Below are 115,343 nucleotides of genomic sequence, written 5' to 3' on the forward strand. Positions count from 1 at the left end.
TAAGAAGAAACATCAATCGTTTAACTCTAACGATACCGGATATGGAGAACATTATGGTGATGGCTACGGAAATGGTTATGGGGATTATGGCAGTGGCAATACCATTAACAAATCGGCGTTCATCGGTGATCTGTACATGGGGCAGGAAGTATTCTCTTTAAAACCAATGAACATCTCGGCTTTTATCGGAGATACCGTAATTGATTTGACCAAGGCACAGATTCCATATGGGGAGACGAAGATTGTCATTTCTTCATTTATTGGGGATGTGAAAGTATTTGTACCAGAAGATATGGATCTGGGTGTGACAGTGACGACAAATTCCTTCATTGGAGATATGTCACTGTTGAACCAGAAACGCGGCGGATTCCTGAGTAGTGCCCAGGCTGAAACTGCCCATTACCATGAAGCAAGCAAAAAGGTACGGATTATTGTAAGTGTGTTTATCGGAGACGTCAAAGTGAATAAGGTGGGTTAACGCATGATTCGAACAATTCTCAAAGCTAATAAATGGGAACTGATGATGTATTTTGCGCTAACTGGTCTGATTACGCTGGGCGGATTCTATCTATTGTATGGAGAGGTGTTGATGGGGGCTGGTCGTCAGCGGGCATGGACCTATGTGGCCGTTGTTGTGCTGGCCACCGTTATCACCGGATATATCGCTGCATTACGACTTCAGCGCAAGATCGACCTGCTTGATCTCAACATGTTGAAAGTGTCCAAGGGTAATCTGGCGGTGCGCATGCCTGAAGCGGATGACGCTTCGTTTGGTCGTGTCTATCAGGAGTTCAATGTCATGATGGATTCGATTGAGAAAAAGATGAGACTGCTTCAGCGTCTCGGTGAACAGGAAGTCATTGAGAAGGAGCAAGCCTCGGAGCAGGCTGTGCTTGAAGAGCGCAAACGAATGGCAAGGGACCTCCATGACACTGTTAGCCAGCAGCTGTTTGCCATGCATATGTCGGCTTCGTCTTTACCTCGTCTGCTGGAGATGAATCCGGAACATGGTGGTAAAGTACTGGACCAGTTAATCCAGATGTCACATATTGCACAGCGTCAGATGCGAGGACTGATTGCTCAGCTTCGACCGGTGGAGCTGGAAGGGCGTGACCTCACCGCAGCACTGGATAGCTGGTTTCCTGATTACTGCAGGCAGAATGGTCTTAAAGGTGTGAAAGAGCTGGAACTGGATGGCGGAATCTCGGATGCCATTGAGCACCAGCTGTTTCTTGTTATTCAGGAGGCAGTTGCCAATGTCGTGAAGCATGCAGAGGCAGGGGTGGTCAGTCTATCCATACGGGAAAGTGAACATCAGATTAGCATGAGCATCAGCGATGATGGTCAGGGATTTTTGCAGCAAGCGGAGCGTCCGGGTTCATACGGGTTATCTACCATGCGTGAACGGGCGGAGAAGCTTGGGGGGCAAGTTCAGATTATATCGAAACCGGGAGCGGGAACGACGGTGCGGGTATTGATCCCGAAATTCCCGAACGTTCCTGAGTGAACCAGAGGGGGAGACGGAATGAGTGGTAAAGTAAACGTGATGATTGTGGATGACCATGATATGGTGCGCATGGGGTTGAAAACATATCTGATGCTGGAACCGACTTTTCATGTGATGGGAGAAGCGGGCCACGGGCAGGATGCGCTTGATCAGTTACGTAAGTTAAATGATAGTGAAATGCCGGACCTGATCCTGATGGATCTGATGATGCCGATAATGAATGGCGCTGAAGCAACAAAAGCCATCATGACTGAATTTCCAGGGATGAAAATTGTAATGCTCACCAGTTTCCTGGAGGATGATCTGGTTGTGCAAGCGATTGAAGCGGGTGCGGTAAGTTATGTACTGAAGACAGTCTCTGCTGAAGAACTGATCTATGCTCTTCAAGGGGCCTATAGAGGCATGCCTGTTATGACAGGTGATGTGTCGCAGGCGTTAACCCGGGGAATCAGACAACGTACAGCTAGAGAGAGTGAATCAGGTCTGACTGAACGGGAGAAGGAAGTGCTGCTGCTTATTGCAGAGGGAAAGACCAACAAAGATATCGGAGAAGAATTACATATCAGTATCAAAACCGTCAAAACACATGTGAGCAACCTGCTGATGAAATGTGAGATGGACGATCGTACACAATTGGCCATCTATGCGCATCGTCAGGGTTGGGTGAAAACGAAAGGGTAAAATGCTGTCATGACGGGGAAAAGAGTCTATTCTTACGTGCTTTTATCTCCTTTTTAATTGTTTTTAAGGTACGGTTAAGGTTTAAAGTACAAAATAAGGACAGTTAAAGAATATCTCTTGGGAATAAGAGATTGGGAGGTAGAGAGGCATGGACGAACGCAACTATAGATCGAACCGTCAAGACGAGGAAAACGAAACCAAACAAACGGAGAACCGCAATTCTTCCGGAACGGACGAATCCTCCTATTATTATTCTTATGGACCTTTTCAGTCCGTGAATCAGGAAGATACAGCAAATCACATGGGAAGCAATAATCAGCGTGAAGAAGGAAATGTAGAGATTACAAAACCTGATCCGGTGAGACCCGTACCTACTTACTATAATAGTGAATCATATGAACAAGCGAAAAGATCATCAGGGGGCGGTGGAAACAGCTCAGGTAACGGTGGAGATCAAGGGAATGGCGGCAAAGGCAACTGGAACTATAATAACCGCAAACCGCGTTCTTCCGTAAGATCACTTCTATTTTCCTTCATTGCCGGTATGCTGGTCATCACCGTTCTCATGTACACAGCTGACAGAACAAACATGTTCACACCGGAGACGGCACTTACGAACACGGACAATCAAAGTTCAGGACAGGAAGCATCAACAAACACAGGCGGAGGCAACAATGTGACAGCGTCGTTACTGCCAACAGGCAAAGAAGATGTTTCTTCCGTAGTGACGAGTACAAGTCCAGCAGTCGTCAAAATCGAAACACTCGCGAAGCAGTCCTCACGTACAGGATTGGGTCAGGGTGGATCAAACACAAGTGATCCGCTTTACCAATACTTCTTTGGTAATGGGGGCGGAACGGAAGGCAATCAAGGCCAAAGCCAGCAACCACAAAGTAGTAATCAGCTTGTACCTATGGGCATTGGTTCCGGGTTCGTTTTTGACAAAGAAGGATATATCCTGACGAATCAACACGTTGTTCAGGGTGCAGACGTAATCCAGGTAACCTTGGAGAATAACAGTAAACCTTATGAAGCTAAACTGCTGGGAAGCAGCTTTGATCTGGATTTGGCTGTATTGAAAATTGAGAAAAACAGTGGTGACGATGCGTTCCCTGTAGCTCCACTGGGTGATTCCAACAGTACTCAAGTCGGTGAATGGCTTGTAGCTATTGGTAACCCGGAAGGATTTGAACACACCGTTACAGCAGGTGTACTGAGTGCCAAAGAACGTACAATCAGCATTCCAGATGAAGAAACAGGAAAAACACGTGAGTACAGCCATTTGCTGCAAACCGATGCTTCGATTAATCCGGGTAACTCCGGTGGTCCGTTGCTTAACCTGAATGGGGAAGTTATCGGAATGAACGTTGCAGTAAGCGCAGATGCACAGGGAATTGGTTTTGCAATCCCATCGAGCGTCATCTCTGAAGCCGTTAAATATCTCAAAGAGAACAAAGAAGTTCCCAAAGAGCCAGTACCATTTATCGGTGCGTCTCTGATGGCTCTTACGCCTGAAGTTGCTAAACAAATGGGAACAGATGTTACCGAAGGTTCAGTTGTAGCCAGCACGATCTTCCAATCACCGGCTTACCAAGCAGATCTTCGTGCATATGACATCATCACAGGTGCAAACGGTACGCCGTACGCCACAAGTCAGGATCTGATTGATTTTATCAAGAAACAGGAAATCGGCAGTGAAGTTACACTGAACGTGGTTCGTGACGGTAAGAAAATGGATCTGAAAATCAAAATCGGCAACAAAAATGATTTTGATACTTCACAAACCACAGATATACAACAGCAGCAACCATAATATCAGGTAAGGATTGACGTAACGGAAGGGATTGAAGGCCCTTCCGTTTTTTTTGCCCTGATTGAGTAAGGTTACAATGGACCAGTACGGATTGGAGACCGCCTACTTGAAGATGCAGATTGTGCTTCTGCCTGTTACAATGGGATAAAACGTTAGGATAAAGGAGAAAGACCATGCGCTCAACTATTTTGATTGTGGATGATGACGAAAAAATTGTATCCATGCTCCGCCGGGGGCTGGCTTTTGAAGGATATGAGGTACAGACGGCTTCCAATGGAGCCGAAGGCCTCAGCAAACTGATGGACAAAGAGCCGGACATCGTTGTGCTGGATGTGATGATGCCGCAGATTGACGGATTTGAGGTATGTCGCAGATTGAGAGAAGCAGGCAGCAAAGTGCCTGTGCTAATGCTGACGGCCAAGGATGAAGTACAGAGCCGGGTGACCGGACTGGACACAGGAGCCGATGACTATCTTGTAAAACCTTTTGCGCTGGAAGAATTATTGGCACGTGTCCGCGCATTGCTGCGCCGCAAGTCTGATAGTGGGGGTACGCCGGACAACCGCTTAATGTATGAAGATATCATTTTGGACAATGACTCACGTGAAGTTTTGCGAGATGGGCAGCGTCTGGAGCTGACTGCCAAAGAATTCGAACTGTTGAATCTGTTCATGCAAAATCCAAGACGGGTCCTATCTCGCGATCTGATTATGGATAAAATCTGGGGTTATGATTACAGCGGTGAGTCTAACGTGCTTGAAGTGTACATTGCCATGCTCAGACAGAAGACCGAAGAATACGGTGGCAAGCGTCTAATTCAGACCATCCGGGGAGCCGGCTATATCTTGAGAGGTGACTCCTGATATGTCCATCCGGTTAAGACTAACCGCATGGTATTCTGGCATTTTGGCGGCTGTTCTTATCTTTTGGGGCGTTGTAATCTATGCCTTTGTGTATTTTAACTCCTATCAGGAAGTCGAACAGCAATTGAAGGTGAAGAGTACCCGGATTACGGAGCAGATTGGTGTTAATCCTCTTTCACAGTCGTTGGATCTGGACCCATTTACAGAGAGTCAGCTTCAGGAGGCACAAATCTATATTCAACTCTGGGATTATCAGAGTCGCTCAGGCAGGATTTCGGGTAATATGGAGAAATTGCAGATTCAGTTTCCGGTATTAAAAGCCAATGAGATACTTAAAAAGCGAGGCATTTCCAAGATCTATGTGGATGGAACGCCGTTTTTGGTGAATCAGCTCCCCCTTTCACTTCAGGGAACCAATGAAGTACGTGGAATTCTTCAGGTTGGTGCGAATGTAAGTTCACAAGAGCGCTTGCTGGAAGCGTTGCTTAATATTTTAGTTTTTGGCTGGCTGGTAGCGATGGCTTTGGCTATAACCTCAGGCCTTGTTCTGGCCCGCAAGTCGATGCGTCCGCTCGTGAATGTCATTGATGCTGCGAATCAGATCCAATCGGGGGATGACTTAAGTGTACGAATTCAATATGCGGGGCCTAAGGATGAGATTGGGCGTCTGATTGAAACGGTGAATAATATGCTTGAACGTACAGAATTGTCATTCCGCGGTTTGGAGGAGACAAATGCTGCCCAGCGTCGCTTTGTATCCGATGCATCGCATGAACTGCGTACACCGCTGACCACCATTCGCGGGAACGTAGACTTCCTGAAGAAGCTGTGGGATCAAGAGGGTACCGACCGACCGAATCTGGATGAGGAGACCGTCAAACAAATGTCGCTGGAAGCCATTGAAGACATGGCGGACGAGGGAAAACGTATGAGCAGGCTGATCAGCGACATGTTATCGCTGGCGAGAGCGGATACGGGTCAGAAAATTGAACTGAATCCGATCCCGCTGCAGATTCTCGTACAGGAAGTGGCACGCAGAGCACAATTTCTGGATCGTCAGGCAGACTGGCTTCAAGGAAATCTTTCCATCCTTAACGGCATTTATGTGAACGGTAGCAAGGACTATCTGCAACAGATGTTATTTATTTTCATCGAAAATGCGTTTAAATACACACCTGAAGGCTCTGTGACGCTGGATGCCGTATTATACAAGGGCCAGGTGGGACTACGCATCAGCGACACCGGTATTGGGATGGATCGGGACGAAGTGCCGTTCATCTTTGATCGCTTCTATCGGGCAGATGAATCCCGCGGGGCTACACCGGGCATAGGTCTGGGACTTTCGATTGCGAAGTGGATTATTGAAGAACATCACGGATCGGTTGAGGTTGTGACCAGACGTGGAGAAGGAACCACCTTTATTATCTGGTTGCCGGTTGTCTTTGCTCCGCCTATCGAATAAAGGTATAATAGACAGGACTGCAATTACATCGGCAACGTTGCCGAGAAAGAAAGCGGGTGGCAACCAAGTGGAAGTACTACGAATTTCGCCGCGGGGATATTGTTACGGCGTTGTGGATGCGATGGTGCTCGCGCGTCAAGCGGCACGCAATCTGGATTTACCACGACCTATTTATATATTGGGTATGATTGTGCATAACCAACATGTGACGGATTCCTTTGAAGATGAAGGTATTATTACATTGGATGGTCCGAACCGGATGGATATTTTGAGCCAAGTGGAGAGTGGCACGATTATTTTCACAGCTCATGGTGTATCTCCTGAAGTGCGCAAGTTGGCACGGGAAAAAGGATTGACAACAGTGGATGCAACATGCCCTGATGTCACCAAGACCCATGATCTCATTCGGGAGAAGACGGCAGAAGGTTATCAGATCATCTATATCGGCAAAAAGAATCACCCTGAACCAGAAGGTGCCGTTGGCGTTGCACCAGATCTCGTTCATCTGATCGAGAAGGAAGAAGAGATCGAAGAACTGAACGTACCTCCAGGCAAAATCCTTATTACGAATCAGACAACGATGAGTCAGTGGGATATCAAACACATTATGAGCCGTCTGTTGGAGAAGTTTCCGGGCGCAGAGATTCATAATGAGATTTGCCTCGCAACTCAGGTTCGTCAGGAAGCTGTTGCGGAACAGGCAGGTCAAGCGGACCTGGTTATCGTGGTGGGTGATCCTCGCAGCAATAACTCTAACCGTCTGGCACAAGTGTCGGAGGAGATTGCGGGTGTTACGGCCTACCGTGTATCCGATGTTTCCGAGATTCAGCAAGAATGGCTGAAAGGTGTAAATAAGGTGGCGGTTACTTCGGGTGCATCAACACCAACCCCGATTACGAAGGAAGTCATTCTTTACCTGGAGCAGTATGAACATGACAAGCCGGAGACGTGGGAGATCAAACGTACCGTGAACATGAGCAAACTACTGCCTCCAGTTAGAGAAAAAACACGTACACCTTAGGGCACAGCTTATGTAAAAGTAAGTCTAAGTGTATGTGAATTGCAAACGAGACGTGAATGAGAAGAATCCTGTTACACAGATCCGAATGTCGGAGCCTGTAGAGCAGGGTTCTTTTTGTATATGGATAAGGAATGTGTACCTTGACGCAATAAGAGAACTGTGGTATATTTACTTTAACGGATAAAAGCTTAAAAGCGAACAAGCGTTTAAGCGCGACAGAGTTTTTTGTGTTTAATCAGACGCACGTTAAGAAATGATTGTGCTCTCATACAAGGAAGGATGGGAATTAATATGATCGTTATTGCAGGCAAGGCTACGCCGGAGGAACAGATTCAGGATATCGTTGCAGTTATTGAAAAAGAAGGGCTTCAGGTGCATATCTCTCGCGGAGAGGATCGTACTATCATTGGTTTGATTGGTAAAGTTGAACCTAAAATGCAAGAGCATCTTCGCCAAATGAAAGGTGTCGAGAATGTCGTTAAAATCTCGAAGTCCTACAAGTTGGCAAGCCGCGACTTCCATCCGGAAGATACGGTGATCTCCATCAAAGGTGTAGATATCGGCGGAAAAGAACTTGTTGTTATGGGCGGGCCATGTGCAGTTGAATCCGCTGCACAGATTGATGAGATTGCCGGGCTTGTGAAAGCTGCTGGTGGGCAAGTGTTACGTGGAGGGGCATTTAAGCCTCGTACGGGTCCTTACAGTTTCCAAGGAACGGGCGTAGAGGGATTGATCATGATGGCGGAAGCAGGCAAGAAACATGATCTGCTGACCATTACAGAAGTCATGACACCTGAGTATGTGGATATTTGCGCCGAGTACGCAGATATTCTGCAAGTAGGTACACGTAACATGCAGAACTTTGACCTGCTCCGCAAGTTGGGTGAGTGTGGCAAACCGGTATTGTTGAAACGTGGCTTCAGTGCAACATACGATGAGTTGTTGAATGCGGCTGAATACATTCTTGCGGGTGGTAATCCAAATGTCATGCTGTGTGAACGTGGTATTCGTACGTTTGAATCTTACACACGTAATACGCTTGACCTGTCAGCGATCCCTGTTCTGCAGTCTCTGAGCCATTTGCCGGTTATTTCTGACCCGAGCCATGGTACTGGACGACGTGAACTGGTGGAGCCGATGACAAAAGCTTCCGTTGCTGCGGGTGCCAATGGCCTGATCATTGAAATGCATACCGATCCGGATAACTCCATGACAGGAGATGGTGTGCAATCCTTGTTCCCTGATCAATTCGCGAACCTGTTGCAGGATCTGGAGAAATTGGCACCAATCGTGGGTAAATCATTCAGTACAGCCAAACAACCGGCAGAATTTTTCCCGGCACGTGTAGGCGTGTAATAAGAATTTCATAGTCAAGGTCTGGATCATTATCCGGGCATCTCATCTGGTCTCGTTTATTGCGACGGAATCAGATAGATGCTCGGTTTTTTGCATATTTTGCAGTTTTGAACGTATTTATTAATCAATAGTGATAAGAAACATTTATGATGTGAAGTTTTTTCCATGATTTAGGATAAAAAAAGGGTCGCTTTACCGCATTAAACCAGTTAAATGTATATCAAATATGTTGTTATGTGAATTTATGTTATTTATAAAATGTGAGTATAGCTAACATACTCGCAAAAAATACCTTACATAAGTATTGACGATGTCAGGTTTTAAAATTTATAATGACGACAGAAAAAAATTCGAATTTAGACATTTTCTTAGTGGGGTTGTTTAATGTTCGGAATATTTGGGAGGACGAATACATGTCGGTTGAAAACGTATTGAAATCAATTCAAGAGAACAACATCGAGTGGGTAGATTTTCGTTTTGTAGATTTAGCTGGTCGTGCACATCACATCTCGTTGCCAGCTTCGGCTGTTGATGCAGACACATTCGTAAATGGAGTAGCTTTTGACGGTTCTTCTATCCAAGGTTTCCGCGGAATTGAAGAGTCCGATATGGTTATGATGCCAGACCCTGAAGCGACTTATGTCGATCCGTTCACTGCACACCCTACATTGAATGTTATGTGTGATATCTTCACTCCGGATGGCGAGCGTTATGAGCGTGACCCACGCAGCATCGCTGTTAAAGCAGAAGCTTATTTGCAAGAGAGCGGTGTAGGTACAGCGGCATTCTTCGCACCTGAATCCGAGTTCTTCATCTTCGACGATGTACGTTATGAGAGCGGTACGAACAGCTCTTCTTACTATGTAGATTCCGAAGAAGCTTCATGGAACACGAACCGCAAAGAAGAAGGCGGAAACTTGGGCTTCAAAGTTCGCACTAAAGGTGGATATGTTCCAGTAGCGCCAGTGGATACACAACAAGATATTCGTAGCGAAATGTGTCGCCTATTGGAAGAAGCAGGCCTGTCGATTGAGCGTCATCACCATGAAGTGGCGACAGCGGGTCAAGCTGAAATCAACTTCCGTTTTGATACACTGAAGAAAACAGCAGATAACCTGCTTGCATACAAATACATCGTGCACAACACTGCACGTCAATATGGTAAAGTAGCAACATTCATGCCAAAACCATTGTTCGGTGATAATGGTAGCGGAATGCACGTTCACCAATCCATCTTTGATGGCGATTCCCCATTGTTCTATGACAAAGCGGGATATGCTAACCTAAGTGAGATGGCACTGCACTACATCGGAGGTATCTTGTACCATGCTCCGGCACTGATCGCTTTGACTAACCCTAGTACAAACTCATTCAAACGTCTTGTACCTGGTTACGAAGCACCAGTTAACCTGGTTTACTCCAAAGGTAACCGTTCCGCAGCAGTTCGTATTCCGGTTGCAGCTGTGACACCAAAAGGTTGTCGTATCGAGTTCCGTACACCAGACTCCACAGCTAACCCATACTTGGCATTCTCCGCAATGTTGATGGCTGGTCTGGATGGAATCAAACGCAAAATCAACCCAACTGAGCTTGGATATGGTCCGCTCGATAAAAACATCTATGACCTGTCTGATGCAGATAAAGAAAACATCCGCAGTGTGCCAGCTTCCCTCGAAGAAGCACTTGATGCATTGGCAGCTGATAACGAGTTCTTGACTGAAGGCGGCGTATTCACAAAAGAATTCATTGAAAACTACATCAACCTCAAACGTGATGAAGCGAAAGCAGTAGCGATCCGCATTCATCCGCACGAGTACAGCCTCTACTTCGACTGCTAATCGGTCGGGGTCGGAACAGTTCTTGTTCCAACTTAAAGCCTCCGGGACACGCTCTCGGAGGCTTTTCCTTGAATTAAACAATGTAGTGCTTTAACTTTGCAGGGTGATAAAGGAATTTGATGAGCTGAATTCAACACTTCAGTGCATATTGCCCTTGAAGCAGATAGAGAATACTGATATCATAGCGATAATATTCACTTTGAGTGCATTTTGCACAAATCCATAGAGTGACTTTCAATAAGTAAGATATAGATCAAAATGATTCAATTTGTCTATATCTTATACCCGTGAGCGATTCTAATCGAATTGTGCAAAATGCTGTTTGTATGTCAGAGTTACGGATGGAAAGGGCGGGGGATTTTGTGACAAAAAGAGCGTATAATTTTAATGCAGGACCTGCGGCGTTACCACTTGAGGTACTGGAGCGTGCACAGGCGGAATTTGTAGATTTTCGTAATACAGGCATGTCGATTATGGAGATGTCTCACCGTGGAGCGGTGTACGAGTCTGTACATAATGAAGCTCAGGAGCGGTTGTTGTCGCTTCTAGGCAATCCAAAAGGATACAAGGTTCTCTTTCTGCAGGGCGGTGCAAGCACTCAGTTCGCGATGTTGCCAATGAACCTGCTCGGTGCAGGGCAGACTGCAAGTTACGTGATGACTGGCAGCTGGGCCAAAAAGGCTCTGTCTGAGGCGAAGTTGATCGGCGAGACACATGTTGCTGCATCTTCAGAAGCAGAGAAGTTTATGAAATTGCCGGACGTTTCGAATCTGAGTTTGCCAGAACGTACGGCTTATGTACATCTGACTTCCAACGAAACGATCGAAGGTACGCAATTCAAGTCGTTCCCGGATACCGGTTCAGTACCTCTGATTGCGGACATGTCGAGTGATATTTTCTGTAAACCATTTGATCTTAATCAGTTTGGCATGATCTACGCGGGTGCACAGAAGAACCTGGGTCCATCCGGAATTACGGTTGTAATTGCTCGTGAGGAACTGGTGAGTGAATCGCCTAAAACGATTCCAACCATGCTTCGTTACAGCACACATGTAGATAACAACTCCCTGTACAATACGCCGCCATCTTTCTCGGTATATATGGTGAATGAAGTATTGAAATGGATTGAAGAACAGGGCGGACTGGCTGGTATTGAGCAAAAAAATACGAAAAAAGCGGAATTGCTCTATAACACAATTGACGCTTCCGGCGATTTCTACCGTGGTTGTGTGGAACCAGAAGATCGTTCCCTGATGAATGTAACCTTCCGTCTTGCTTCTGAGGAACTGGAGAAAAAGTTCATCAAGGCATCAGAGGAAGAAGGATTTGTAGGTCTGAAAGGACATCGCAGTGTGGGTGGTCTCCGTGCCTCCATTTATAATGCTGCTCCTTATGAGAGTGTTAAGGCACTGACAGACTTTATGAGCCATTTCCAGAAGACAAATGGATAATTAGTATAGGTACGGTGTAATGGACCTTCGTGTCTTGTCCTGTGCCTTACCAGAGCCTTCCACATTGACGTGTGGAGGGCTTTTCTTTAAGATTAGAGGGTTGCCGTCAACATGAAAATGAAAAGGAGATTGAACACATATGGCTTTACACATCGTTCTGGTTGAACCAGAAATTCCGGCGAACACAGGCAATATTTCGCGTACTTGTGCGGCAACCGGTACCCATCTGCATCTCGTACGTCCACTTGGATTTCGAACAGATGATGCTACATTGAAACGTGCAGGGCTGGATTACTGGCATGCTGTTCATATTGAATACCACGACTCATTTGCTGAGGTTCAGGAAAAATATTCGGGAGGTCGTTTCTTCTACGCAACTACGAAGGCCAAGAACCGATACAGTGATTTTAATTTTCAGGATGGAGATTTCCTCGTTTTTGGTAAAGAGACTAAAGGCCTGCCACCTGAATTAATTGCTGCGAATCCCGATACATGCATGAAAATGCCAATGACTGGTGACGTTAGATCATTAAATCTGTCCAATTCGGCAGCAATTATTGTATATGAAGCGTTGCGCCAGCTCAATTTCCCGGGGTTAGAAGGATAAATTGAGGTTATAAATGACGGCTAGAATTCGGTAAAAAAACATTTTTCAAAAAAAAGGACAAAAAATGTTTATTTCCAGCAGGATTCGACAAAATCTTGGCGAATCTATAAACATAGTACAAATGTACCTAGAAATTTAGAGTAAGATAGGAGAGGTGTGCCGTAGCTATGAAGCCAGCTGGAGTAGTTCGCAAAGTTGACCAATTAGGTAGGATCGTATTGCCTAAATCTTTGCGTAAAAGGTATCAAATGAATGAGGGAGATCCTGTAGAAATCTTAGTACAAGGGGACCATATTATCTTGGAGAGATATCGTCCAAAATGTATTTTCTGCGGATCCATCGAGGAAGTCAACGAGTTCAAAGAGCGTTACATATGCGCACAATGTTTAGATGAAATGACTCAGCTTCCACAACACGGATAAGAAGTAACGCCATGGGTTTATGACCCCCGTGGCGTTTTTTTTTTGTTTTATTCTCAATCGGATGGCATAATTGCAATTTGAAAAAAAGATAAAATACGTAGACTAACGCTGGGTGTAAAGGGGTAAAACCTCATTCCAGACAGCATTCAGGATGCCCTGCATATTTTCTTCCTCACTATTAATACATATGACAGCTTCCTTTGAGGGAATTACGATACACAATTGACCATAGGCTCCATCGGCGCGATAAGCGCCATGAGAACACATCCAGAACTGATACCCGTAACCTTTTCCCCAATCTCCGTCTCCGGTCGTTTCGATCTGCTGGGACGTAGCCTGTCTGATCCAATCCGCAGGTACAAGCTGTGTGCCTTCCCAAAGGCCCTCCTGCAGCAGTAATTGTCCAAATCGACTCAATTCCTCATTACTTATCCAAAGACCTGCACAGCCAAGTGTTACCCCCAATGGAGAGGTTTCCCACTCTACATCATGAATGCCAAGTGGATCAAATAACCTTGGAGTCAGGTAATCTTTCACGGTTTGGCCGGTAGCAGCCTGTAGCATGGCTGAGATCATAAATGTATCCCCGCTGCTATATGTAAATTGTTCTCCAGGTACCTGGTCCAGAGGCAGCGACATGTAATATTTCGCCCAGTCCTTTTCGGTCAATGAAGCTCGTTCATCAGCCCAAAGAGGGGGAGAGTCATGGCCCGAAGACATTCGGAGAAGATCACGCAGTTTCAATTCCTGCGGCGATGGGAGATTGCGCTGTGCAACGTTTACATGATCATAAGAGAAATAATCACCAAGTGTCGCATCCAGATGTAACAGACCTTCTTCAAGCGCAAGACCAACGGCCATACACGTGAAGGATTTACTGATGGAATGTTGTACCCTGCGCTGATCCTTATCCCGGTCCCATTGGGCAAGCAAATGCCCTTTTTGTAATATGCGAATGGAAAAAACATTCAATTGCTGCTCAGTAATTGTATGAATGAAACCTTTGAGTTGCTCAGACATATTAACCTCCCTAATATCAGGTGAAACCTGAGTAAAATCGGTTGGTGAAACGTTTCCGTAATTCGAATGCAAAATCAGAACCCATGTTAGTATAAACCTGGTTTGGTGTCAATTAAAGTTGTAATAGCACTGACTAAATTTTCATTTTTTCGTAATAATAGTGTCTTTCGACGCAAATTTAGACTTGAAAAATCATTTTTTCGAGAAAAAAACGCGAAATTTGTAAAAAGGTTATTGACAGGATTTACTCATCGGGCTTATGATTTATTCGAAACGATTCGAAGAAATCGCTTCCACATAAAAAGTGTTGTAATGAAGTCCATGTGAATCAACGTTGGCTATGTTTTGAAACGATTCGAGAAAAACGTTTCGATAACCCATCGTAATACAAGGGAATCTACAACAGCCTGCAATCCAACGCCAGAGAAACGAATGAGTAAAGACAGCAGGCGATGATGAGAGGGGTTACATTATGGCACATATAACGATCGAAACCGGATCACCAACCTTATGCATGAACACCAGCATACATGTTGTGTCCAGTGACTCCGGAGAGACTTCAGGCGGTACACTATATCTGTTGCACGGGGCAGGCGATAATGCGAGTACCTGGCAGCGGTTAACCACAATTGAGATGTATGCAGCGCAATATGGCTGTACTATCATTATGCCGGAAGCGAATCGAAGCTATTACACCGATATGGAATACGGCCTGAATTACTTCCACTACATCACTCAGGAGTTACCTGAAGTATGCAAGCGTCTGCTCAATCTGAATCCTGATCCGGAGAAAACATACGTCGCCGGTTTATCCATGGGTGGATATGGTGCACTGAAATGTGGACTAACTTATCCAGAGCGATATCGCAAAGTAGTGTCTCTATCCGGCGTAACGGATATCCAGACACGACTTCATGATCCCCATATGCCAGCGACCATGATCAAGGAAATGAAAGCGGTTTTTGGAGAACGTTTACAGGTGAAAGCCGATCAGGATATTTACGCACTGTCGGCCAAGCTGCTGGAAAAGGGTGTTCCTTTACCGGATATCCTCAGTTGTTGTGGCGATAGTGACCCCTTCGTAGAGATGAATCGCGACTATGCGAAATACATGCAGGGGACTGCCTTTGATTTTCGGTATGTGGAGACGCCGGGGGCTCATGAATGGAGATTTTGGGAGCACCACCTGAGAACGATGTTTGATTTTCTGTACAACGACAAGACCATAGTAGAGTGAGGAGATGCAATGTGAAACCTGCAGCCGAAGGACCTAGCAAAAAGCTGAAGGGAAACGTGAAGGGCAATTCGCTCTGGACTGAAATCTGGAAGCACCGAATGACATACACCCTGCTTATTCCGGGGCTTGTCTGGCTAATTCTGTTTGCCTACATGCCGATGGGTGGCCTGTCTCTGGCATTCAAAGATTACAAGGCCAACCTGGGCATCTGGGGAAGTCCATGGAGCGGATTCGAGAACTTCAAATATGTTTTCCGTGATCCAACCTTTATCGACGCAGTATGGCGTACGCTGTACATCAATATTCTGAAACTGATTATTCAGTTCCCATTCCCGATCATTCTGGCGCTGTTGCTGAATGAATTGCGGATGCGCAGAGGGAAAAAATTATTCCAAACCGTTCTTACATTCCCGCACTTCCTGTCCTGGATCATCGTATCCGGGGTAGTCATCAATGTGCTGGCATATGACGGACTGGTAAACAGCGCGCTCGGATTACTCGGATTGCCAACGATTAACTTCCTGGGGTCTGAATCCAACTTTGTACCAATGTTGCTGTTGACTGATATTTGGAAATCAAGTGGATGGGGCGCGATTATATTCCTGGCTGCCATTTCCGGTATTGATCAGGATCAATATGAATCAGCACAGATTGACGGGGCTTCCCGTATGCAACAGATGTTCAAAATTACTTTACCGAACATCCTTCCAACCATCACAATCATGTTTATTCTGTCGGTTGGTGGATTGATGTCTTCCGGGTTTGACCAGATCTTTAACTTGGCAAATGCCGCTACCAAAAATGTATCGGAAGTACTCGATGTATATATCTATCGGATTACGTTCCAGTCATCAACCGATTTCTCATTCTCGACAGCGGTCAGCTTGTTCCGTTCCCTGGTGAATATGGCCTTGCTGCTTCTTGCTGACAGATTTGCCAAGTGGCTTGGCGGAGACGGTTTGTTCCGATAAGAGAGGAGGAAAAATGAGATGAGCAAGAAAGCTAACAAAAAACCGAGAATTGGTACAGAAAAAATGACACTTCTCGATTACATTATTTTTGCCGTATTACTCGTGCTTGCCCTGATGATCCTGATTCCGTTCTGGAATGTCATCATGATCTCGTTTGCAACACAAAAAGAATATGCTGACAATCCATTTTTGATGTTCCCTAAACAATGGACATTGGATTCCTACAAGGCATTGTTCGCTGACGGAACGATTCTGTCGGGGTACAAAAATACAATTATATTGCTAGTCATCGGCTTGCCACTCAGCTTGTTCCTGACAACAAGCATGGCATATGGCCTTAGTCGCAACAAATTTCCGTTTAAGAAATTTCTCTTTTTCCTAGTACTGTTCACCATGATCTTTAATGGTGGTATCGTACCGCTGTATCTGATCATGAAATCTCTTCATCTTACAGGTACGCTGTGGTCTGTTATCCTGGCGGGAAGCTTCAGTGCTTTTAACATGATTCTGATGATGAACTACTTCTACACCTTGCCTGAATCACTCATGGAATCGGCGAGACTGGATGGAGCAGGCGAGTGGAGAATTTTGTTCTCCGTTGTTCTTCCGCTGGCTACACCAATTATGGCTACAATCACGTTGTTCTACGGTGTGGCTTACTGGAACAGTTGGTATGATGCGATGATATTCCTTCGAAAAGCGGATCAGTTACCGCTCCAGAATGTACTCCGAAATATTATCGTGACATCTACGACGAATGCATCCAATGCATCCAGTGTGGATGCTGCCCAGGCAAGCAACTTCTCAATGGGCATGAAGATGGCAGCCGTATTTGTCACCATGGTACCAATTATGTGTTTCTTCCCAATGCTGCAAAAACACTTTGCCAAAGGGGTATTAACAGGGGCAATCAAGACCTGATATACGTATAGGATTTTGCAATAAAATTCTACTAAAAAACATGGGGGTAAAACATGAAAACGAACAAAAAGTTGTCAGTAAGAGCTCTCTTTGCCATCACGCTTAGTGTAGTTATGCTGATGGTGACCGCTTGTTCCAGCCAAGGAGCTTCAGGTGGTAACGAAAAAGATGCAGAGGGAAATTACAAAGACAATCTGACCATCTCTGTAGCTAACCTGACAGAAATCAAAAACGGGAACCTGGATAATGACTTCCACAAGTTCTGGACAGACAAATTCAATGTAACTTGGGACTACAACTATATTGATTGGGATTCATGGGGCGAGAAGCTTCGTCTGTGGATCAACTCTGGCGACTTGCCGGATGTAGCAGTATGGAACTACGTACATGGCGATGCCATTAACAGCATTGAACAAGGTTTGTTCTACAAATTCCCGGATGACTGGAAAGAACGCTGGCCTAACGTGGCAGCAGCTTACAATTTGACGGGTCTTGGAGACAAGTTGGAAGAATTGACGGGTGGAACATATGTCCTTCCTAGACCAATCTACTTCGAGAACAAACCAGCTGACCCACTGACGAACCAAATTGGTGTCATTGCGCTTCGTAAAGACTGGGCTGAAGCGGTTGGTTTTGAACTGAAAGATGCTTATACAACAACCGAATTGAATGAATATGCTGCGCTAGTGAAAGAAAAAGATCCAGGCAAAGTGGGTAACAAACTTGTACCTCTGTCCTACAATGCGGCAGATGCCATGACAAACATGATTATGCCAAACAGTGTGCATGCCATGACTGACTCTCCGTTCTACAAAGGTGAAGATGGTAAGTTTCACTGGGGACCAGCAGATCCTGAAACGCTGACAGGACTTAAATTGATGCAAAAAGCCTATAAAGATGGACTGCTCAATCCTGAGTTCTACACATGGAAAAACAATGAAGGTCAAAACAACTTCAAAGTAACAGGTACAGCTGCTGTAACAAGTCTGGGCGGACTGGCTTCGTACAGACAAGGTCTGGATTCCGATATGAAAAAAAATCTGGGTGTAGATAGTGATGAACTGGTACACACAGCAATTGTAGTAGGCGATGACGGGAAATACCGTAACATGGAGCAAGCCAACTTCTGGTCTGCATTGATCTTCAATCCGGACATTAGTGACGAGAAATTCGAACGGATCATGGATCTGATCGATTACTCCGCAACAAAAGAAGGACAGTTGCTCATCAACATGGGCTTTGAAGGAAAAGATTGGAAATATGATGAAAACAATGAACTCGTTAGCTTGTTGCCGGAAGGAACGGTATTGGAAGATAAATATCCAGCACGTTTCGAAGGTCTGTATCTGCTTGGTGACGACTTCAGTGTTGTAAACCCTGCAATCAAAAAAGATTACCGTGATAGAGCCGTGAAATTGTTCGAAGAAAAAGCAAAACTCGGTACAGAAGGCAAATCGCTTGCACCATACGATTGGGATGTCAACCTGTACGATTCCAAAGCTAAGAGTCAGGCTTCATTCGACTACCAGAATGAATATGCCAACTTGATCCTCAAAAACGGAGATCTGGAGGCAAACTGGAAAGAATGGGTAAACAGTAAAATGTCCCTGGTTCAACCTTATCTGGATGAGCTAAACGATAAATTCTAGTAATCATTCAGGAATTAATTTTGAACCCGGTGCGCGGTCTCTCCCCGAACGCAGCCGGGTTCTTTATTTCAACAACTTGTAGTGGAGGATACGATCAGATGAATAACGAGCAGTTGTTAGAACTGGTAAAACAGATGACGTTGGAGGAAAAAACAGCTCAGCTTCTTCAGTTGACTGCCAACTTTTATGAAGGAACAAATGTTGAAGGTCAGATCACAGGGCCTATGGAAGAGATGGGAATTACGGAGCAGTCCGTGGATGCCAGTGGGTCCATTTTGGGGTTGTCCGGTGCGCAGGCAATCATTGATGTACAGCAAGCTTATATGAAAAAAAGCCGTTTGGGCATTCCGCTTTTGTTCATGGCTGACGTAGTTCATGGATTCAAAACCATTTTCCCGATTCCATTGGCGATCGGTTGTTCATGGGACACAGAACTGGCGGAGAAAAGTGCTGAAATTGCAGCACGTGAATCAGCTGTATCCGGTTTGCATGTTACCTTTGCACCGATGGTGGATCTGGTTCGTGACCCGCGCTGGGGCCGTGTGATGGAAACGACAGGAGAAGATCCTTATCTGAACAGTTTGTTTGCGGCTGCGTTTGTACGTGGATATCAGGGCGATAGCTTGAAGGATGAGCCAGATCGTCTTGCAGCCTGTGTTAAACACTTTGCGGCATATGGAGCGGCTGAGGGTGGTCGGGATTACAATACGGTGGACATGTCTGAGCGTAACCTGCGTGAGTATTATTTGCCAGCGTACAAAGCAGCATTGGATGCGGGCGTGGAGATGGTTATGACTTCGTTCAATACGGTTGACGGTATTCCGGCAAGTGGCAATGAGAAGTTAATGCGCGGCATTTTGCGTGACGAGTGGGGCTTTGATGGTGTATTAATCTCGGATTGGGCTTCCATTCGCGAGATGATTGCGCATGGTGCTGCGGAAGATGATCGTGAAGCGGCATATCGTGCCATTCGCGCAGGAGTAGATATGGAGATGATGACACCTTGTTATGTGCATCATTTGCCTGAACTGATTGAGAGTGGTGAAGTGGAAGAGAAGCTCATTGATGAAGCCGTTCTGCGAATTCTGCAACTGAAAGAAAAGCTGGGATTGTTCGATAACCCACTTCGTGCAGCTGATCCGGAACGTGAACGTGAGATTGTATTCTCCAAAGAGCACCGTCAGGTATCGTATGAACTGGCAACCAAATCGGCTGTCCTGTTGAAGAATGATGACAGCGTGCTTCCACTTCAACCTGACGCTAATGTAGCCCTCATTGGTCCTTTTGCACAGAGTCCTGATATTCTGGGCTGGTGGTCCTGTGAAGGAGTTAAGGAAGATGCAGTTAAGTTGGGAACAGCTCTGCAAGAACGCCTGACAGGTGGGAAAGTTCAATTTGCTCAAGGCAGTAATGTTCATACGATTACAGCTGAGCAGATTGCTGAAGCCCTGGAAGTGGCAAGCAAAGCAGATCTGATTGTCCTTGCTCTTGGTGAAGACTCCGAGATGAGTGGGGAAGGTGGCTCGCGCACGGATATTCGTCTGCCAGCAGCCCAATTGGAATTGGTTAAACAGCTCAAAGCAGCGGGAAAACCTATTGCCAGCGTTATTTTCAACGGCCGTCCATTGGATCTGCATGGTGTAATCGATGAATCGGATGCTGTTCTTGAAGCCTGGTTCCCAGGTAGTGAAGGCGGGGCAGCGATCGCAGATGTTCTGACAGGTGTAGTGAATCCATCCGCACGTCTGACGATGTCCTTCCCGCAGTCCGTAGGTCAGATTCCGGTCTATTACAACCATTTCAATACAGGTCGTCCACTGAACCCGGAGAAGACGGAAGAACGTTATGTCTCCAAATACATTGACAGCCCGAATGAACCTTTGCTTCCGTTCGGTTATGGTCTCTCATACACTTCGTTCTCTTATGGTGATCTTGAAGTGTCAAGTAATGAGATGACTGCCGAAGAGTCCCTGAGCATTCAAGTACGTGTAACGAACACGGGTGAGCGCGCAGGTGTGGAAACCGTTCAGTTGTACGTTCGTGATGTAACGGGTGAAGTCGTTCGTCCTATGCGTGAGCTGAAAGGATATGTGAAACTTGCACTGGCACCAGGCGAGAGTGGTACAGCCACGTTTACGTTAAATGAAGAACAGCTTCGTTATCACCATTCCGACTTAAGTCACCGCAGTGATCGGGGCGAGTTCCATATTCTTGTGGGTGCAAACAGTCGGGATACTCAGAAGAAATCATTCAGACTTGTTTAATCCGGTGAATGTAAAGAGTAATGTGTCAGGCCTTTTGTTATGGAAGGCCTGATAAACATAACAGGGGAGCGAAGAATGTGGTCAGTATCAAGGATATCGCCAAACAGGCGGGAGTTTCCATCTCTACTGTGTCATATGCGCTGAATGGCAGCAACAAAGTGACCGATGAGACGAGTTCCAAAATTTTGGCCATTGCCAAAGAGCTGAACTATGTTCCAAATGCCGCAGCAAGAACACTGAAGAAGAGGGAATCCAAAATTCTAGGTGTATTCTTGACCGATTTTAGAGGAGATGTGTATGGAGACTTGCTGAGTGGCATGAAAGCCGTATGTAATGCTCAAGGCTATGACCTGATCGTATGTAGTGGTAAACAATCCCATCGCATGCTTCCAGAGAGGATGATTGATGGTGCGATCATTCTGGATCATACGTTTGCAAGTGAGGAACTAATGCAGTATGCCGATCGTGGGCACAAAATCGTTGTATTGGACCGTGAGATGGATCATCCCAACATTAATCAGGTTCTGCTGGATAATAAGGCCGGGGCAACACTTGCGATGGAACATCTTATTGAACAGGGACATAAGAAAATCTACGTGGTGACAGGACCGGAAGGTTCATTTGACTCTGTGCAGCGGTTAAAGGCTGTGAGACAGGTTGCGGAACGTGAAGCTGATGTGGAATGGATTGAGATCACGGGAGATTTTGAGAAGAGTGGTGGAGAACAAGCCGCAGATCAGATTGTGCAGGTGTATGATGGACCCGCAGCGGTATTCTGCCTTAATGATGAGATGGCTATTGGCTTGTGTGATCGTCTGGCAGACAGTGCGCTTGGCGTTGGTCAGGAGATTGATGTCATCGGATTTGACAATATTGAATTGAGCAAGTATGTCCAGCCGAGATTGGCAAGCATTGATTATTCCAAACGCAAGTGGGGATCGCTCGCTGCTGAACAATTGATCAAAATTATTGCTGGAGAACCCGTCGATCATGAACGAATTTATGTAACATTAGTTGAGGGTGGGTCGGTGAGTGGGCCTATTTCGTCTGATTCGGTTATATCCATGCGGAATGACCAGGCGGTTAGCTATTGAACCCGAGTACAGCAAGAGACAAGGCTTAGAAGAATCGAATCATTCTTTTAAGCCTTGTCTCTTGCTATTTCGAGGATGAAGCAATAGAAAAAGCCTCTCCGGAGAGAGGCTTGGCCCTTACAAACCTTTTGTTTTGTCATTGTTGTAGGATGAAGTGAGAATGCCTGTAATGAAGAGAGTCAATACGATTGCAATAATCCAGAATGTCAGTGAAAATGACATACCCTTCGCACCTCCTGCACAAGCTCATTTTCTTCTATTATAACCATTATAGGTAGAAAAGAAATGCTTCACCCTATTATTTGTAAAATAAAAAGTGTGTGGGCACCGGTCTGAGGCTGCCATCTGAAGGGTTATTCACGACCCGATTATTCAGAATAAGCGATGATGATCCACCGCCATCCAGATTATAGGCGTCGATCACCCCAAGCTTGTACAACCGCCCTTGCAACTCTTCAAGGGTAGCACCGGAACTTCCGCCCTCATTATATCCGTCAACTACAATAATCAATAACTGATCATCCTTATAATTGCCAATGACTGTACGTGGTGCTCGTTTGGGTGATACTTTCCATTTTTCGGGAATTGCGGTTTTGCGTCCATTCTGTAGCAGCACGGGTACAAACGTAGCCCCAAATTGTGGTTGCAGGCGATCCAGTGAGTTTTTGTCGAAGAACTTGCCTCCAACCAGTTTGCCGGCATCGTTAAGTCCTACAAAAAACAGATCTTTGAAACTGGCCTGGAAACCGTTCACGTATTTCCCGTCCATGACGGTTGTGCTAAGTGGATAACGTTTGCCGCCACTGTCAGCAAATCCACCTGCGTTGATTCCGGCAATTGCGCCGTTACGCTTCACAGCCTGCATGGTCGTCTCAGAACGCCCAGGTTCACTGTCTAGAGCCATCTGCATGGCCGTAGGGTCTTTTAGCTTGATCTTCATGGCATAGCCCTTATAGCTGCCAGGATTCACTCTGTACATTTCAATCGTTAGCCGGTCACTGTTTACCCGTTCAAATGGAACGCCAAGCTTGGATGAAATCCGTTTGTTGTAGATCGTTTCCGGACGATCCGCTTGGGCGGAAGCCTTCTGCACAAGTGTAGACATCGTACTTGTTGTTTTATTATAGAGCTGTGTCGTTCTTTTAATAGAAGAAGAAGTCTGGACAGCAGCATCTTTTGCCCCCGCAAGCTCTTGGCTAATTGCTTGGGTCCGGGGTGTAATCGTATCCTCTGACAGTTCGGTAGGCATCAAACCTCCGGGTTCAAGTGGAGGACGAAGCAGCAGCAGGCATAATATCAATCCAACAAAAGGAGCGAGTGCAAGCATAAAAAAACGATTAACCTGTTTGACGGGTGTAATCATTTGAGCAGGTCCATCTTTTTCTGGAGTGTCTCCAGTTGTTTTTTGACTTCGCTCAGCTGGGTATACAGTTTGTTGCTGTTATCCGTTTTGTCACTTGCATTATCCTTGGTGAAAGTCAGCAATTCATTGAAGGATTGAACCTGTCCCTGCAGGTCTTCTACTTCCTTTGATATCGTTGTTAGCTGATTTTCGTAGTCGGTTTTTAGCGCTGCAATCTGCTGCTGATTATGGGCTTGAAGCTGGTTAATCATCTGTTGCTGGAGATGGTTACTATAATAGTAGGTTCCAACGACTCCTAGTGCAATGAGAACAATCCACATTACCAGAAACAGCTTGATTGAAGATCCAGCCTTGCCTTTGGCGCTCCGGGTGTGATGGATGTCAGAGGACGGGGCAGATGGTTTCATATCATCACTCCTGGTCATTAATAGGTACAAAAAAATTTCCAGTCCTCATTCTATCATGCCCCTATTGATTACGCAAAAATGAAATTCTTTACTTAATAGAGTAAAAAGAGATTGCATCGGAAGGAAGTCCTAGGATACAATTTCTTATAGATGCAATAAGTAGGAACTTTGGGCAGGTTTTTCGACTTTTTTAGATAGAAATGCAGGAAATTTATACTATATTTTGACCTTTCCGGGGATGGGAAGATGGACGTCATGGTGTTTTTATAACAAAATACAGTGAAAATAGAGCTTTTTTATCGGCTGCCTCCTGTATTTTTCTGTTTTTCGACATAATCCGACCTATGCTTCTTCTATACTCGGATTGTCGCATAGACGATGAAATCATCATGACAGAAGCTAGAAGTTATTTGTCCAATACATAACAGGGGGAACAACAATGAAAAAAGTATGGCAGGTGGTCATCATAGATATCCACCCCACCAGCATGCTCGGTACAAAATTGATTTTGGAAGAGCAGCAAGATCTGACGGTACGTGGCATGACTTCGACCGGAACAGAAGGGCTCGATCTGGTGAATATTCACCAGCCTGATCTGATTCTCATGGATTATCGTCTTCCAGAGGGCCAGGCAGATCAATATATTGCCCAGATGAAGAATCTGTCAGCTCACAGTCACATCATCATTTTGACGGATGAAGACAATGTGAAGCTGTTTCGTCATCTGATGAGTCTTGGTGCAAGCGGCATGTTATCCAAACAGGCTTCCCCTAGCCAGCTGATTCATCTGATCTCTGGGTTACGTGAGGGCCATGTGTCCATTCCATTGTCGTGGTTAAACAGTGCGGAGTGGGCGCAACCTGTGGAGTCTCCGACAGAAGCGCGTGTCATTGAATTAACAGAAACCGAAACTTTTATCATGGAAAGAATTGTTCAGGGTGTAACCTATGATAAAATAGCGAATGAGATCAACGTTAGCAGACGTTCCATTGATAATTACCTGCGTAAAATATACGTGAAGCTGGAAGTAAGCAGTAGAGCACAGGCCATTGAACGTTATGCCTTGCATGCAAGACAAGTGAAGACGGGATCCTGACGAAACAGGTTTGTTCTTCCCATGTCACAACAGTTCTGTATGCATCCGGTCATATTCGATGGCGAGCAGGAATAGGTTGTAGGGCTGTGGACTGCGAGTACAGTTTCGGAATAGGGACGAAAGGGGAACGGATCGATGAAATATTTCTTTGCTTCCCGTACCAACAGGCTTTTGTCATCACCACTGAGGGATATACGTGAGATGTCTGGCAGGGATTATTTCATTTCTCTGGCAGAAGAATTGCCTGCTGAGGAGTTGTTTCCTTTCAAATTGTTGGAAGAAGCAGCCGTGTCTGTCTTTAGTTCAGGCCCCTCCGCATTGCAATATGGAGAGCCAGCAGGCTACACGCCCCTAAGAGAGTGGTTGAACAAAGACTGGAATGCACGCAAAGGCATACGAACGGTACCCGAGCAGATTCTGTTGACCACTGGTACCCAGCAGGCCATTGATCTGGTGATGCGTCTATTGCTTGAGCCAGGAGATTCTGTACTGGTTGAACATCCCACATCTCCAGGCTGTCTTGAGGTATTGGAGATGCAAGGAGCCAAGATTGTGCCCGTAATGGGTGATCGGGACGGCATACTGCCAGACCTTTTGGAGCATCACATGCAGCAGGTTAGACCGAAGCTGCTTTTTGCTGCACCCAGTTTTTCGAATCCGACCGGTGCTTTGTGGAGTATGGAGCGGCGGGAGGCTGTCCTTGAGCTGTGTTCGCGCTATGGTGTACTGCTTGTGGAAGATGATTCTTACGGAGAGCTCCATTTCGATGGTCTTGAGCCAACGGAATTCTATCGGCAGTATCCTTCACTTTTTGCACTGGATACTGCCGATCAGGGTGGACATGTTCTCTACATTGGTTCGTTCAGCAAAACGGTAGCGCCCGCTCTTCGAACCGGATGGGCTGCTGGACATCCTGCGCTGATTCAGGCAATGGCCTCGGTTAAACGAATTGCTGATGGTCAGTCCAGTCCGATGAATCAGCGGCTGTTGTATCAATTGCTTGCCCATTCCCCTTTTCGTTGGAGTGATCACTTATCCATGTTGAATCGGGAGTATAAGACAAGACTCAAACTGATGCTTGAACTGTTGAAAAGACCTGGCTGGAAAGGGTGTCAGTACAACATCCCTGAGGGCGGAATGTATCTGTGGGTACAGTTGCCGGAAGGACTGGATAGTGGCGCTCTGCTTAAGGCGGCTTTACCCAAAGGTGTATCTTTTCTTCCTGGATCACTATGCTCAACAGGTGTACAGGATCAACGTTACATCCGATTGAACTTTAGCCATCCGGGCCGGGATGAATTGCTGCTTGGCATGAACCTGATCAGTGAAGCCATTTCCGAATTTACGGCTCGTAGCTAAGTCAGATCAAAAATAGATTTTGTAGCAAAAATTAAAATTGGTTCATGACCAAAGTGATTACGTTATTGCATCCACTAACATTTTTATATATAATATGAATTAATGAGTTGTTGGTTTCTTTATATAAGCTGCAATGGTGGCCGGTTCAGAAAAAGCACTCATATATCTTATCTAACGGGGGAAAATTCAACATGTCTAATATTTTATTTGTTAAAGCAAATGACCGTCCTGCTGATCAAGCAGTCAGCGTTAAATTGTACGATGCATTCTTGAGCGCATACAAAGAGTCCCACCCAGGTGACACAGTTACTGAGTTGGATCTCTACAATACAGATATTCCTTACTATGGCAACACTGTAATTACTGGTGGCTACAAAGCTGCAAACGGCATTGAAGCAACTGCCGAAGAGCAAAAAGCTGCAGCACTGGCTGCACAATTGCAAGATCAATTCTTGGCAGCAGACAAAGTGGTATTTGCATTCCCGCTCTGGAACTTCACTGTTCCGGCTCCATTGGTGAACTACATTTCCTACCTGAGCCAAGCTGGTAAAATGTTTAAATACACAGCTGAAGGCCCTGTAGGTCTCGTAGGCGACAAAAAAGTGGCATTGCTGAATGCTCGTGGTGGCGTTTATTCTGTAGAGCCAATGGCATCTGCTGAAATGTCCGTTAAATATGTAACTAATGTATTGGCTTTCTGGGGTATTCAAAACCCTGAGCTGGTTATCGTTGAAGGACACAACGCTGCTGCAGATCGTGCTGAAGAAATCGTTACTGCAGGTCTGAAATTGGCTTCCGAAGTAGCAGTAAACTTCTAATCGCAATCATTTATATATAACACATTAAAACACCTGTAGTCTCCAGTGGAGATTACGGGTGTTTTTTTGCATGCTCATTTTTTCGCATCCGTTACTCCAAGCGATTCCGTATCAGATATGGCCTGTATTTTTCAAGTACTGCTCCGCTGTTTCAGCGATGTGCGCAAGGTCGTCCTTATTTTCACCAGATACAGAATACGTTACATCGAGTTCATTAATGGTTCGTTCAATCATATCATTATCCTCAAGCATGTGTGCATGCTCGGTTAACGCCTGTACTCCCTTAATTGTCAGAATATACTTTCCACGGGAGAGGCGTTCAAACCAGCCATAATAATTTTTTTGCAGAATTGCTGCGGCAGAACCGACACCGGTCTGTCTGGCGAGGATGGCGGGAGAGGCTTCTCCGTTCGTTCGCAGAGCGGATGCGACCCGTAAGGCCTTCTCTCGATATGCCGTGACCAGCTGTCTGCGTGTGCTGCCTCCCGTATTGTAGTCTCCGCTGCGTTCGTCGAATTCCTTAAGCAAACGTTTCCGTCGAACACCGTTTTTGCGGGCAAGTTGATTGTGGCCAGTGAGGGGGGGCCGTGCTGACGGTTCGCACAGTACATCAATCAGGGGGGCTTTGGTTTTGTAAAATGTGACAGTCAGCAGCCCCAGACCAAGCTGTCTGCATAGTGCAGCCAGTTCGCTCCAGCGCTGGTTCACGGCTCCGCGTTTACTGCGATTACGCTCGACGGCCAGATACACGAACGGGCTAAGCTTTAAGCGCTGCATACCCTGTAACAACAGGGAGAGGTTAAATGTTTTTTTCATCTCCACAATGAGTGGTTCGTCCTGGTCCGATCTGACCCCTACGAGGTCACAATGTCTGACTTCCGCTTTGACGTCGAAGCCACGCTGCTCGAAGAAAGCCTTCACAGGCGAATATAATTCGGTTTCGTATTTCACTGCCATCGTCCGTGCTCCTTTCCAGAAGTGCCTGTCTCTGACCATGTGTTGTCCGTTATCCTGAATTTAGAACCCTCATTATATCATATTCGTTCTTTTTTTTCTGAAGGCACAAGATGTCTGATAGAACAGGGAAAAGCCAAAATTCGAAACGGTTGATTGAAAAAAAGAGGTCAACTTATCCGAATTGCCGCATAGGTATGTAATACACTTTTCACAACAAAACAAGACGTTTGGACAGAGGGTGGCGGGACTACACAGGACCGCAAGATTGGTATTCAAGCAGGAGCCGCAATTCTATTGATTTCTTCATACCATTCGGAATGGTTGACAATCACACTAAAGGAGCCATGGGAGGTACCAAGCATGAATATTTTTGAACGCGTTGCGGAACATCGGGCAGAGAGTGACCGTTTGACATGGAACGGAACATTTGAAGATTATATTGCACTGCTGAGAGAGGACCCGACTCCGGCAATGACGGCTCACGCCAGAGTGTATGAGATGATTGAATCGTTTGGCGTGGAAGAAGTAGGTGGGCATAAGCGGTACAAGTTTTTTGAACAGGAGATCTTTGGACTGGATCGTTCGATTGAAAAGCTGGTTGAAGAATACTTCCACTCGGCAGCACGTCGTCTGGATGTACGTAAACGGATCTTGCTCCTGATGGGTCCCGTAAGTGGAGGGAAATCGACGCTGGTGACGCTGCTGAAGCGGGGGCTTGAGCAGTTCTCGCGGACAGAGAAAGGTGCCATATACGCCATTGATGGATGCCCGATGCATGAGGAACCGCTGCATCTGATTCCACTGGAGCTCCGTCCTGAAGTGGAAAAGGAAATTGGAGTCCGTATTGAGGGTAACCTTTGCCCATCCTGCCAGATGAGACTCCGTACCGAATATGGTGGTGATATCAGCAAGGTGCCGGTGGAACGAGTCATTGTTTCCGAAGATAATCGCGTGGGAATAGGAACGTTCAGTCCATCCGATCCGAAATCACAGGATATTGCCGATCTGACGGGGAGTATCGACTTCTCCACCATTACGGAGTTTGGTTCCGAATCCGATCCACGTGCCTATCGTTTTGATGGGGAGTTGAACAAGGCAAACCGTGGGTTAATGGAGTTCCAGGAGATGTTGAAATGTGATGAGAAATTCCTGTGGAATCTCCTGTCGCTCACGCAGGAAGGGAATTTCAAAGCAGGACGCTTCGCCTTAATCAGTGCGGATGAGATGATTGTGGCGCATACGAATGAATCAGAGTATAAGTCATTTATCTCCAACAAGAAAAATGAGGCACTGCAATCCCGGATGATTGTCATGCCGATTCCGTACAATCTGAAAGTGTCCGAGGAAGAGAAAATCTATGCCAAGCTCATTCAGCAAAGTGACATGAAGCATGTTCATATTGCACCGCATGCACTGCGGACTGCAGCCATTTTTTCCATACTTACCCGCTTGAAGGAAACGAAGAAACAAGGCATGGATCTCGTTAAAAAGATGCGCATGTATGATGGTGAAGAAGTGGAAGGATACAAAGAAGCCGATCTTCGCGAGATGCAAAATGAGTATTTGGATGAAGGGATGTCCGGCATTGATCCACGGTATGTCATTAACCGGATTTCCAGTGCTTTGATCAAGCAAAATCTTCAGTGCATTAACGCGCTGGACATTCTGCGGGCGATCAAGGATGGTCTGGACCAACATGCTTCGATTACAAAGGAAGAGCGGGAGCGTTATCTGAACTTCATTGCTCTTGCACGCAAGGAGTATGATGAACTGGCCAAGAAGGAAGTGCAGAAAGCATTTGTGTACTCATTCGAGGAATCCGCAAGAACGTTATTCGAGAATTACCTCGATAACATTGAAGCATTCTGCAACTGGTCCAAGATTCGTGACCCGCTCACGGATGAAGAAATGGACCCGGATGAGCGTCTAATGCGATCCATTGAGGAACAGATCGGGATCTCCGAGAATGCAAAGAAAGCGTTCAGAGAAGAGATTCTGATCCGAATCTCGGCATACTCCCGCAAGGAGCGCAAGTTCGAATACAGCAGCCATGACCGTTTGCGTGAAGCGATTGAGAAGAAGTTGTTTACCGATCTGAAAGATATCGTCAAGATCACAACCTCAACCAAAACACCGGATGCAACACAATTGAAACGTATGAATGAAGTCATTAAACGCTTAATTGAGGAACATGGATACACCGCAGCCAGTGCCAATGAACTGTTACGTTATGTAGGCAGTTTGCTTAATCGCTAATCGGCAACAAACCATTCCGGATCAGGCTCCTGATGCCTGTTGTGAGGCTCCTTCACAGCAGGGTCAGGGCCTTTTTGATTACATGAAGGTCATATTAATCTAAAAAGCTGACAAATAAGGTTAATTTTAAAGAGAATTAGTTCTAATGGTATATGTATATTTAGGTATTTTAGTCTATAATCAATACATATATTTACAATTTAAAGTAATTTAGTGTTTATTAAGGAGCTGACTGAACCAGATATGAGCAGTATTTCCGCAACAAGACAGAAGCAACTTGATTACATGGGATTAACCGCAGGGGATCTAAAACTGCTTGCCGATCATCGGCCTGTTTTTAAAAAAGTCGTTAATGAAGTGGTAGATCATTTCTACAATCATGTGGGGAATTATCCTGAATTGGTAGATCTGATCGCTCGATTCTCTACCATTGATCGTCTAAAAGAAACACAGAAGATGTACTGGTTATCGATGACAGATGGAATCGTGGACGACGCATATATTGAGCAACGGATTGCGATTGGGCTTGTGCATTCCCGTATTGGCCTGTCGGAAGATTATTATCTTGGTACCTATATGGTATACCTTGATATTGCAACGAGCATATTCCAACAGGTTATCCCTGATTCCTGGCATCTTGTCATTCAGGCGCTCAGCAAAATGTTCAATCTGGATTCACAGCTTGTCCTTGAGGCATATGAGAAGAAAGAAAAAGAAAAGTTACATCAGCTTGCCGATGACCAACAACATACATTGCAGGCGATTACGCAGATTACTCAAGAGCTTACAGGCATGATTAGTGAATTAAATGAAAGTGCAATGGCTATATCGAATGTAGCCAAAGAAACAGCGGCTTCTCAGGATCAGGCTCAGGTTCTGCTCACGGAATTAACAGGGGAGATCCAGCAGATCGGAAAAATGGGTGAACTCATTCGCGAGATATCGGATCAGAGTCATCTTGTCGGTCTGAATGCAGCGATTGAAGCTGCTCATGCAGGAGAGTTTGGACGTGGCTTCGAGGTAGTTGCCAGTGAGGTGCGCAAGCTTGCAGCCAGTTCCCGGGATGCCCAGGGTAAAATTCAGTCTAATCTGGAGCAGATCATGAAGAAACTGAGCAGTGTGCAGCAGGAGTCGGATCATACGTCTCGCGGAGCACGTAGCCAAGCTTCACGCTCGGCTGAACTCGCTGTATTTGCAACAACAATGGAGAAACTGTCTCTGGATTTGAAGAATCTGGAACAGCAGGAATAGAGCTTAAAAGCATTAGGAACCTTCCATACCGTTTCAGGCTGTTTTAAGCTATAATGGGTAGACAAACCTGCCGATGTTATAGAAAATGCAGCCGGAGACAGGGGATTCGAAAGAGGTTGAGGTGATCAGATGGCTTCTATCCATGATGTAGCCAAGGAAGCGGGAGTATCTGTTGCAACCGTTTCCAAAGTGATAAACGATTATCCTGATGTAAGTGAAAAAACACGCAAAAAAGTCAATATAGCCATCGAATTATTGAAATATCAACCCAATGTGGTCGCACGTGGACTTGTCAAACGCCGTTCATGGACGGTGGGAGTACTGTTAACGGTTCCGTTTACGAACCCTTTTGTGTCGGAGTTGCTGGAAGGGATCAAGACAGCGCTGGAGAACAGTGGATATGATCTGGTCCGGTTGTCCACTCGATTCGATGATCCGGCGTACTCGTTCATCAAACATTGCCGTAGTCGTAATGTGGATGGCGTTGTGGTATTCGGGGAAGGCAGAGAAAACGCGAGTATTCAGGAACTGGTGGATGCAGAGATTCCAACGATGTTTGTTGATACGGACATGTTGGGCAAACGTGCCGGTTACATTACTACGGATAACGCGAACGGGATCTCAATGAGTGTCAAACATCTGTATGAGCTAGGACATCGCAAGATTGCCTATATCTCAGGGACACTTGGACCTGCCGTAGCCAATCTGCGATTGGAAGGATATCGGGAAGGGCTGCGAGAATGCGGCATCCCATATTCTACGGTATATCTGGAAGTCTGCGATTACTCATTCGACGGGGGAAGCAAGGCTGCCCGGAGATTGCTGGCACTTCAGGACCAACCAACGGGAATTGTCTGTGCTTCAGACATGTCTGCCTTTGGTGCGATTCATGAAATTGAAAAGCATGGACTGAGTGTACCAGAAGATATCTCGGTTGTCGGGTTCGATAACACGTATTATGCTGAGGTATTCAAACCGGGGTTGACCACGGTGAATCAGAATATCTATTCCATCGGCATTAAGTCCATCGAATATCTGATTGCCATGATCGAGAATCCATCTTATTCTCCTCCTGTGGTGACAGAACCTTCCAATCTGGTCGTCCGTCAGACGACAGCACCCTTAAAAGCCTAAAAACGTAAATAGTAAAGATGTTTACACGAAGCACAGCTAATAAGCTGTGCTTTTTGTCGTTCTATATCTCATTTGGAAACATATGGTTTATGGAGTGGTGCAAGTCCTATAGTTTAACGGGTAAACAAAGTTTACTGGCAATCGTATAATGAAAGTGCTTACAATTTTCTGTCCATTAGCATCTATCCATCCTGTATAACGATCTTGTAAAAGGCTGGCACATGGCAGAGCAAAGGTTATTCTTCACAAACAACGAACCAAGGAGGAGATCGGATGCATTTGAGAAAATGGTGGAGCTTGTGCTTGTCGGCTGTATTGATCTTCAGTTTGTTCCCAAGTGTGGGAACAGGAGGGACACGTGCTGCGGCTGCGGACGTTAAGACTGTCGATGATGGAGTACTGTTCGAGGCTAATTTTGAAGATGGTGTGTTGGGACAATGGCGTCCACGTGCGAGTGAAAAGCTTGATATCGTAACGCAAGTAGGTCACGACAGTGCACGCAGCCTGAGAACTTCTTCCCGTACCGAAACGTTCCATGGACCCTTAATTGAAGTAATAGACCATGTACAGAAGGGCAGCACGGTTCATATTTCGTTTTGGGCCATGTATGATGAAGGACCGGACAGTCAGGTCATTAACGGTTCACTGGAGAAAGAGTACAATAACGACGCTTCAAGTCGAGAATATGCTACGTTTGCCTCTGCAACTCTGAACAAGGGACAGTGGAAAAAAATCGAGGCAGATGTGGTGATTCCTGGAGAAAATAGCGGCATCACCGGATTCCGCATGTATGCAGAGACACCTTGGAAGACGTCAGCGGAAGTGACGCCGGCGGATACGATTACTTTTTACGTGGATGATGTACTGATCACGGAAGCCGAAAAAATTGAGATAGAGCCGAACATTCCGAATCTAGTGGATGTTGTGGGACAACACTATGCAATGGGAGCGGCAATTGACCAGTCTGCACTGGATGCGGAAGATCCGCATTCCCAGCTGTTGACGAAACATTTTAATAGTATTACAGCTGGAAACTTTATGAAAATGGATGCGATGCAACCTCAGGAAGGACAGTTTGTCTGGTCAGAGACAGATCGACTGGTGAAGTTTGCCGAAGCAAATGACATGGAAATCAGAGGTCATACGCTGTTATGGCATAGTCAGGTGCCAGAGTGGTTCTTTACAGATCCAAACGATGCATCGAAACCTGCCACGCGGGAACAGTTGCTTGCACGGATGAAAACCCATATTCAAACCATCGTGACCCGGTACAAAGGAAAGGTTCATACTTGGGATGTCGTCAATGAAGTCATCTCAGACGGAGGCGGCTTGCGGAATGAAGCCAGTAATTCCAAGTGGAGAGATATTATTGGGGATGTAGATGGCGACGGAGATGACAGTGATTACATTGAGCTGGCTTTCCGTTATGCACGTGAGGCTGACCCCGATGCTGTACTGGTGATTAATGACTATGGAATGGAGGGCAATGGAAACAAGGTGAATGATATGGTGAAGCTTGTAGAGAAGCTGCTTGCCAAAGGAACACCGATTGATGCGGTTGGATTCCAGATGCATGTGTCGATGTACGGACCGGATGTAAAGCTCATTCGTGAGGCTTTTGAGAAAGTGATTGCTCTTGGTGTGAATGTACAGGTTACAGAGCTGGACGTTTCGATCTATTCAAGTAATTCCGAACTGGAGATGCCTGTCACAGATGAATTAATGTTGCAACAAGCTTACCGTTATCGTGAACTGTTCGACCTGTTTGACGAGTTGGGAAAACGCGGCGTAATGGACAGTGTTACCGTATGGGGACTTGCGGATGATGGTACATGGCTTGACAACCATCCAGTCAAAGGACGCAAAGATGCACCATTGTTATTTGATCGTAAATTAAAAGCGAAACCGGCCTATTGGGCACTGGTGGATGCTACCACCCTTCCGATCTATCGTAATGAATGGACAGCATTGAAGGCCAGCCCTTCTTTCCCGAATCACAAAGGACAGGAAGATATTCTTTGGGGTGCTGTGAAAGGACTCGAAATTAATCACCTGGCAGATGGTACATCTGCGGTTACGGGTGAGGCTCGTATGATGTGGGATGACAAAAAGTTGAATTTACGAGTGGAAGTGAAGGATACCACACGTCGCAAAGGGGATCAGGTGCAGGTTTTCCTCGCGGAAGAAGTCAAGGGGACAGGCGCTGCAACTTCTGAAGCTGATCTGTCTGCCAAGAAGAAAAATCCGCCGTCTGCAAATGGTCAATATACATTTAAACGGGATGGCGGTAAAGGCAAAGATAAAAATACTTACAACGTACAGGAGACAAAAACCGGTTATGTTGTATACGCATCACTTCCTATGTCAGCTGTTTTACTTACAGAAGGCCAGGTCTTGTCTCTGGATTTTCGGATTACGGATGAATATGCTGCTGGAAAGACAGCGACCATCGTTTGGAATGATATTTCCAATCAACAGCCCGACAAACCAGCCAACCGGGGCAAACTGAAGCTCGGTTCTGTCTTGAAACAAACCAAGGTCACTTATGGCAAACCTGTCATTGATGCAAAAAAGGATAACGTCTGGAAAAAGGCTGCATCTGTTAAGACGGATGTCTGGGTGGTCGGAAACTCAGGTGCAACGGCGACTGCGCAACTGTTATGGGATGAGAAATACCTGTACGTATTGGCAGATGTGAAGGATCCTTTGCGAAGCAAATTAAGTTCTAATGCACATGAGCAGGATTCGATCGAGATTTTTATCGACCCGAGCAAAGATCAGACAACATTCTATCAGGAGGATGACGCCCAGTACCGGGTCAATTTTGATAATGAGACTTCTTTTGGTGGAAATGCACGGAAAGAAAGTTTCAAATCAGCTACCCGATTAACAAGCGGAGGGTATACAGTTGAAGTGGCAATTCCACTAGATAGTGTTCGTGCTGAAGGGCAAAGATGGATTGGGTTTGATCTTCAAGTTAATGATGATGGCGCGGGAGATGGCAAGCGAAGCAGTGTGTCCATCTGGAGTGATTCATCAGGTAATTCTTATCAAGATACTTCCGGTTTTGGCAGTCTGTTACTGACTCGTAAATAGAATATTTAGTTGTGAATTAGAATATGAGAATGTTAGCTATTCAACATTGTATATCTGGAAATAAGTGTTGATTTTAAAGGCTGGGACGTTTAGACTATATACATTCAAATAAACGGGTCCAATGTATGACAACGGCTTCAACTAAGTCTGTTGTCACGAGTCAAATGATGCGGAGGGAGTGCCTGTCATCCAGACAGCGCACTCGCTTCTTTTTTACATTTTTGCATACATATAAGGCATTTCCCGGTCGAAAGGACAGAGTGAGTGGAGCACCTACATGGCACGTACAACTTAGAACTTGTTATTTTATCCTATATTATTGCATCGTTAGCTTCATACGCTGCCCTTGACCTTGCAGGCCGTGTAAGTCAGGCTAACGGGATGGCGCGGAATGTATGGCTTACCTGCGGTGCAGTATCGATGGGGCTGGGAATCTGGTCCATGCATTTCGTAGGTATGCTGGCTTTTGTTCTGCCTACGCAAGTCTCCTATTCCACCGGTAAGGTTGTTTTATCTGTTCTACTTGCTATTGTCGCATCTGGGGTGGCCTTGAACATTGCGGGTAGACAATCGGGCAGGATAAGCAAACTCATGATTGCTGGAGTACTGATGACAGCGGGGATCAGCTCGATGCATTATGTGGGAATGGCAGCGATGTCAACTCCGGTTACGTATGAACCAGGCAGAGTGGTGTTATCCATTCTGATTGCAGCGCTTGCTTCATTTGCGGCATTGTGGCTCATGTTTTTCTTCCAGTATCATCAATCAAGACATACCTGGGTTTACAAGATGGGCAGCGGTCTCATTATGGGTGTTGGAATCTCTGGCATGCATTATACCGGGATGTCAGCCGCACATTTCCATCATTCACATGGCACGATGGTAAGTTCAGGTATGCAGATTGAGCCAGGCATTCTCGCCTACTTGATCGCATCCGGCACATTTATTGCTTTGGGCTTGACGTTGTTTGGCATATTTATCAATCAGCGAATGTCACAGAAAGATCGACGGATTCATGAGAATGAGCAATGGTATCAGGCCCTGTATCATAACCATTCGGATGCCATTATTTCAGTGAACAAGGAAGGTATTGTCAAAGGAATTAATGCTGCTGTTACAACAATCACCGGATATCCTGAAAAAGGGGTCATGGATCGTTCCATTGATGAGATCGCTGAGCAAATCGATATAGAGTGGATAAGTGAATTTGATTCCATCGATTGGGATGATCATGGGCTGGAGCAGGCGCACTACATGGCCAAAATGAGAGACATTCAGGGTAAACTTCTGGACCTTAGTATTGTTGTAGTTCCTGTTGTCATTGATGGCAGACATGTGGGAAGTCACATTTTGATCAAAGACGTTACGGAGGAGAAACAGGCTCAGGAGAAGATTCGTCACCAAGCTTTACATGATCCGTTGACGGGGTTGCCCAATCGGCGCAAGTTGGATGATGTGCTGGCTTGTACGATTCACGATTCAGAAGAAAAAGGGAATTCTTTTGCCGTTATGGTGATGGATATAGATCGTTTCAAGATGATTAATGACTCGCTGGGACATTCCATTGGAGATGTATTTCTGAGAGAAGTCAGCAACCGGATCATGAAAGCCATAGAAGCTTCTGATCCCTTGGCCATGGAGAATGTCATGCTTGCCCGGATGGGCGGTGACGAGTTCACACTCGTTGTGACCCAGGATCAAGCGACAGAAGTACGAGTGGCAGAACTTGCAAAACAGATTGTTGAAGCCATTCAGTTACCTTATCGACTGAAGGAGAATGACTTTTACGTAACCGCCAGCATTGGAATTGCGATGTACCCGGATCATGGAGTTGGCGTGGATGCTTTGCTAAAACATGCGGACTCCGCCATGTATGAAGTGAAGAAAAACGGCAAAAATGGATTCCAATTCTACACTGCCCAACTGGATTCGGAACTTTATGAACGCATTGAGCTGGAGGGTTATCTTCGTAAAGCTTTGGAACGCAATGAGATGGTCCTGTACTATCAGCCACAGATTCGTACCGAGGATAGCCGCATGGTTGGTGTGGAGGCTCTTATACGTTGGAACCATCCACTCAAAGGGCTGCTCGCACCCAATGTGTTCATTCCGCTTGCAGAAGAGACAGGCATGATCTATGAGATTGGCAATTGGACGCTGCGGGAAGCATGCAGGCAGATGAAACTCTGGCATGCCAGTGGCGGACCACTCATACCGGTATCGGTTAACTTGTCCAGCCAGCAGTTCCACCAATCCAACTTGGTAGAACAGGTCAAGAATGCACTCTTGGAAACAGGGCTGGATGCTCGATATCTGGAGCTGGAAATAACAGAGAGCATGATGATGGATGCAGCCGTATCCACGGCGATTCTTAATGAACTGACAGCACTGGGTGTCAAGATCAGCCTGGATGATTTCGGTACGGGATACAGCTCACTCAGTTATCTGAAGCACTTCCCGATTCACAAGCTCAAGATTGATCGTTCGTTTGTGACGGACATTACAGAGAGTCACAGCGATCAAGCTATTGTGGCGACCATTATATCGATGGCACAGAATCTCAAGATGGAAGTCATTGCGGAAGGCATTGAGACGAAAGGCCAACTGGATATTCTGATGCAGAATGATTGCCGGGAGATTCAGGGATATTATTTCAGTCGCCCACTGCCGGCAAGTGAAGTGGAGCATGATTTTTTTGTACCGCTGCGATTGCAGGGTAATGGTACACCACCGGTACCATCCTAATTTTATGTATGCCAAGCGGCAAGTCCCCGTGTATGTCGGGGACTTGCCGCTTTTGTATGTCTTATGTTTTATTAATCATTAATCTCATCCAGGATAAGAACATTTATATTTTCGTTTCCAATAATGATAATTGAAAACCTTACAAAAACTTGCGGTGGTGTTTCTTACCATCATACGTAAACCAGATCGGTTTATCCTCGACACGTGTCTCCACATGTACCGTACGCCCCCAGAGGCGATACAGATAAGGCATGGTGCGTTCCATATATTTCAGGTCCAACTCAATGCCTTCATATTGATGTTTCAGCACGAGTTCCCCTGTCCGCAGATAATCAGCATCTTGCACAACCAGATAAGGGGAGCCCCCGTTGACACGTGAAAATACGAGCTGATCCCGTATGTTCTCCCAGGACTTGTCGGTGATTTTCCAGTCCGGGCCTTTTTTCTCAAATACGTAGAGGTCCAGATCCTCGGTTAATTGCTTGGTCATGTAATTGCGGATAAAGGAGGTATCGGAATCGAATTCACGCACCTCGAACATTTTGGCACGACCTTGCCCCGGTTTGCGGCCCCAACGTTCCTGTTCTTCACGGGTTGGGTTATCCCAGCGCCGTTCAATATCCTCGAAAATCTTCAGTCCCAAATAATACGGATTCAGACTTTGTTTGGATGGTTGCACCACGGAGGAGTTGAGCTTCGCAAATTCGATTGTATCCTCACTGTTCAGATCGAGTTCACGGATAATGCGTTGATGCCAGTAGGATGCCCAGCCTTCATTCATGATTTTGGTTTCCATCTGTGGCCAGAAATATAACATCTCTTCACGCATCATACTCATGATATCCCGCTGCCAGTCGGTCAATACTTCGGAGAATTCCTGAATAAACCACATGACATCCTTCTCCGGTTCAGGCGGAAAATGATGGACCTGAATACCTTCGGCGGGTGCTTCTTCGGTCTGCACGTCATCAAGTGACCATAGATCATCATAGCGACCTTCCGGCCGTGGTTTTTTCTCACCGCGCTGCTCCCGCATTTTCATCTCCATGTAGCGTTGTTTGTCCAAATGGCGGGGTTTAATCAACTGTGGGTCCACATGTTCCTGAATCGCGATCACGGCATCGATAAATGCTTCAACCGCTTCCGTTCCGTACTCCATCTCATAATTGCTGATCCGATCCGCCGTAGCAGCCATGCTTTCGACCATATTACGGTTGGATTTGGAGAAGCGGGCATTGTTTTTGAAAAAATCGCAGTGTGCCAGGACGTGGGCTACGATCAATTTGTTCTGAATCAGGGAATTGCCATCCAGCAGGAAGGCATAACAAGGGTTGGAATTGATGACAAGCTCATAAATTTTGCTGAGTCCAAAATCGTATTGCATTTTCATCTTATGGAATGTTTTACCAAAGCTCCAGTGACTGAATCTGGTAGGCATGCCGTAGGCTCCAAATGTATAAATAATATCCGATGGGCAGATTTCGTACCGCATGGGGTAATAATCCAGGCCAAAACCATTGGCAATCTCCATAATCTCGGCAATAGCGTATTCTAGGTCGCGGATCTCATCTGTCATCTAACGCTGCCTCCTTCCCGTTTCTGGAAAAAGCTGCGCAAAGCTTTGTACACTTCGCCTTTTTCTTTGATCACATAATACATGAACTGATCCATTTTGATATGACGATAAGCCGACATCAGTGTGCTGCTGCGGTTGTACTGATTCACTTCGCCGTATCCAAACATATTGCTACGCTTCATTAACTCCCCGATCAGCTTCACACACCGTTCGTTATCCGAGGTCAGATTATCCCCGTCAGAGAAGTGGAAAGGGTAGATGTTGTAACTTGAAGGAGGATAACGGCTGTCAATAATATCCAGTGCCTTCATATATACAGATGAGCAGATGGTGCCTCCGCTCTCGCCACGGGTAAAGAATTCTTCTTCGGTAACTTCCTTGGCTTCTGTATGGTGGGCCAGGAAAACAATCTCAACTTTCTCATACTGACGGCGTAGAAAACGGGTCATCCAGAAGAAGAAGCTGCGCGCGCAGTATTTCTCAAACGAACCCATGGACCCGGATGTATCCATCATGGCAATAATAACGGCATTGGATTGTGGAATGATTTTGTCTTCCCATGTCTTGTAGCGCAGGTCATCCGGACTGATGTGATGGATGCCTGGCGTACCGGTCGTTGCATTGCGACGCAGGTTCTCCAGAATGGTACGTTTCTTGTCAATATTGGATTGCATGCCTTTTTTGCGAATATCGTTGAAAACTACCGTATGTGTCTCAATCAGGTCTTTGTCTTTCTGCTTCAGATCGGGTAATTCCAGCTCAGCGAAGAGCATATCTTCCAATTCCTCAATACTAACTTCGGCTTCCACAATATCGTGACCAGGCTGATCGCCAGCTTTTTCGCCTTTGCCGGGTTTCTGCGAAGCAGAGGGATCACGACCGATGACGTCTCCGACCTGACTGTCACCGTCTCCTTGACCAACATGTTTTTGCTTCTGGTAGTTATACACAAAACGGTACTCATCCAGACTGCGGATTGGTACCTTGATGATTTGTTTTCCATCAGACATGATGATGTTTTCTTCCGTAATCAGATCAGGCAGATTCTGCTTGATGACATCTTTCACCTTTTTCTGATGGCGCTGTTGGTCTTGGTACCCTTTGCGGTGAAGCGACCAATCTTCCTTCGACACGACGAACGAGTAAGGCTGGTGTGAATTTGACATGTAGGCACCCCCCATTGATTACGCGGCACAGTTTGGCCTGTCGGTAATTAAGTATATTCACGGGCGAGGACGATATGTGATGAGAGTGGATATAAAATGATACAATTACGCAAGTTCACCTCGGAGGTAAGGTGAGTCGTAAGAACAGAACTGCACCATTTTTTACAGAAACAGTGAACAAATGTGATATCCTTCCTATACAATAGGAGAAAGAGATCGATCTGGCATCTAATAGGGGTTGTTTAAAAAGTCCACTTTTGATTACGAATCATGCCTAACGGCATGATCAGCATCGAATATGAAATTCAGCCGAAATGTCCGTTGCTCACGTAGTTTTCCTACGCTCCGCTACTCCATTTCTAGCTTCATTCCATCTTCTCGGTACTGAAAACCAGACTTTTTAAACACGTACTAATATAGAGATGCATGTAAAGGAAGGATTCATGTGAATAAAAAGGCGATCAAGGCTTGGATTATGTATGATTGGGCCAATTCGGCTTATGCAACAACTGTGCTGGCCGCAGTACTGCCTGTATTCTATGCTTCGGTGGCTGCAGCAACGCTGGATACGGATACTGCCGCATCCTACCTGGCCTATACACACTCCATTGGCATGTTATGCGTAGCTCTGCTAACACCGTTGCTAGGCACGCTGGCTGATTTGTCAGGACGGAAGGGTGACTTCCTGCGTGTATTTGCAATTATAGGCGTCCTTGCTACATTGGGATTCAGCGCAATCGGAGAAGGGGACTGGGTCCTTGCTTCCGCGTTGCTGGTCATATCTACGATCGGTTTTGCGGGTAGTAACACCTTTTACGATGCAATGCTGCCGGATCTGGTACCCGTGGAAAGAAGGGACATGATATCCTCCAAAGGTTATGCCTATGGTTATATTGGAGGAGGCTTGCTGCTTGCGGTGAACCTGCTGATGATTCAGCAACCAGGTTGGTTCGGAATGAGCAGTACGCTGGCAGGTACACGACTTGCGTTTATCTCTGTCTCGTTGTGGTGGTTGCTGTTCTCGATACCGATCTTTCGCCATGCTCCAAGACGGCCTGCATCACCGGATCTGCCCGGAACATGGACAGGGTATGCTGCGGTGGGCATGCGCAGACTGCGCCACACCTTTCGTCAGATGCGGCGTTTTCCCCAGTTAATCCGCATGCTGGTGGCTTTCTGGTTTTTTAATGACGGCATTAATACCATCATTCTAATGGCTACAATCTATGGGACAAGTATAGGCATAGGCACAGCCGACCTGATGCTCGCGTTACTGTTAACCCAGTTCATCGGGTTCCCGTGTACATTGTTACTGGGAGCATGGGCACAGCGTTGGGGAGCAAAGCAGGTATTAATCGTTAGCTTATCGGTCTACATATGTATTGTGATTCTCGGTTATTTCATGACACAAGCGATCCACTTCTATGTACTCGCCGGGTTGGTTGGTGTCGTGCAGGGTGTGAGTCAATCCACAGCTCGTTCTCTATTTAGCAATCTGATGCCAGCAGGCAGAACAGGAGAGTATTTTGGTTTTGTGAATATTACAGGCAAATTCTCTTCGATCTTTGGTCCATTTGTGTTTGGTTATGTTGGGCAGATCACGGGTTCCACGCGTTGGGGTATTCTGTCGCTCATCTTCTTTTTCGTCGCGGGCATTGCTGTATTGTTAACCGTGAAGGTACAGAAGGGGATGCAGGATGCTACACAGGCAGATCAGGAAGAAGAGCGAAATGGGAGTGTTGGAGCTCCTGGGAAAAGTTCAAATGTAAGGTTTACCTGATGGTTGTTCACCCGGTTTCATATTAAGTTTCTCAACGGATTACGTATGGCTTCAGGCATTGTTCCTCACAGAACATGTCTGGAGCTTATTCGCGTTTGTGCAATCAGAACATAATTGATCATGAATAAGTGCTTAAATGACAGACAACAGAATACAGTGAAAGAGTATGAATTTATGAAAAGGTGAAAATAAAAGATTGACATGATACATTTTGTATCATAGAGTAAAACTATAAATACATATTGTATCTGAGAGTTGTCGAATGTAACCAAGTGTTTTGCTTCATTCCCGGGTGAACTTTCGACGGAGTATTGCAAAACGCTGACCTATAGCGTGCATATTACTCGTTTTGCCAAACACAAAGGTAGAGTCTGGTCTATCCCAGCTACATATTTATACTAATGAACAGAGGAGAGGCTGCCATTGATCGATGCTCAAGGTAACGGACTTGTTTTCTTACTATGTGTTCCCCGCAGTGGTAGTTCCTTATCCACCGTAATGCTGCAAAATCATAGTCGTATATTTGCCACCCAGGAAATGTGGTTTCTGATGAATCTTGTCGATTTGAACAAGGCTGATTCACGTGCTTATGGTGGCAGCTCCATCATTCGTCAGTTCTACAATGCCATGGTATCCGAGGATGTCTTCGAAAAGGCGTGCAGAAGTTTTGCTCTTGAGATCTATAATGGATTCCTGGAAGGGAGCGGAGCAGACTTCATCGTTGATAAATCTCCACGATACTATTACATGCTGGAATGGCTGGATCGTCTGTTCCCTCAGTCCAAGCGCATTCATCTCCAGCGTAATCCTCTGGCCATAGCAGCATCATTCAAAAAGGTAAACCGCCACACAGGAGAAGGATTCGACCTGACTCATAGTCTGCAGAGCTCCAAATTAAATATGAAATCTGTAGATCTTACACTGGGTATGCTCCGCTTGAATGATTATTTTGCCGAACCACATTCCAATGCATATGAATTGCAATATGAACGATTGGTTTCCAATCCTCAGAAAGAACTTGAGAAACTATGCGCGTTTCTGGGAATTCGATATGAACAGGGTATGGAGCAGTATGGACAGTTTCTGGACAGTGCCAAGTCTGACATGTTCTACAGTATGGGCGTGGGTGATCCATTCCTCTCTTCGCATCAAAAGGCACATCAGGATTCTGTTAACAACTGGAAAAACATATTAGAACCGCATGAAGTTGAACTGTATTGCCGTGTGATGGGGGCAGATCTGTTCCACCGGATGGGATACAGTGAACAGCTGGCAGAAGCCGAACAATGGACGGGTGTACATTATGATGCAAGTCCGGATCAAGAGGTCATTGATCGAATCACGCATCAGTTGATAGCAGCGACCGGTTGCCAGTGGCAACCGCAATACCGAATGCAACCGGCAGATTCTGTCGTACATGATCCGCTTGGTAATCTTAATGATCAAGTTGTCGAGGAACCGGAAAAAACAGACCCGACGCTAGCTGCACTGGTAACGATCAGACAGCTGCAAGCCGCACTACGGGCAGCAGATCATCGTCTGGAACGGGGTTACAGTGAGCGAGAACGCTTGAAAGTCCAGCTGGCTTCTGCTCAAAGCAAAATACAGCGTATCAAATCATGGGTACCATTTGGTCACCAGATCAGCGCCTGGGCTTCACAGCGCAAGATTCTACGGGGAGGCAAGTCATGAGCGCCATAGCAGGAATTGTACACAACGATGGTCAGCAGGCGCTATGGGAAGACAGCTGGCGTCTGTACGCAAGCCTGGGGCATGTCCCTGCGGATACAACAGGGGTGTGGAAAGGCAACGAGGCGTTCCTCAGCTGTCATGCCCAATGGATTACACCGGAATCGGTTAGCGAGAAGTTGCCTTTATATGATGAGGAAAGTGGTCTGACCATCACGGCAGATGCCATTCTGGATAACCGGGAACAATTGGCAGATCAAATACAGATATCCAGAGCTGAACTGGCGATGTTATCGGATAGTGAATTGATCCTGCGTGCCTATCAGCGCTGGGGAGACGATGTGGCTGTTCGATTGCTGGGCGATTTTGTATTCGCGATATGGGATGAGCGGAATCGCAAACTGTATGCAGCGAGAGACATTACAGGCATGAGAGCTTTTTATTACCGACATGATGGTTCACGTTTTGCTTTTTGCACACTCATGAATCCGTTGCTTGGGCTTGAAGGGGTACATAAAGAACTTGATGAGACCTGGCTGTCCGAATTCCTTGCCATTCCTGACATGCATGATTCAGCAGATATCAACTCGACCGTGTATCGGGGAATAAGCCAGCTACCTTCTGCACATACACTTGTCTTCCGGGACGGGAGACTGGAGCTGAAGCAGTATCATCGCTGGAATGAAGTCGAACCTCTAAGGCTGAAATCCGATGGTGAGTATGTAGAAGCGTTTCGGGAGGTCTTTGGGCAGGCGGTTGGATCGCGATTGCGAACTCACAGGCAGGTGGCTGCTGCTTTAAGTGGCGGACTGGACTCGGGAGCCGTGGTTGGTTTTGCTTCCGGAACACTGAGAAGTCAGGGCAAACGGCTGCAGGCCTATAGTTATGTTCCCGTACCGGATTTCACAGATTATACGTCGAAAACGTTGCTTGCAGACGAACGGCCCTTCATACGTTCAACCATTAATCATGTCGGCAATATCACAGAGAACTACCTTGATTTTGAAGGCAGAAGTCCACTCAGTGAAGTAGATACCTGGCTCGACATTATGGAAATGCCCTATAAATACTTTGAAAATTCATTCTGGATTCGCGGATTCTATGAAAAAGCGAGCCAGCAAGATGCAGGCATCCTGCTCACAGGCGCACGTGGTAATTTCACCATCTCCTGGGGGCCGGCTCTGGATTATTACGCCAGTCTACTGAAAAGTGGCCGCTGGTATCGCTGGTTCCGTGAGATGCAGCAGTATAGTGAACGGACCGGAATGCCCTTCTCCCGTATAGCCAAGATCACCGGGAAAAAGGCATATCCGGAATGGTTCAAGGCTCAGTCCAAAGGAGCAAGCCAGGCCGCGTCCGTGCAGTTGATCCATCCTGATTTTGCTCAAAGAACAGGTGTACTGGAAAGACTCAAATCCATTATTGTTTTGCAGGGCGGTGCCCAGGCTGATGCACTCAAAGTACGTGCCGAGAAATTCAATAACCTGGCCATTGCGAACAAAAACGGTGCTGTAGCTACAAAATGTTCTCTGCGTTACCGCGCTTGGGAACGTGATCCGACAAGTGATGCCAGAGTCATCCGGTTCTGTCTGTCCGTTCCGATTGAACAATATGTGAAACAAGGGACGGATCGTTCATTGATTCGCCGGGCTACTTCACCGGAGTTGCCTGACAAGGTCAGACTGAATCAACGGGTACGGGGTGTGCAACCTGCAGATTGGTTACATCGCATCATTCCGAATTGGGATGCCTTTACGGCTGAGTTACGTGCTTTGTGTTCTGACAGCAAGGTTGCTGGCATATTAAACACGGAGCGTATCAAGTCTGCCCTGGCCAATTTTCCGAGTCCAAGACCTGAACTTGCTTCGCATCCAGATCTGCGATTGATGATGCATAGTCTGATCGTCTATCGGTTCATTCGGAAATTCTGAATGAGGGCACATGAAAGGAGGTGAATACGATGCAAATGGAAAAAAAGGAATGGCAAGCACCAGCTCTTGAAGTGTTGGAAGTCAATCAAACAATGGCCGGTACTGGCTACAGACAAATTGACTGGATCACGGTTCACGATGCGGATCTGTACGATCCAACTTCCTAAGTTATTTAGTTCCAAAACGTGTCATCATACTTAAAGGGCGGAAATGCAACAAATCCAGCTTTTCGCCTCCGCCCTTATATTGAGCAACATGAATATAAGGGCTTTTTTTACATTTTATTACGAAGGAGGCGTCGTTCATTGTTACCTGTGCATTATGTGGCGTATGGTCTGCGCTGGTCGAGCCAAATTCGAATGCCTGAACTACAGATTGCACCCAAGGATGCGGAGACTGATTTTGATGGCGTGGATGTGCACATCGAGTCTTCTGATCTGACCCCATTGTGGGAGGATTGGGATGTAGGCAACGACAACTTTGTGGCACGGGATGGCAGCCTTTTTTTCAAAATCGAAGATGCAGGCCTGTTTCTAATGGAGCATGGAAAGCGTATCATTGTATCCCCTCAGCCTGGAGCGGACGAGAAAAAGGTCAGATTATTCATCCTGGGCACATGTATGGCTGTCATTATGATGCAGCGTGGTATTCTTCCATTGCATGGCAGTGCTGTGGTTATTGATGGCTGGGCTTACGCATTTGTCGGACATTCGGGGGCAGGAAAATCGACGTTGTCGGCTGCACTGGCATCACGCGGGTATCCGCTTCTCACCGATGATGTTGTCGCACTGACCTGGGATGCCGGGGGAAGAGCCATCGTATCACCTGGTTATCCGCAACAGAAATTGTGGCAGCCCAGTCTGGATGGTTTCGGCATGAAGGAACAGGATTATGCAACGGTTCACGCAGAGATTACGAAGTATGCGATACCTGTTCAGCACTATTTTCATGAGATGGCCGTACCACTTGGTGGAATATTCGAACTTGCTCCCCAACCGGAGGAAAACCATACATCTGTTCAACTGGTTGAAGTGACGGGGCTAGAACGACTGCATCTGTTATGCTCTCATACGTTCCGTGGTGGACTCGTTGCAAGACAGGGGCTGGCACAATGGTTGTTTGAGACGGCTTCAAGGCTTTCAGCAAGTGTGGAGATTGGCAGATTGGTCAGAACGGGTGCTGAATTTACAGCATTTGAGATGGTGGATCGGATCACAGATCATATACGTAAAGGAGTGCATACAGGACAATGACAGCGACTACGCCGATGAATGTGGAAGACCGGGTAACCCGGAAGGAAGGCAATCTGGTCAGTGATATGGGCAGTGAGAAAGTCATGATGAGCATTAGCTCTGGAAAATACTACAATCTGGGGAGTACCGGTGGACGAATCTGGGACCTGATCGCAGAAGAACGCACGCTGGGTGAAGTTGTTGAGGTACTTGCTGCGGAGTACGAGATTGAGCCAGATGTATGTCGTGAGCAGGTGGTGCAATTCCTGGAACATCTGTCCCGTGAAGGTTTAATCGACGTTACTCGCGGAGTGTAGAATCATGTTGCGAAAAATAAAGGCTTATCTCTCGCTCCCGCGGTCAATGCGTCGACTGGTATGGGAGGCCTATATCCTCCTTGGCTGGGCACGCATACAGAAGGCTATGCCATTTGCCAAAATCGCGCCAGGGCTGGGTACGCCAATGGTAGAAACACCGATGACAGGACTTGATCGCAGCGAGGTCATTACTATACGGAATATTTCCAAAGCGATTTCGCTCGCCAGCAAATATACGTTATGGGAAAGCCGCTGCCTTGTAATGGCGATTGCCGGGATGAAGATGCTTGAGCGACGTAAGATAGAGAGTACGTTATACATGGGGACTGCACGGAATAAGCAAGGACATATGATGGCTCATGCCTGGCTGCGAAGTGGTAAATTGATCGTGACCGGAGCTGATACTATGGACCAATATACGGTTGTCGGTGTGTTTGGCAAACGGTGTCCGGAGAAGGGATCTGGGGAGATTGTCTATGATACATGAAAGTGAACTCTATTCATCAGGGTTTCCAAAGGAGCTTAAGCTGATTTTGAGCATGATTAGAGGTGATCTGACGGCTCTATCCCCTGAAGAACTCAAGGCGGGTTTGCAAGGAACCGATTGGCAGCTTTTTCTGCGGCTTGTCTATCATCACCGCTTATACTCTGTCCTTTATTTGAAAATGAAAGAATTGAACTCTGCAATCATTCCTGCAGATGTTATGGAGAGTCTGAGACAACAATATACGGTCAATACGTTCCGCATGTTACATCTGACAGCTGAAATGGAGCAGGTGTGTGGAGCTTTTCGTGAACGCGGTATCCGCAATATTACACTAAAGGGACCAGCGCTCGCCCATGATCTTTATGGCGATGTATCCATGCGAACCTCCAAAGACCTGGATATCCTGATTCCGTTTGATGATGTGGAAGCAGCTGAAGGAATTCTGGCTACCCTCGGATACGTATCCAAGGAAGGGGAGCGGGCACCTACGGTGCGCAGCTGGAAATGGCGGGAACATCATATCTGTTACACCCATCCGGTCAAAAGGACTCAAGTGGAGATCCATTGGCGTCTGAACCCGGATTCGGGGAAAGAAACCGATTTTGAATTGCTGTGGAAACGCAGCCGGTTCAGTTCATACACACAGACACCTGTCCGTATGCTTGAACAAGAAGATCTATGGGCCTATCTCGTAACCCATGGTGCACGACACGGCTGGTTCAGACTGCGCTGGTTACTGGATATCGACCAGATGATCCGCAGCATGCCACTCGATGTGAAGAAAGTAGAGAGACGTCTGAAAGCGGAGGGACGTTTATCGATCGGTTCACAGGCTCTTTATCTGGCTTCGGAGCTGCTGAATACGCCGCTGGATGTCGAGTACAGGTCCTTGATGTCCTTAAGTGACCGTACAGGCAAGCGATTGGCCAGCGAAGGCGCAATGTTCATGAACGACATGCTGGAAAGTCCGGCTGACATGAAAAATTATCAATCGTATCTGTTTAAACTTCGAAGTACGAAACAAAAGTGGTTCTTTTTTATTGAACGTTTGTATCCAAGTACATGGGATGTGGATCAATTGCCGCTTCCACGTTCATTGTTTTTTCTGTACTTTCCGTTACGTCCGTTTCTCTGGTTCTGGCGGCGCATTAAAAGGTATACGGTGACGGAAAGGGGTAAAGTATGATCTCCGAATTAAAGTACTTCATGCGAAAGTTGCATCATGTCACGGGGCCCATTTTATATTGGAATCTGCTGGGGATGATCTGTATCAGTCTCATGGAAGGGATCGGCATCTACATGCTTGTTCCGATGCTGAGTCTGATTGGCGTATTTGAGATGGGCTCCACAGGCTTGAACATTCCCTGGATTGGAGAAGTGTTGAATCGTTTTTCTGAGAATAGCCAATTGTTACTCGTACTGTTCACCTTTGTGTTGATTGTCTCCGGACAGGCCTGGATGCAGCGTCTCCAGACGATCCGTAATACTCGAATCCAGCAGCAATTTGTGCGAACGCTGCGCATGGAAACCTATGGTGCCATTATTATGGCGCAATGGTCATTTTTTCTCCAAAAACGAAAATCCGATTTTAACCATATATTAACCACTGAACTTGCACGTGTGAGCCAGGGAACGAGCATTATGCTGCAAATGGCAGCCTCTCTGATCTTTACGGGAATTCAGATCGGTCTTGCTTTTTGGTTATCCGCCAAATTGACGGCACTTGTGCTGGTCTGTGGATTGTTATTATTTATCGTCTTACGAAAATTCGTCAAGCGGGCCAAGCAGATCGGGGACCAGACCTCTGAATTCTCGCAAAGTTATTATAACGGCATTACCGAGCATTTCAACGGCATTAAGGATATTAAGAGCAACATGCTCGAGCGTTCACACATGAACTGGTTTGAGCGCATGTGCAGACAGATAGAACGCAACGTCATTCAGTTTAGCCAATTGAACAGTGGAACACAGCTTATTCACCGGATGTCCGCAGCAATCATTATTGCGGCATTCATCTATCTTTCTCTTCGTGTAATGACGGTGCCACCCGCAAGTCTGCTGCTCATCATCCTTATCTTTTCCCGGTTATGGCCAAGGTTTACGGCGATTCAGTCCAATCTGGAGTACATCAGCTCCATGCTGCCTGCATTTCGGGTAGTCAGAGAACTGCAAGCGCAGACGGCGAAAAGTCGTGAGATTAGTGCAGAGATTGCTTCGGCAGGAGACGTTGGAACTGATGGGATTCAACCTATGGAACTGAAGGAATCTATCACCTGTGAGGATGTCTGCTATCGCTATGAGGGAAGTGATGCTTACTCATTGAGAAATGTGCAAGCTTCGATTCCAGCAAAGGGTATGACCGCAATTGTAGGTAAATCCGGAGCAGGCAAGAGCACGCTGATAGATCTGATTATGGGCCTCGTAAGGCCTGAATCTGGTCGTATTCTGATTGACGGAGTGCCTCTGTCAGAAGAACGATTATTGAGCTGGCGAAGTTCCATCGGATATGTCTCCCAGGACCCATTCCTGTTTCATACGAGTATTCGTGAGAATCTGCGTCTTGTTGATCCAAATGCAAGTGAAGAACAGATGTGGCAGGCTTTGCAATTTTCCTCCTCTGCGGCATTTGTACGGAAGTTGCCTCAGGGTCTGGATACGATCATTGGTGATCGGGGTATACGTCTATCCGGGGGTGAACGTCAGCGATTGGTGCTTGCCCGGGCTATGCTGCGTAATCCTTCTGTATTGGTACTGGATGAAGCAACGAGTGCGCTGGACAGTGAGAATGAACAGTACATTCATGAGGCGTTAGAACGGCTAAAAGGACATGTGACCATTATCGTGATTGCACACCGATTGTCCACGATTCGGACGGCAGATCGTGTAATTGTGCTTGATGAAGGTCGGGTGATTCAAGAAGGCGGGTACCAGCAGTTATCAACAGATCCGGTAGGGACGTTCAGAAAGCTTCTTAATATGCAAGCGGGTGTCGTGGGGCAGTAAGTAAGTGAGTGGACATTAGAAGACGTTCAAACGCGATGCTAGAGCATGTGTATCTTCTTCTCTGTATTCATTTATTGATGGTATAACCAGCAATGGTATCACGTAAAAGAGGCGCGCCACGATGGGCGCGCCTTTCATGTTGGTGGTTCGTATATTGAGCAAGGACTAATGAACAACAGCTGTTTTTGTAGGAAGCGGCAGTTGAAGAGCACCGATCTGCTCCAAATGCTGTACGATCTCTTGCACGGCTTCCTCAATGGACCATTGCTCTGTATCGATAATAAATGAAGGAGATTTTGGTACATCATAGGGGGCGGAAATGCCTGTGAAATGCGGGATGTCACCATTGCGGGCTTTTTTGTATAGACCCTTGGGATCACGACGCTCACATTCTTGAATTGAACAGCGCACATAGATTTCAATGAAATCATCTGGTTCAAATAACTGTCTAACCATCTCCCGATCCTGTTCATGAGGAGAGATAAAAGCCGAAAGTACAAACAACCCGGCATCTACCATTAACTTCGATACTTCTCCAATTCGCCGCAAATTTTCTTGACGATCCCCTGTTGTAAAACCGAGATCACGGTTCAGTCCATGACGTACATTATCCCCGTCTAGAACATAACAGCGTACGCCTTGGTCGTAAAGATACTGCTCCAGGGCAAATGCAAGGGATGACTTTCCTGCACCTGATAACCCGGTGAACCAGATGGCACGACTACGGTGCCCATTATGTTTCTCCCGGTCCTGTCTGTTGATGCTGGATGATTGCCAGGTTATATTGCGCTCTTCCTTCGACATGAGTATCCCGCCTTTTCCCTACCATGATATGTATAATATTTTAACATATTTACAAGATTATAGCACCTTACAGATTTCTTCAAAATAAGCGTGAATCGACAAAATATCGGGTATAGATGTAGTACATACATAAGCATTATGCATATATCCAAGGAGTTTTTTGCATGAAATGATGTAAAATGCTCACATCGCAGGAGGAACAATGTCATGAACGAAAACATACAAAACATACAAGTTGGATTCAAATGCCCGGATTGCCATCAGGAGGTTCGAGTGGAATTTATAGATGAACAGGTCAGCACAGTTCGTTGTAAAGGTTGTGACAGAGCGTACACCCTTTTGAAGCCAACCATTGGTGATGAAATTCTTCTGGATTGGGAACAGGAGGCGTTATATCACAAGCTGAGAGCAGAACGATCTGAACTGGATAATCACAATATGTCTGCCTTGATTATCAAAGTTATCGAGTTGCTTACATGGCGTGATCGGGGAGATGGACAAACTCGTGCCATACAGACCGTGAGGGAATGGCTTGCCTCCAGTGGCAAACCCCAGACCTTGTTTGAATTGTTCTATCAATCTCCGCCACAACCTGAAAATAAACGTTTTGATCGTTAAGGATTTACATACATTAGCTGTTCCTGTGGCATATTACCTGAAGGTGTTCGTGTGTGCAAACGACTAACCGAATTTTCAGGAACAGGAGCGGATGGAATGAAGCGAATGGTTCTATATATACTGGTGGCACTGTTATCTATCAGTATGGTACCGGCACAGACTGAAGCATCGCCGGTTACCGGAGCATATCACTTTGGCTTCAAAAAAAGTCAAAACGGTCAGCTGCCCTCCATTGATCAGGAAGGCTTCAAATCGATCTTACAACATAACGATGCCATTTTCCTGGGGGATACAAAGCAAAAGGAATTGTATCTCACGTTTGATAACGGGTATGAGAATGGATTCACGCCTGCCATACTGGATGTTTTGCGTACCAAGAAGGTGCCAGCTGCTTTCTTTGTGACAGGTCATTATCTGAAAGATCAGCCTGAGTTGGTCAAACGCATGGCGGCTGAAGGTCATATTGTCGGTAATCATTCATGGAGTCATCCGGATATGACCCGCATCTCCAATGAAAAGCTTAGAGAGGAACTCGAGAAGGTCAAGTCGGAGGTCAATCGGCTGACGGGTCAACAAGCGACCTTTTTACGGCCACCGCGTGGGATTTTTAACAATCGTACGCTTGCAGAGAGTCATGCTCAGGGTTATGTGAATGTGTTCTGGTCTGTTGCTTATAAAGATTGGGATACCAATGTACAGCGTGGCGCACAATATGCTCATCAACAGGTGTTGAAACAACTCCATCCGGGTGCTGTTATTTTGCTTCATTCGGTATCCAAAGATAACACGGAAGCTCTGGGTTCCATCATTGATGAGGCTCGCAAGCAAGGATATGCATTCAAAAGCCTGGATGATCTGCGGACCAAAAGTTATTGATCCATTATCATAATGAGCAATGGACCAAGTGTAGGTCATTCAAAAGTTTAGCAAAAATATTAAAGGGCATCCTGAGCGTTTAAGCTCGGAATGCCCTTTTTAGTTATATCAGTATGCCAGTCCAAGTATTGGATGTACCCACATACAGATCCAGAAGAAAGGATTGGGTAATACGATACGATGTAACGTGTAATACTATAAAACAGTGTTATAGATGATTCCAATCGTTTTCGGGCCGCAGTGACTGCATATTACACACCCAGCAGTGGTTAGTTCCACTCGGGCACCCGTCTGTTCCTGCAAAGACTTCTGCAAGTCCAGCGCATCCTCTTCGGCCATGGTGTGCACAACGATCAGCAGGTCTGGATCGATCTGATCCTTCTGGCTAAGTGTATTATTCAGCATTTGTTCCAGCGCTTTCTCCCGTTTACCGCGTACTTTATAAGCAGGTGCCATCTTACCATCCGTTACCCGGATGACAGGGCGAATCTTGAGCAGGCTACCAATCAGGTTCTGCATGCCCGAACAGCGTCCGCCTTTATGCAGATACTCCAGGGTATCGATGACAAATTCGGTGCGTACATTTGGTTTCATCGCCTCAATCAGGTGTGTAATCTGAGTCAGGTTTTGTCCTTTATCGGCAGCATATACAGCTTTCATCACCATCAGCGCAATTCCTGATGAGAGATTCTGTGAGTCAATGACCGATATTCGACCTTCCGGGAATTCGGAACTCGCTAGTCGTGCATTTTGATAGGTAGAGGAAAGTTCAGAAGATAAGCTGATATATAAAATCTCATCCCCTTGATCTATGTAAGGTTGAAATGCCGTCATGAAATCAGCGGGGGAAGGTGCAGCTGTTTTGGGAAGACGCCCATCTTGGCTGACACGTTCATATAGCTGTTCAGGTTTAATCTCAGCACCGTCTTTCAGTGATTCTTCACCGAACACGACATATAAGGGGATGATGCCGATATCGTGCTGCTGGATCCATTCTGGAGCCAGATCACTTGTGCTGTCCGCAAAAATTTTGATTCGTGACATGTCAATCTCCTTTGAAAACAATGATTTTGGCAAAAAATATAGATTATACTTGTGTGTAAACCCATTCATTTTAATTATAAGGAAACATGACGCTGATGCAAAGCGTTACATCAGCGTCATGCCTACCAAGATAAGTCCAACGAATAACAGAATCATGATCCCATTTAATATGGTTCCGATAATGGCAAAAACTTTCTTTCGATTCTTGAGGACAAGACCAATAATTCCGACGATGCCTCCAGCCAGATTGAGAATCAGGCAGACCAGGATGGCTAATGAAGCCAGAACCACTGCTGGATGCAAGGCTATCTCTTCTGTCTGCAACGGGGTGAGAACTCCTATGGACTCGTTTACAGCCATGGTGGCAATAAAGAATATCAGAATATAACCCAAGATTGCAACCAACCCAATGACAAAGCTGGCGATTCCAGGTCCGGAATGTTTCAGTGGTACCATTGGTTGCCTCTCATGATCTGACGGGTATGCTTCATACCCATTGTTATTGTATGGATCTGCATGGCCAGGATTCTGATCCGTGTTGTTATAACCTGAATTATAGGAATCGCGATTATCCATAATGTTGACTTGCCTCCCTTAATCATCGTACTGAGTGTTATCAACCTAATCGATGAGTAATTTCTAGCTTCATCCCATCTTCTCGGTACTAAAAACCAATCTTTTTGGACTTGCACTTAAAATACAACGATTACATACCTGTTTACTTTTCCATAAATATCGATAAAAATCAAGGATTTACGCCAGTTTTCTACGATATTTAGGGTAGGGATAGGTTTAGTAAGTATAAACAGACATATGATCTATGAAGCTACACCCCGACTGGTAAAGGAGGAGTGGATTCGCTACAATAATAGGAGGAAGAGTTGAATTAAGGGAGAGAACTTACATGCAACGAAGATGGATGATGCTTGGAGCTGTAATGACCATGCTATCAGTGGCGATAGGTGCGTTTGGTGCTCACATGCTCAAGGATACGATTGGGCCGGCGGCCATAGCTACTTATGAGACGGGTGTGCAATATCACATGATTCATGCATTGGGCCTGCTCATTATTGGCTTGACGGCTGGTCAACTTGGAGCATCGACAAAACTGAAGTGGGCAGCGCGTCTGTTGTTTATCGGTATTATCGTGTTCTCGGGCAGCTTGTATGTGCTTAGTATTTCTGGCATCAAGATTCTGGGTGCCATCACACCGATTGGTGGGGTAGCCTTCATTGCCGGATGGTTGTTATTGGCATTAGATGTGTGGCAGCGAGGTAAGGATCGCTCCTGATCGGTCCAAACAAATCTCGGAGGGTTCAATCCTGCATGAACCATTGAACTAAAAAAGCAACTTGCGTTAGAATGTCCCGTCATTCTAACGCAAGTTGCTTTTTGTTTTAATCCGATGAAGTTAGTTACAGAAACTCATCGATTTCATTGGTTCGGAACGTATACACCTGTTTTTCATCGACATGATATATGCTCACAATACTGGTATCTCGATCAAAATTCAGAATACGGCAAGGAATGCTCTGATGTTTACCGTTTTTGTTATTGACAACAATACGGGTGAGTTTATTCTCTTTAATGAGTGTGTCAATCCACGCGTCAAACGAGTTTCCATCGGAAACATTGGATGTTTGGGTGGCAGGCTTTTTCTCGCTAACCGGTTTTTCTTGCTGATTCTGTGTTTTGACTGGAGCAGGTGAGGCAGGTGTCTGAACTGCAGTGGACGCCTTCTGTGCTGCGATGGCTTGTGATTTTTTGCGTTCGTTGTGAAGTGTGACGAAAGAGTCCTTCTTGGACTGGAGTGTCGCTTCAATAATTTTGCCTAGCTCTATGCCGGATTGAATCCGAAAGTCCGCAATTTGTTCTTCATTGTTTATGAACTCCAACAGGGACTGCAGTGCCAATGCATTTGAGCGGCTCTTAATAAGTATATCGACATTAAATAAAAAGCCGATGTCCTCTTGATTGGATAAGGTTTCTTTCATTCATCCCAGCCCCGTTAAAAAGTATGTCAGCTCAAAAAAACGCTTCAATTCACTATATCATTAAAAAGGAAATTATCATAGTACTAGAGACGCAGAAATATGCCAATTCGAAATGAATCTAGTCCCGGAGTGCCCCTTGATTTCTCTCCAGAATAGAACAAATATTCTTCTTTTTTCATCCCCTGATCGTCCTGTTTGCCTGCGCCAGTCGTGCGGGTCTAATCTATAATTTATTTAATCAGGACAGGAAGCAACAGGGGGAATCGGGAATGGGCAATGCATATCAGGATCGATTGAGATACGTTTATAAAATTACATCTTCCAGAATTAGAAAAGCGGATTATGATCTGCATCTTACTTATCAAGAAGCGACAGTAAATGGAGAAGTGGCATCTATTGGAAACCATCAGGTATTTCGTTTTATCGATCGTATGCGAGGCTATAAGGAGAGGGAACAAGATCTGGCTAGAATCAAGCTGGAAATAGAGCAATTAAAAGCTTTGAAAACCAATGCTGAACATAAAAGAGCAATGAAGAAATTGCATGAAGAACTGAAAAATCTGAAGTTTGCCGATGATTACTTGCTGGTGGTCATTGAAAATAATAAAGACTATGATCGGCTGAACTCATCAAAAGCTTTCTCCATCAACGGCAAGAAATACAAGCGGTTATTGGCTACGACAGGTGGAGCCAAAAGTTCGACGGTCATCTATGTGAGTGAGGATATTCATCCGTCTTTGGAGAAAAGATTGAATAACGGCAGAGATCCCAATAAAGAGCTGGTTCCTGCCAAACTGGAGGCATATAAGGCCTTGGCTTGCAGTACAAGCACGCCTGTGTCACATCCCGAGCGGGTATTGGTTGTTCATGATTGTATAACCGAATTTGGCGCAGACATTATTCAGATTGATGATACCGAGACAGAATACCCTCGCATTGAGAGTAGGAAAAATGAGCCTATTCATATGAATATGAGTGACGGATTTGGTCTGATCTCTCCTGCGCTTAGTGAACTCTGGGCAACCGAATTGGGGCATGAATATATCCCAAGTGGCTTCTGTATCCGTAATAGCTTCTGTAAAGGTATGGTCTTTACATTTGATTATCACGAATTTGCTGATCGTGTTGCAGGCAAGTATATGGTGGACGATGCCTGGGGGAATCCTGTGGATATTCGAGAGGTAGACCTGATCATCACAACGTCTATGCTCAAACTATGGAGTTCATACAACAGTATCGACGATTATCTGTTATGTTGCGGTTATTATGGCTACACGTTCAGCGTAACGAAGGTTACACCTGAAGAACTGGAGGATGAGCGTCATTTAAACTACCAGTTTATTCAGTCGCTCCAATTGGATGATAACGAGATTGGTGAACTTATTCGTCCCACGGTAGACTCGATTAAAGATGTGCTAGGTGAAGACTATCGAAAGGCACTGTTATTTCTCAAAGGAATTCACATCCATGAGAACGATTATAGAAATAGTCCAGATGATTATATTAAAGGGCTCATGGCAGACTCGCGACTTATAGATGATCCTTTTGTGCGCAACAAAATTCATACCTTAATACGTAAGCGAATGAATGAAGCCAAGATCGGAGTTCTAAGAGTGAAAGGCAATTTCAGCATTATATCTGGCGATCCCTATACATTGTGTCAGAGCATATTTGGCGTGCCTTTAACAGGATTACTGAGTTCAGGTGAGTTCTACTCCAGATATTGGAATGAACGCCATGTGGACCGTGTAGCTTGCTTCAGAGCTCCGATGACTTGTCATAACAATATCAAGGTGCTTCGTTTTCAAAATACAGATGAGATGCAGCATTGGTATCGTTATATGAACACGGTCACGATCTTAAATTCATGGGATACGACGACGCATTCCTTAAATGGTGCAGATATGGATAGTGATCAGGTCTTAACTACAGACAATCACACAATTCTTGGGGCTATTCAGGAGCTTGATGCGATTGTATGTGTACAGAAAACCTCAGCCCAAAAAATTCCGGATGAAAAGGATCTAATTCAGGCCAACAAAGACAGCTTTGGTGATCTGATCGGTTTTACAACGAACAAAATTACGTCGATGTTCGATATTTTAGCCAATTATGAGGAGCATAGTGCAGAATATCAGGAAATGATGTACCGAATTCAATGTGGTCAGCATTATCAACAAAATGCCATTGATCAGGCCAAAGGTATTGAATGCAAAAAAATGCCGAAGCACTGGTATGATATTCGCGCTGCGGTAACGGACGAGTCTGCCTTGAAAATGGTAGCACACAAGAAGCCTTATTTTTTCATATACAATGACCCGGAACAGAAAAAAGAATATACCACCTATGTAGAAAAAACGAGTCAGAAGTGTTTGCAGTTATTTGGCTTGACTGTTGATGAATTGTATTCGAAGAAGGAGCTATCACCGAATCAGGAACTGTTCCTGGCACAGTATGAACAGAGAATGCCTGTATCCAAGGCACCTTCTGTGATGAACCGGCTATGCCTTCAAGTGGAAGATGAGTTCAACAAGTTAAAGCTAAAACAGACCCAGAGTCCGTTTGATCATACGATATTGAAGAGTACCAAGAAATACTCACAAGCTCGTTATAAAGAGATTCAACGTTTATATCAGATGCATAACGAAGAGCTACGTAGCTATATGACCAATCTGCGCAAAAGCAAGGTGAAAAAGGAAGAAAGATCAGTCCGATGGCAGTTGTTTGTTTCACGTTTTAAGGAGCAGGCACTGGAGATCTGCAATAACGAAGAAGATCTGTGCAATATGATTGTGGACATGTGTTATCGAAATGCAGAGAAATCAAAGCAATTTGTATGGGATGTCTCTGGGGATCAGATTATTCGCAATCTATTGCTCAGCAACGATCACATCATCCATTATCCGGTTAGAGATCCTGACGGCGATATTGAGTATGCCGGAAGAACCTTTAAAATGACCCAAATGCATGTGAAGGAGCAGCGTCTTGAAAATCATTCTGAATGAACGTCATCATGCCGAGCAAGCAATTGCACATGGGAAAATGGATAAAAAGCCAACTAAAACGTTGGCATGTCTGGTCAAATATAAATTTGAACAAGGGAAGAGCGAGCATGAAGTTCATATGTTATTAGACCAATTTATGGCTCAACACTATCCAGATTATAATACTGTTCAATGGGATACGTATCTAACACGTACCATCAGTCAGACCATGAACTGGATAAAAAAGAGAAAAGAAGATCAGAAAAGTACAATGATTGAAATTAATAAAATACCGATAACGGTTGCTGAACTCCAAAAGATCAAAGCATTAAAAAGCATACGATTAGAGAAATTAGCATTTGTAATGCTGGTATATAGTAAAATCAACAACCTTATCAACGAAAATAGTACGTATTGGGTTAATAACGATTTGAAAGAAGTATACAGTGATAGTCAAATGGCAGTTAGTAAAAAGGATCAAGGGCTGTTGGTGTATAAACTGATTCAACAGGGTTATCTCATAGGAAGCAAGCGAGTCGATTCAACAAATGTACAAGTGCAGTTTGCTTGCGAGAATGATAACATTGCTTTTTATTTGGAGCGTTTCGATGATTTTGTATTGGAGTACCTACGATGGAAAGGCGAGAATATTAAGATCTGTACCATCTGTGGAAAACGCATGTTGGCCAAGTCCAATCGAATGAAGTATTGTAAGGACTGCAAGAAAGCTGGATATCATCAAGCGGGTCGTACTTACCTTGCATTAGTCTGAGTGAGCAGTTGCTGCAGGAAATCATGGTCGTATTGATCATGGTTTCCTTTTTTTTTATTTTCTGGTCTGCGCTTCGTTAGAGAATACCCTTTAAGTCAGTCATACCAAGGGTTTCCACGTTTATTCAAGAGAGTGTTTAGTGATAGTCAAGGTAAAAGACTCCCATGAAGGGACCTTTGCTGTCTATTTACCATTTATGTAGAAGGGGGACGTCAATTGGAAATGAATCCTAGTTGTTCTGCCAAAAGTTATTTTAAGCAGACACAAGTCAGGGCTGCTCCATTACTCAAAAAAGAAGGTGTTGTATGGTTCGATCCACGTTTAGTCAATTAAGTAGCACGAGAGAAAAGATTATTGACAAGTTGCTTACGTCAAAGGATCTGATGAAGGCTGTTGCTTATGATACAGCGGACTATCTAGAACAATCCATTGTAGCTGATCCGAAACAATACATATACAAACGGATTTTCCCGCACCGGTGCATTCCCGGTGAAAATGAAGATGTACTGAAAACTGTAGTTTCTATCTCACTAGAGAATATTCTACCTGTTCAGCATCAGTATAAAGCAGGAATTCTGTGTTTTTATGTGTACACTCATCGTCAGCTATGTCAGTCCAATAGTGAACTGTTACGCACGGATTTTATTATCAGTAAAATTGATGAACTTTTCGCCAGGAATCAAGATTTAGGCTTGGGACGATTGGAGTTTTATAAGATGGATGTTCTGGATATAAATTCTAACTACTATGGGGATAGCATTGCCTATCGCATGCTGGATTTTGCTTGATGAATGTACAGTACATCAAATTAAGAACGTTGGCTAACAAGCCTATCGTATTTCAAGGTCTAAATATTTTTCCCAAGTCACTGGATACAATCGTTGAAGAAGGATATGAGAACTTTAATGAAAAGCTAAATCTGGTCAGTCTTAGGATAGAGGATATTTATCCATCGCTTTCACTGAAAGAGTATGATGGTACGTTGATTGAACTACTATTGTACAGCGGGAACGAAAGCTTGGTTGCTACTTATCTGAATGCCTTTCATTATTTTCTTAACGTTGCAATTCAATTCAATTATTCGGATTCATGTATTATGGCTGGTGACATCGGCTTGTCCTATTCGGATCTGGAACATATCGTAAAAATCATTCAAATTCAACATTGTGTAGTGACTAAGCAGGATGATGATTTCAATCCACTCAATGAGCGAGCAAGTGTATTAAGAGAAAAGATGCTTGCACGAAAACGCAGAGTACGTGAATTAAAAGAAAGTTCATCGTCCGAGGACGCTTTAACTTTTACCGATTTGATATCCATTTTGAGTTCTAACGCTAATGGAATCAACATTCTTAATGTATTTGATCTGAATTTCTTTCAATTCAATGATCAGTTTAATCGCATGAAGCTATTAGATGATTATGAAGTTAACATTCAGGCTTTATTGCATGGGGCAGATTCCAAAAGTATCAAGTTAAAACATTGGATTTCTCCATTAAATTAACAAGCAGAGTTACTAATCAAATTAAACTATATAAAACTATCGGAGGTATTTTTTTTATGAGCAGATATGGATCACGTGAAATTTTGGATGTAGTATTGAAAGATGTTAAGACTGGTGAACCGGTCGTTTATTTGGAAAGTTTGACGACATCGTCGATGGAGTTTGCTGGACAGACCGTATATGCACGTGGTGGAAAAGGGCATCCGAAGCTAATTGGCTGGGATTCCGAGAAAGATGTAACCATGACAATGGAAGATGCGTTGATCTCCAAAGAATCACTCGCTGTTCTTACAGGATCTAAATTTGTAAAAGGAACCAAACCTGTGCATAAAAAAGAGGTTCTTGAAGTGAGTAAGACAGGGGAAATCAAACTTAGTAATGCCCCACTTACATCCAAGTTGGCGCATTTCTTCAAAACATCAAACGGATCATCTATGGACGCCAAACTCACTGCCTCTCCTATTACAGGTACTACTGTGACATTTACAGAAGCCACTCTCAATGAGGGAGATAAAGTTATTGCTGATTATTACTACGCAGCGCCAGATACCACGCAAAGTATGACGGTTGCTTCGGATGTGTTCCCAGGAACATACCTTCTTGAAGGTACGACGAATTGGAAGAATGAAGATGGCTTCGACGTAGAGGCTGTGTACACTATTCCTAAACTGAAAGTAATGCCTGGATTCTCGATTGGTATGGCATCAACGGGCGATCCGCAACCATTTACATTTACTTGTGAAGTGCTGAAGGATACGCATTCCAAAGCCATGGTTGTTATCGACGTACTGGAAGACTAAAACTTTGATGCAAGGATGGGGCTGGACCAAGCATTGGTTCAGCCCTTTTCTGTGATTATCCCGAGTAGCTTGAGCATTTTACAGAATTATATCACCTCGTCATATGCTTGAAATGTTGCGTGTCTTCATTCATGATCATGCGGCTTTTTCTATGTTTCGCCTGATATCATTAATAATTTGCTCAAGTACAGAGCCGTAATATCAGGGAGTTCTCATTTTAATCGGACCATTAAATCAAAATCAGGAGTGATCATATTGACTACGACAAAAACAAAAAAATTAACGGCGGCAGCTTTAAGTACGCTAGATGCAAAAAACAATCAGCGCAAAACGATTTATGTAACAGACCAACAATATGAAGTCCAGATTCATACCTTTTTTCGGAAATCGCTAATTGATAATGTGAACACCAATTATTTATCTCTAATCGAGCAACTTAGACAGAAAACAGATGTTACGGATCAAGTTATCAAAGATACAGTTGGGTTGTATAACACACTTCTTCTAAAAGAATTCTCAGATCTTCCGATTCCTAGAAAGCTGGATGTGGAGAAACTCATCAAGGTAACCAACATGTTGCTAGATAATGGAATTATGGAAGAAGTATTAACACAGTTCCCGGATGTGGAACTTAGAAAGCTTGAAGAACAGTTTAAGGCATTGCAAGAGAAAATGGCAGTAATGGTATCTGAGTTGGCCTTGACACGTGCACAACAATTAACAGATGAGATTATTTAACGAAATACATCTATAAAAGGAGAATACTCATGTTAGTGTTTTTGAAAGCAAATCTGGAAAAATACATTGTATTCCTTCACCAGCTCAAGCTGGAAGCCAAGGAAAGCCGTATACGGACTCGGTTTAAAAAACTATTGGTTGAACACTATCAGCATTTTCATGAAGAAATGGAAGAGCTGAAAGATCAACACATGTTAAAGAATGAAGACGGCAGTTTTGTCATGAGAAACGGCAGCATGGTTCCACGAGATTCACTAATACTTCAAACAGAGTTGCAGGAGTTACTGGAAGAGCAAGTGATGATCGAGTCAAATGCTGAACGTATGCCAATGTTACAAGCGATGTACCGAATCCTGCAAAGTTGTTCATTGCAGTTGGAGGGAGAAACAGCGGATGTCTACGACCAACTGTGTGAACAGTTCGAACAATACGCACAATAGGGGCAATTCATTGAATTGCTCCTTTTTGTTATAAGAGGAGTGATGCATGAATGCAGAATGAACTGGATTTGAATATAAATACCAATCAAGTAATTACAGATCTGAATAAGGCCCTTCGAGAACTTTCAAATAAAATGAGCAAACTTGAGGTCAAAGTGGATTTTGATCAAAGTTTTGTACAAGGAATGAACTCTTACGCAGAGGGCATGAACAGATTGAATCGTACCATGGTTCAGAATCAATTGATGATGCAAAGTTCAATGGATGAATATAAACGTATTCAGACGATTCAAGAACGTCAGCGCCATATGACGGATGCTGAGACAGCAGCTTATGAGAAACAACGCAAATCCATTAAACGTCTGGAACAAGAACTAGAAGGCTATACAGTGACCAAGAGTAAAGCAAACAAAAATCAATTAGGTGAAATTACCGGTTACTCTAAAACATATAAAAATGATGCAGGTCAACTTCTTACAGTGAATACCAATAATGACGGTGAAGTAAGAAATTACGATAAAGTGATGGAGCATGTTGGGCAACAACAACGTCTACTTAATCAACAAAACCGCTTAAACCAGCAACGTGAAATCAATCTTAGTGAAGAACAAGCCACGCGCAGAGCTTTGGAACAGCAAACAAGCCGAAACAACGAGTCCAAAGATCGAGCACATCAGCAAGCACTACAACAGAATGCAAAAATGGATACAAACTTGCGTAATTCCATTAAGGAAACAGAAGAAAGAATTGCTCAGGCAAGTCAAAAATACAGTTTGAATGGGACGGTATCCAATGGGTTAAGATCTCTAAGCAATGAAATGCTGACACTTAACTCATCGATGTCTACGGTTGGTTATAAAGCATCTGCGGAGCATTTAGCTAGAGTCAATGAGCAGCTTAAAGCAACTACGCGTTCGTCATCTGCAGCAGGTGGAGAAATCAAAACCTTGGGTGAAGTTATGCAGGGAGCCTCAACTATGGCTGGGGGATGGATGAGAAATGTAACCTCATTGATTCAGCCCATGGATGTCTTAAGAAAAGCAGTTCAATCCATCATTCAAATGGATGGTCAGATGAATCAGTTAGGACGAACAATAGGGACGTCATTCAACGAAGATCGAATGTTGGATGGTAGTACCCATATTGCTCAATCTACGGGACGTAGCATGTCTGAGGTGAACGGGAATTTAATTGGTTTTGCCAATCAGGGGTTTAACGAGTCAGATACACTGAGTCTTGGGAAAGCTGCAAGTGTGCTTCAGAATATATCCAACTTGACACCAGGTGATTCGGTAAATACGCTTACTGGTGCAATGGCTTCATTTAACATTGAGGCTAATAAGAGTATGGGAATTGCAGATAAGCTCAAGGAGGTTAGTGGGAACTACGGTGTTTCAAGTAAGGATCTGGCATTATCCTTAACTTCAGCTGGCGCAGCAGCCAAATCCTTTGGAGTTTCGATTGAGGAGCTACTGGGAAATACAGCAGCTATTAGCAGTATTACTCGGGAAAGTGGAGATGTCGTCGGACGAGGTCTGAAGGCGATATACACTAGAGTTGGCTCAGATGAACAATCTGCCGGAGCTCTACAATCCGTAGGAATTTCCAAAGCTGACAAAGATGTGATCACGGTATTGGATGAGCTGGCGGGAAAATGGAATCAGTTAACGAAAGCTCAGCAACAAAATACGGCTTTCAGCTTGGCTGGACAAGATCAGACAACAACATTTACTGCGTTGATGCAGAATTGGCAAACATCAGTGAATGCATCGGAATCAGCCCTTCATTCCCAAGGAGCGGCTATGAAAGATAATGAGCAATATATGGGATCACTCGGCGCACGAATTCAAAATATGCAGACCGCTTGGGAGTCACTAACACTTGCGCTGGGTAACGCATTGGTATCAGACAGCATTATCACCATTACTTCACTTGTTACTGGTTTACTGAACTGGATGGCTCAACTAAATAGTAGCTTTTCATTATTTGGTCTCTTAGGCATGGCAGTAGGTTTGTTAAGCGCGTCTTTACGAATTTTGGTAGTGGAGATTGCGAAGGCCGTTCTTGGTTTAATGGGAATTCCGGCTGCAACTATTGCAGCGAGTGCGGGTACCAAAGCGTTGAGCATGAGTCTTACTATATTAAAAAATTCTTTTAAGGCATTACTGGCTAGCACTGGTGTAGGACTTGTGTTTGCGATAATTGGGACTGGTTTAGAGTGGTTAATGAATAAGTTCTCAAACGCGACTCAAGCGACCGAGGATTTTTCTGATCAAACAGAAGCGTTGAATCAGAAGGTATACGATCTTAATGGTTTGAAATCATTGTCAGTAGAGTATGAGGAACTCTCAAACCAGGCATCGCTTAATTATGAAGAAAAAACAAGGCTTGTTCAACTTGAAAGCGAATTGTCTACCAGATACGGAATTACAACTCAGTCACTTAACGGTCAGACCAAATCTCTGAGTGAGAATACAGAAGCCATTAAAGGGAAAATCGAACAACTAGAGACAGAAATTGAGAACGAAAGATTCAAGGCTGAATTGGCATATAACAAACAGTCAAGGGACATTGAGGAAAGATTAGCTGGTAATAAAAAAAAAATTAACGATAAAGAGAATTTAGTAGAGACAATTGATGTTAACTACAAAAAACAACTAAAGTTATTGAAATATTATAATCAAATAGGATCAGAGAATTATAGTAAAGCTGATTACGATCAAACGGTGTACAATGTAGAATTTGGTGCCAATAAATTTGAAAGTGAGAAAGCGAAACTAGATCAATTAAACCAAGAATTCCAAAAAGATATTAATATTAAATCTGATGCAATCAAAGGAGCTTATCAGAGCTACATAGATCTACAAGAAGCAGAAGGGACCGAGGTTAAGGCGTCAACTCGAAAGTTTGTCGATATCTATGTTGAAATGGCAGCACAGAGTGAAGCTACGGCTTTTGCGATTAAAGACGATGCAAAAGAAATATTCAATGCCCTCCAGAATCAAGAATTTAAAACACCCGAAGAAGCAATGACATTTCTACAGCAGTTGCCTAACGTTGGTGATATGACTATAGATACGTTAAATAAAGTTAATCAAGCAATCGCGGAGATTAATTTAGCACCTTTAGAGGAACCTATCAAGGTAAATACCGATTTAAGTAAATTCACCAGTGAGGTCAATAGTGTTACCTCAGAGATTGGCAAATTGAACTCTGTTATTCACGACCTATCCAAAGGGCAGTCTCTGTCAGCAGATGAGATGAATGCATTAATTCTGAAGTATCCCGAACTTGCTAAGCATGTGAAACAAACCAAAGATGGCTATACAATTGAGAAATCAGCCTTGGAGAGCTTGAAGAAAACAAAAGTAGATTATATTAAAACGTTAGGGGTGCTTTCACAGCAGGAATTGATCAATAATAACCAAGCACTCGTGGGTAAATTGAGAGCTTGGGGCATCGAGATTGATGCTCTCACGACACTTGCAAAATTAAATGCTGCCAAAGCTCAGGTACGGTTAACACTTGCTGCAGACGTTGAAGTTGAAGATTACACAGAAAAGGGAATAGAGAATCAAGCAGTACTAAATCAGTCTGAAAAGGAGCTTCAGAAACTTATAGCTCCTTTTAATGAACTTTTGGAACGTTCTTTTGATGCAAGGGCTAGTATAAATAAGTTAACTGATTCAGTAGACTTATTGGGTATTAGTAATGAGAAAAACACGGGATCCTCTGATAAGGCTGCAAACTCCGCCAAACAAGCCAATAACACATATACAGAGACCACGGAGGTTCTGACCGAACTTCAGAAACAAATTCAAGGTGTAGATAAAGCCTTGGATGATCTTCACAACAGACAAAAGAATATGGAAACCAGTTCAGCTGCATATCGAAAATCTTTAATGGAAGAAAACTCACTGATGGAGAAAAAGATCAACCTCCTGAAGAAAGGTGTTCAGAATCCTGAGAAGTTAATATCTACCAAGATAAAAACAACCAAGGAATCAGATGATACTGCTTCTGAGAACGTTCCTACTACAATGAAATCTTCAGGGAGTTACTCAGGTAAGTATGCAAACTACATTAACAAATATGCTGAGCAATACAATGTTGACCCAAAATTGATAGCAGCTATCATACAAACAGAGAGCGATTTTAAGCCTAATAAAAAGTCTCCAGCAGGGGCGGCAGGGTTAATGCAATTAATGCCTCCTACGGCTAAAGATCTTGGGGTGAAAGATAGTTTTGATCCTGAGCAGAATATCAAAGGGGGCACCAAGTACTTTAAGTTTCTCTTGGATAGATACAAAGGGAACGTTAAGCATGCTCTAGCTGCGTATAATGCGGGGTTTGGGAATGTTGATGAATGGATTAAAAATGGAAATATGGATAAAATTCCATTTAAAGAGACCTATGATTACGTTCCAAAAGTATTAAATAACTATGACACCATTAAGGGAAAGGCCCCTAAGGTCGCTGCCCCTTCAACAAAAAAGAGTGTCGGAAGTACATCTGAAATAATACCGGCAACGTCAGAAGAAAAGAAAAAGGCAGAAGAAGCAGTAATCAAGGAAATTAATGAACTCCAAAACTTACAAATCGAAAAACGGTACAAGCTAATCGATTCCTGGGCTGAATATTACGAATTGGCAATCGATAAAGTACAGACAAAGATCGCAAAATCTACAAGTAAACAATCGATGTTATACATTAATTCTGATGAATGGCGCAAAGAAGAACAATCACAAATTAGTTATGTTGGTCAACAAATTAAATTGAGAGAGCAAGAGATAGCCAAGATTAAGCAATTGCTTAAAGATAAGAAAATAACTTCAGAAACGTATAATAAGCAAATTGCAGATCTGGAATCAAATAATGTAGAGGATGAATCTCAAATTTATGCTAAAAGAGAGAAAGTGATAGATTCATATATCGGAAGTTATAATGACAAGCTTTCGGAACAAGATCATCTAGTTTCTCTTTCAAATGCAAAATTGAAGACCATGACGGAAGGATCTACAGAATATAATAAGGAACTTGCAAGCCAGATTCCTGTTCTACAAGAGAAGAACCGTATCACAGAAGCAGAGATTAAATATGTAGAGCATCTACTTTCAGGTGGCAAATTAAACGCCGATCAGACCGTTAAATATACCAATACGCTGAAAGATTTAAACATTGCGCTAATAGACAACAATTCAGCTATGAGTGACGTAAATGAGAGATTAAAAGCATTGCGTGAGAATGCCGCAGACAAAATTATTGAAGATTTCAAAAAAGTCATTGAGCAGCAACGCGACTTTGCTATCGATGCCATTGATGAGCAGCGGAAAGCTGAAGATGAACGCCATAAAGAGCGAAATAAACATCTGGATGATGAGCAGAAGAAGTTCGAAATACACATTAATGCACGGCTAAAAGCACTGGATCGTGAAAATTCTTCTGTCGATTATGAGGAAGAGTTGACCAAAAAAAAGAACGAGCGTCAGAAACTTGTGGACAAACTTAACGTTTTGTCTTTGGATAACTCTATGGAGGCTAAGGCAAAACGAAAAGAGCTGACAGAGCAACTCTCAACCGTAAATGAAGAAATCGCTAAATACGAACGTGATCGTGAACGAGAGCTTGTTAAGCAGGGACTACAGGACCAACTTGACGATCATAAGAATTATACAGATAAGCTAAAAGAAGAAGATAGCGATCTTCATGAGACAACGCTAGCTAATCTGGATGATGAGAAGAAGAAAACAGAACGTTATTACAAGGACATCCTTGAGGACCAGAAATATTTTTATGATTTGAAGCAAGGGTTGATGAGTAACGATGCTGCAGTCGTCAGTGCAAAATTAACCGAAATAGGCGACAGGTATAACGAATTATTTGCTAGCATTAAACAGCATGCATTTGAGACTTCTCAAGAAATGCAGAACATGACGTACAATTTTCAGCAATCGATGGAAGGCATAGGGAAATTTAAAGCAGGAGACTATTCATCATCCGATTCAGGATCACAAGGGAACAACAATAGTGGATCAGCCAATGAATTTAAAATTCAAGGCACGATGGAAACAAGAAAAGCATGGACACATTATCTGAGTAATAAGGATCAGGCTGAAAAAATTCGAAAAGAAATGGCCTTGTATAATTCAGACTCATATAAATATCAGCAACTGGAAAAGGAATTCAAAAAACTGCAAGAGGAGAACCAGGGATATCGGGAGAAATATAAATTTCCTGACAATAGCTTCGCGGAACTGGCTAAGCTAAATATATTTTCAGCGAATACTGGTGGTATGACTCCGTCATTTGCAGGTGGTAAATTCCTGCTTGCCCATGAGAAAGAGTTGATTCTGAATCAATCGGATACATCCAATCTTCTGAAGATTGTAGATGTTGTTCGCGGGATCACAGATCGAATCAAAACCGGTCTTGATTTCAGTACATTTAAATTTTCTGAGAATAGAGTTGCCGGAAATACGGATAACCGAATTCAGATTGATAAAGTTGAAATTATGGCTAAGGATAACGATACCGGTTTGAACTTGCTTGGAAAATTCGAAGAAGCGTTAAATAACAAATTAAAGTGGAGAACCATTTAGGGGAAGGGCAAAAGCCCTTCCTTTTTATATTGAAGAAAGGAGTGAAGCCATTGCCAGGTGTTATAGACTATCTTAGAAAACCTATACAGCCCCAATATTTTTTGGCAAAGCCGAATCGGGAGATCATTAGCAAAATGAGTGAGATTTGTCATGACTCCATGAGTATACGCTTAAATGATGTTAGCGAGTTATCATTCTCAATACCGTACCAGCAGGATATTGCCCATGTCTTGCACAGAAACAAAAATGTAGATCTGATCAAAGAACGATATTTAGTAAAAATGGTGCAAGGTACCAAGATAGAGTGGTTTACGGTAAATAGCCTAGGGGATGATCTGGGTGATGCGGACATGCTAAACGTCCGTTGCTACTCTCTAGCCAGGGAATTGTCAGACAAGCGTATCCATAGTTATCTTGCAGAATCATATCATGCAGAACAAGTGCTGACGGAACTGCTGGCCAATACGCTTTGGAACATTGATTATCTCGATGCCGATTTTAAATTAAGTTACAGGACATTCGATTTTTCATCTAATAGTGCCCTTGAGGCCGTATTCTCGGTAGCAGAGACATATAACGCGATTGTTCATTTTAATACAGAAAAACGACTAATCAGTATGACCAAGCCAGAACTGACCGGAATTAATCGAGGACTCACCGTGGGTTATGGGAAATTGTTAAAAAGCATGAATCGAGAGACAAGTGCTGAGGAAATGGTTACGAGATTATATGCCAGCGGCAGGGATGGTTTAGGAATTCAGAAAGTCAATCCTACAGGACAGAATTATATTGAGAATTTCGGCTACTGGTTGTATCCGTTTGAACGTGATTCTTCTCGTAAAGTCATTACCTCAAGTCTTTGGATGTCTGATGGACTATGCCATGCTTTACTTGATTACAATCACTTGGTTGAGTCTAACAAGGAGAAATTCAATCAGTACCTGGATCAACTCCAACAGTATGAAAAGGATCTGATTCCATTACAGATTGATCTGAACAAGTTACAAAACGACGAGGCTGTTTTGGAAGAAGTGACACTTTCCCAACAGTTCGCTGATAAAATGTTTTTGGAAAAATATACTCATTCGAGCAACTCATCTCGAACGTTTAAACTTAATTCAGATTATGCATATGCTGTCATGATGCGACTTGAGCCTGCTGCTGGAGTATCCGTTTCAGTGAATGGAACATGGGTCAATGCAGTATCTGGAAAATGGACGATGCTAACCAGATCTAAGGGAACTGATTCGGTTACGGTAAGTTTAAACGGGGGTGCAGCAAGTTGCTTCATTCAGGTGAACACGATAAGCCTGGGTGAATACGAGACCTCTTCCAATGAAGCTACCATTGTGGATCGATATAGTTTGGATCAGAAAAAGAACCAGATCTCCCTGAAAGAGGTCGAAATTTCAAACCTGAACAGCAAGATTATGGCGGTTAAGCAACAAATTACACAGCTACAGACCTTATTAACGGCTGAGAACAACTTTTCCTCAGAGCAACTACAGGAGCTCAACTACTTTGTTATTGAACGAGAATTTAATGAAGACAAGTACATTGATGAAAAGGATCTGTACGAGGCAGCTCTTGAAAAATTTAGGGAACTACAGGTACCTCAACTATCTGTGGATATAGATATTGTTAACTTTCTGGAAATTGTGGAGGAGCAGCTTAACTGGGATAAACTCAATCTTGGGGATTATGTCAATGTGAAATATGAATCAGTTGGTATTGGTGTGACCGCCCGTATTAGTGAGATTCAATATAACTATGATTCGTCTTCCATCAGTCTAACGTTGTCCAACATTAAAAATGTAAATGATGAATCTACCCGAATTGAGAGGTTTCTAAATGAGACCAAGAATACCTCAATCGTTGTTGACACCAATAAGACAAAATGGGGTCAAGCTGTTGTTGATTCATCTGATATGAGTAAGCTGTTTGACCGATTCTGGAATAAGGTTACGAATGAAATCAATATGTCCATTAACAACACAGTGGATATTAATAACAAAGGGATTACTATTACTGATCCGGATGATCCATTACGTTTTCTACGTTTGACAAACGGTGCACTTGGCCTGACACGATCAGGGGGGCTGAGATATGAAACGGCCATTACGGCAGATGGACTGATTGCTGAAATGGTGCTAGGCAAGATTATTCTGGGTCAGCGGGTTGTGATAGGCGATACAACAGGTGTGTTTACCATTGAGGGGTCCAGATTGATGGTCGATGACCGTTGTGGACGTGAAGTTGTGAAGCTCGGATTGCTCTCGGAACAACCGGATCGTTTTGGATTTTTCCTGAACCGGTACGGTTCATCTAACTGTAATGATACGACCAAAGTTAATCGCGTTTCTATGACAGCGGATGAAGGATTCATTATCGAACGTTTTCGTAACGGGATTGCTGATAAAACATTTGGTACTTCGCTTGATGGAGATCTGTTTGTCAAAGCTGGCGTGGATGATCAGGTCTTTACAATTGATAAAAATGGTTTGGCTCTCGGGTCCAGTGTATGGGCGAGAGCTCCTTTTCATGCAGATTATTACGGCAATGTCTGGATGAATAAACTCTATGCGGATTCAGCAGAGATTCAAAACTCTTTGTTCAAAGATGGCCAGATCGAAGGATCATCACTAACCTTGCGAGATGGGGCAGGTGTGATGAAGATGTTCCCATTGAAAGGATTCTGGGCAGGCGCAGAAGAGTTTGAAGATGCTATTGCATCCATTGCCATGGACGGTACTGCCAAATTCAAAAAGCTGAAGATAACGGATAATCAAAACACGCTGTTGATTGATTCGGAGCAACGTAAGATATTCATGAATCAATGGGACATTGTAGGTGCGGGAGCGATCGATGCAGAACTGATCGCCGCAACGATGGTTACGGCAGAGGATGGTTTCATAAGTTCAATCGTGTCTGGCAAAGTTTCGACTTTGACGCGCGCGGCAGTACAAGGATGGTCCAACTACATCAAGATTGAAGGGAAAGAGTTAACCTTTCTGACGAGTATGGTTGAGGCGGGAACGGGTACACATAAAGCATTATCGGATGGGCGTAAGTTATATTGGCGTAATGCCAGTCAATCTGGTGAAATGACAACGGATGTAACCAGCTGGCCAGTGATGGTCTATGGAATGACAGACAAGACCAAAATGAAGCTGTATTTTGAAGGAGATGGACAGACAGCCTATCCGATTATCAGTATGGGTGAGGGAGACGCAAGGCAATACGGCAAAGGTCTAATAACCAAACCCAATGGGTCCCTCGAACTGTTATATTCGGCACAATCCAATGGAAGAGGAAGAAGTCTGAAATTCATGGATGACAAAGTGATTATGGAGTCTGAATCCGGACCAGTTGAAGTAAGTGGTAAAGAAATTATTTTCAAAACAGAAGCCGGTTCAACCATTCATATGAAAAACGATGGTGATATTGAAATTAAAGCTAATCGCAATATTAAAATTAACGGCCAACGTATAGACCTGAACTAATAGTAGATCTGGAAAGGAGGTGATTACGATAACCATTCGGGATGCACTATATTTTTCGTATGCAGGCCAAAAATCTGTGGATTTTGGCATCATTAACGTTAATCTTAACAGCGGTATGTTGGAAGAAAATTTTGCTCCTTCCCGGAGTATTGTGGAAGAGAAAATCAAGGGAAGGGATCAACCTTATTTTATGAGAACTGAGGTTGAACCGCTGCAATTCTCGGTCTCTTTTGCATTTGAAGAGAGTTGGGACTCAGACAAGATCAGGGAAGTGGCGAGATGGTTAACGCAACATGACTATTATCAGGAATTAACATTTACCACCGAAGAAGGGGTGAATCCTGAAAGGATTTTTTATGCACTCGTTGTAGATGAAACAACACTTATACACAATGGACTGAGACAAGGTTACATTACATTGACGTTCAGATGTGATTCGCCGTATGCCTACTCTCCAGTTATGACAACGCGAACGTATGAATGGAAAGACCGAATCTATGAGTGGAAACCGGCTTTTCAAACAGGGATAGATTCCAAATCGGTGATTGTGAATTCAGAAGGTCATCTCGCCCTAAATACGAACCGACCTAAATGGAGCGATTACCCCAAATATACTACATGGAGTGAACTGAACTGAATTCGGAAAGGAGAGAATTATGTCAACAAATACATCCAAGCTTCAATTAAAAATACCAGCATTTACAGATGAGATTGAGAACACCATTCGAGATTTGGGTGAAAACTTTCAAAAGTTGGACCAGATATCCGATGACTTTGTAACAGACATCCCTATTCGTGGGGACTATCTGCAAAATGCGACACTACGTAATGCCAACTGCGTATATGGCAGTTATTATGGCTGGGTAAACACACGTACTGGTAAAGCTGCTCCCAAGTGGGAGAGTGTACATTCATACAAAAATGGAGATTACATCGTGCCAACGGTGGATAATGGTCATGTGTATCAATGCATCCAGTCCGGTTACTCGGGTTATCGGGAACCTGTTTTTCCGATATCAGAAGGGTCTGAATTTCAGGATATTCGGGCAACGAGTCAATGGGCTTCAACCACTCTGTATCAGAAAAATGATATGGTGCTGCCTTCAATAGATAACGGCAGATACTACATATGTATCCAGGCAGGAGAGTCCGGTGATCAAGAGCCAATATGGACTACGATTGATGGAACAACAATGTATGACAAGAATGCAGTCTGGTCCACCCATCGAATCGCAAAATGGAAAGAAATCGGTTCAGCTGCCTGGTTTCGACCTTTTGGGAAGATTGAGTAGGTGTTTATATGGCTAATTGGCTGTCAGTAACACATCAAAAAGGTCATTATGTATCTCGTCCAATTCAGATTCCTATTGAATCGGGAGGCGTGTTAAGTCGGGTAAATTGGGTTAGTGAAGTTAGTACGGAGAGTTCCAGAATTACCGTACAGACGAGACATTCAATGGATGGAATGGAATGGAGTTCTTGGGAAACGTGCATCAATGATGGAATTGTACCTGGACTGAATGAAGACACAGCGGTCGATCAGCATCATTTTATGTATCGTGTCTTGTTTGATACAAATGACTTGAGTAAATCACCGAAATTGAAAGAAATCACTTTTTCGTTTGAGCCGGTTCTTGTGCTGTTCAATAAAGGAGATCAGGTCTGTAAGCCTGAAATTTGGATTCACAAGCAAGGGAACGGTGACTTTCAGATTGACAATCAATCCCGGCATGCTGAAGAGTTTCATTTCAAGAATCTGTTACATGATGAGGAAGTGTATGTGGATAACGAGAGACAACATATAGAATCCTCTCTTCCTGTAACGTATAGATATAAGGATTTCAACGATCAATTTCTAAGTTTGTCTGTAGGGAAAAATATTTTGCGTGTTCGTGGAGATGCACGAATCCAGTTCAGATATCAATTCAAGTTGTTACAGTAGGAGGTTATATGACTGGAGTAGCTTATAACGGTTCAAGTGTAAGTCAGACAAGTAAAAGTGGGCATGTTACATACGACATTGAAAATTGGGTTCCTACAGAATGGGGAGGCTACTGGACATCAGCTGGTAGTGGAAGCACCAATGCAGTCATAACCTCATCGGGGATAGCATCCAACTCCACGGTGTATGTGAACGGACGGGCAGTTACCTGTGTGAACGACCCTTCTCCAGATACATGGACCGCAAGTCCTGCTGTACCAACGAGTAATGGCTCAACAAGATATATTAACATACGACCCTCGACATCGGGCAGTGGACAGGGAAGAGTTGCATCAGGGAGTACGACCGTATTTGCAGGAGCTAAAGCCATTGGCAGTGTCAATTCAACGGTTACCACATCATTGGGGACTTCGGCCCGAATCACGACTGGAAGCAGCAATGTACATACAAACTAAATATTGAACGAAAGGAGGTGAACTATTGTCAAATTTACATACACATATGCAGTATAATGATCCCCTCACAATTATTGCCCGCAAGGGGGATGCAGTAGATCCATTTGTGGATCGGACAGATTCGTTACCTGTCATTAATAGCATGATCACTTTACTTGAAATCCCTTCATCTACCAATAAGGTTGTTATTAGTGGTTTTGTTGAGATTGACCAACATGTATACGAAAAAAAACAGAAGTTGGCAGAGAATGAGTTTCTCGTTCATTATGGTATGGGTACCATTCAATTTCACCCTTCTCAAGAAGGGAGGGTTCATATATGTCGCTATAAAGGTAGAGGACTCATTATGTATCCTGCCTCACGAATCTATGCAATGATTACGCGTAATCCGGATGTTATCAAAACATTGCAAGATTTTATAGAAGAATCACAGCGTAAGCTGGATGAGACGCAACTGGCGATGGAACGAGTAGAAGAAGTCATTCAGCAGTCCATAGACCAGACAGGGCAAGCGCGGCGTGCTACGGATCATGCCAACCAGGCAGCAGATGAAGCGTTAGAAGCTGCTGATCGAGCCAAAGATGCCTATCAAACGACTCGACTCGTATATAAAAGTCCGGTATCGGATCTTCGTGAACTGCGGGACACTTACCCTTTTCCTGAGACAGGCTGGACGGTTCAAACTTACAAGGATGGCAAAAGATATCGTTATGATGGAAACAACTGGATTGAGATTGATGTATTTGGCCAGAATTTGCAGGTGGTTAATCCATATAGGGATGGCTTAATGAGTGTAGCGGAGCATTTGAAGTTAAACGAAATTCCATTGGAAGTCCAAGACCGTGTAATTGTATTCTGCAAAGAGTCTTATGTCTTTCAGGAAGTCATAGGGGTAGTAGCTCCTTTCCCATTCCATGGTGAGATCCTGGATGTGAAGGGTTTTTGTGGTGTCTATGGAGAAACAGAGACAGAGATCAGAATTGAGAAATCCAGAGATCTAATCCACTGGGTGGATATTATGGACTCTCCATTGGAGTTTAATGCACTAGCTCATGTTGACAACAAGAAGGCGAAGTTTAGTAGCAAACAAGTTTCGGCAGGGGATTTATTTCGGATTCAAATTATCAAAGCAGGACTTGATATTCAACATCTTACAATTCAATTAACCATAAGAACATAAAAAAAGGAGAATGATTATAATGACACAACCAATTATTACATGGATGGACGCAACGCACAGCAAGGAGATTGTAGGACCGTTTGATTATGGTGTTATTGATGCAGATACCAAAAGTGAAATTCGTATTTTTAATGTGTGGAACAACAAAGGTGGTGCGACGGATGTGTCCAAAATGGAGGATTGCACCTTTACAACGCGGGATATGGATGGGGGCACTGGTGATACGGTTAAACACGATATTGAAGCTGTTAAAAACAACTGGTTTCATGTGCAAGTGGACTCACTTGGGGAGAACGATTTGGATGAAGAGAGCTCTCGTGTAGGCAAGGACTTTTCGAAACCTATTGGAACTACGGGCAAAACTACGGTGGATTATTCGGGAACACCTTATGCAACACCACTAGTACCGGGTGCAAAAGAGATTTTGGGAGTCAATAATAATGGAGATCAAGAAGACGCCGCAGGTAACTATGTAACGCTGTCCATTCAATGTGAAGTACCCTTGAATGCTCGTAGTGGTAAACAAGAGTTCAAGAAACGTATCTCCTATCGTTACGTGTAAGAAAAGTTAATGATGCAGACAGGCTATTATAGCCTGTCTTATTATTTATCTATGAGGAGGAAAAACTGTGATTTTAGGTCAGAAACAGTACTCTCGTTCACCTGTATCTCAAGCTTATATATGGATTGCCGATTATTATGATGGAACGTATCTGAGTGAGTACGATCTTCAGACACAACATCCATACTGCTTTTATGACATCAACAAAGAGAAGTTGGTGTTATTCGGATTGATGGGCCAAGGATCCCAAGTTTATTACAATGTTGCCAATGGAGTTTTTCACATTAATGCTGATCGTTACTCCATATCTTATGAATGTGAGGGGCAGGAGTACCCTTTAACCGGGAGAACGTTTGTATACAATGACATTATTCAATTTAAAAATGGATCCTCAGAAGCGAATATGGCTGGATTTTCAGGGCAAGGCAATTCAGGGGCTTTCAGAAATACGATTGAATGTTTTAACTTTGGTTACAAAAAAACAATGAATCTGAATGATGCACAAATTAATTTTCAATGCGTGTGCTCCCTGCCTCTAAAGGAATCCGTATTCTTTCAAATAAAAATTTCATCTAACTTGGACTTGCCTGGGCAACTCGTTATTCGTAAAAACGGGTTTGTCGTAGACCGAATCATAGCCCCTCTGAAGGCAAATCATGCAGGGATCATTAACTGGGACATTCGTTGAGTTGGATTTTGAGATGAGATAGGTGGTGAGAGTATGGCAATTCAAGAAATTGCACTGGATATAGATCTATCTGTAGGTATTTTTCAAGATACGATATTCGAGGATCAGAAATTGAAATTAAGAGAGTTGGGTCAGGATGCGGACGGGAATTCAATCTATCCAGCTACTGGATCTTGGGAGTCCACCGCGATTCGAATTCAGGATAAGATCACATCATTTAAAGGTGTGGCTTCAAGTGTAGACGTAGTAGGGGGAGCATCATACAAAATCTACTGGAGTACATCTGAGGATGGCTTTGAGTGGGGGGCGTATGAGGAAATCGTAGCAGATGTAACTGCTCCTAAATCTCCAGCAAAGTACGTGAAGGTGAAAATTGAGATTTTTGCTGAAAAGAAATATTCGAACTTTTACATAGACGATTTTAATCAGAAGGATAAATACAGTAATCCTTTTATTGAAAGTGATTCGGGTTCACTAGGCTTAAAGAAACTATATCAATTGAACATGGAACGAGCCTTGGATACTCCAACAGGGATGGTGCTAAATCAGAAGGTTGAAAAAGTGAAATTTAAGAAAGTGGATAGAATTAGACTAAGATAAGGGGGGATTTTATGCCAGTTCCAGCGACTACAGGACAATTGAGAGCGAATATTAAAGACATGGAGATTGGAGACTATATTGTTTGGAGATATGACTCTGCTGGAGAGCAGTATATAGATGGGACTTTAGGTACAAACGAAATACCTGTAAATGGGTTGGTTGGTACTACAAATTTAAACAACTATTACTGGTACGCTATTAAAGTAGACAAAGGTCTTTTAATCTCTGATCGCATTAGACATCATACTGTCACTTGGGATTCAATGAATGCAAATAAGATTATTGAAGGATTGCCTAAAACCTTTGGTGGCGTATCAGGTGTTGTACGCAGTATAAGTGGTGGGGTAGGATATGCAGACGCAAATGGAAATTTAGTGATGACGGATCGAGGATTGGGAGCATTCCCCAATAATAATGAATATGACAAATATATTATGAAGTCCAATTTGGGTGGCAAGGCTACACCTAATGATGATAATGTTTGGCATCACCATAACGTGTTTTGTTGGGCAAAGGAGACACCTGTTCTTGGTTCATGGACTACGAACAAAGGGACAGCCTTAACAGCGAATTCAACAAGCAGAATAGTGCGAGGTTTTGAGAAACGAGATGACAATAGAGGTGTTGCTTTTACAGGAACCGCAGCATCTCAGAATTATATTGGGTTTCGTCCAGTATTTGAATATAAGGAGGTGTAATGATGGCTACAGTAGGAGATCAATTAAAACAACCAGAAGTAGGATGGAGACGTTACGATGACACACATGTTGGTTTAAAGTATACAGGAAGTTGGTACAAGGTAACCAGCACAAATTACTATAATGGCAGTGTGAACGTAACAACCAGAGCTGCAGACAACAATTATGTTGCATTTTCTTTTTATGGAACGAAAGTTAGGATCATATCTGACATTGCACAAGATAGACATTCTGATAATACGATTACTGTAGATGGTGTAACTGAATCCTTTAATACCAACAAATCGGGCACTGCTGTATTATATGCAATCGTTTATGAAAAAATGAACTTACCTCTTGGATTTCACACAGTTACAATTATGGTAGGGCATAATCGCACTAACTTCATCATGGACGCTATAGATATTGATGAGTCAGGATATCTGTATGGATATACTTTAACAGCTCCAGAAGCAGGATGGAGAAGATTTGACGATACACACAATGCTTTTGCTTATCTTGGAGCGAATTGGATTGCTTATACAGGGGCAAATCAAGGTATTTACAACAATACTCATCACTATACATCTCAAGGAAAAGGTGACACTGAAATTAGGTTTAAATTTTACGGAACCAAACTTAGACTAATATCAAGCATAGGTCCGGCTTTTGCAAATGATATTTCAGTGATCATTGATGGAGTAACTGAGAAGTTTAATCCAAGAATGCCAACAACAGCGGACGAAAGACAGAAAGTAACCTATGAAAAAACTAATCTACCATTAGGTGTTCATGAAGTTAATCTTATCAGCGGAACGAACGGAGATTGGAGGTTGGATATTGATGCTGTAGACATTGATGAGAATGGTTATTTGGTAGCGCGGGTTGGACAACAACTGACAACACCAGAACCAGAGTGGAAGAGGTATGACACGGACAACAACGCACTGTATTTGGGTACAGATTGGAAGACAGTAGTTAATGCCACAGGACGTGCATTTGAAGGAGGTTCTGTTAAGTATAGTAATGTAATTGGGAATTATATAAAATTTTCTTTCACAGGAAAGAAACTTCGTCTTATTGCAGAATATCACAACCTATACGATCCAAATGTTGAAGTTAGTATCGATGGAGTTGTTGAATATATTAATTTATCAACTACCTCCTCTTCATATCAGCCTCAAAGATTAGTTCTCGATAAAATCAATTTATCTGACGGTAGTCATGAGGTTGTAGTTAAAAAGATTAGTGGGACAGGTAATTTTCATATTGATGCTGTTGATATTGATGTAACTGGACGCATGATAAGATATATTGGATCTCAATTGACCACGCCAGACGAGGGGTGGAAGAGATATGATGATAGTGTATCTTCTATTAAATATGTTGGAAACTTCACCAACGGTGTTGGTGCTGGTGCATATAATGGATACTCTAATTACACTTCAACGATAGGTGATAAAATTATTTTTGATTATGAAGGAACTAAACTAAGATTAATTGGAGCACGATATACCAATCGAAGTGACTTAATTGAAGTTTACGTTGATGGGAAATTGCATGGGACTCATTCGCAACTAGGATCAGAACTTGCACAAGTGCTTCAGGTTGAAATTGTGGGATTACCGAAAGCAAGACATCAAGTAGAAATTGTGAATAAGTCCAGTGGATCATCGACTACTTTTATGGCTCTTGATGCAGTAGACATTGACCTTGATGGTCGTTTGTTCCATCCAGATGAAGTAACAAGTGTTGGAGAACTTGAGATTGGAAAGCGTATTAGATGTAATTACGTTTCGAATACTGCTGGTGTGGCAGGAGAGTTTAAAAATATAGGAAAGCAAACATCTGACTTGATCTCAACAACATCTATTCCGAGTGCTCCTAATGGCGATTTCTATTTCATTGTTGTAGATGAATATAATGGTAAGAAAATTTTAATTGCAGACAGGAACATTCAATCATCTGTATCATGGGATGCATTGAACAGTAGTGGTCTTGTATTTGGCGTTCAAAAGGATTTGGGAGAGAAGAACTATATATTCGTTGCAAGACTTCTATCTGGTGGATATTCGGCGGCAGACAAAGACAATGATTGGGATCAGTACATTGTTAATTCAACACTAAATGGTAATATTATTGCTGGAGATGATAGGGTATGGAATTGGAGCGGGGGATACGGTATTACAAGCACGACAAATTTTAATAGTGTAAACAGAGTCCGAAGAGGTTCTCTTACAGCTTTAACACATACCGCGATAGCTTCTAGTTCCACTATAGGATATAGACCATTATTTGAAGTTGAAACTTTGCCAATGTTTAAATCGTTCGTCAAACATGATGGAGCATATAAAAAATATGAGCCAAAAGTTTTTATAGAGTCGAATGAGAAAACTCCTTCAGGGGAAGCATTTGGATGGAAGACAATAACCGCAATTTTGCCTTCAGAAGACACTTTTATTAATGATGGAATGGATGATCTATCTGTATTTGATAGAAAAAACGAACATTTTGTTCAGACCATGACTGCCAATGGATCACTAGGATCAGGTAAGTTGTTCAAAGGAAGCATTGATTTGAAAAAGTACTTTGAAATAACAAATGTAAGTGTGAAGTAGGGCTTGAATGCTCTACTTCTTTTTGTTTTAAAAAAATGATTTTAATTAGAAAGGAGATGAATATAGAGATATGAGTATATCATGGAGATCGTTTACTGGTGTTACCTTGAGCAACAACGATTTAACTGCCACAATGCCTACTCACACACAATCTACCATAGCAACTGGAAATGGAGTATCTTCGGGTAAATGGTACTGGGAAGTGCTAGTGCAAAGTGCGGGTGCAATAGTAGGTGTAACTAGCACTACCACAGGTGGACAGATATGGAATACTGTGAAACATAGAGGTTACTTTAGTGGCGCGGCAAAATGGGGAGGAACTTCGGGTACTTCTTATGGAGCCACTTTTGGCTTAGGAGATATAATAAGCGTACTATTGGATATGGATACTGGAACAATCGAGTTTTGGAAGAACGGCGCTACACAAGGCGTAGCATTCACGAACGTCAAATCTCTTGGGACTGTTTATCCTTTTTATGGAAACCCAACAGGGACTGGTGTACCGTCAACTGCAACTGCTAGATTTGAAAGGAAAGCATTCTCTTATCAAGTACCACAAGGATACCTACACTATGACATTAAACATAAAATCTTACTTTCATCTGGTAGTAAAGTATACTCATTAATAAAAAGGTTCTCAAATAACTTGATTCCGGTCATGACATCCAACACTACTCCGTCTGGTAAGGCAACTACAAGTAGTATCTACCATGTCAATTATAGTGCTTGGAAGGCATTTGACAGATTGGATGACCAATATCCGTGGGCATCAACATCAAAAACTGGCTGGCTGGCATATGAGTTCTCTAAACCTGTAGTCATAGCTAAATATGCTATATTGGCTAATAGTGCAGAACTAACTCAAGCACCAAAGAGTTGGATTTTTGAAGGCTCTAGCGATGGTGTCAATTGGACTGTATTAGACGCACAAAACAATCAGGTTGGATGGCAATCGGGATTGAAAAGAGAATTTGCAATTATTAATAAAAAGTCTTTCATTCAATACAGGATAAACGTAATAGATAATAATGGAAGCACTCTGTTATCTATCAGAGGTTTTGAAATGTATAATTATGAAATTAATTCAGATAACTTGGCTACCATCTCTAATCAATCAGAACAAACTTTTATTAGATATGGTATGGACTTATCAACTGGTATTTACATGTTTAATGGAGTCCAGTCCGTTGAAACCAAAGATAATGTATTAAGTTCAGGCAAAACATATGAACACACAATTGATATGTCAAAACGCCGAGTGGATAAAATTACGATTGGCTAAATTTATGAGGAACACATCTATATGGTGTGTTCTATTTATTTTTGAAAGGAGATGGATAAATGTATACCTATACAGATAATTTGATTCCTATTATGACATCAATGACTGCTCCAAGTGGTAGGGCTTTTTCTAGTAGTTATGCTACTTCGGGGAATAATGCTGACAAAGCATTCGATAACTCTGATGTCTATGGCTACGTGAGTGGAAATGGTAGTGTAGGACATATTGGATATGAGTTCGTTAATCCTGTTAGAGTTGGCAAGTATATAGTACGAAGTTTGTCTGCAACTTACTTTCCTCATATGCCAAAAGATTGGACATTTGAAGGATCTAATAATGACATTAATTGGACTGTGTTGGACACACAAATTAATCAAACATGGACAACTGTTAATACAAATAAAGAATACATTATTGATGTTAGTAAAGCTAAACTCTACAAAATGTACAGGTTAAATTGGACTGCTAACAATGGTGGATCACAAACTGTTATAAATGAATTGAAAATGTTCGGTTTAAATCCTTTCAGTAAATTCTTGATTTCATCTGAAGAATCGACATATTCATTGTACAAAAAGATTGGTGAACCCTTGGTTCCATTGATGGATGCGTACGATAATGGGGTTGGTAGCGTTATTGGATCAGCAAGTTATTCAACAGGTTACACTTGGAAGGCTTTTGATAATGATGATACTACCGCTTATGGCACTAACTTCACACCAGACTCGTCAAAACCAATTTATGTAGGTTTCAGATTCAATGATCCTGTGTGTGTAAAAAGATATTCTTTTTTAGCTGGTCTAAGAACATTTAAATTCATGGCATCTAATAATGGTACTACTTGGGATACCCTTGACACCAAAACGTCACTAGTATCGAATACTTCAACAACACAGACGTTTGATATACAGAATGATAAGCTTTATAGCTATTACAAACTAGAAGCGACATTAGCGACTAGTGGAAATGCTTGGGTGAGCATTTTCTCTGTTCAGTTTTATGGATTGATGCCTTCTATTCTGTTAGAATGTCCTTCTAGCGAGGACAGCTATATTCAAAATGGTATAGATAAAGGATTTCAAATCGATACAGTTGAAGAATTGAACGTTAAACAACATATTAAAGAAGATTCAATTCCGCTAGGATCAGGCAAACTTTTCAGGCAACAAATCGATAGGTCGAAGCATAAAGCACACAAGATTATATTAGGCTAGATTTTATGAACACATCTACATGGTGTGTTCTATTTTATTTTGAAAGGAGATGGTTAAATGGCGAATTACAGCGATAATATTCTTCCAGCTTTCACTTCCGCAAGTCCTGTAGACGGTGTATCAATAACAGCAACGCCATTCGTTTCTGGCTTTGAAGGTTGGAGAATACTTGCGTTGACAGGAAATGGATGGTATCCCAACAACACTGTATCGGGAAAAGATAATGGTGTTATTATTATTGATTTAGGAAAACAAAGAAAGATCGGAAGATATGAAATTGAGAGTGGGAGCTATTTTCCGAAAACATGGACAGTGCAAGGTAGTGATACAGGGCTTTTTTCTGGCGAACAAGAAATACTTGCAACTGTATTGGATAGTGGAACTGCACCAGACGGCGTAGTAACCAAGTCGTTTATTATTGAAAATCCTAAAAGTTACAGATACTATAAATTCGATATTACTAAATCGGCTACAGGCACATATCTTCAAGTGCGTAAGATAAAGATGATGGAGAAGCTTCCAGAACATAAATTCTTAATTTCATCTGGTGCCGAAACACTTTCTATCGTTGTTGGAAGAAAAAGCAATGACACAACTATACCTAAAATGACTTCGGATACAGCACCATCAGGCAAGGCTTTTGCTAAAAGTGTTTATAACGCATCTTATGCACCATGGAAAGCATTCAATGGAATTGATGATGCAGAAGGATATGCTTCGCTCAGTGGCAGTGGTGGAACAGGGTATCTAGGATATGAATTTCCAAATGCTATCTCTCTATACAAATATGTTGTCCGATCAACTGGATCAAGTAGTCTAACTAAAATGCCAAAAGATTGGACGTTTGAAGGTTCAAACGATGGAGTGAATTGGAATGTGCTGGATACACAGACTAATCAGACTTGGACAACTCAATATACTGACAAGATTTATCTATTAGATGAACCATTCCATTATATGCAATTCAAAATGTATCGTTTAAACTGGACTGCGAATAATGGGTTTTTAAGCTACACAGATGTTAATGAAATGAAAATGTTTGAAATAATTGCACCTAAACTTGTAAAGCTTCCTGCAACGTCCGAAAGTTCTTTTGTTGAATACGGTATGAACAAAGGAGAAAGTATTGATTTGGCTTCTGATATTTCTTCAATCAACACCATTAACACATCATCATCAACACTGGGTTCAGGTAAAGTCTTCAAACAAAAAATCAATACATCAAAAACACCAATTAAGAAAGCATCAATCACGTAGGGGATTGAAATGAATATTTAATTTAGAATTTAGAAAGGAGATGGTTTCTTGATTAGTATCATACCAACTATGACCTCTAATACCCAGCCTAGTGGTAGTGCAAGCTCAAGTAGCATCTACGATTCAACACGCTCTGCATGGAAGGGATTTAATAAAAATAGAAGCGATGCTTGGCTTAGTCAGTACAGTAGTGGTACAGTGCAAACAAATCAATGGCTTAGGTACAATTTTGATGCACCTAAAAAAGTTCTTAAATACTCGCTAAGTGTATTAAGTGGAACAACAACCGAACAATGGCAAGTAGGTACAGCTCCTAAGTCATGGAGATTTGAAGCATCGAACAATGGAATAGATTGGATCACGCTAGATGAAAAAAATAATTTTAGCAAAGAGTTATGGACAACAAGTGGAGGATATCAGGAATTTTCTATAGCTAACGGTAATTTTTATCTAATGTATAGATTATATTTAGTTTCATATCAATATAGTGGTGCAACTTATTTCCAAATAAATGAATTAGATATGTATATTGCATCCGAACATATCTTGGTTAAACATGATGGGAAATATATAAACTATGTCAATAATCAATTTAATCAGTTAGTACTAGTGGAGCCAATTGATGAGGGAAACTATTTGTCCTATGGGATAGTGGATTTATCCATCGTGCCTGAATCAGCATGGGCGCAACTTCAAGGTGAAGTGGAGCTATGTTACTACACAGACAACCCAACCAAAACAGAAGCATCCTTCAACATCGAAACCGAACCCTTCACTCTTGAAGAGGAATGGGCAGACAAGGATATTGAAGTGCTTTATTATACTGATGATCCAACAATAACGGAATCGGTAGTTTCAATTGAAACTGATCCCTTTACCCTAGCCCAAGAATGGGAAGACAAAGAGATAAAAATCATTGAATACACTGATGACCCAAATCAAACCGAATCAACGATTACAATTGAAACTGAACCTTTTACCATCTATGACGAATTAGGTGACAGTGTAGATGTTCTATACTACACGGACGATCCATCCAAAACATCAGCGGAACTGAATATTACAGCTAACTACTCCCCATTGGATGAACTTGAGGGAGATTTTGACGTGGTTACGTGGACAAATGATGAAGAGGTTATTGCAGGTAATCGGGACATGATGCTGACGTATGACGCGCTACCGTTTGAACAATTAATTGTGCAAGCGACAGACCTAGCGTTATATGGAGACGTGAAAAAGGTTATTGCTACGAAAGTAACGGAGAACAGACCGGAAGGTATATTAAGAATGGCTGCTTCATTCGACTCGGGGCTAACATGGAAGACTTACCGTTTCAACAAGTGGTTCGATATGGATATCCAGAATACAACGTTATTCAAAAGAAAAGGAATGAATCTGGACACACTCAACGCTATTCCTGAAAAGGATTTAATAGATTTAACACGAATCGCCTATTACTTCGATAGCAGCAAACACTATGAAAACAGCTATTCGCTAGACGAAGTGAAGATGGTTGTTGATGCGCCTCGTCATGCAGTAGAGTTCAGACATATGTCACTGCAACTGTTAAACACCACGGCCACAATCAATCTGACCTTCTCTGGTAACAAGCTTACAGGTATGCTGGGTGATGCAGATCAAGGCAAGGTTAAGTACCGCGTGTTGTTGAACGGTAAAACGTATTATCCGGCGGATGGCAATTTTACGCGACTAGCAGCTTCTCCAATCGATATTGAACTCAATATCGACGAGCGAAATGTTAATTTTGGCGTAGAGAATACACTGAAGGTTGAATTTCAGGACTATTGGGGTGCCATAGACTCCTGGGAAACCAAATTTATCGGATCGTATTCAGGATTAATGTTTATGGATGAGTCTGGAGACTTTCTGTCAGATACTTTTGGTGGTATTCTGAAACAACTTGATTATGGGGTGATCATTGCCGGACAGACGACGTTAACGAAGAAAGTCAGAATCAAAAACTTGCTTGGATATGCTGTGGATCATGTATACCTGGAGATGGATAAGAAATTCGAAACGGACGGTGTTGAAGTCCAATTATCCAGACAGGCCGATCCGTTTCTTCCAATCGATTATCTGACCTATGGTCTGATCCAACCGGAGGATAGCATCGATTTTTATATTCGCATCGCAACGGATATTCATGCCAAGCCGAACCCGAATGGTAATTTTGAAATGAAGGTCACAGCAGACCGGGTGTAGCTCTCAATACAATGAGACAGGAAGTGAGTGGAATTAATAACGGGGAGACTCCATTAGATAGTGTTATACATATTAAAAGTCCGGAAAATCGTTTTGCAGGAAAGTATATCCTGTACAATCAAGTGGATGAAGAGCTGCCTTCGACCCTAATCGCTGCTACAAGAAAAGTGTCCGAGATCGTCTCCAGTGTATCCGTACGTGTCAGACGGTCACAGGAATTGAGCAATTCGCTATATGTGATGTACAGGTCGCAAGGAGAACTGAACGCAACCATTCAAACGGCATCCAAAGTTGATCTCGAAGGCATGTTGTACGTTCGGCCACATAACCGTGCACACGGCAAATATGAATTACTGGAAGCACCGCGTGTAACTGTTAACTTGAAGCCTGTTGGTGATGCAACCACACGAAGTCAAACTCACTTGCAGACGATCAACTTTGGTGATACACAGCGTATGATGATCGGTAGAGACGAGATAGAGCAATTCGAATCATTTATACATTTCGGTGATTTGGATACCAGAATACCTGATCTGTTATATTTGGAAGACGCTAAATTGAGGTTATATTACACAGGAACCATGGCACCAGGATCACACATTGAGCTGCATCAGCCGGATACGTTGTGGCGTGAGTACGGGATTACGTATGCGAACAGACCTCAGTCCATTCAGCTCTTATCGTCCAATTATGTCATTGATACGACTGAACGTTATGTTGAGTTTGATATGATGGCATTACTCCAAATGTGGAGAGAAGGTATTCTTTCAAATGTTGGAATGATTATTCAGTCTAGTGGTAACACGCCGATATATTTCAACACTCGTGAGTCTTCCAAACCACCTGTTTTGCAGATTAGATATATCACTTCTCAAATCTATTCCATCGGTCGAACCGAAATTGAAAGTGAAGTTTTTATTTATGGTGTAGGTCGCAAGGATATAGCTTCAACGTTAGTTGTGCACAGTGATATCGGGCTAGATTGGCTCAAATCTCAGTTGTACGTCCACCGCTATGAGGATCACATGCATCATGATAAAACTCAAGTAATCGCAGTCAGCCGTCCGGACCTGGATGTAGATATGACAATAGCTAAACGTATAGATGCAGAACTGGATTCGAACATTTCTATTGCTGAGAGTAGGACGGAAGAGAAGGAAACATGGGTTGCTGTTTCTAAACCCGAGCTTCATTCGCAGTTCATTACTGCTATACGAACAACTAAAGATACAGACGGTAACCTTGCCGTTAGAACAAGTCTGGACGACGAAAGAACTGTAGAAATCGCGGTGTCTCATCCTGACTTACCTTCAGTTATTACGGTAGATAGACAAATGTCTCTGGTCAGTACGTTAACGATATCACAGTTGTTTGATGATGGACGGGATACGAGTTTAATTGTATCCGTACCTGATCTTCATGTTTCATTGGAAGTCTCCAATTATATAAAAGCAACTTCAACATTGGGGTCTTTGCTTACGGTCATGTACGACGATGATTCGACTGTGATTTCAGAGATTACGGTTAATAAGCCTGATCTGAATAGTGTTCTTCAAGTCAGAGCATTAGATCATGATGAGAGGGCAGCCAGTCTTGAGATTCCTTATTTGGAAGAACAGCCTGGGCAATTATATATCTCCAGACCTGATGTGCTTTCCAGCATTGAGGTCAAGTACATGGATGTATTGGATGGCCACATTAGTATCAAAGAAAGAGAATACTTGGACGGCTATCTTCAGGTGCGAGAGTGGAAGGATATGCAGTCTACGGTAGATGTGAGACAGATTGAGGATATGGCTACTGAAATGACAATTTCCAAGCCTGATCTGGCGGCTTATGTCCAACCGAGAGTTATTGCGAATGAAGAGTTAGATTCGATCACAAGTATCCGTAAACGGGATGCCAGTGACTTAGTGACCACAGTAATTGTGAAGAGTCCAGGGAATCAAGCGTATTTTTACATTTTATAAAATGAGTTAATTATATAAGGGGGCATTGGCCCTCTTTTTTTTGCGTTTAGGATCACGTCCAACTCTAAGCATCTGTACTTTATTGTGTAACAGTCATCTTCTCGTTATGATACAATGTGTTCATCACATATTAAGGAATGAAGACCATGCGTCAAGAGGACAGCGTATTTGAACAGATTATGAAGCAGAAGAGGTTGAAGCCGATCAATCCTGAAACCAATAGACTTCAATTCAAATCAATACATAAAAAGAAACTAGCTCAGGAGCAATTAAGTGAAATGGATGTCCAGTTCAAAAAGTCGGTAGCTGAATCAATAGATCGAAGTGTACTTCATAGACGTGTACTGGGAATTAGAAGAGATTTAACGGAGATAAGGCGATTAAAGAATGATGAGCATACGTTTTAAGGTATACCCAATTTGACTCACCTTTAAATTTATGATAGCAAAGACGTAGAAAAAGATATACTTGCAGGTGCGGTTGCTTTGGAATCTAATTGCATGAGGGTCAAAAAATAAACATTTCCACCTCTTGAACAGAGATAGTTGATTGATCATAGTGGTGATTATACACTTGGGCCCTCTGTATTTTATTTTCTTGCGACATATCGATTTATTGATTATTTCTAATAGCTTTATCTGAAAGTGGAGAAGAACGAACGACAGTTTCTCTATTACTACTACAGTCTCTTTTCGGTGATTTCTTTTTGTTGTTTTCTACATCCACAACCATGTTTAGGATTGGTCTTCGTGTTCGTACTTAAAGTTGTTAGAGGAGAGTCTGCCTGAATCTTATAATAATAGTTATATGGTTCAAAAGAGATAGACGTAAAGAAAAAATAGAATGTAAAATGAAAGATTAATTTTATGCTGATATTTAAGTCCTATTTCAAGCAGGGTGAAATGGTAATTATTTAAAGACATTAGTCATTATTTACTATATAATTAGCAATGTAAATAGTACATTAGGAGGTAGTGTTTTGAAGTTGTTAAGAATTTTAGCTTGGTTATTTGTTCCTTTCATTATGATTTTTGTGTCATGGAAGAAGCTTGGCAAGGTTGCGAAAATCGGCGGTGCTATATGGGCTGGCTTTATTTTATTGATAATTGTGATACCAACTGAGGAAAAGCCAAACGTGACAGCAACGGCAGAAACAGATGCAGTGGCCTCACAGGAAAAAGCACCAAAAGTGGAAAAGGCAGTTGCTGTGGTTGATACAAAAACCGAGAAAAAAGATGATCAAAAGGCTAAAGAAGAGGCTAAGCTGAAAGACGCAACAGACGCTACTGCTAAAAAAGCCAATCAAAAAGAAGTATTAGAATTTGAAAAATCTGTTTATGCATTAGAAGAGACTATGTCTCCAATTATGAATACATATCAAGAAGCTATGACAGGTTTGGGAAATGGTACGGTTGACATCTATACTGTCTATGAAGCAACAGAAAATGCACAGAAGGCCGCTAAACACTTGCAGAGCAAATTCTATAATTTAGATGTTCCAGAAAATCTCCCTAAAGATGTGAAACAAATGCTGAATGCAACGGCTTCGAACTTGAGTACGGCCTATTATTCTAAAGGTAAAGCATTCGATGCAGTTCTTGAGTTCTTGGACGATCAGAAGCCCAGCCATATGTCCAAATTTAAAGAAGAAATCTCCATGGCAGATTCATTTGTAATGAAGGGTATTTTGAAATTAATGGAAGCAAAAACTGCTGTTGGATTAGAGGTAGATTCCAAATAGTTTAATATTAGAATAAGAATGAGATGCCCGTTATAGGGCATTTTTTCTTTTTATTGTGAAAAACTATATAAAAGATTAATTTTAACAATAACTAAGCAGTCCTAATAGATTGCTTTTTTTATTTTATGAGAGAATGAAAAGACGTCCACTTCGTACTATATCGCATTTTTTATCCTGTTATAGAAAGTTGCCTCGTCTCTGAGGTGGCTTTTTATATTCCAATGAAAGCATAGTTCTACTAACTAAGTCTGCGAGGGGAATTACCAACAACATATTTGAACTGTAAGTACCTACATTTTCTCAAACACGGCAGGTGTCCACACGACAATCCAAAATGAGGCATACAATTATCGTGATCTGTGGAAGAGGAGGTGGATCGGGAAATTATGGTGACGATGGAGCCTATTGTAGTTGGAGAGCATGTATTAGTTGGAGTAGAGGTCAAGCTGCCCAAAACAACGTTGCTGACTATTAACACATCCAAAGGATATATCATGTGCGGAGCACTCGACGTGGGATTACTTAATGAGAAGCTCGGGGATCGCAAAATTATTGCAGCTCGAGCGGTTGGTGTGCGTACACTGGAGCAGTTGCTGCATGCCCCTATGGAGTCGGTGACAACAGAAGCCGAGGCCATGGGCATTACGGTTGGCATGACGGGTATAGAGGCTTTGTTGAAAATGATCTAAGCACTAACAAAAGGGCTCCCCATATGGGAAGCCCTTCTTTAGCGTCGTAATGCAGAGCCTGGCACATCGTGGCTCCCACCTCTATACACACGAACGCTTTCCATTAAATTAAGCTTCTTCCTTTGCGAACAAGGCAGCCAGATTTTCTTGGAAAGGTGCGCGAACAACGCCTTTTTCCGTGATAATAGCTGTTACATATTCGTTAGGCGTTACGTCAAATGCTGGATTGAATACTTTGATACCTTGCGGTGCGGTACGTTTGCCAAATCCTTCAGTCACTTCCTCCGCAGCCCGTTCCTCAATCGGAATAAGATCTCCGGATGGAGTAGACAAATCGATGGTTGACAATGGGCTCGCTACATAAAACGGAATATTGTGAGCCTTGGCAAGCACGGCTACGCTGTAGGTTCCGATTTTGTTAGCCACATCCCCATTCGCAGCAACACGATCTGTTCCGACGATAACGGCTTGAATCCAGCCTTTGGACATCACCATGCCTGCCATGTTATCACAGAGCAGCGTAACGTCAATGCCGGCTTGCTGTAACTCAAATGCAGTTAGGCGCGCACCCTGAAGTACGGGACGAGTCTCGTCTGCAAATACTTTCAGGTGAATGCCACGTTCCTGTGCGAGATACATTGGAGCAGTTGCCGTACCATATTTCGCAGTAGCCAGTCCGCCTGCATTACAGTGAGTGAGAACACCCATGCCATCTTCGAATAAAGGCAGTGCATTCTCGCCGATCATGCGGCATACTTCTTCGTCTTCCTTCTGAATTAACAGAGCTTCTACTTCAAGCGCAACATTGCCCTCATCCAGGCTCAGGCCGGATTCAACGACCTCATTTGCTTTTTGCATCATGCGATCCAGTGCCCAGAAAAGGTTCACCGCGGTTGGACGGGAAGTAGCCAGATGAGCACATATGGATTTCACGTGGTCTAACCAACCTTGAACAGTTGTTCCGTCATATGATTTGGCACCCAATACAACACCAAATGCAGCAGCAATACCAATCGCCGGAGCACCGCGTACTTTCATGGAGTGGATGGATTCCCATACTTCCTCGGGTGTATACAGTTTCAACATGAGGATCGTTTCGGGCAGCAGACGCTGGTCAAGCATTTCAAGCTTGTCCTTTTTCCAAATGAGAGAGGACAGAGGCTGATATTCAGGGGTTGTCATGGGTGATTCCTCCGTTCCTTATGTTAAGCCTTAGTAGTAGTAACAGCTGTGGATACAATATCCATTACTTCGCCGATGGTATTCAAGCGACGATTGTTCTTGATCAATGCTTTACCAATGGACAACGCTTTACGCTGAGCATGTTCACGTTCGGTCGCATTTGGAATGGTATCTATATCCGCCACGTGAGCGAGTCCCACGATACGACGAACCATTTTGGCACCTGCAAAGCCGATCGAATCTCTGAACAATTGTTGCACATACAGATCCTGATAGCCTGGCGTTTTTGCCATCGGATCAACGAGGTCGTTAACCCAGAGGACACGGAAACGAGATTCGAATTCAGTCCATACATCACGAACCATATTCAGCATAATCGTCTCACGCTCACGCAAAGCAGTCTCATCCTGAATCCATCCTGGCAGGGATGCGTAATTCAAGAGCAGGTTCGCGAGGACTGCACCGACATCGAATCCCATGGGGCCGTAATATGCAAATTCGGGATCGATGACCTTTGTTGATTCAGGTGTAACAAAAATACTGCCTGTATGCAGATCTCCATGAAGCAGTGCCTGCCCATGTGTCAGGAATTTTTCCCGTAGTAATGCCACTTCAAGGTGAAGCTCTCCATCTGTGCGAAGGGCTTCAGCCTCGTCTTCAATGGAAGCATCATAATTATTTTTCTCGGCGATCCGATAGGGTTCATCAAAGATCAGATCCTCCGTTATTTTGCATTGGTCCGGATTAATGAATCTGCCCTGTTTTTCCTTCTTCAATTGCTGATCCATGCCCAAGTCGGATGTGAAGAACAGCGTTCTTGCCATGAATTCCCCAATATGCTGTGCAAAAAGAGGATAGGAAACACCTTCGATCAGGCCTTTGCGCATGATCACATGATCACTCAGATCTTCCATAACCGTTAACGCGAGGTCATCATCGTAATGATACACTTCGGGTACCATCCCTGGACACAGACGATACTCTTCCTGAAGAATCTCACGTTCAATGCGGGCACGTACCAGAGAGAGCGGCCATGATTCTCCAACCACTTTCGCATAAGGAAGCGCCTGTTTGATAATGATACTTTTATCGGAGTTCTGATCCGTGATGTGGAAAACCAAATTCAGATTGCCGTCGCCGATCTCGTGACAATCCAGATTCGCATCTGCCGCAAATGGACCCGGTAATGTTCTGGCCAGTTCAATTGCATCCTGGGGGGTAAACGGGCGATATTGGGACAAAGGTGCCACCTCCATATATATGAAGAAACAGGAAAACCCACTTCTTTGCTTGGTATATGTCAGTATATCGGAAAAAGCGCGGTTTTTGAACTTTTTTTTGAGACAAGTCAAGTTGATCCTGATTCGAACTTCCTGTTCAAGGGTAAAAACAAATAGGCCGGACGGTTGAGAGAAACGCCGTTAGCAAGCCTCTCCGCTACGTGCGGTGAAACATTATTAACTCTCTGTTATGCATTGCGGGACAACCTGCTTACCACGGCATGACAGACTAATTTTAAATAAAGGATGGGATTAATATGGCTACAAAAAACAAAACAGATCAAGCAAAATCGGTGGAACAAGTACTTAATCGTCAGGTTGCTAACCTGAACGTATTGTATGTTAAAATCCATAACTATCACTGGTACGTTAAAGGACCTAACTTCTTCACGTTGCATGTGAAATTCGAAGAGTTCTACAACGAAGTTACAGTACAAATGGATGAAATCGCAGAGCGTATCCTTACGCTGAAAGGTAGCCCAGCAGCTACAATGAAAGAGTATCTGGAGCTTTCTTCTATTCAGGAAGCAGCAGGCGGAGAAGACGCGAAGACGATGGTGCAAAACTTGATCGAGGACTTCGCTACACTTTCGAATGAATATCAGGAAGGTATCGAAGTTGCAGATGCAGCTGAAGATCAACCAACATCCGATATGCTGACAGGCTTCAAGGCTGATCTTGAGAAACACATGTGGATGCTTCGCTCTTTCCTGGGTTAATATAGCCAAGATTTTGCCTAATACAAGTGGTTCTCTTACGTAAGCTTTCTGAGCTCGGATCTTTGTTGTCAGAAACGCCCTGAGCGTCTATACTGCTGACAAGAACGATAGGGGAGGGAACCGCTTATGTTAGAACCAACGATACCGGCTTTAAAAGAATGGGCTTCTGCAATCAAAGCACTGGAAACGGGTCGCCAAATTATGGTGATGCGCAAGGGTGGTATTGTAGAGGAAACCCGACATTTTGAGCTGAAAAGTCCGGCGTTTTACCTGTATCCGACTTATGAACATCAGCGTAAAGAACTGATTAAGTCCTCGGATCAATCCTATGTTGAAGAATCATTGGCCGAATGGGTGCCCGAAGCTTCGACAATCCGTATTACTGCATATGCCGAAGTAACGCAGGATCTGGAGATACGAGATCAGGAGATGCTGGATCGACTTCTTGACTTTCATATGTGGACAGCGGATTTCGCCGAAGACCGTTTGAAATGGAAACGGAAAGATCCGCTCCATGTATTGATTCTACGTGTGTACCTTTTGAAAGAACCGATGGAAATCCCCGTACTGCCTGAATATAATGGTTGTCGTTCATGGATTTCTATTCCGAATGGTCCGGTGCCGCGCGAAATGACGCCGGTAGTGGACGTTGCGGATTTTGACGAACAGGTACAGAAGATTAACGAGATGCTCAAATTGTAATATTATTTGTAATATTATTAATGAAGGGGCTTGTCCATAATATGGATAAGCCCTTTTTTTAGATTAGTGTATAGCAGATACGATAAAAGCTTGATTTTCTGTGATTTTTCTCACTGTCTATCTCGGCGGGAGATGTTTTCTCATTTGATTCAATCTGGTATTTATTATAGAATCAGAAAGAATAATGTTTCCTGCAAGGAATATACACTCTGAGGAAATAGCTTGATTCTCATTGAGAATCAGTTTAGAATTATTCTAAAGTGTTCTTGCTTTAAGGAATCGAGTACAAGAGAAATTCAGGGGAAGCCCTGTTCAGATATAATAGGTGCTTTTTCGTTTTCGACAGTAAACATCAATTTAATCAATGGAGGGAAACAATACACATGGCTACGAATTTCGTCATTGAAGGTCTGAAAGCGACGATCGAAGGTAAGGAAATCCTGAAAGGCATCAACCTGGAAATGAAAGGTGGAGAAATCCACGCAATCATGGGTCCGAACGGAACAGGTAAATCAACTCTGGCTTCTGCATTGATGGGCCATCCGAAATATGAAGTAACTGACGGTACAATTACACTTGATGGTGAAGATGTATTGGATATGGCTGTAGATGAGCGTGCACGTGCAGGTCTTTTCCTGGCTATGCAATACCCAAGTGAAATTGCAGGTGTTACAAACTCCGACTTCTTGCGTAGTGCAATTAACGCACGTCGTGGCGAAGGTAACGAGATTTCCCTGATCAAGTTCATTCGTCAAATGGAAGGTAAAATGAAAGAACTCGACATGAACCCTGAGTTCGCTCACCGTTACCTGAATGAAGGTTTCTCCGGTGGTGAGAAAAAACGTAACGAGATTCTGCAAATGATGCTGCTTGATCCGAAAATCGTAGTACTTGATGAAATTGACTCCGGTCTGGATATCGATGCTCTGAAAATCGTAGCAAACGGTGTAAATGCAATGAAGAGCGAAGATCGTGGTTTCTTGATCATCACTCACTATCAACGCCTGCTTAACTACATTACTCCTGACTACGTACACGTTATGATGCAAGGTCGTATCGTGAAATCCGGCGGACCTGAACTGGCACACCGTCTGGAAGCTGAAGGATATGACTGGGTTAAGGAAGAGCTGGGAATTACAGACGAAACTGTAGGTCAAGAAGCGTAAAGACAAAACGGAGGAGGATTAATCAATGACTACACAAACAATTCTTCCGGTTGAATCTGAAGCGCTTCGCGCCTTGTCGGAAAGCAACAATGAACCCGGCTGGTTGACCGAACAGCGGCTCGAAGCTTTAAAGCTTGCGAGCGGGCTTGCGCTTCCTAAACTGGAAAAACAAAAAATCGAACGCTGGAATGTCAGCGAGTACGGAACATATAAAACAAGTGAAGCTATTTCTTCTTTGACAGAAGTACCTGCTTCCATCAAAGATCTGGTTCAGGATCAAGCTGAAGGCAGTCTGGTTATCCAGCGCAATTCCGGTACGGTATACTCCAAGGTCTCTGCTGATCTGGCAGCAAAAGGGGTTATTTTTACGGATCTGGCTACAGCGGTTCGCGAACATGGCGATCTGGTAAAACCATATCTGAACACAGCGGTGAAAGCGGATGAGCATTCTCTCGCTGCATTGCATGCGGCACTTTGGAATGGCGGGGTCTTCCTGTATGTTCCGAAAAATGTCGAAATCGAAGTACCACTGCAAGCAGTGTTGCTTACGGATGACGCTTCTGCAACGTTTGCACCTCACGTGCTTGTAGTTGCAGAAGCAAACAGTTCAGTAACTTATGTTGATAACTATGTATCTGGCGAATTGTCCGCACCTGTTTTCCATAATGGTGTTGTGGAAGTATTCGCAAAATCTGGTGCTAAAGTACGTTTTGCATCGGTTCATCAACTGAGTGTGAATGTAACTGATGTTTCATTCCGTCGTGCAGTGTTGGAGAATGATGCTTCCATCGAGTGGATTGTAGGCGAAATGAACAATGGCGACACAGCGAGCAACACGATGACCGTGCTGAAAGGTAATGGATCAAGTTCTGATTCCAAAGTCATCGCTGTAGGTTCCGGTTCGCAGAAAATCAACTACACAACGGAAGCTCGTCACTTCGGCAAGAATACACCAAGTCAGATGATTACACGTGCAGTTATGCGTGAAGAAGCTTCTGCAATCATCAACGGGATCACGAAGATTGAGAAAGGCGCTACCAAAGCCGATGGACAGCAGACAGAGAAAGTGTTGATGCTGAGCCCTAAAGCACGTGGAGACGCCAACCCAATCCTTCTGATTGATGAGGATGATGTAACAGCAGGTCACGCGGCTTCTGTTGGTCAAGTCAATGCCGAGCAGATTCATTACTTGATGTCGCGCGGAATTAACCGTACGGATGCCGAACGCCTGATCATCTATGGCTTCCTGGCTCCGGTGGTGGCGGATATTCCTTTGGAAGCACTGCGCACCCAATTGCAGTCCCTGATTGAGAAGAAGCTGGGACAATGAACCCGTCCATTCGCGAGCAGTTCCCGATCCTCCACCAGGAAATTAACGGACACCCGCTCGTATATTTAGATAGTGCTGCGACTTCACAGAAGCCTCGCGCTGTGATCGAAGCAGTCAAACATTATTATGAGTATGAGAACTCCAACGTACATCGCGGTGTTCATACCCTTGGAAGCCGTGCCACCGACGCTTACGAAGGCGCACGTGAGAAGGTAGCCAAGTTTATCAATGCCCGTAGTACACAGGAGATTATCTTTACTCGCGGGACAACGACAGCCCTGAATCTGGTGGCTTCATCATATGCCCGCGCCACTTGCAAAGAAGGCGATGAAATTGTTATCACTCAAATGGAGCACCATAGTAATCTGATTCCTTGGCAGCAGGTTGCCAAGGAGACAGGTGCAACATTGAAATACATCCCACTTCAGCCTGACGGTCATATTGAATTGGCTGATGTCGAGAAGACGATTACGAACAATACTAAAATTGTAGCAATCGCTTATGTATCCAATGTTATGGGTCTGATCCATCCTGTGAAACAAATTGCTGAAATTGCACACCGCAATGGTGCTGTCATCGTTGTTGATGGCGCACAAAGTACACCTCACATGAAGGTGGACGTTCAGGATCTGGACTGTGATTTCTATGCATTATCCGGTCATAAAATGTGCGGACCAACCGGAATCGGTGCACTCTACGGCAAAAAGGCGCTGCTGGAGTCCATGGAACCCATTGAGTTCGGCGGTGAAATGATTGATGATGTGGGTCTGTACGAATCCAACTGGAAAGAGCTTCCCTGGAAGTTCGAAGGCGGAACCCCGATTATCGCAGGTGCGGTAGGGTTGGGAGCTGCCATTGATTTTCTGGAGCAGATTGGTATGGATGAGATCGCACATCATGAGAGTGTGCTGGCAGCTTATGCAACAGAACGACTGGCCGAGATCGATGGGTTAACCATCTATGGCCCAGCGAAGCGGCATGTGGGTGTTGTTACCTTTAATCTGGGGGATGTTCATCCGCATGATGTGGCAACTGTGCTGGATGCGAGTGGCGTAGCCATTCGTGCCGGACACCATTGCTGTCAACCGCTAATGCGCTGGCTTGAAGTTAGCTCAACAGCTCGTGCCAGCTTCTATCTATACAATAACGAACAAGATGTAGATCGGCTTGTCAGCGCCTTAATCCAGACAAAGGAGTATTTTGGCGATGCAACTTGATGATCTGTACAGACGTGTTATAATGGACCACTACAAAAACCCGCGTAACCGCGGAACATTTGATAATGACGCTGTCACGGTGAATTTGAACAATCCAACGTGCGGCGACCGGATTTCACTGCAAATTTTGCTGAAAGACGGAATCGTTCAGGAAGCCAAATATACGGGTGAAGGCTGCTCCATCAGCATGTCCTCTGCATCGATGATGACAGAGGCCGTCAAAGGCAAAACGATGGAACAGGCACTCGATATCGCTAACCGTTTTTCCTCACTGATGAAAGGTGAAGAAGTCGATTTCGACGATTATGAAGATCTCGAAGCCCTATCCGGTGTGAACAAGTTCCCTGCACGCATCAAATGTGCCACTCTGGCCTGGAATGCATTACGCAAAGGGATTGACGAAGAGAACAAAGTACAATAACGATAGGGAGGTAGAGCAAGATGGCTAAAAAAGCACCAGAAATGGAAGAGTACAAATATGGTTTTCGCGACGAGCACAAATCCATCTTTCAAACCGGTAAAGGTCTGACTGCAGAAGTGGTTACCGAGATTTCCAAGATTAAGAATGAACCGGAATGGATGTTGGAATTCCGTTTGAAATCCTTGAAACAATTCGAAAAGATGCCAATGCCGAAATGGGGCGGAGATCTCGACGGATTGGATTTCAATGAAATTCAGTATTATGTACGTGCTTCTGAAAAACAAGGTAAAACATGGGAGGAAGTTCCTTCCGAAATCAAGGAAACCTTTGATAAATTGGGTATCCCTGAAGCAGAGCAAAAGTTCCTTGCAGGTGTATCGGCTCAGTATGAGTCCGAGGTTGTATACCACAACATGCAAAAGGAATTGGAAGACCAAGGTGTAATCTTCATGGACACGGATACGGCTCTCAGAGAGCATCCGGAAATCCTGCGTGAATATTTTGCTACAGTTATTCCGCCAGCAGATAACAAATTTGCTGCATTGAATAGTGCGGTATGGTCCGGAGGAAGCTTCATCTACGTGCCTAAAGGCGTTAAATGTGAAGTGCCTCTGCAAGCCTACTTCCGGATTAACTCCGAGAATATGGGACAATTCGAGCGTACACTCATCATTGCGGACGAAGACAGCTTCGTTCACTATGTAGAGGGATGTACAGCTCCAATCTACAGCACGAACTCACTGCACAGTGCGGTTGTTGAGATCATCTGTAAGAAAAATGCCCGTGTTCGTTATACAACGATTCAAAACTGGGCACCAAACATCTACAACCTCGTTACGAAACGTGCGGTTGCAGAAGAAAATGCAACGATGGAATGGGTCGATGGTAACATCGGTTCCAAACTGACAATGAAATATCCAGCGGTTGTACTGAAAGGCCGTGGAGCTAAAGGTTCCGTACTCTCTATCGCTGTAGCTGGTAAAAACCAGCATCAGGATGCAGGGGCGAAAATGATTCACTTGGCTCCGGATACAACATCTACGATTGTATCCAAATCCATCAGTAAACATGGTGGTAAAGTAACGTACCGTGGTTTGGCTTCCTTTGGACGTCAAGCTGAGGGCGCGAAATCCAACATCAAGTGTGATACACTCATTCTCGATAATGAGTCCACATCGGATACAATTCCTTACAATGAAATCATGAATGATAACATCATGCTGGAGCATGAAGCTACAGTATCCAAAGTGTCTGAGGATCAGCTCTTCTACCTGATGAGCCGCGGTCTGACTGATGCAGAAGCAACACAGATGATTATCATGGGCTTCATTGAGCCATTCACGAAGGAATTGCCAATGGAATACGCCGTTGAGATGAATAGATTGATTAAATTCGAAATGGAAGGCTCTATTGGTTAATCCAATACAGCGCTTTTTGAAGCGGTGAAGTTGAACCTTACTGTTGATGTTAAGCGGTAGTAAGGCTCAGATGATCGCTTATGAATATAAGAAAGATCAAGGGAGATATTCCCTTGATCTTTTTTTGTTGCCCAAACAAGACCATGAGAAAGTGGTATGTGGGATCAATTGGTCAGGTATTTCTGACTGAAATATTAGATTATAGATTATACAAATGAATAGAACAGATTTATTCTTCCATTAACGAATATTACATATATTTGAATTGATTAAAATATAAGGGGGTATATGATGCGAAGAAGTATAGTTAAAAAAGGAGCAGCCTTGGTATTGTCTGCTGTTGTTGCCTTAACGAGCTCTCCGTTATTTTTATCAACGGCGAGTGCTGCAGAAGGTGGATCGGTATCGGGTTCATTCAACGTACTTAGTTATAATGTAGGTGGTCTTCCGGATCTGGTATCCAGTTCCAACCCCAAGGAGTACACCATTCAGATTTCCCCCAAATTAAATGACTATGACATCATTAATGTGCAAGAGGATTTTAATTATCATAACGAGCTGATATCCCAAGCCACTCTGCCGTATTTGACGACAACAAGCGGAATTGCGGGTTTTGGTAGCGGGTTGAACAGTCTGTCCAAATATCCATTCCGTGACTTGAAGCGTGTTACCTGGGATAAGCGATCCGGTCTTTTTGACAATGGAAGTGATGAATTGACTCCAAAAGGATTTACAGCAGCTACATATGAGATCACACCTCAGGTGAAAGTGGACGTATACAACTTGCATGCGGACGCAGGTAGCGATGATAAATCGCTTGAGGCCAGACGAGATAATATCAGACAACTCTCCAATTACATAAAGGAGCACTCGGACGGGAATGCAGTTATCGTATTTGGGGATACCAATACACGGTACACCCGTGCGGCTGACAATATAGAGCTGCTCATGTCTGAGAATGGATTAAGAGATCCGTGGATCGATTTGATTCGAGGTGGGAGTATTCCCGCTGATGGAGACGCCCTTATGGACGCAACCAATTTAAATGGACCCAACTATGAGATAGTGGACAAAATTTTGTATCGCGGAAGTAAAGCGTTGTCCCTTAATGCACAGAGCTACCGTTTGGAAAATCAAACGTTTGTTGACCCGAGTGGGAAGCAACTCTCTGATCATTATCCGATTACAGCGGAATTTGTGTACAGCACATCTTCTCAGTACCAACTAAGTTCAACAATTGGAGGATCCGGAGGAACTGGGTTTAATGATCTAAATCATATTCCGGAGTCCAGACCTAGCTCAGTGGTGCTTAACTCGGGCAACCGTGTAGACGGCATTTCAACGTTGTACAGGAATGGAACGAACCTGGCACATGGTGGTCAATCCAACATTGCCACACTGAACTTGGCAGACGGAGAGTACTTAACTCAGGCTACCATTGGTCAGGGGACACGTAATGGAGATAAACGGATCTTTTACGTGGAGTTGTCCACCAATCTTGGAAACAAAGTTGAAGGCGGACAAAAGACATCGGATCAAATTATACTTGAGGCACCAGCAGGGTGGTATATAGCCGGATTTTATGGAAGAGCAGGACAGGAATTGGATCAGCTAGGGGTCATATACAGACCTCTCAATTAGGAGTGTGTAGTGGTTAAAATAAAAACGTAGTATATGTAACTGATAGAAGAATCATATTAGCATAGCGCCGCTTGGAATATACGTTGGAGAGACCATAAGGTTTCCCTAATGATATTCTGAGCGGTATTTTTGTGGAATAAAATAAGACCAATAGCACAAGCCATTTCATAGATTTAAGCATTTAATGATAGAAAAGGATGTGAGTGTATGAGCGTAAACCCTTTCGAGGGCTATCGGATTACAAGTTCATTCGGCTATCGAATTCATCCTATTCATGGTGGACAGACATTTCACCGCGGGATTGATCTCGTGACAGAGCCTTGGAATGGCCCCGTCTATGCCTTTATGGAAGGTAGGGTACGTTTTGCTTCCGAAGGAGTTACAGGCTCCGGATTCGGCGGTTACGGGCTTACAGTTGCCCTTCAAGATCACCGTGGCTACTTGCATTGTTATGCGCACCTTTCACGTATTGCTGTAAGCGTTGGACAGCAGGTGAAGCGAGGCCAGCTTGTCGGTAATCAGGGGAGCACGGGTCAGAGTACTGGTCCGCATGTACATTATGAGATTCGTAAAACAAGTGCACCATCTTACGGATATACAGCCAGCGAAGATGGTGTGACGGAACCGGGTGCGTATTTACAGTCCGAATACGGAACTGCATCTCAGGAACAGGAGGCTCCGCCGATGACCACTGAGCAGAAGAAAATGTTTGAGGCCATACAGAAAACGCTGGAGATTCAAGGGGGATGGATTCAGCAACAGGAGCAACTATCCAATATGGATTGTCCCGCATGGGCACAGCAAGCATTTGATTATTATCGACCGTTTATTATGAACGACAAAGGCAGTTATGAATTTTGGAGATTACTTGTTATCATGTACCGCAAGGAAAAAGGCATCCAGGTTCATTCGGATTCCGACACATAGATTCCTGCAAAGAACAAGGGAGTAGCAGAAGGCTGATCCACTCAGGTAGATGCAGACAGACAACCCTTTATCGAATGTTGCCTGTTCGCCCGGTTCATTCCACCGGAAACGTCATATGTTAGGGTATACCTGATGAAGAGGAGGCAATCACATGAGCGAAGTAGGATATGGCTGTGGTGGCAACGTAGGCGGAGTAGGCGGCGTTGGCGGGTACAATATGTTCACAAACACTGGTGCAATCTTGGTACTGTTCATTCTGTTGGTTATCATCACAAAAGCATTCTGCGTGTAATCCAACATGATTGAATCGGAATAGACAAAAGGGAAGCCGATTACGGCTTCCCTTTTGTCATATGCCAACCTATGAGTTGGTTATTTCAGTTACCTATGGGCTTCTTCGTATACATGCTCTGTACAATGAACAGTTACTGTACATAGATCTCAACGATAGCAATATCTCTTTCTTTCGCTAAATCGATAAAGGCCGTAGAGGTCTGAACGAGTGGTCGGAAATAATCCGCAGGATTATTCATGACAATGAGTCCCGTCTGACCCGTGGTGAGCAGAACCCTTTTACCGATAAAATTAGGCAGCATATGCTTGATCAGTTCCTGCGTTGCTTCAGCATTTAACTGACCAAAGCTGAGGCTGTACAGTTCACATAGAACAGAGATCAGTTCCTGTTTGGTCTGGTACACCCGATTCGTCGTCATGGCGCTGTAAACGTCTGCTACAGCCGTTATACGGGCATATGGGTGGATCTCGTCTCCTCGCAGTCCATGAGGATAACCACTACCATCCTCGCGCTCATGATGCTGAAGTGCAACCGTTGCCAGAATTTCATCCTGCGTGGATTCTTTAATGATATCGTACCCATAGAATGTGTGTTTCTTCATTTCGTCAAATTCTTCCGTGGTCAATTTACCAGGTTTATGTAACATTTCAGAAGGAATCTTGGACTTGCCGATATCATGAAGATATCCTGCTTTGGCTACCGTTAGACATTCCTCGGGGTTGTAACCCATCCAGCCGGCGATATAAAAAGCGAGCATTCCGACTTGCAATGAATGGTTGTACGTATAATCGCTATCCCCGTCCAGCATAAGCAACAAGGAGACAACATCCTTTTGTTTTTCCAACTGTTCTGTTAGGGTAAACAAAATCTCATCGACCTGTGTCTCATCAATAAAACCCTTCTCCATCGCTTGTTGAAATAGAGATTCAGTACCTTTGATCGTATCGTTAAACAAGTTAGTTAACAGACGGGTTTGATCGGAAGGTAAGGTTTGTGCATCAGAGTGTAGGTCGGATGTTGTGTGTTCTACATCTGCGTACTCGATTCCATGTTGCAACAGTTTGGATAAGTCATCTTCACTGAGGGTGGAACCTTTCATCAGCATGTGGAGACCCGAACTGTTGTATACATCATTTTTTAACAGGTCACCCGGTTTAAGATCAGTAACATGCACTCTCACGTATAAACCACCTTTTCTCGACTAATATCGACACATATAATTATAATAACAAGAAAAAAATGGGTTGACAACGACTTATTTACTATTAACCCACTCGATCTAAAGGTGTAAAGGCTCATTGTTTAGTTCTCAATGGGGTTCCATGGTCCTAATTGATGTCCCTTCCATTCAGATCCATCTTCCCAAATTTCCTTTTTCCAGATCGGAACGGTCTGTTTGAGTCTCTCTATGGCGTAACGGCTTGCATCATAACAGTCGTTGCGATGAGGCGAGGAAACGGCAATGACTACGCTAATCTCTGCCACATCCACTTTGCCGATTCGGTGACTGATTGCACATAACACACCAGGCCAGCGATCGGAGATTTCCACACCAATGGCCGCCATCTGAGAAAGAGCCATCGGCACATAGGCCTCATATTCAAGATGGACGGTGCGCTGTTCACCGGTCATTTCACGAGTCGTACCTACAAAAGTAAGAGCTGCCCCGTGATTCGGGGTAATCACTAGCGCCGTTGTTGCTTCCACGGACAAGGTGGACTCTGTGATCAGAAATAAGCCATCTTCAGTCCGATGCTCTGGGATGGCAGAGCGAAGTTTTTCATCAGATATATCCGTACCATCACCTCCAGAGACGGGAGGGATCAACGCAAGTTCATCTTCTGAGCTAAGTATAGTATCGGCAGGAGCGTACTGCTGGTTAACTGCCAAAAAGGATGTCTTTATCTGAGAAGCTGCCTCTGGGTAGGCCAGACTCAGTTTTTCTTTTAAATCGGCAGCGGTTGGAATGTCTCCAATGTACTCAAACTCCAGAAGGGATGTATTTAAACGTTCTGCAATGCCTGCAAATAGTTGAATTGTCAATTTCATAGATATGACTCACCTCTTTTTGATCTCTAAACCCTTTAAATATATCATAACGACGCGGAAAATGTTATGCTTATCCATTAGAAGAATGAACGTTTATTGAAGAGCAGGGGAGGCGGTGTGATGAGCACCAGGGAGAAGCAAACGTTAACGATTCTACACACCAATGACATCCATAGCCACTTCGGCTCCATGAGCACCATCGCCGCTATGATCAATGAGGAACGTGACCAGGGTGGCAACTTCCTTGTATTGGATATCGGCGATCATATGGACCGGATGGCCGTTGAAACAGAAGGAACACTGGGTACGGCTAATGTTGATGTTATTAACCTGACGGGCTACGATGCCATTACAATCGGTAACAACGAAGGTCTAACCTTTACGCCAAATCAGCTCTCGCAGTCCTACGCTGGACTTCTGTGTCCTGTGGTATGCGGCAATGTTGTGGAGCAAGATACTGGCCTTCCGCCAGTGTGGATGAAACCTTCTCTGATTGTGGAGAAAGGTCCATTTCGCGTTGGTCTGCTGGGGGCAACTGCCCCTTTTACCACGTTTTACGAACTGCTTGGGTGGGATGTTCTGGACCCTGTGGAGTCACTAAGAGCTCAAGTGGAAGCATTACGTGATGAAGTGGATGTGGTGGTTGTTCTTTCACATCTGGGACTTTCGACAGATCGGAGACTGGCGGAGCAGATTACTGGAATTGATGTTATTCTCGGTGGACATACCCATCATGTTCTCGAAGAACCATTAGTCATTGGTCAGACCGTGCTGGGTGCAGCCGGGAAATTTGGTCAATGGCTTGGGAAAGTGGTTCTGGAACGAACAAGCGTGGGAGAACCTCTCCAACTGATAAGTAGCGGTTGTATGGCTGCCAAAAGTATATTACTGGATGATCAGGTCGCTCTGGCAATCGCTACAAATCGTACGGAAGCCGAAAGGACACTCAATCAGACGGCAGTGATAACGGATCGGGTGCTGCCCATCGCGTATGACCGGGAATCCCCGTTTGCAACATTGCTTGCACAAGCTGTTCGTCATTTCACGGGGGCACAGCTGTCTCTGGTGAATGCAGGTCAGCTTCTCGGAGATCTTCCACAAGGTAATATTACAAAAGGAATGTTGCATTCCCTATGTCCATCTCCTATAAATGCTTGTACAATATGCTTGAGTGGAAGTCATATTCGTGAAGCACTTGAGCAGTCCTTGTTGGACGAGTTTTCAGGTAAGCCCATTGTGGGATTTGGTTTTCGTGGTCATATTCTAGGCACGTTATGTATGGATGGAGTGGAAGTTCAATACAATCCACATGCGCCAGCCTATGAGAAGATTCAGACCATATCCATCAATGGGGAGCCTATGGACGAACAATGTGAGTATATCGTTGGGACACTGGACATGTTTACGTTCAATGTGGGGTATCCTCCTCTGGCTCATGGAAACCGTACGCTCTATCATCTTCCGGAATTCATACGCGATTTGCTGGAAACGGAAATAAAACGACCAGGGGCTCTGGACGACAGCCTGCGAGCCCGCTGGCATCAAAGCTAAATTAAAGTACTTGCCTTCTGCTGAAGCGGCGGCTAGTGGTAATTACATCTACGGAGCGGGAGAGGATAGGCTGTGCGTTTAGTACATATAAACTTATTGCAGCCTGGCATGAAGCTGGGAAAACGTATTTATAGTGAAGAAGGCCTTGTATTACTTAGTGAGGATGTAGAGCTAACCAGTCGATTGATTGGACGCCTTAAGGATCTCGGGGTCGGTTATGTGTATATTAAAGATGCTGCGACAGAGGACATCATCGTTCCTGAAATGTTGCAGGAAGAGACCCGAAGGAAAGCACTGGTCGAGATCAAACAGCAATTTCAGAGTATGTCAGGACTGAAAACCAAAAATCAGATTCCTCATTTCGGTAAAGCGCTTAGTGGTGTGATGAATGCGATTCTGGAAGACATCGGTAGTCAGAAGGAAGCCATGATTATGCTGATGGACATGAACTCCAGCGACTTTGACCTGTATAACCATTCTCTGAATGTATGTGTGTACACGCTGGTTCTTGGTGTTGCTTCGGGTTACACACGCCAGCAATTAATGGAGATTGGTCTGGGCGCTTTGTTGCATGATATCGGCAAAACACAGATTGCACCAGAAATTTTGCATAAACCCTCCAGATTGAGTGACGAGGAATTCAAAATCATTCAGCAGCACACTACATATGGACACCGTATTCTCAAAGATGAACCAGGTATACCGCTTCTATCCGCGCATTGTGCATTGCAGCACCATGAACGAATTGATGGCAGTGGATATCCCTTTGGTTTGAAAGACAAGGAAATTCATGAATATGCCAAATGGATTGCGCTTGCTGATTCGTATGATGCCATGACAACGAATCGGGTGTACAAGCAAGCCTTGCTGCCGCATCAGGCAGTAGAGGTGTTGTATACAGGTTCAGGAACCCTCTATGAACAACGGATGTTGGAAAAGTTCAGGGATTGTGTTGCGATATACCCAGTAGGTATTTCAGTCAAGCTCAGCACGGGAGAGGTTGGAGTAGTTGCATCAATTCATTCACGTGTTCCTCAACGTCCGCTTATCCGTGTTCTAAAAGATGCGGACGGCCAGACTTTATCTTCGCCTTATGAAATTAACCTGCTGACAGCTCTGTCTGTGATGATCACAGGTGTAGAGGGTGTGGAGGATACACCTTCAGCGGCTCAAAGTGAACAGGTAGAAAGCTGAACAACTTGAAAGATGATTAGCGCTCATGTCGTAATATCCGGGCCGTTTCGTAATTCGGTCCAGAGTTGCCTGAGCGTTTTTTGTCATGTAATGGACAGGGTCTGCGTATGCCGGAGCATTCAAAATTGTGCTATGATAAAAGATAACTCCAAAAAGAAAAACACAAGGTATGATGTAAATAAAACTTTTTAGGTTAATAAAAGGAATAAGGTGAGGAACAATGACCATGCTAAACTCAGGATCGGTACAACCGATGCCTTTATCGCCAACGAATGATCCGTGGGATCCGATCGGCTCTCTGCGTACATATGGACGCCATGTGCTGACCAGTGTAGAAATGACCGTGACACATCTGTGCAATATGAGGTGTGAGCATTGTGCCGTGGGAGATATGCTCACGATGCGTGAAGCGCCGGCTCTCCCGCTTCCTCTGATGCTGAAACGATTGGATGAAGTGGAGCATCTGCAGACAATTAGTCTGACGGGTGGCGAGCCAAGCTTTAGCCAGAAAACAGTGGATGAGATGATTATCCCGCTGCTCAAATATGCCAAGGAACGTGGAATTCGTTCCCAGATCAATTCGAATTTAACACTGGATATCGGCCGGTATGAGCAACTTTTACCTTATCTGGACGTTATGCATATCTCATTCAACTATCTGAATGCTGACGATTTCCATCAAGTTGGATTTGCCAATAGTGGCAGACCTGTGAAACGTGAAGTAGCGGTGAAGATGTATGAGAAAATGATTGAAAATTCACGCAAACTGAGTGAAGCAGGCATGTTTATCTCTGCGGAATCGATGATTAACTTCCGTACGCACGACAAGCTGGATGGTATTCACCAATTGATTCGTGAGATGGGCTGTGTCCGTCATGAAGTGCATCCGATGTATAATTCGAACTTTGCTTCGTCACTGCCCGTGTTATCACTGGATCATATGAGAGCAGCGATTCATCGTTTGCTTGATGTGCGTGACAAAGATATGTGGATGTTATTCGGGACCCTGCCATTCTTCGCGTGCAGTGCAGCAGAGCAGGATCGGGAACTGATCAACCGTTTATACAGCGAACCAAATGTGACGGTACGTAACGATCCGGACGGACGCAACCGTGTTAACGTTAACATGTTCACGGGTAATGTGTATGTGACGGATTTTGCGGATATCCCGGCGTTTGGTAACATTCGTGATCGTAAACTGGATGAAGTGTTCCATGAATGGTCAGCTGAACATCCGTTGAATCAAACGGTCAATTGCCATTGCGATATTGCATCCTGTTGCGGACCAAACCTGCTAGTGGCAGATATGTATTACAAGGGTGTAGATTTCAAATCTAGAAAGGCAATCACACTTTGATATTCCAGGTGTATTCCTGAAATAGATAGAAAAGGGGAGTTTCAACTTGGATATTCATACCGAATTTCATCTTGGACAGCTGGTATTTAATCTGGTCTGTGTCTTTTTGCTCGTATTTTTGAATGGCGTATTTGTTGCAGCGGAATTTTCCCTTGTGAAAGTAAGACAGACACGTTTAACTCAATTGCAGAGTGAAGGAAACCGTTTGGCTGGTTATGCACTGAAGGTGAATAGTAAACTGGATTCCTATCTATCGGCAACTCAGTTCGGGATTACATTGACATCGCTTGGGCTCGGGTGGCTGGGAGAACCAGCCATCTCTGAATTGCTCGTTGAGCCTCTCATGTTTAAGCTCGGTGTAGGAGATACAGGGCTTATATCGACCGTGTCCGTCATTATCGGTTTCTGTATCATTACGTTTCTGCATATTGTGTTGGGTGAGCTTGCGCCTAAATCGTTGGCAATTCAAAAAACAGACGGAGTGGCATTGTTCTTATCTGCGCCCTTGCTGTTGTTCTACAAAATCTTCTTCCCGTTCATCTGGGTACTGAATGTATCGGCTAATGCATTGCTGCGTCTGGCGGGTATCGAACCTGCCAGTGAAGGAGAAGCTCACTCGGAAGATGAACTTCGAATTCTGATGAAGCAGAGTGCCAAAAGTGGTGTCATCGATAAAGATGAGATCAAACTGATGGACAACATCTTTGATTTCTCCGATATGCTGGCACGTGAAGTGATGCTGCCACGTACAGACATGGATTGTCTGTACACGCATATGTCTTTGGAAGAGAACCTGGAGATCATTAATGCAACCAAACATTCCCGGTATCCCGTAGCAGTAGAAGACAAGGATGAGATCATTGGATTTATACACATCACCGATCTGTTGCTGGCTAAACCGGAGCAACAACATGATCTGGCTTCACTCGTCCGACCAATCTTAAACGTTCCTGAATCCATGGAAATCAGCCATGTGCTGCGTCTGATGCAGAAGAAACATTCTCAGATGACGCTGGTTGTGGATGAATATGGCGGCACAGCTGGATTGCTGACTGCGGAAGAAATTCTGGAAGAGATCGTTGGAGACTTGTATGACGAGTTTGAGGATGAGCGTCCGCATATGGAACGCAGTGGAGATTCCTTTTCCATTGATGGTCGTTCGCTTATTGAAGAAGTTCATAAGTGGACCGGAGCCATCATTGAGGATGAAGAAGTGGATACCATTGGTGGATGGCTTTTTAAAGAGCTTGGAGGTAGTCCAGCCAAGGGCAAAACTCGGGAGCTGAATGGATACGTCTTTGAAGTGGAAGAGTCTTCTCGTTTGCGAATTACTCGGGTTCGAGTGTACAAGCAATCTGTTCCTCAAGACATGAATTCGGAAGATCAGTCAACACAATAAACAGACCTCAAACAGACCTCTGAAAGTACCGCCATTGTGGTGGGGCTTTCAGAGGTTTTTTTGATGTGTGAGCTAAAAGGGGATTAACTTACCGATTTGAAACATATGGATATAGAGACGGGAAGCAATCGTTTGAAATGTATGTTGGATGCATGCAAGCATTGAGAAAGGAGAGTTGTTCTGTGAAAGATCCGCAGCTTCGTGCTTACGCCCCGTTTGTGGGGCCGTTTGACCCTTGTCCGCCTGTAGAGATTCGAACGTATCTGGTTCCTCCGCAATTATTTATTCCATTTCAACCTATGGGCTGGCCGCAATACAGTCCGGCAGAAGCGTTAAGACTGGGAACATTATGGCCTGCATTATACAGCCCTTATACACCAGCAAGATCGAAAGGGAGGAAGGTGGAATTGGATGGAGCCTGAAGTGCCCAAAGCCTGTGATGCAAGGTACTATGAGCTGTTAGAGGAGCTCCAGGCACTGGACTTTGTATTAGTTGAGCTGAATCTGTATCTGGACACCCATCCGGGTGACTTTCAGAGTATTGAACAGTACAACAAATTCAGTCAGGAGCGCATGAGAGTTGCACATGAATTTCAACAATTGTACGGACCGCTGATGAACTTTGGTCATGCATTCTCCAAATATCCATGGGAATGGTCACAGACACCGTGGCCATGGCAAGTGTGAAACAATCTCCTCGGGTTTCCGTGCAAAATTGCCACGCCGGGGACTCGGGGAATATGCCAGCAATTTCAAATTCATTCTAAAAGGAGGGCTCTGCATGTGGGTGTATGAGAAAAAATTGCAGTATCCTGTTCGGGTTAGCAAATGTGATCCTCATATGGCAAAATTGCTGGCTGAACAATATGGAGGAGCGGATGGTGAGCTGGCGGCAGCTCTGCGGTATTTGAACCAGCGGTATACCATTCCGGATAAAATTATCGGGTTATTAAATGATATCGGCACAGAGGAATTCGCTCACTTGGAAATGATTGCTACCATGATCTACAAGTTGACCAAGGACGCGTCGGTAGAGCAACTGGAAGAAGCGGGACTCGGGCCTAACTATGCTCAGCGTGATTCTGCTTTATTTTACACGAATTCCTCAGGTGTACCTTTTACTGCAGCATACATTGCTTCGAAGGGAGATCCGATCGCGGATTTGTACGAGGATATTGCAGCAGAAGAGAAAGCCCGGGCTACATATCAATGGTTAATCGATCTGACCGATGACGTGGATTTACAGGATAGTCTGAAGTTTCTGCGGGAACGGGAGATCGTGCATTCGTTAAGGTTCCGGGAGGCCGTGGAGATTCTGAAAGACGATCGGGATACAAAGAAGATTTTTTGAACAGGTGGAAAATAGGAACCTGGCAGTCCGGTGAGGGCTGCTTTTTGCTTTGAAGAAATGGAGAGGCTAGAAGAAGTGTATGTGCTGAAATGTGGATTGCTTACATATAAAAAGACGATCCTCTTTGGAAGAAAGAGAACCGTCCTGTTTATTATATTTTGGCGAAGTAAAGCCTAATATTCAACCACCATGGCAACATTTTGCCACCCGGCTCCAACGGTCCAGAACAGAACTTTGTCACCACGCTGAATCTGACCGGTTGTAACCGCTCGATGTAATGCAATGAACGGACTGCTGGTTGAGGTATATCCGAACTCATCTCCGATATAGACGGCAATATCGTTACCAATGCCGATGTTTTCGGATACAGCCCGAATGTTACTAATAGATAGTTGGGAGAAGCAGGCGGCTCTGATCTCATCTGGTCCAATCTCGTTACGTGTCAGCAAAGTACGAATGGACTCGGAAGCGGCATCCACACAGATGGAATCATCAAATGGGATGAATTTCACATGAAAGGCACCCGCATC

General features: G+C 43.9%; 97 protein-coding genes (2 of these 97 only partly in view). 82 read left to right on the plus strand and 15 right to left on the minus strand.

Translation table 11 applies throughout. The features are described from left to right. The 12 genes from liaF to J2X75_RS01580 form a co-directional block, all read left to right on the plus strand. Positions 1-478 carry the final stretch of a cell wall-active antibiotics response protein LiaF gene (gene liaF / locus J2X75_RS01525; RefSeq protein WP_310333900.1) on the plus strand. Its footprint begins 551 nt before the window's first position, so the window shows 478 of its 1,029 coding nt (coding positions 552-1,029); its start codon lies beyond the left edge, outside the window; it ends in the stop codon at positions 476-478. 3 nt (positions 479-481) lie between these two features. After that, complete coding sequence (locus J2X75_RS01530; protein WP_091014695.1) at positions 482-1,507, plus strand: HAMP domain-containing sensor histidine kinase; 1,026 nt, start codon at positions 482-484, stop codon at positions 1,505-1,507. Positions 1,508-1,525: 18 nt separating this feature from the next. Next, positions 1,526-2,188, plus strand: a complete 663-nt coding sequence (locus J2X75_RS01535) for a response regulator (RefSeq protein WP_091014686.1) — start codon at positions 1,526-1,528, stop codon at positions 2,186-2,188. Positions 2,189-2,336: 148 nt separating this feature from the next. Further along, positions 2,337-4,001 carry a S1C family serine protease gene (locus J2X75_RS01540; protein ID WP_310333903.1) on the plus strand — a complete coding sequence of 555 codons (1,665 nt, stop codon included), beginning with the start codon at positions 2,337-2,339 and terminating at the stop codon, positions 3,999-4,001. A 173-nt stretch (positions 4,002-4,174) separates the two neighbouring features. Continuing rightward, positions 4,175-4,864 (plus strand): response regulator transcription factor, encoded by a 690-nt coding sequence (locus J2X75_RS01545; RefSeq protein WP_091014684.1) that lies wholly within the window; start codon positions 4,175-4,177, stop codon positions 4,862-4,864. A gap of 1 nt (position 4,865) precedes the next feature. Continuing rightward, on the plus strand, positions 4,866-6,326 hold the full coding sequence (locus tag J2X75_RS01550; RefSeq protein WP_310333908.1) for a sensor histidine kinase: 1,461 nt from the start codon (positions 4,866-4,868) through the stop codon (positions 6,324-6,326). Between the two features lie 67 nt (positions 6,327-6,393). Next, positions 6,394-7,347 carry a 4-hydroxy-3-methylbut-2-enyl diphosphate reductase gene (locus J2X75_RS01555; protein WP_310333909.1) on the plus strand — a complete coding sequence of 318 codons (954 nt, stop codon included), beginning with the start codon at positions 6,394-6,396 and terminating at the stop codon, positions 7,345-7,347. A 291-nt stretch (positions 7,348-7,638) separates the two neighbouring features. Then, positions 7,639-8,703: a 3-deoxy-7-phosphoheptulonate synthase gene (gene aroF / locus J2X75_RS01560; RefSeq protein WP_036610039.1), complete on the plus strand. Its 1,065-nt coding sequence runs from the start codon at positions 7,639-7,641 to the stop codon at positions 8,701-8,703. 413 nt (positions 8,704-9,116) lie between these two features. After that, positions 9,117-10,541, plus strand: a complete 1,425-nt coding sequence (gene glnA / locus J2X75_RS01565) for a type I glutamate--ammonia ligase (protein WP_074094318.1) — start codon at positions 9,117-9,119, stop codon at positions 10,539-10,541. A 362-nt stretch (positions 10,542-10,903) separates the two neighbouring features. Further along, positions 10,904-11,992, plus strand: a complete 1,089-nt coding sequence (serC, locus tag J2X75_RS01570) for a 3-phosphoserine/phosphohydroxythreonine transaminase (RefSeq protein ID WP_253432862.1) — start codon at positions 10,904-10,906, stop codon at positions 11,990-11,992. Between the two features lie 139 nt (positions 11,993-12,131). Continuing rightward, positions 12,132-12,599, plus strand: coding sequence for a tRNA (uridine(34)/cytosine(34)/5-carboxymethylaminomethyluridine(34)-2'-O)-methyltransferase TrmL (gene trmL, locus J2X75_RS01575; protein WP_310333913.1), 468 nt, complete (start codon positions 12,132-12,134; stop codon positions 12,597-12,599). Between the two features lie 167 nt (positions 12,600-12,766). After that, the gene (locus J2X75_RS01580; RefSeq protein ID WP_036610032.1) at positions 12,767-13,021 is read left to right on the plus strand and encodes an AbrB/MazE/SpoVT family DNA-binding domain-containing protein; all 255 of its coding nucleotides are present in this window, start codon (positions 12,767-12,769) and stop codon (positions 13,019-13,021) included. A 102-nt stretch (positions 13,022-13,123) separates the two neighbouring features. On the opposite strand, the gene J2X75_RS01585 is transcribed toward J2X75_RS01580, so the two are convergent. Next, a complete protein-coding gene (locus tag J2X75_RS01585) occupies positions 13,124-14,041 on the minus strand; it encodes a serine hydrolase domain-containing protein (RefSeq protein ID WP_310333915.1) in 918 nt (305 codons plus the stop codon). 472 nt (positions 14,042-14,513) lie between these two features. Between J2X75_RS01585 and J2X75_RS01590 the strand changes: the two genes are divergently transcribed. The 6 genes from J2X75_RS01590 (at position 14,514) to J2X75_RS01615 (ending at position 22,177) form a co-directional block, all read left to right on the plus strand. Then, entirely contained in the window at positions 14,514-15,278 is a 765-nt protein-coding gene (locus J2X75_RS01590) for an alpha/beta hydrolase (protein ID WP_307538225.1), read from the plus strand. Between the two features lie 11 nt (positions 15,279-15,289). Then, the gene (locus J2X75_RS01595) at positions 15,290-16,249 is read left to right on the plus strand and encodes an ABC transporter permease (protein WP_017689585.1); all 960 of its coding nucleotides are present in this window, start codon (positions 15,290-15,292) and stop codon (positions 16,247-16,249) included. A gap of 18 nt (positions 16,250-16,267) precedes the next feature. Next, the gene (locus tag J2X75_RS01600; RefSeq protein ID WP_124113723.1) at positions 16,268-17,170 is read left to right on the plus strand and encodes a carbohydrate ABC transporter permease; all 903 of its coding nucleotides are present in this window, start codon (positions 16,268-16,270) and stop codon (positions 17,168-17,170) included. 53 nt (positions 17,171-17,223) lie between these two features. Further along, positions 17,224-18,819 (plus strand): type 2 periplasmic-binding domain-containing protein, encoded by a 1,596-nt coding sequence (locus tag J2X75_RS01605; RefSeq protein ID WP_124113724.1) that lies wholly within the window; start codon positions 17,224-17,226, stop codon positions 18,817-18,819. Between the two features lie 98 nt (positions 18,820-18,917). Then, positions 18,918-21,083 (plus strand): beta-glucosidase BglX, encoded by a 2,166-nt coding sequence (bglX, locus tag J2X75_RS01610; protein ID WP_310333920.1) that lies wholly within the window; start codon positions 18,918-18,920, stop codon positions 21,081-21,083. A 77-nt stretch (positions 21,084-21,160) separates the two neighbouring features. Next, complete coding sequence (locus tag J2X75_RS01615; RefSeq protein ID WP_310333922.1) at positions 21,161-22,177, plus strand: LacI family DNA-binding transcriptional regulator; 1,017 nt, start codon at positions 21,161-21,163, stop codon at positions 22,175-22,177. A 298-nt stretch (positions 22,178-22,475) separates the two neighbouring features. Here the strand turns inward: J2X75_RS01615 and J2X75_RS01620 are convergent, their stop codons facing one another. Then, positions 22,476-23,540, minus strand: coding sequence for a phosphodiester glycosidase family protein (locus J2X75_RS01620; protein WP_124113727.1), 1,065 nt, complete (start codon positions 23,538-23,540; stop codon positions 22,476-22,478). Further along, positions 23,537-23,947 (minus strand): uroporphyrinogen-III C-methyltransferase, encoded by a 411-nt coding sequence (locus J2X75_RS01625; RefSeq protein ID WP_017689578.1) that lies wholly within the window; start codon positions 23,945-23,947, stop codon positions 23,537-23,539. The genes J2X75_RS01620 and J2X75_RS01625 overlap by 4 nt, the downstream gene beginning before the upstream one ends. Positions 23,948-24,386: 439 nt before the next feature. On the opposite strand from J2X75_RS01625, the gene J2X75_RS01630 reads away from it, so the two are divergent. The 3 genes from J2X75_RS01630 to J2X75_RS01640 all read left to right on the plus strand — a co-directional run bounded on the left by J2X75_RS01630 (position 24,387) and on the right by J2X75_RS01640 (position 27,220). Continuing rightward, the gene (locus J2X75_RS01630; protein ID WP_017689577.1) at positions 24,387-25,043 is read left to right on the plus strand and encodes a response regulator transcription factor; all 657 of its coding nucleotides are present in this window, start codon (positions 24,387-24,389) and stop codon (positions 25,041-25,043) included. A gap of 135 nt (positions 25,044-25,178) precedes the next feature. Continuing rightward, positions 25,179-26,402: an aminotransferase-like domain-containing protein gene (locus tag J2X75_RS01635; protein ID WP_310333925.1), complete on the plus strand. Its 1,224-nt coding sequence runs from the start codon at positions 25,179-25,181 to the stop codon at positions 26,400-26,402. A 191-nt stretch (positions 26,403-26,593) separates the two neighbouring features. Next, positions 26,594-27,220 (plus strand): FMN-dependent NADH-azoreductase, encoded by a 627-nt coding sequence (locus J2X75_RS01640; RefSeq protein ID WP_310333927.1) that lies wholly within the window; start codon positions 26,594-26,596, stop codon positions 27,218-27,220. A 111-nt stretch (positions 27,221-27,331) separates the two neighbouring features. On the opposite strand, the gene J2X75_RS01645 is transcribed toward J2X75_RS01640, so the two are convergent. Then, complete coding sequence (locus J2X75_RS01645) at positions 27,332-28,177, minus strand: DUF2161 domain-containing phosphodiesterase (RefSeq protein WP_310333928.1); 846 nt, start codon at positions 28,175-28,177, stop codon at positions 27,332-27,334. Positions 28,178-28,537: 360 nt separating this feature from the next. Here J2X75_RS01645 and J2X75_RS01650 point away from each other — a divergent pair, with 360 nt between their 5' ends. The 5 genes from J2X75_RS01650 (at position 28,538) to J2X75_RS01670 (ending at position 38,659) form a co-directional block, all read left to right on the plus strand. Then, positions 28,538-30,433, plus strand: a complete 1,896-nt coding sequence (locus J2X75_RS01650) for a PrkA family serine protein kinase (RefSeq protein WP_036610009.1) — start codon at positions 28,538-28,540, stop codon at positions 30,431-30,433. Positions 30,434-30,676: 243 nt separating this feature from the next. Further along, the gene (locus J2X75_RS01655) at positions 30,677-31,684 is read left to right on the plus strand and encodes a globin-coupled sensor protein (protein WP_307538207.1); all 1,008 of its coding nucleotides are present in this window, start codon (positions 30,677-30,679) and stop codon (positions 31,682-31,684) included. 129 nt (positions 31,685-31,813) lie between these two features. Beyond that, positions 31,814-32,818 (plus strand): LacI family DNA-binding transcriptional regulator, encoded by a 1,005-nt coding sequence (locus J2X75_RS01660; protein ID WP_307538205.1) that lies wholly within the window; start codon positions 31,814-31,816, stop codon positions 32,816-32,818. Between the two features lie 273 nt (positions 32,819-33,091). Beyond that, positions 33,092-35,914 carry an endo-1,4-beta-xylanase gene (locus tag J2X75_RS01665; RefSeq protein ID WP_310333932.1) on the plus strand — a complete coding sequence of 941 codons (2,823 nt, stop codon included), beginning with the start codon at positions 33,092-33,094 and terminating at the stop codon, positions 35,912-35,914. A gap of 264 nt (positions 35,915-36,178) precedes the next feature. Then, positions 36,179-38,659 carry an EAL domain-containing protein gene (locus J2X75_RS01670; RefSeq protein WP_310333933.1) on the plus strand — a complete coding sequence of 827 codons (2,481 nt, stop codon included), beginning with the start codon at positions 36,179-36,181 and terminating at the stop codon, positions 38,657-38,659. Positions 38,660-38,798: 139 nt separating this feature from the next. Here J2X75_RS01670 and J2X75_RS01675 read toward each other — a convergent pair whose 3' ends face one another. Both J2X75_RS01675 and yhbH read right to left on the minus strand, forming a co-directional pair. Further along, entirely contained in the window at positions 38,799-40,235 is a 1,437-nt protein-coding gene (locus J2X75_RS01675; protein WP_307538199.1) for a SpoVR family protein, read from the minus strand. Then, positions 40,232-41,401: a sporulation protein YhbH gene (yhbH, locus tag J2X75_RS01680; protein WP_310333935.1), complete on the minus strand. Its 1,170-nt coding sequence runs from the start codon at positions 41,399-41,401 to the stop codon at positions 40,232-40,234. The genes J2X75_RS01675 and yhbH overlap by 4 nt, the downstream gene beginning before the upstream one ends. A 445-nt stretch (positions 41,402-41,846) precedes the next feature. Between yhbH and J2X75_RS01685 the strand changes: the two genes are divergently transcribed. The 9 genes from J2X75_RS01685 (at position 41,847) to J2X75_RS01725 (ending at position 51,840) form a co-directional block, all read left to right on the plus strand. Next, on the plus strand, positions 41,847-43,181 hold the full coding sequence (locus J2X75_RS01685) for an MFS transporter (RefSeq protein ID WP_310333937.1): 1,335 nt from the start codon (positions 41,847-41,849) through the stop codon (positions 43,179-43,181). Positions 43,182-43,604: 423 nt separating this feature from the next. Further along, a complete protein-coding gene (locus tag J2X75_RS01690) occupies positions 43,605-44,873 on the plus strand; it encodes a sulfotransferase family protein (protein WP_310333939.1) in 1,269 nt (422 codons plus the stop codon). Further along, positions 44,870-46,801, plus strand: coding sequence for an asparagine synthase-related protein (locus J2X75_RS01695; RefSeq protein ID WP_310333941.1), 1,932 nt, complete (start codon positions 44,870-44,872; stop codon positions 46,799-46,801). The genes J2X75_RS01690 and J2X75_RS01695 overlap by 4 nt, the downstream gene beginning before the upstream one ends. A gap of 29 nt (positions 46,802-46,830) precedes the next feature. Continuing rightward, positions 46,831-46,968, plus strand: coding sequence for a paeninodin family lasso peptide (locus tag J2X75_RS01700; protein WP_174806426.1), 138 nt, complete (start codon positions 46,831-46,833; stop codon positions 46,966-46,968). 138 nt (positions 46,969-47,106) lie between these two features. Beyond that, the gene (locus J2X75_RS01705) at positions 47,107-48,054 is read left to right on the plus strand and encodes an aldolase (protein WP_150365755.1); all 948 of its coding nucleotides are present in this window, start codon (positions 47,107-47,109) and stop codon (positions 48,052-48,054) included. Continuing rightward, the gene (locus J2X75_RS01710; RefSeq protein WP_017689560.1) at positions 48,051-48,350 is read left to right on the plus strand and encodes a lasso peptide biosynthesis PqqD family chaperone; all 300 of its coding nucleotides are present in this window, start codon (positions 48,051-48,053) and stop codon (positions 48,348-48,350) included. The genes J2X75_RS01705 and J2X75_RS01710 overlap by 4 nt, the downstream gene beginning before the upstream one ends. A gap of 4 nt (positions 48,351-48,354) precedes the next feature. After that, positions 48,355-48,837, plus strand: coding sequence for a lasso peptide biosynthesis B2 protein (locus J2X75_RS01715; RefSeq protein WP_091014637.1), 483 nt, complete (start codon positions 48,355-48,357; stop codon positions 48,835-48,837). Positions 48,838-48,889: 52 nt separating this feature from the next. Then, complete coding sequence (locus J2X75_RS01720) at positions 48,890-50,023, plus strand: nucleotidyltransferase domain-containing protein (RefSeq protein WP_307543256.1); 1,134 nt, start codon at positions 48,890-48,892, stop codon at positions 50,021-50,023. Then, on the plus strand, positions 50,023-51,840 hold the full coding sequence (locus J2X75_RS01725; RefSeq protein ID WP_310336616.1) for an ABC transporter ATP-binding protein: 1,818 nt from the start codon (positions 50,023-50,025) through the stop codon (positions 51,838-51,840). The genes J2X75_RS01720 and J2X75_RS01725 overlap by 1 nt, the downstream gene beginning before the upstream one ends. Positions 51,841-52,005: 165 nt before the next feature. On the opposite strand, the gene cysC is transcribed toward J2X75_RS01725, so the two are convergent. Next, a complete protein-coding gene (gene cysC / locus J2X75_RS01730) occupies positions 52,006-52,644 on the minus strand; it encodes an adenylyl-sulfate kinase (RefSeq protein ID WP_210107619.1) in 639 nt (212 codons plus the stop codon). A 207-nt stretch (positions 52,645-52,851) separates the two neighbouring features. On the opposite strand from cysC, the gene J2X75_RS01735 reads away from it, so the two are divergent. Both J2X75_RS01735 and pdaA read left to right on the plus strand, forming a co-directional pair. Beyond that, entirely contained in the window at positions 52,852-53,262 is a 411-nt protein-coding gene (locus J2X75_RS01735) for a hypothetical protein (RefSeq protein ID WP_310333946.1), read from the plus strand. A gap of 96 nt (positions 53,263-53,358) precedes the next feature. Beyond that, positions 53,359-54,138 (plus strand): delta-lactam-biosynthetic de-N-acetylase, encoded by a 780-nt coding sequence (gene pdaA, locus J2X75_RS01740; protein WP_124113744.1) that lies wholly within the window; start codon positions 53,359-53,361, stop codon positions 54,136-54,138. A 195-nt stretch (positions 54,139-54,333) separates the two neighbouring features. Here pdaA and J2X75_RS01745 read toward each other — a convergent pair whose 3' ends face one another. Both J2X75_RS01745 and J2X75_RS01750 read right to left on the minus strand, forming a co-directional pair. Then, positions 54,334-55,182: a DegV family protein gene (locus J2X75_RS01745; protein ID WP_307538184.1), complete on the minus strand. Its 849-nt coding sequence runs from the start codon at positions 55,180-55,182 to the stop codon at positions 54,334-54,336. 105 nt (positions 55,183-55,287) lie between these two features. Next, a complete protein-coding gene (locus J2X75_RS01750) occupies positions 55,288-55,758 on the minus strand; it encodes a hypothetical protein (protein ID WP_124113746.1) in 471 nt (156 codons plus the stop codon). A gap of 328 nt (positions 55,759-56,086) precedes the next feature. Here J2X75_RS01750 and J2X75_RS01755 point away from each other — a divergent pair, with 328 nt between their 5' ends. Continuing rightward, a complete protein-coding gene (locus J2X75_RS01755) occupies positions 56,087-56,473 on the plus strand; it encodes a DUF423 domain-containing protein (protein WP_091032639.1) in 387 nt (128 codons plus the stop codon). Between the two features lie 124 nt (positions 56,474-56,597). Here J2X75_RS01755 and J2X75_RS01760 read toward each other — a convergent pair whose 3' ends face one another. Then, positions 56,598-57,176: a hypothetical protein gene (locus tag J2X75_RS01760; RefSeq protein ID WP_307538182.1), complete on the minus strand. Its 579-nt coding sequence runs from the start codon at positions 57,174-57,176 to the stop codon at positions 56,598-56,600. Between the two features lie 269 nt (positions 57,177-57,445). Between J2X75_RS01760 and J2X75_RS01765 the strand changes: the two genes are divergently transcribed. From J2X75_RS01765 to J2X75_RS01895, 27 genes are all read left to right on the plus strand, one after another. Then, the gene (locus J2X75_RS01765) at positions 57,446-60,181 is read left to right on the plus strand and encodes a hypothetical protein (protein ID WP_310333949.1); all 2,736 of its coding nucleotides are present in this window, start codon (positions 57,446-57,448) and stop codon (positions 60,179-60,181) included. Further along, complete coding sequence (locus J2X75_RS01770; protein ID WP_310333952.1) at positions 60,162-60,932, plus strand: hypothetical protein; 771 nt, start codon at positions 60,162-60,164, stop codon at positions 60,930-60,932. Before J2X75_RS01765 ends, J2X75_RS01770 begins: the two co-directional genes overlap by 20 nt. Positions 60,933-61,237: 305 nt before the next feature. After that, on the plus strand, positions 61,238-61,720 hold the full coding sequence (locus tag J2X75_RS01775; RefSeq protein ID WP_310333955.1) for a hypothetical protein: 483 nt from the start codon (positions 61,238-61,240) through the stop codon (positions 61,718-61,720). Then, entirely contained in the window at positions 61,720-62,436 is a 717-nt protein-coding gene (locus J2X75_RS01780) for a hypothetical protein (protein WP_310333956.1), read from the plus strand. The genes J2X75_RS01775 and J2X75_RS01780 overlap by 1 nt, the downstream gene beginning before the upstream one ends. Positions 62,437-62,492: 56 nt before the next feature. Further along, on the plus strand, positions 62,493-63,236 hold the full coding sequence (locus J2X75_RS01785; protein ID WP_310333958.1) for a hypothetical protein: 744 nt from the start codon (positions 62,493-62,495) through the stop codon (positions 63,234-63,236). A gap of 255 nt (positions 63,237-63,491) precedes the next feature. Beyond that, positions 63,492-63,974, plus strand: a complete 483-nt coding sequence (locus J2X75_RS01790) for a hypothetical protein (RefSeq protein ID WP_310333961.1) — start codon at positions 63,492-63,494, stop codon at positions 63,972-63,974. Positions 63,975-64,003: 29 nt separating this feature from the next. Next, positions 64,004-64,414 (plus strand): hypothetical protein, encoded by a 411-nt coding sequence (locus J2X75_RS01795; RefSeq protein WP_310333962.1) that lies wholly within the window; start codon positions 64,004-64,006, stop codon positions 64,412-64,414. Between the two features lie 50 nt (positions 64,415-64,464). After that, entirely contained in the window at positions 64,465-71,013 is a 6,549-nt protein-coding gene (locus J2X75_RS01800; RefSeq protein WP_310333963.1) for a phage tail tape measure protein, read from the plus strand. Positions 71,014-71,054: 41 nt separating this feature from the next. Beyond that, on the plus strand, positions 71,055-74,516 hold the full coding sequence (locus tag J2X75_RS01805) for a phage tail spike protein (RefSeq protein WP_440432935.1): 3,462 nt from the start codon (positions 71,055-71,057) through the stop codon (positions 74,514-74,516). Between the two features lie 19 nt (positions 74,517-74,535). After that, entirely contained in the window at positions 74,536-75,153 is a 618-nt protein-coding gene (locus tag J2X75_RS01810) for a distal tail protein Dit (RefSeq protein ID WP_310333966.1), read from the plus strand. A gap of 19 nt (positions 75,154-75,172) precedes the next feature. Continuing rightward, positions 75,173-75,808 carry a hypothetical protein gene (locus J2X75_RS01815; RefSeq protein ID WP_310333968.1) on the plus strand — a complete coding sequence of 212 codons (636 nt, stop codon included), beginning with the start codon at positions 75,173-75,175 and terminating at the stop codon, positions 75,806-75,808. Between the two features lie 8 nt (positions 75,809-75,816). Then, positions 75,817-76,458 (plus strand): phage tail domain-containing protein, encoded by a 642-nt coding sequence (locus tag J2X75_RS01820; RefSeq protein ID WP_310333969.1) that lies wholly within the window; start codon positions 75,817-75,819, stop codon positions 76,456-76,458. Between the two features lie 8 nt (positions 76,459-76,466). Further along, positions 76,467-76,913, plus strand: a complete 447-nt coding sequence (locus tag J2X75_RS01825; protein WP_310333970.1) for a hypothetical protein — start codon at positions 76,467-76,469, stop codon at positions 76,911-76,913. Between the two features lie 25 nt (positions 76,914-76,938). Further along, positions 76,939-78,093 carry a hypothetical protein gene (locus J2X75_RS01830; RefSeq protein WP_310333971.1) on the plus strand — a complete coding sequence of 385 codons (1,155 nt, stop codon included), beginning with the start codon at positions 76,939-76,941 and terminating at the stop codon, positions 78,091-78,093. A 19-nt stretch (positions 78,094-78,112) separates the two neighbouring features. After that, entirely contained in the window at positions 78,113-78,655 is a 543-nt protein-coding gene (locus tag J2X75_RS01835; RefSeq protein ID WP_310333973.1) for a hypothetical protein, read from the plus strand. 67 nt (positions 78,656-78,722) lie between these two features. Beyond that, positions 78,723-79,343: a hypothetical protein gene (locus J2X75_RS01840; RefSeq protein WP_310333975.1), complete on the plus strand. Its 621-nt coding sequence runs from the start codon at positions 78,723-78,725 to the stop codon at positions 79,341-79,343. 33 nt (positions 79,344-79,376) lie between these two features. Beyond that, positions 79,377-79,943 (plus strand): hypothetical protein, encoded by a 567-nt coding sequence (locus tag J2X75_RS01845; protein WP_310333976.1) that lies wholly within the window; start codon positions 79,377-79,379, stop codon positions 79,941-79,943. Positions 79,944-79,954: 11 nt separating this feature from the next. Next, on the plus strand, positions 79,955-80,641 hold the full coding sequence (locus tag J2X75_RS01850) for a hypothetical protein (RefSeq protein WP_310333978.1): 687 nt from the start codon (positions 79,955-79,957) through the stop codon (positions 80,639-80,641). Next, on the plus strand, positions 80,641-83,238 hold the full coding sequence (locus tag J2X75_RS01855; protein WP_310333980.1) for a hypothetical protein: 2,598 nt from the start codon (positions 80,641-80,643) through the stop codon (positions 83,236-83,238). The genes J2X75_RS01850 and J2X75_RS01855 overlap by 1 nt, the downstream gene beginning before the upstream one ends. Before the next feature lie 70 nt (positions 83,239-83,308). Beyond that, complete coding sequence (locus J2X75_RS01860; protein WP_310333983.1) at positions 83,309-84,520, plus strand: SPRY domain-containing protein; 1,212 nt, start codon at positions 83,309-83,311, stop codon at positions 84,518-84,520. 59 nt (positions 84,521-84,579) lie between these two features. Continuing rightward, positions 84,580-85,734 carry a hypothetical protein gene (locus tag J2X75_RS01865; protein WP_310333984.1) on the plus strand — a complete coding sequence of 385 codons (1,155 nt, stop codon included), beginning with the start codon at positions 84,580-84,582 and terminating at the stop codon, positions 85,732-85,734. Between the two features lie 57 nt (positions 85,735-85,791). Next, positions 85,792-86,991, plus strand: coding sequence for a hypothetical protein (locus J2X75_RS01870; RefSeq protein ID WP_310333986.1), 1,200 nt, complete (start codon positions 85,792-85,794; stop codon positions 86,989-86,991). Positions 86,992-87,627: 636 nt separating this feature from the next. After that, positions 87,628-89,214 carry a hypothetical protein gene (locus tag J2X75_RS01875; protein WP_310333988.1) on the plus strand — a complete coding sequence of 529 codons (1,587 nt, stop codon included), beginning with the start codon at positions 87,628-87,630 and terminating at the stop codon, positions 89,212-89,214. A 23-nt stretch (positions 89,215-89,237) separates the two neighbouring features. Beyond that, complete coding sequence (locus J2X75_RS01880) at positions 89,238-91,184, plus strand: DNRLRE domain-containing protein (RefSeq protein ID WP_310333990.1); 1,947 nt, start codon at positions 89,238-89,240, stop codon at positions 91,182-91,184. 146 nt (positions 91,185-91,330) lie between these two features. Then, entirely contained in the window at positions 91,331-91,591 is a 261-nt protein-coding gene (locus tag J2X75_RS01885; RefSeq protein WP_310333992.1) for a hypothetical protein, read from the plus strand. A 572-nt stretch (positions 91,592-92,163) separates the two neighbouring features. Then, positions 92,164-92,925, plus strand: a complete 762-nt coding sequence (locus J2X75_RS01890) for a hypothetical protein (protein ID WP_310333994.1) — start codon at positions 92,164-92,166, stop codon at positions 92,923-92,925. A gap of 386 nt (positions 92,926-93,311) precedes the next feature. Next, on the plus strand, positions 93,312-93,614 hold the full coding sequence (locus J2X75_RS01895) for a YunC family protein (protein WP_124115490.1): 303 nt from the start codon (positions 93,312-93,314) through the stop codon (positions 93,612-93,614). Between the two features lie 108 nt (positions 93,615-93,722). On the opposite strand, the gene mtnA is transcribed toward J2X75_RS01895, so the two are convergent. Together mtnA and mtnK are read right to left on the minus strand one after the other, a co-directional pair. After that, positions 93,723-94,796, minus strand: a complete 1,074-nt coding sequence (gene mtnA, locus J2X75_RS01900; protein ID WP_150365748.1) for an S-methyl-5-thioribose-1-phosphate isomerase — start codon at positions 94,794-94,796, stop codon at positions 93,723-93,725. A 23-nt stretch (positions 94,797-94,819) separates the two neighbouring features. Next, positions 94,820-96,037 (minus strand): S-methyl-5-thioribose kinase, encoded by a 1,218-nt coding sequence (mtnK, locus tag J2X75_RS01905; RefSeq protein ID WP_310333997.1) that lies wholly within the window; start codon positions 96,035-96,037, stop codon positions 94,820-94,822. A gap of 296 nt (positions 96,038-96,333) precedes the next feature. Between mtnK and J2X75_RS01910 the strand changes: the two genes are divergently transcribed. From J2X75_RS01910 to J2X75_RS01955, 10 genes are all read left to right on the plus strand, one after another. Beyond that, positions 96,334-96,795 (plus strand): Dps family protein, encoded by a 462-nt coding sequence (locus J2X75_RS01910; RefSeq protein ID WP_017689542.1) that lies wholly within the window; start codon positions 96,334-96,336, stop codon positions 96,793-96,795. A 126-nt stretch (positions 96,796-96,921) separates the two neighbouring features. Continuing rightward, positions 96,922-97,497: a DUF1802 family protein gene (locus J2X75_RS01915; RefSeq protein WP_017689541.1), complete on the plus strand. Its 576-nt coding sequence runs from the start codon at positions 96,922-96,924 to the stop codon at positions 97,495-97,497. Positions 97,498-97,880: 383 nt separating this feature from the next. Then, positions 97,881-98,663, plus strand: a complete 783-nt coding sequence (gene sufC, locus J2X75_RS01920) for a Fe-S cluster assembly ATPase SufC (RefSeq protein ID WP_062833524.1) — start codon at positions 97,881-97,883, stop codon at positions 98,661-98,663. Positions 98,664-98,688: 25 nt separating this feature from the next. Further along, a complete protein-coding gene (gene sufD / locus J2X75_RS01925; RefSeq protein ID WP_091032628.1) occupies positions 98,689-99,993 on the plus strand; it encodes a Fe-S cluster assembly protein SufD in 1,305 nt (434 codons plus the stop codon). Then, on the plus strand, positions 99,990-101,210 hold the full coding sequence (locus tag J2X75_RS01930; RefSeq protein ID WP_310334001.1) for a cysteine desulfurase: 1,221 nt from the start codon (positions 99,990-99,992) through the stop codon (positions 101,208-101,210). Before sufD ends, J2X75_RS01930 begins: the two co-directional genes overlap by 4 nt. Continuing rightward, positions 101,200-101,631, plus strand: coding sequence for a Fe-S cluster assembly sulfur transfer protein SufU (gene sufU, locus J2X75_RS01935; protein ID WP_017689537.1), 432 nt, complete (start codon positions 101,200-101,202; stop codon positions 101,629-101,631). Before J2X75_RS01930 ends, sufU begins: the two co-directional genes overlap by 11 nt. Before the next feature lie 20 nt (positions 101,632-101,651). Continuing rightward, a complete protein-coding gene (gene sufB, locus J2X75_RS01940; protein WP_036669904.1) occupies positions 101,652-103,049 on the plus strand; it encodes a Fe-S cluster assembly protein SufB in 1,398 nt (465 codons plus the stop codon). A 291-nt stretch (positions 103,050-103,340) separates the two neighbouring features. After that, complete coding sequence (locus J2X75_RS01945; RefSeq protein ID WP_310334003.1) at positions 103,341-104,690, plus strand: jacalin-like lectin; 1,350 nt, start codon at positions 103,341-103,343, stop codon at positions 104,688-104,690. Between the two features lie 207 nt (positions 104,691-104,897). Then, positions 104,898-105,617 (plus strand): M23 family metallopeptidase, encoded by a 720-nt coding sequence (locus J2X75_RS01950; protein ID WP_307538143.1) that lies wholly within the window; start codon positions 104,898-104,900, stop codon positions 105,615-105,617. 151 nt (positions 105,618-105,768) lie between these two features. Continuing rightward, positions 105,769-105,909, plus strand: a complete 141-nt coding sequence (locus J2X75_RS01955) for a hypothetical protein (RefSeq protein WP_017689533.1) — start codon at positions 105,769-105,771, stop codon at positions 105,907-105,909. 133 nt (positions 105,910-106,042) lie between these two features. On the opposite strand, the gene J2X75_RS01960 is transcribed toward J2X75_RS01955, so the two are convergent. Both J2X75_RS01960 and J2X75_RS01965 read right to left on the minus strand, forming a co-directional pair. Beyond that, on the minus strand, positions 106,043-107,092 hold the full coding sequence (locus tag J2X75_RS01960) for an HD-GYP domain-containing protein (protein ID WP_091032616.1): 1,050 nt from the start codon (positions 107,090-107,092) through the stop codon (positions 106,043-106,045). 122 nt (positions 107,093-107,214) lie between these two features. Further along, positions 107,215-107,961 carry a molybdenum cofactor biosynthesis protein gene (locus J2X75_RS01965; protein WP_310334006.1) on the minus strand — a complete coding sequence of 249 codons (747 nt, stop codon included), beginning with the start codon at positions 107,959-107,961 and terminating at the stop codon, positions 107,215-107,217. Between the two features lie 120 nt (positions 107,962-108,081). On the opposite strand from J2X75_RS01965, the gene J2X75_RS01970 reads away from it, so the two are divergent. The 7 genes from J2X75_RS01970 (at position 108,082) to J2X75_RS02000 (ending at position 114,813) form a co-directional block, all read left to right on the plus strand. Then, complete coding sequence (locus tag J2X75_RS01970; protein ID WP_310334007.1) at positions 108,082-109,512, plus strand: bifunctional metallophosphatase/5'-nucleotidase; 1,431 nt, start codon at positions 108,082-108,084, stop codon at positions 109,510-109,512. Between the two features lie 72 nt (positions 109,513-109,584). Continuing rightward, positions 109,585-110,706 (plus strand): HD-GYP domain-containing protein, encoded by a 1,122-nt coding sequence (locus J2X75_RS01975; protein WP_124113809.1) that lies wholly within the window; start codon positions 109,585-109,587, stop codon positions 110,704-110,706. A 220-nt stretch (positions 110,707-110,926) separates the two neighbouring features. Beyond that, entirely contained in the window at positions 110,927-112,063 is a 1,137-nt protein-coding gene (gene yfkAB / locus J2X75_RS01980) for a radical SAM/CxCxxxxC motif protein YfkAB (RefSeq protein WP_310334009.1), read from the plus strand. A 46-nt stretch (positions 112,064-112,109) separates the two neighbouring features. After that, entirely contained in the window at positions 112,110-113,462 is a 1,353-nt protein-coding gene (locus tag J2X75_RS01985; RefSeq protein WP_124113810.1) for a hemolysin family protein, read from the plus strand. Positions 113,463-113,644: 182 nt separating this feature from the next. After that, positions 113,645-113,884, plus strand: a complete 240-nt coding sequence (locus tag J2X75_RS01990; protein ID WP_307543249.1) for a spore coat associated protein CotJA — start codon at positions 113,645-113,647, stop codon at positions 113,882-113,884. Next, the gene (locus J2X75_RS01995) at positions 113,874-114,149 is read left to right on the plus strand and encodes a spore coat protein CotJB (RefSeq protein WP_091014607.1); all 276 of its coding nucleotides are present in this window, start codon (positions 113,874-113,876) and stop codon (positions 114,147-114,149) included. Before J2X75_RS01990 ends, J2X75_RS01995 begins: the two co-directional genes overlap by 11 nt. 94 nt (positions 114,150-114,243) lie before the next feature. Beyond that, positions 114,244-114,813, plus strand: coding sequence for a manganese catalase family protein (locus J2X75_RS02000; RefSeq protein ID WP_091014606.1), 570 nt, complete (start codon positions 114,244-114,246; stop codon positions 114,811-114,813). A 173-nt stretch (positions 114,814-114,986) separates the two neighbouring features. Here J2X75_RS02000 and J2X75_RS02005 read toward each other — a convergent pair whose 3' ends face one another. Then, positions 114,987-115,343, minus strand: the final stretch of a protein-coding gene (locus J2X75_RS02005; RefSeq protein WP_150365738.1) for a 3-oxoacyl-[acyl-carrier-protein] synthase III C-terminal domain-containing protein. The gene runs 636 nt beyond the window's last position; only the last 357 of its 993 coding nucleotides appear in the window; the start codon falls outside the window, past its right edge; it ends in the stop codon at positions 114,987-114,989.

Origin of the sequence: Paenibacillus sp. 2003 (genome assembly GCF_031455635.1) — a bacterium.
Lineage (GTDB): Bacteria > Bacillota > Bacilli > Paenibacillales > Paenibacillaceae > Paenibacillus > Paenibacillus amylolyticus_B.

Coding starts and splice junctions, on each gene's coding strand:
- J2X75_RS01800 (WP_310333963.1), top strand. CDS start 64,465: ATGCAGAATGAACTGGATTTGAATATAAATACCAATCAAGTAATTACA.
- J2X75_RS01915 (WP_017689541.1), top strand. CDS start 96,922: ATGTTAGAACCAACGATACCGGCTTTAAAAGAATGGGCTTCTGCAATC.
- J2X75_RS01710 (WP_017689560.1), top strand. CDS start 48,051: ATGACAGCGACTACGCCGATGAATGTGGAAGACCGGGTAACCCGGAAG.
- J2X75_RS01660 (WP_307538205.1), top strand. CDS start 31,814: ATGGCTTCTATCCATGATGTAGCCAAGGAAGCGGGAGTATCTGTTGCA.
- J2X75_RS01965 (WP_310334006.1), bottom strand. CDS start 107,961: ATGAAATTGACAATTCAACTATTTGCAGGCATTGCAGAACGTTTAAAT.
- J2X75_RS01640 (WP_310333927.1), top strand. CDS start 26,594: ATGTCTAATATTTTATTTGTTAAAGCAAATGACCGTCCTGCTGATCAA.
- J2X75_RS01645 (WP_310333928.1), bottom strand. CDS start 28,177: ATGGCAGTGAAATACGAAACCGAATTATATTCGCCTGTGAAGGCTTTC.
- J2X75_RS01630 (WP_017689577.1), top strand. CDS start 24,387: ATGAAAAAAGTATGGCAGGTGGTCATCATAGATATCCACCCCACCAGC.
- J2X75_RS01735 (WP_310333946.1), top strand. CDS start 52,852: ATGAACGAAAACATACAAAACATACAAGTTGGATTCAAATGCCCGGAT.
- J2X75_RS01760 (WP_307538182.1), bottom strand. CDS start 57,176: ATGAAAGAAACCTTATCCAATCAAGAGGACATCGGCTTTTTATTTAAT.
- J2X75_RS01795 (WP_310333962.1), top strand. CDS start 64,004: ATGTTAGTGTTTTTGAAAGCAAATCTGGAAAAATACATTGTATTCCTT.
- cysC (WP_210107619.1), bottom strand. CDS start 52,644: ATGTCGAAGGAAGAGCGCAATATAACCTGGCAATCATCCAGCATCAAC.
- J2X75_RS01635 (WP_310333925.1), top strand. CDS start 25,179: ATGAAATATTTCTTTGCTTCCCGTACCAACAGGCTTTTGTCATCACCA.
- J2X75_RS01895 (WP_124115490.1), top strand. CDS start 93,312: ATGGTGACGATGGAGCCTATTGTAGTTGGAGAGCATGTATTAGTTGGA.
- yfkAB (WP_310334009.1), top strand. CDS start 110,927: ATGACCATGCTAAACTCAGGATCGGTACAACCGATGCCTTTATCGCCA.
- J2X75_RS01755 (WP_091032639.1), top strand. CDS start 56,087: ATGCAACGAAGATGGATGATGCTTGGAGCTGTAATGACCATGCTATCA.
- J2X75_RS01650 (WP_036610009.1), top strand. CDS start 28,538: ATGAATATTTTTGAACGCGTTGCGGAACATCGGGCAGAGAGTGACCGT.
- J2X75_RS01930 (WP_310334001.1), top strand. CDS start 99,990: ATGAACCCGTCCATTCGCGAGCAGTTCCCGATCCTCCACCAGGAAATT.
- J2X75_RS01775 (WP_310333955.1), top strand. CDS start 61,238: ATGGTTCGATCCACGTTTAGTCAATTAAGTAGCACGAGAGAAAAGATT.
- J2X75_RS01550 (WP_310333908.1), top strand. CDS start 4,866: ATGTCCATCCGGTTAAGACTAACCGCATGGTATTCTGGCATTTTGGCG.
- J2X75_RS01745 (WP_307538184.1), bottom strand. CDS start 55,182: ATGTCACGAATCAAAATTTTTGCGGACAGCACAAGTGATCTGGCTCCA.
- J2X75_RS01780 (WP_310333956.1), top strand. CDS start 61,720: ATGAATGTACAGTACATCAAATTAAGAACGTTGGCTAACAAGCCTATC.
- J2X75_RS01545 (WP_091014684.1), top strand. CDS start 4,175: ATGCGCTCAACTATTTTGATTGTGGATGATGACGAAAAAATTGTATCC.
- glnA (WP_074094318.1), top strand. CDS start 9,117: ATGTCGGTTGAAAACGTATTGAAATCAATTCAAGAGAACAACATCGAG.
- J2X75_RS01535 (WP_091014686.1), top strand. CDS start 1,526: ATGAGTGGTAAAGTAAACGTGATGATTGTGGATGACCATGATATGGTG.
- J2X75_RS01590 (WP_307538225.1), top strand. CDS start 14,514: ATGGCACATATAACGATCGAAACCGGATCACCAACCTTATGCATGAAC.
- J2X75_RS01910 (WP_017689542.1), top strand. CDS start 96,334: ATGGCTACAAAAAACAAAACAGATCAAGCAAAATCGGTGGAACAAGTA.
- J2X75_RS01720 (WP_307543256.1), top strand. CDS start 48,890: ATGATTAGAGGTGATCTGACGGCTCTATCCCCTGAAGAACTCAAGGCG.
- J2X75_RS01970 (WP_310334007.1), top strand. CDS start 108,082: ATGAGCACCAGGGAGAAGCAAACGTTAACGATTCTACACACCAATGAC.
- yhbH (WP_310333935.1), bottom strand. CDS start 41,401: ATGTCAAATTCACACCAGCCTTACTCGTTCGTCGTGTCGAAGGAAGAT.
- J2X75_RS01750 (WP_124113746.1), bottom strand. CDS start 55,758: ATGGATAATCGCGATTCCTATAATTCAGGTTATAACAACACGGATCAG.
- J2X75_RS01885 (WP_310333992.1), top strand. CDS start 91,331: ATGCGTCAAGAGGACAGCGTATTTGAACAGATTATGAAGCAGAAGAGG.
- J2X75_RS01600 (WP_124113723.1), top strand. CDS start 16,268: ATGAGCAAGAAAGCTAACAAAAAACCGAGAATTGGTACAGAAAAAATG.
- J2X75_RS01955 (WP_017689533.1), top strand. CDS start 105,769: ATGAGCGAAGTAGGATATGGCTGTGGTGGCAACGTAGGCGGAGTAGGC.
- J2X75_RS01625 (WP_017689578.1), bottom strand. CDS start 23,947: ATGAAACCATCTGCCCCGTCCTCTGACATCCATCACACCCGGAGCGCC.
- pdaA (WP_124113744.1), top strand. CDS start 53,359: ATGAAGCGAATGGTTCTATATATACTGGTGGCACTGTTATCTATCAGT.
- J2X75_RS01765 (WP_310333949.1), top strand. CDS start 57,446: ATGGGCAATGCATATCAGGATCGATTGAGATACGTTTATAAAATTACA.
- J2X75_RS01530 (WP_091014695.1), top strand. CDS start 482: ATGATTCGAACAATTCTCAAAGCTAATAAATGGGAACTGATGATGTAT.
- bglX (WP_310333920.1), top strand. CDS start 18,918: ATGAATAACGAGCAGTTGTTAGAACTGGTAAAACAGATGACGTTGGAG.
- J2X75_RS01675 (WP_307538199.1), bottom strand. CDS start 40,235: ATGACAGATGAGATCCGCGACCTAGAATACGCTATTGCCGAGATTATG.
- J2X75_RS01820 (WP_310333969.1), top strand. CDS start 75,817: ATGGCTAATTGGCTGTCAGTAACACATCAAAAAGGTCATTATGTATCT.
- J2X75_RS01860 (WP_310333983.1), top strand. CDS start 83,309: ATGAGTATATCATGGAGATCGTTTACTGGTGTTACCTTGAGCAACAAC.
- J2X75_RS01950 (WP_307538143.1), top strand. CDS start 104,898: ATGAGCGTAAACCCTTTCGAGGGCTATCGGATTACAAGTTCATTCGGC.
- J2X75_RS01580 (WP_036610032.1), top strand. CDS start 12,767: ATGAAGCCAGCTGGAGTAGTTCGCAAAGTTGACCAATTAGGTAGGATC.
- J2X75_RS01855 (WP_310333980.1), top strand. CDS start 80,641: ATGATGGCTACAGTAGGAGATCAATTAAAACAACCAGAAGTAGGATGG.
- J2X75_RS02000 (WP_091014606.1), top strand. CDS start 114,244: ATGTGGGTGTATGAGAAAAAATTGCAGTATCCTGTTCGGGTTAGCAAA.
- aroF (WP_036610039.1), top strand. CDS start 7,639: ATGATCGTTATTGCAGGCAAGGCTACGCCGGAGGAACAGATTCAGGAT.
- sufB (WP_036669904.1), top strand. CDS start 101,652: ATGGCTAAAAAAGCACCAGAAATGGAAGAGTACAAATATGGTTTTCGC.
- J2X75_RS01865 (WP_310333984.1), top strand. CDS start 84,580: ATGTATACCTATACAGATAATTTGATTCCTATTATGACATCAATGACT.
- J2X75_RS01995 (WP_091014607.1), top strand. CDS start 113,874: ATGGAGCCTGAAGTGCCCAAAGCCTGTGATGCAAGGTACTATGAGCTG.
- mtnA (WP_150365748.1), bottom strand. CDS start 94,796: ATGACAACCCCTGAATATCAGCCTCTGTCCTCTCTCATTTGGAAAAAG.
- J2X75_RS01620 (WP_124113727.1), bottom strand. CDS start 23,540: ATGATTACACCCGTCAAACAGGTTAATCGTTTTTTTATGCTTGCACTC.
- J2X75_RS01715 (WP_091014637.1), top strand. CDS start 48,355: ATGTTGCGAAAAATAAAGGCTTATCTCTCGCTCCCGCGGTCAATGCGT.
- trmL (WP_310333913.1), top strand. CDS start 12,132: ATGGCTTTACACATCGTTCTGGTTGAACCAGAAATTCCGGCGAACACA.
- sufU (WP_017689537.1), top strand. CDS start 101,200: ATGCAACTTGATGATCTGTACAGACGTGTTATAATGGACCACTACAAA.
- J2X75_RS01605 (WP_124113724.1), top strand. CDS start 17,224: ATGAAAACGAACAAAAAGTTGTCAGTAAGAGCTCTCTTTGCCATCACG.
- J2X75_RS01845 (WP_310333976.1), top strand. CDS start 79,377: ATGGCAATTCAAGAAATTGCACTGGATATAGATCTATCTGTAGGTATT.
- sufD (WP_091032628.1), top strand. CDS start 98,689: ATGACTACACAAACAATTCTTCCGGTTGAATCTGAAGCGCTTCGCGCC.
- J2X75_RS01870 (WP_310333986.1), top strand. CDS start 85,792: ATGGCGAATTACAGCGATAATATTCTTCCAGCTTTCACTTCCGCAAGT.
- J2X75_RS01585 (WP_310333915.1), bottom strand. CDS start 14,041: ATGTCTGAGCAACTCAAAGGTTTCATTCATACAATTACTGAGCAGCAA.
- J2X75_RS01665 (WP_310333932.1), top strand. CDS start 33,092: ATGCATTTGAGAAAATGGTGGAGCTTGTGCTTGTCGGCTGTATTGATC.
- J2X75_RS01540 (WP_310333903.1), top strand. CDS start 2,337: ATGGACGAACGCAACTATAGATCGAACCGTCAAGACGAGGAAAACGAA.
- J2X75_RS01825 (WP_310333970.1), top strand. CDS start 76,467: ATGACTGGAGTAGCTTATAACGGTTCAAGTGTAAGTCAGACAAGTAAA.
- J2X75_RS01815 (WP_310333968.1), top strand. CDS start 75,173: ATGTCAACAAATACATCCAAGCTTCAATTAAAAATACCAGCATTTACA.
- J2X75_RS01835 (WP_310333973.1), top strand. CDS start 78,113: ATGACACAACCAATTATTACATGGATGGACGCAACGCACAGCAAGGAG.
- J2X75_RS01700 (WP_174806426.1), top strand. CDS start 46,831: ATGCAAATGGAAAAAAAGGAATGGCAAGCACCAGCTCTTGAAGTGTTG.
- J2X75_RS01655 (WP_307538207.1), top strand. CDS start 30,677: ATGAGCAGTATTTCCGCAACAAGACAGAAGCAACTTGATTACATGGGA.
- J2X75_RS01945 (WP_310334003.1), top strand. CDS start 103,341: ATGCGAAGAAGTATAGTTAAAAAAGGAGCAGCCTTGGTATTGTCTGCT.
- J2X75_RS01850 (WP_310333978.1), top strand. CDS start 79,955: ATGCCAGTTCCAGCGACTACAGGACAATTGAGAGCGAATATTAAAGAC.
- sufC (WP_062833524.1), top strand. CDS start 97,881: ATGGCTACGAATTTCGTCATTGAAGGTCTGAAAGCGACGATCGAAGGT.
- J2X75_RS01695 (WP_310333941.1), top strand. CDS start 44,870: ATGAGCGCCATAGCAGGAATTGTACACAACGATGGTCAGCAGGCGCTA.
- J2X75_RS01785 (WP_310333958.1), top strand. CDS start 62,493: ATGAGCAGATATGGATCACGTGAAATTTTGGATGTAGTATTGAAAGAT.